General features: G+C 48.2%; 79 protein-coding genes. 54 read left to right on the top strand and 25 right to left on the bottom strand.

All coding sequences use genetic code 11. The annotated features are described in order from the left end of the window. Positions 1 to 255: hypothetical protein (locus JW814_10010; GenBank protein MBN2071779.1), on the top strand; the 255-nt coding region annotated here is incomplete at its 5' end. Between the two features lie 58 nt (positions 256 to 313). Here the strand turns inward: JW814_10010 and JW814_10005 are convergent. The 3 genes from JW814_10005 to JW814_09995 all read right to left on the bottom strand — a co-directional run bounded on the left by JW814_10005 (position 314) and on the right by JW814_09995 (position 6,388). After that, complete coding sequence (locus JW814_10005; GenBank protein ID MBN2071778.1) at positions 314 to 3,955, bottom strand: protein kinase; 3,642 nt, start codon at positions 3,953 to 3,955, stop codon at positions 314 to 316. A 94-nt stretch (positions 3,956 to 4,049) separates the two neighbouring features. Then, positions 4,050 to 4,583 carry a hypothetical protein gene (locus JW814_10000; GenBank protein ID MBN2071777.1) on the bottom strand — a complete coding sequence of 178 codons (534 nt, stop codon included), beginning with the start codon at positions 4,581 to 4,583 and terminating at the stop codon, positions 4,050 to 4,052. A 377-nt stretch (positions 4,584 to 4,960) separates the two neighbouring features. After that, a complete protein-coding gene (locus JW814_09995) occupies positions 4,961 to 6,388 on the bottom strand; it encodes a sigma-54-dependent Fis family transcriptional regulator (GenBank protein MBN2071776.1) in 1,428 nt (475 codons plus the stop codon). A gap of 202 nt (positions 6,389 to 6,590) precedes the next feature. On the opposite strand from JW814_09995, the gene JW814_09990 reads away from it, so the two are divergent. After that, on the top strand, positions 6,591 to 8,516 hold the full coding sequence (locus JW814_09990) for a hypothetical protein (GenBank protein MBN2071775.1): 1,926 nt from the start codon (positions 6,591 to 6,593) through the stop codon (positions 8,514 to 8,516). 58 nt (positions 8,517 to 8,574) lie between these two features. Here JW814_09990 and JW814_09985 read toward each other — a convergent pair whose 3' ends face one another. Further along, a complete protein-coding gene (locus JW814_09985) occupies positions 8,575 to 8,943 on the bottom strand; it encodes a PqqD family protein (protein ID MBN2071774.1) in 369 nt (122 codons plus the stop codon). A gap of 229 nt (positions 8,944 to 9,172) precedes the next feature. On the opposite strand from JW814_09985, the gene JW814_09980 reads away from it, so the two are divergent. The 11 genes from JW814_09980 (at position 9,173) to JW814_09930 (ending at position 21,489) form a co-directional block, all read left to right on the top strand. Next, a complete protein-coding gene (locus tag JW814_09980; protein ID MBN2071773.1) occupies positions 9,173 to 10,819 on the top strand; it encodes a sigma-54-dependent Fis family transcriptional regulator in 1,647 nt (548 codons plus the stop codon). 86 nt (positions 10,820 to 10,905) lie between these two features. Next, positions 10,906 to 12,573: an apolipoprotein N-acyltransferase gene (gene lnt / locus JW814_09975; GenBank protein MBN2071772.1), complete on the top strand. Its 1,668-nt coding sequence runs from the start codon at positions 10,906 to 10,908 to the stop codon at positions 12,571 to 12,573. A gap of 161 nt (positions 12,574 to 12,734) precedes the next feature. Then, positions 12,735 to 13,235 carry a purine-binding chemotaxis protein CheW gene (locus tag JW814_09970; protein MBN2071771.1) on the top strand — a complete coding sequence of 167 codons (501 nt, stop codon included), beginning with the start codon at positions 12,735 to 12,737 and terminating at the stop codon, positions 13,233 to 13,235. 8 nt (positions 13,236 to 13,243) lie between these two features. After that, on the top strand, positions 13,244 to 14,080 hold the full coding sequence (locus JW814_09965) for a protein-glutamate O-methyltransferase CheR (GenBank protein ID MBN2071770.1): 837 nt from the start codon (positions 13,244 to 13,246) through the stop codon (positions 14,078 to 14,080). A 2-nt stretch (positions 14,081 to 14,082) separates the two neighbouring features. Further along, positions 14,083 to 16,290, top strand: a complete 2,208-nt coding sequence (locus JW814_09960) for a chemotaxis protein CheA (protein ID MBN2071769.1) — start codon at positions 14,083 to 14,085, stop codon at positions 16,288 to 16,290. Positions 16,291 to 16,297: 7 nt separating this feature from the next. Continuing rightward, positions 16,298 to 16,792: a chemotaxis protein CheD gene (locus JW814_09955; GenBank protein ID MBN2071768.1), complete on the top strand. Its 495-nt coding sequence runs from the start codon at positions 16,298 to 16,300 to the stop codon at positions 16,790 to 16,792. A 31-nt stretch (positions 16,793 to 16,823) separates the two neighbouring features. Next, entirely contained in the window at positions 16,824 to 17,957 is a 1,134-nt protein-coding gene (gene cheB, locus JW814_09950; protein ID MBN2071767.1) for a chemotaxis-specific protein-glutamate methyltransferase CheB, read from the top strand. Positions 17,958 to 18,063: 106 nt separating this feature from the next. Next, positions 18,064 to 18,588, top strand: a complete 525-nt coding sequence (locus JW814_09945; protein ID MBN2071766.1) for a chromate transporter — start codon at positions 18,064 to 18,066, stop codon at positions 18,586 to 18,588. A 38-nt stretch (positions 18,589 to 18,626) separates the two neighbouring features. Further along, a complete protein-coding gene (locus tag JW814_09940) occupies positions 18,627 to 19,871 on the top strand; it encodes a hypothetical protein (protein ID MBN2071765.1) in 1,245 nt (414 codons plus the stop codon). Continuing rightward, a complete protein-coding gene (locus JW814_09935; protein ID MBN2071764.1) occupies positions 19,868 to 20,527 on the top strand; it encodes a protein-L-isoaspartate(D-aspartate) O-methyltransferase in 660 nt (219 codons plus the stop codon). The genes JW814_09940 and JW814_09935 overlap by 4 nt, the downstream gene beginning before the upstream one ends. After that, positions 20,524 to 21,489, top strand: coding sequence for a histone deacetylase (locus JW814_09930; protein ID MBN2071763.1), 966 nt, complete (start codon positions 20,524 to 20,526; stop codon positions 21,487 to 21,489). Before JW814_09935 ends, JW814_09930 begins: the two co-directional genes overlap by 4 nt. Here the strand turns inward: JW814_09930 and JW814_09925 are convergent. Then, positions 21,452 to 23,011 carry a 4Fe-4S binding protein gene (locus tag JW814_09925; GenBank protein ID MBN2071762.1) on the bottom strand — a complete coding sequence of 520 codons (1,560 nt, stop codon included), beginning with the start codon at positions 23,009 to 23,011 and terminating at the stop codon, positions 21,452 to 21,454. The two genes, JW814_09930 and JW814_09925, sit on opposite strands and share 38 nt — an antisense overlap. Next, positions 23,008 to 23,934: a DUF362 domain-containing protein gene (locus JW814_09920; GenBank protein ID MBN2071761.1), complete on the bottom strand. Its 927-nt coding sequence runs from the start codon at positions 23,932 to 23,934 to the stop codon at positions 23,008 to 23,010. The genes JW814_09925 and JW814_09920 overlap by 4 nt, the downstream gene beginning before the upstream one ends. A 336-nt stretch (positions 23,935 to 24,270) precedes the next feature. Between JW814_09920 and JW814_09915 the strand changes: the two genes are divergently transcribed. The 5 genes from JW814_09915 (at position 24,271) to JW814_09895 (ending at position 30,990) form a co-directional block, all read left to right on the top strand. Beyond that, positions 24,271 to 25,455 carry a PP2C family protein-serine/threonine phosphatase gene (locus tag JW814_09915; GenBank protein MBN2071760.1) on the top strand — a complete coding sequence of 395 codons (1,185 nt, stop codon included), beginning with the start codon at positions 24,271 to 24,273 and terminating at the stop codon, positions 25,453 to 25,455. A gap of 131 nt (positions 25,456 to 25,586) precedes the next feature. Next, positions 25,587 to 28,049, top strand: a complete 2,463-nt coding sequence (locus tag JW814_09910) for an AAA family ATPase (protein ID MBN2071759.1) — start codon at positions 25,587 to 25,589, stop codon at positions 28,047 to 28,049. A gap of 4 nt (positions 28,050 to 28,053) precedes the next feature. Beyond that, positions 28,054 to 29,052, top strand: coding sequence for a galactose-1-phosphate uridylyltransferase (galT, locus tag JW814_09905; protein MBN2071758.1), 999 nt, complete (start codon positions 28,054 to 28,056; stop codon positions 29,050 to 29,052). 97 nt (positions 29,053 to 29,149) lie between these two features. Then, positions 29,150 to 30,463, top strand: a complete 1,314-nt coding sequence (locus JW814_09900; GenBank protein ID MBN2071757.1) for a hypothetical protein — start codon at positions 29,150 to 29,152, stop codon at positions 30,461 to 30,463. Between the two features lie 65 nt (positions 30,464 to 30,528). Then, the gene (locus JW814_09895; GenBank protein MBN2071756.1) at positions 30,529 to 30,990 is read left to right on the top strand and encodes an NUDIX domain-containing protein; all 462 of its coding nucleotides are present in this window, start codon (positions 30,529 to 30,531) and stop codon (positions 30,988 to 30,990) included. Here JW814_09895 and JW814_09890 read toward each other — a convergent pair. From JW814_09890 to JW814_09880, 3 genes are read right to left on the bottom strand one after another with little or no spacing between them, the layout of a single operon-like run. After that, on the bottom strand, positions 30,983 to 31,108 hold the full coding sequence (locus tag JW814_09890) for a MetS family NSS transporter small subunit (GenBank protein ID MBN2071755.1): 126 nt from the start codon (positions 31,106 to 31,108) through the stop codon (positions 30,983 to 30,985). The genes JW814_09895 and JW814_09890 overlap by 8 nt on opposite strands. Next, positions 31,105 to 32,670, bottom strand: a complete 1,566-nt coding sequence (locus JW814_09885) for a sodium-dependent transporter (protein MBN2071754.1) — start codon at positions 32,668 to 32,670, stop codon at positions 31,105 to 31,107. Before JW814_09885 ends, JW814_09890 begins: the two co-directional genes overlap by 4 nt. A gap of 5 nt (positions 32,671 to 32,675) precedes the next feature. After that, entirely contained in the window at positions 32,676 to 34,733 is a 2,058-nt protein-coding gene (locus tag JW814_09880) for a HEAT repeat domain-containing protein (protein ID MBN2071753.1), read from the bottom strand. Between the two features lie 142 nt (positions 34,734 to 34,875). Here JW814_09880 and JW814_09875 point away from each other — a divergent pair, with 142 nt between their 5' ends. The 12 genes from JW814_09875 (at position 34,876) to JW814_09820 (ending at position 51,659) form a co-directional block, all read left to right on the top strand. After that, complete coding sequence (locus tag JW814_09875; GenBank protein MBN2071752.1) at positions 34,876 to 36,516, top strand: C69 family dipeptidase; 1,641 nt, start codon at positions 34,876 to 34,878, stop codon at positions 36,514 to 36,516. An 87-nt stretch (positions 36,517 to 36,603) separates the two neighbouring features. Next, positions 36,604 to 37,332: a tRNA pseudouridine(38-40) synthase TruA gene (gene truA, locus JW814_09870; protein ID MBN2071751.1), complete on the top strand. Its 729-nt coding sequence runs from the start codon at positions 36,604 to 36,606 to the stop codon at positions 37,330 to 37,332. 126 nt (positions 37,333 to 37,458) lie between these two features. Next, positions 37,459 to 38,103 (top strand): fructose-6-phosphate aldolase, encoded by a 645-nt coding sequence (fsa, locus tag JW814_09865; protein ID MBN2071750.1) that lies wholly within the window; start codon positions 37,459 to 37,461, stop codon positions 38,101 to 38,103. Positions 38,104 to 38,233: 130 nt separating this feature from the next. Beyond that, positions 38,234 to 39,427: a trypsin-like peptidase domain-containing protein gene (locus tag JW814_09860; GenBank protein MBN2071749.1), complete on the top strand. Its 1,194-nt coding sequence runs from the start codon at positions 38,234 to 38,236 to the stop codon at positions 39,425 to 39,427. A gap of 10 nt (positions 39,428 to 39,437) precedes the next feature. Next, positions 39,438 to 40,754, top strand: a complete 1,317-nt coding sequence (locus JW814_09855) for an adenylosuccinate lyase (protein ID MBN2071748.1) — start codon at positions 39,438 to 39,440, stop codon at positions 40,752 to 40,754. A gap of 5 nt (positions 40,755 to 40,759) precedes the next feature. Further along, complete coding sequence (gene purL, locus JW814_09850) at positions 40,760 to 43,135, top strand: phosphoribosylformylglycinamidine synthase subunit PurL (protein ID MBN2071747.1); 2,376 nt, start codon at positions 40,760 to 40,762, stop codon at positions 43,133 to 43,135. Beyond that, positions 43,136 to 44,008 (top strand): phosphoribosylformylglycinamidine synthase I, encoded by an 873-nt coding sequence (gene purQ / locus JW814_09845; GenBank protein MBN2071746.1) that lies wholly within the window; start codon positions 43,136 to 43,138, stop codon positions 44,006 to 44,008. Next, the gene (locus JW814_09840) at positions 44,005 to 44,625 is read left to right on the top strand and encodes a hypothetical protein (GenBank protein MBN2071745.1); all 621 of its coding nucleotides are present in this window, start codon (positions 44,005 to 44,007) and stop codon (positions 44,623 to 44,625) included. Before purQ ends, JW814_09840 begins: the two co-directional genes overlap by 4 nt. A 15-nt stretch (positions 44,626 to 44,640) precedes the next feature. After that, complete coding sequence (locus JW814_09835; protein MBN2071744.1) at positions 44,641 to 46,068, top strand: amidophosphoribosyltransferase; 1,428 nt, start codon at positions 44,641 to 44,643, stop codon at positions 46,066 to 46,068. Beyond that, a complete protein-coding gene (locus tag JW814_09830) occupies positions 46,065 to 47,453 on the top strand; it encodes a TldD/PmbA family protein (GenBank protein MBN2071743.1) in 1,389 nt (462 codons plus the stop codon). The genes JW814_09835 and JW814_09830 overlap by 4 nt, the downstream gene beginning before the upstream one ends. 5 nt (positions 47,454 to 47,458) lie before the next feature. Further along, a complete protein-coding gene (locus JW814_09825) occupies positions 47,459 to 50,128 on the top strand; it encodes a DUF2344 domain-containing protein (GenBank protein ID MBN2071742.1) in 2,670 nt (889 codons plus the stop codon). Between the two features lies 1 nt (position 50,129). After that, positions 50,130 to 51,659, top strand: coding sequence for an Rne/Rng family ribonuclease (locus tag JW814_09820; GenBank protein MBN2071741.1), 1,530 nt, complete (start codon positions 50,130 to 50,132; stop codon positions 51,657 to 51,659). A 104-nt stretch (positions 51,660 to 51,763) separates the two neighbouring features. Here the strand turns inward: JW814_09820 and JW814_09815 are convergent, their stop codons facing one another. Beyond that, complete coding sequence (locus JW814_09815; protein MBN2071740.1) at positions 51,764 to 52,327, bottom strand: hypothetical protein; 564 nt, start codon at positions 52,325 to 52,327, stop codon at positions 51,764 to 51,766. A gap of 362 nt (positions 52,328 to 52,689) precedes the next feature. Between JW814_09815 and JW814_09810 the strand changes: the two genes are divergently transcribed. The 3 genes from JW814_09810 (at position 52,690) to JW814_09800 (ending at position 68,212) form a co-directional block, all read left to right on the top strand. Next, on the top strand, positions 52,690 to 64,458 hold the full coding sequence (locus JW814_09810; GenBank protein MBN2071739.1) for an FG-GAP repeat protein: 11,769 nt from the start codon (positions 52,690 to 52,692) through the stop codon (positions 64,456 to 64,458). Between the two features lie 87 nt (positions 64,459 to 64,545). Beyond that, complete coding sequence (locus tag JW814_09805) at positions 64,546 to 65,001, top strand: hypothetical protein (GenBank protein MBN2071738.1); 456 nt, start codon at positions 64,546 to 64,548, stop codon at positions 64,999 to 65,001. Positions 65,002 to 65,086: 85 nt separating this feature from the next. Further along, complete coding sequence (locus JW814_09800; protein MBN2071737.1) at positions 65,087 to 68,212, top strand: CHAT domain-containing protein; 3,126 nt, start codon at positions 65,087 to 65,089, stop codon at positions 68,210 to 68,212. A gap of 26 nt (positions 68,213 to 68,238) precedes the next feature. On the opposite strand, the gene JW814_09795 is transcribed toward JW814_09800, so the two are convergent. From JW814_09795 to JW814_09765, 7 genes are all read right to left on the bottom strand, one after another. Beyond that, positions 68,239 to 69,237, bottom strand: a complete 999-nt coding sequence (locus JW814_09795; protein MBN2071736.1) for a PrsW family intramembrane metalloprotease — start codon at positions 69,235 to 69,237, stop codon at positions 68,239 to 68,241. 40 nt (positions 69,238 to 69,277) lie between these two features. After that, positions 69,278 to 72,262 (bottom strand): hypothetical protein, encoded by a 2,985-nt coding sequence (locus tag JW814_09790; GenBank protein ID MBN2071735.1) that lies wholly within the window; start codon positions 72,260 to 72,262, stop codon positions 69,278 to 69,280. Positions 72,263 to 72,372: 110 nt separating this feature from the next. Then, a complete protein-coding gene (locus tag JW814_09785; protein ID MBN2071734.1) occupies positions 72,373 to 74,337 on the bottom strand; it encodes a hypothetical protein in 1,965 nt (654 codons plus the stop codon). Between the two features lie 92 nt (positions 74,338 to 74,429). Continuing rightward, the gene (locus JW814_09780; GenBank protein MBN2071733.1) at positions 74,430 to 75,212 is read right to left on the bottom strand and encodes a hypothetical protein; all 783 of its coding nucleotides are present in this window, start codon (positions 75,210 to 75,212) and stop codon (positions 74,430 to 74,432) included. Positions 75,213 to 75,220: 8 nt separating this feature from the next. After that, the gene (locus tag JW814_09775; protein ID MBN2071732.1) at positions 75,221 to 75,769 is read right to left on the bottom strand and encodes a sigma-70 family RNA polymerase sigma factor; all 549 of its coding nucleotides are present in this window, start codon (positions 75,767 to 75,769) and stop codon (positions 75,221 to 75,223) included. A 215-nt stretch (positions 75,770 to 75,984) separates the two neighbouring features. Then, positions 75,985 to 76,269: an STAS domain-containing protein gene (locus tag JW814_09770; GenBank protein ID MBN2071731.1), complete on the bottom strand. Its 285-nt coding sequence runs from the start codon at positions 76,267 to 76,269 to the stop codon at positions 75,985 to 75,987. Next, positions 76,256 to 76,675 (bottom strand): ATP-binding protein, encoded by a 420-nt coding sequence (locus tag JW814_09765; protein MBN2071730.1) that lies wholly within the window; start codon positions 76,673 to 76,675, stop codon positions 76,256 to 76,258. Before JW814_09765 ends, JW814_09770 begins: the two co-directional genes overlap by 14 nt. Before the next feature lie 144 nt (positions 76,676 to 76,819). Between JW814_09765 and JW814_09760 the strand changes: the two genes are divergently transcribed. The 5 genes from JW814_09760 to JW814_09740 all read left to right on the top strand — a co-directional run bounded on the left by JW814_09760 (position 76,820) and on the right by JW814_09740 (position 81,238). Further along, complete coding sequence (locus JW814_09760; GenBank protein MBN2071729.1) at positions 76,820 to 77,293, top strand: PaaI family thioesterase; 474 nt, start codon at positions 76,820 to 76,822, stop codon at positions 77,291 to 77,293. A gap of 65 nt (positions 77,294 to 77,358) precedes the next feature. After that, positions 77,359 to 78,279, top strand: coding sequence for a DUF4105 domain-containing protein (locus JW814_09755; protein ID MBN2071728.1), 921 nt, complete (start codon positions 77,359 to 77,361; stop codon positions 78,277 to 78,279). A 33-nt stretch (positions 78,280 to 78,312) separates the two neighbouring features. Next, positions 78,313 to 78,744 carry a hypothetical protein gene (locus JW814_09750; protein ID MBN2071727.1) on the top strand — a complete coding sequence of 144 codons (432 nt, stop codon included), beginning with the start codon at positions 78,313 to 78,315 and terminating at the stop codon, positions 78,742 to 78,744. Positions 78,745 to 78,880: 136 nt separating this feature from the next. Beyond that, a complete protein-coding gene (locus tag JW814_09745) occupies positions 78,881 to 80,323 on the top strand; it encodes a HAMP domain-containing histidine kinase (GenBank protein ID MBN2071726.1) in 1,443 nt (480 codons plus the stop codon). Between the two features lie 54 nt (positions 80,324 to 80,377). Further along, on the top strand, positions 80,378 to 81,238 hold the full coding sequence (locus JW814_09740) for an HDOD domain-containing protein (GenBank protein ID MBN2071725.1): 861 nt from the start codon (positions 80,378 to 80,380) through the stop codon (positions 81,236 to 81,238). Between the two features lie 66 nt (positions 81,239 to 81,304). On the opposite strand, the gene JW814_09735 is transcribed toward JW814_09740, so the two are convergent. Continuing rightward, positions 81,305 to 82,351 (bottom strand): AIR synthase family protein, encoded by a 1,047-nt coding sequence (locus JW814_09735; protein MBN2071724.1) that lies wholly within the window; start codon positions 82,349 to 82,351, stop codon positions 81,305 to 81,307. 242 nt (positions 82,352 to 82,593) lie between these two features. Here JW814_09735 and JW814_09730 point away from each other — a divergent pair, with 242 nt between their 5' ends. The 8 genes from JW814_09730 (at position 82,594) to JW814_09695 (ending at position 91,788) form a co-directional block, all read left to right on the top strand. After that, positions 82,594 to 83,724 (top strand): ATP-binding protein, encoded by a 1,131-nt coding sequence (locus JW814_09730; protein ID MBN2071723.1) that lies wholly within the window; start codon positions 82,594 to 82,596, stop codon positions 83,722 to 83,724. A gap of 15 nt (positions 83,725 to 83,739) precedes the next feature. After that, positions 83,740 to 84,678: a metallophosphoesterase gene (locus JW814_09725; protein ID MBN2071722.1), complete on the top strand. Its 939-nt coding sequence runs from the start codon at positions 83,740 to 83,742 to the stop codon at positions 84,676 to 84,678. 75 nt (positions 84,679 to 84,753) lie between these two features. Then, the gene (locus tag JW814_09720; protein MBN2071721.1) at positions 84,754 to 85,623 is read left to right on the top strand and encodes a TraB/GumN family protein; all 870 of its coding nucleotides are present in this window, start codon (positions 84,754 to 84,756) and stop codon (positions 85,621 to 85,623) included. A 117-nt stretch (positions 85,624 to 85,740) separates the two neighbouring features. Further along, entirely contained in the window at positions 85,741 to 86,463 is a 723-nt protein-coding gene (locus tag JW814_09715; protein MBN2071720.1) for a hypothetical protein, read from the top strand. A 63-nt stretch (positions 86,464 to 86,526) separates the two neighbouring features. Further along, the gene (locus tag JW814_09710; protein ID MBN2071719.1) at positions 86,527 to 87,738 is read left to right on the top strand and encodes an aldo/keto reductase; all 1,212 of its coding nucleotides are present in this window, start codon (positions 86,527 to 86,529) and stop codon (positions 87,736 to 87,738) included. A gap of 375 nt (positions 87,739 to 88,113) precedes the next feature. Beyond that, a complete protein-coding gene (locus tag JW814_09705) occupies positions 88,114 to 90,093 on the top strand; it encodes a von Willebrand factor type A domain-containing protein (GenBank protein ID MBN2071718.1) in 1,980 nt (659 codons plus the stop codon). 93 nt (positions 90,094 to 90,186) lie between these two features. Beyond that, complete coding sequence (locus tag JW814_09700) at positions 90,187 to 90,624, top strand: arsenate reductase ArsC (GenBank protein ID MBN2071717.1); 438 nt, start codon at positions 90,187 to 90,189, stop codon at positions 90,622 to 90,624. Positions 90,625 to 90,720: 96 nt separating this feature from the next. Then, positions 90,721 to 91,788, top strand: a complete 1,068-nt coding sequence (locus tag JW814_09695; protein ID MBN2071716.1) for an AI-2E family transporter — start codon at positions 90,721 to 90,723, stop codon at positions 91,786 to 91,788. A 75-nt stretch (positions 91,789 to 91,863) separates the two neighbouring features. On the opposite strand, the gene JW814_09690 is transcribed toward JW814_09695, so the two are convergent. From JW814_09690 to JW814_09680, 3 genes are read right to left on the bottom strand one after another with little or no spacing between them, the layout of a single operon-like run. Further along, a complete protein-coding gene (locus JW814_09690) occupies positions 91,864 to 92,892 on the bottom strand; it encodes a phosphotransferase (protein MBN2071715.1) in 1,029 nt (342 codons plus the stop codon). Beyond that, positions 92,889 to 93,875 (bottom strand): NTP transferase domain-containing protein, encoded by a 987-nt coding sequence (locus JW814_09685; protein MBN2071714.1) that lies wholly within the window; start codon positions 93,873 to 93,875, stop codon positions 92,889 to 92,891. Before JW814_09685 ends, JW814_09690 begins: the two co-directional genes overlap by 4 nt. Positions 93,876 to 93,933: 58 nt before the next feature. Beyond that, positions 93,934 to 95,100, bottom strand: a complete 1,167-nt coding sequence (locus JW814_09680; GenBank protein MBN2071713.1) for a DUF1343 domain-containing protein — start codon at positions 95,098 to 95,100, stop codon at positions 93,934 to 93,936. A 374-nt stretch (positions 95,101 to 95,474) separates the two neighbouring features. Between JW814_09680 and JW814_09675 the strand changes: the two genes are divergently transcribed. The 6 genes from JW814_09675 (at position 95,475) to JW814_09650 (ending at position 102,091) form a co-directional block, all read left to right on the top strand. Further along, positions 95,475 to 97,094, top strand: a complete 1,620-nt coding sequence (locus JW814_09675; protein ID MBN2071712.1) for a peptide-binding protein — start codon at positions 95,475 to 95,477, stop codon at positions 97,092 to 97,094. A gap of 59 nt (positions 97,095 to 97,153) precedes the next feature. Next, complete coding sequence (locus JW814_09670; GenBank protein MBN2071711.1) at positions 97,154 to 97,576, top strand: divergent PAP2 family protein; 423 nt, start codon at positions 97,154 to 97,156, stop codon at positions 97,574 to 97,576. Between the two features lie 326 nt (positions 97,577 to 97,902). Then, positions 97,903 to 98,979 carry an AAA family ATPase gene (locus JW814_09665; protein ID MBN2071710.1) on the top strand — a complete coding sequence of 359 codons (1,077 nt, stop codon included), beginning with the start codon at positions 97,903 to 97,905 and terminating at the stop codon, positions 98,977 to 98,979. 22 nt (positions 98,980 to 99,001) lie between these two features. Then, positions 99,002 to 99,808: a hypothetical protein gene (locus JW814_09660; protein MBN2071709.1), complete on the top strand. Its 807-nt coding sequence runs from the start codon at positions 99,002 to 99,004 to the stop codon at positions 99,806 to 99,808. Then, positions 99,795 to 100,121 carry a hypothetical protein gene (locus tag JW814_09655; GenBank protein MBN2071708.1) on the top strand — a complete coding sequence of 109 codons (327 nt, stop codon included), beginning with the start codon at positions 99,795 to 99,797 and terminating at the stop codon, positions 100,119 to 100,121. Before JW814_09660 ends, JW814_09655 begins: the two co-directional genes overlap by 14 nt. A gap of 119 nt (positions 100,122 to 100,240) precedes the next feature. Continuing rightward, complete coding sequence (locus JW814_09650; GenBank protein MBN2071707.1) at positions 100,241 to 102,091, top strand: hypothetical protein; 1,851 nt, start codon at positions 100,241 to 100,243, stop codon at positions 102,089 to 102,091. Between the two features lie 153 nt (positions 102,092 to 102,244). Here JW814_09650 and JW814_09645 read toward each other — a convergent pair whose 3' ends face one another. Beyond that, positions 102,245 to 103,366 carry an SDR family oxidoreductase gene (locus tag JW814_09645; protein MBN2071706.1) on the bottom strand — a complete coding sequence of 374 codons (1,122 nt, stop codon included), beginning with the start codon at positions 103,364 to 103,366 and terminating at the stop codon, positions 102,245 to 102,247. 28 nt (positions 103,367 to 103,394) lie between these two features. After that, a complete protein-coding gene (locus JW814_09640; GenBank protein ID MBN2071705.1) occupies positions 103,395 to 104,585 on the bottom strand; it encodes a DegT/DnrJ/EryC1/StrS family aminotransferase in 1,191 nt (396 codons plus the stop codon). 212 nt (positions 104,586 to 104,797) lie between these two features. Here JW814_09640 and JW814_09635 point away from each other — a divergent pair, with 212 nt between their 5' ends. Both JW814_09635 and JW814_09630 read left to right on the top strand, forming a co-directional pair. Further along, positions 104,798 to 104,938 carry a hypothetical protein gene (locus JW814_09635; protein ID MBN2071704.1) on the top strand — a complete coding sequence of 47 codons (141 nt, stop codon included), beginning with the start codon at positions 104,798 to 104,800 and terminating at the stop codon, positions 104,936 to 104,938. After that, complete coding sequence (locus tag JW814_09630; GenBank protein ID MBN2071703.1) at positions 104,939 to 107,290, top strand: SLBB domain-containing protein; 2,352 nt, start codon at positions 104,939 to 104,941, stop codon at positions 107,288 to 107,290. It begins immediately after the preceding gene. 13 nt (positions 107,291 to 107,303) lie between these two features. Here JW814_09630 and JW814_09625 read toward each other — a convergent pair whose 3' ends face one another. Then, on the bottom strand, positions 107,304 to 107,969 hold the full coding sequence (locus tag JW814_09625) for a class I SAM-dependent methyltransferase (GenBank protein MBN2071702.1): 666 nt from the start codon (positions 107,967 to 107,969) through the stop codon (positions 107,304 to 107,306). Further along, on the bottom strand, positions 107,881 to 110,331 hold the full coding sequence (locus tag JW814_09620) for a glycosyltransferase family 4 protein (GenBank protein MBN2071701.1): 2,451 nt from the start codon (positions 110,329 to 110,331) through the stop codon (positions 107,881 to 107,883). Before JW814_09620 ends, JW814_09625 begins: the two co-directional genes overlap by 89 nt. Between the last annotated feature and the right edge of the window lie 468 nt (positions 110,332 to 110,799).

The raw sequence follows: 110,799 nt of genomic DNA, 5'->3' as shown, positions 1-110,799 counted from the left end.
GATCCTTTTAGTGCCGGTGCAATTCTTGTCCCTCTGTATGGAATCGTGGTCGGATTATTTGCTCTGCTCTCAATCGATGGACGTAAGAAAGGAAGCGTAAAAAAATATATGGTGCTATCCTTGTTCATCATGATGATTATTATATCAGTACTGGCCCTTAATGCTAAGGGCCTATCCTACTCGAAAACAGGAATTCCCGCCTTAATTATTTGCGCTTTAATTGCACATAAGATGAGTACAATGGTACATTCCTGATAAGACGTGAGTAAGGGGTTGATGGTCATAGATCAACCCCTATATATTTACTAATCCATCACTTATTTGATGATTTTAGAGATTTGATTTCATCGAAAATGCGTTTTCTGAATGGAAGTGACAAGTAGGATAGTTTCATATCCTCTTCTGGAATTGATTCTGTTATTTGCTTTATCGTCTCAATGGCTTCTCGAAACATCTCCACAGCGTTATTGTACGAACCACTATCGATGTAGTAAAGAGCCAGCTGTCGCTGAATTTGCCATGTGTTTTCACGAGTCCCCATTTTCGAACTTGCTTTATACGCTTCTTTAAGGATCAACTCTGCGGCTGAATTATGGGTAACTCTGGACAGAGATCCTTCCGCAAGTAAAAGATATGGCTTTAAATAGTCACAATGAATAGCGTCAAATATCTCACGAGCTTCCTTAATATAGGAAGCTGCTTGCTCAGTGTTGTTATTTTCAAGTTCATAAATACACATATGTGATAGTGTGTCAACGATGTCATCTTTGTCTGCTGTTTTACGGAAATAATCAAGCGCCTTCAAGGCATATTTTAGAGCTTTTGTATGAGAAAGAAGTTGATAATAATACCGAGAAAGAGCCAAAGATCTTAATCCTAGTATTATTGAATTATTATTCTTTAAGGCTTGCCTTCTTAATTTATTAGAATAATGCCTTAACTCTGTTTTGTAAAAATCACCAAATGTAATAATAAACCTTAGTTGTTTAAAAACATTTATTAAATCGTAATTTGAATATTGTTCCATCATAGATTTGGCTCTATTGTTAAAATCTAGGGCAGAACGGTAATCTCCAAGAATGTGATATGCAGTTGATAAGTTTGATAGAATTATTATCATAAATGAATGCATGTTTAATCTTTTTGTGATAGCAAGAGCTTTATTCAAAGTGCTTATTAAAAGATGAAAATTACCATTTATGTAATAAATGCTCCCCAGCATCGATAAATTAGACACATTTTCAACCTCATTACATGTAATATTAGATATTTCCATCATTTCAGTTAAATATAGTTTTACTTGTTCGTAATCCCCTTGGTAAAAACTAGCTAAAGCAAGCATGTAAATGGACAATCTTCTATTTGAAATAGTAATATTAGGATTACTAATAACATGAAGCAGTTTGTTTTTTGTCTTAACCATTTCTTTAATATTGCCAGCTAATTTATACTTGTATAGGATTTGTGATAATGAATAAACATATAAATTAAGGTTCTTATTTATTGCGAGATCTGCAGCTTCCAATAATATATTTAAATTATTATCTTGTTTGCAAAGCCCTTGCAAAATCATTATTTCGATAAGCAAATCAGTATCATTGCATTTAATAGCAATATGTTTAGCATCCGAATAGTGTGTATATGCACTTTCTTTATCTAGAAAGTAGTAATGTTTGATTCTGCCTAACTCTTTTAAATATAGAGCTTTATTATTGGTTGAACTGGTATGCTTAATAAGAAAATCATAGTGTTCTATTGAATCCATTATTAGTCCAATTTTTAATTCAATTGTGACAAGATGACTTAGAATAATTATTGCATTATCAATTGTCCCGTTTTTTTGTGATAATTTATAAATATTATTAAGAAGATCGTATGCATTAAAGTATTCGTGATTAGAAACAAGGGTGTCAACAGACAGCAATCCGTATTTTATGCTATTATTTAAATCATTCGAATCAATAAAATGGTTTGCAATTATGTGATAATCAATAGAATTGTTAGCTGATAAAAATACAGCTATATCCCTATTTAATCTAATGCGCTTATTATAAGAAATAGTTTTAATGATTTGAGAACGGTAAGAAGGGTTATTAAAAATAATAGTATCGTTTTCTACGCTAATAATATTCAAGCCGAGCAAAATAGAGATATCAGAAAATATTTCAGTCTGTTGTTTAGATAAAAAGAAGGAGAGATCTGAAATGGTAATTTTTGATTTCCAAATTGCAATTAATTGAAGGATATTTCTTTGATTAACTGGTATTGATGATAGAGTGTGTTTTAGGATATCTTTTAGTGATATCGGGATATTAAAATTGTTTAGAAGTTTACGGTCTAAAAAATAGTTATTGTTTACTTGATAAATAGCAGAAGTTTTTAACATATAACCAAGAATATTATTTATATAAAGAGGTATGCCATTTGATTTATAAATCAAGATATTTAATTCATTTATTGAAAAAAGAATATTTCCAAATTCTTCTACTAAAAGAGATGATAAATCTACAGTTGTAAATGGGTTTAGATGAACTTGAAGAATATTATCCATGTTACATATAACTCTGAATAGTTCTAATTTGAACTTGCCGTTATTAATATCAGTATTTCGCGAAATCAATATCTTGACGTTTGAATGAAGCATATTTGTTTCGTAGATCAAATGGCTGATAAAGCGGATGAAATCTGTACTAAAACTCATAATATCAGGGAAGCATATTAAAATGCGCTGATCGAGTGATAACTCATTTAGAAACTGGATGATATTGTCGTATATTACTGGGGTGATATCTTGTTCTTTAGAAGGTATTCCAGGAGAATCATTCGATGTAAATGACTCTAGAATATCATTATGCTTTTTCTTGAGATTATCTTCAGAAATACTCGGCAGATGAGTTCCTAATGCATTTATAAACTTGTTAAAAGAATCGTACTTGAAGTTAATGTCTGATGTATCGATGGTTGTAAAATGCTTTAGTTGCGCAATTTTGATTGCCTGCTGTATAAGAGATTTTTTGCCGATACCAGTTTCTCCGAGTATCAGTAAAGTGTTTATTGAGATATTGCTTGAATCAAGAAAATTATTTACGGCAGCAATTTCATCTTTTCTGCCCACAAAAATATTACGCTGTACTACAGGCATTAAGTTATTTGTGATATTATAAAGTCTTGATAAGAACTGAGTGCAATCTTCAGCGCTTTCGGGCCTTTGATCAGAATCAAAACTACTGAGGGAAATTATAAAACTGGCAAGGGATGAAGGACTATTGATTCCCGCATCGTTGAATACTTCTTTTAAGAGACTGTATGCATTTTTGTAGAATTTGTCTGTTATTTTATGTGCTATTGGGATATGTATATTTGTAAGACAGCTGATAATAGTGATGCCTAGCGCATAAAAATCTGATTTGTTGGAGTATATTGAATCTGTCAATATCTCTGGTGAAAGGTAGTGGACTGTCCCGGATATTTCTTTTTGATTTGAATTTCCTATGATTGCCAACCCAAAGTCCATCAGAGTAGTGCGTGTATTATTGTCTGAAGAAGTGACCATAATATTTTCAGGTTTGATGTCTGCATGTATCACATTTTTTGTGTGAAGATAGTTCAGCGCTGAAAAAATCGAAATAAGAACAGGAATGATATTGTTGATATTGTCATTAAGAAAAACGCGAAGATTATCTCCTTCAATAAAGTCCATAGTCAAATATGGCGTGTTATCAGCGGTAAACCCAAAATCATGTACTTTCACAAGGTTGGGATGATCAAGTCTGGAGAGGATTTCAAATTCTTTTTCCAGTGTCTTGTGAGCCTTGCTGTCAGTGTCACTGAGGATCTTCAAAGCTAAAGTTTTATCTAATACTGAATCAGAGACCTTATAGACGTGTCCTGTGCCCCCTTCGCCAAGGGAATGTAGGATCGTATACCTTCCGGGAAGCTTAATGGTCTTTTTCATGGATTGAAATACTATAGTGAATTAGCAAAAATACCAATAAAAAAAGCCCTCGCAATGTTGAGAGGGCCTTTTAAATTCATGTGACAAATCAATATTATAGCATTGGTGTATGCCCGTATTCGCTGAAGTGTTCAAGTTCAACGGAGGTTGCATTACCATACGTTACACCACCAATATTTTCCCAGAGACTGGATTCTTCGTTGAACCAGTACACCACGAACCTGGAAGCTGCTGAATCAACCTTTTCAAGAGAGAGAGAAAGGGTGACCGGTTTGTTAAACTGGATACCGTGCGGCCCAAGTTCAACTACTGCTTCAGGATAGCGAGGCATCTCGATGGTGATTTCAGTATCTTCATCAAGAGCACCCGGAGGGAAATAAAGGCTATAGTAACCGTTTGTTACTATTCCACCTTCTTCTGCGGATACGATATTAGAAGAAGAGGAACCGATTATTTCGTGCGTAGAGCCCGAGGAGGCGATCAGCTGTACGAAAAGAGGGTTCTCGACACCGGGCAAAGTGTAATCCTGTGAGGGGGTAACAGGCGAGTTCGTTCCACAGCCCATGGCAGCCAGTACACTGAGGAAGGTTATTGAAGTGAGGAAAATTTGGGCTTTGGATCTTTTCATGCTTCACACCTCCTTTATCGGACTCTATTGAACATCTACTTAACAACTCTACCCACTGCTAAGGCAACTGAGGTGCCATGAGTTGATTTTTGGGATTTAGATGTATTCCAATCAAGGCAGAAGTGGTCAGGAAATGTTCAGAAGTAAAGATCTGTTACAAGCATAACTATTATTATAATAATATATTACGATGACTATAGGATTTTGCCGACGGAGTCTGAAATAAGTGGGCAAAACGAAATATTTAAAAATTCACTGATGTGGAAGATCAAGCCAGTTAGGTGATATTTCAGATGTATTTTGTGGAATTATCCCGGGTTTTGTGAGCGGGCCGTATAACAATAATAATATTAATGTGTTACGAGATGTGGTTCATTTCAGCCAGTTTTGATTTTTTCCTTATGATCAGAGGCATTGATTCCATGTTTTTTCATTTTATATCTTAATGTTCCTCGTTCGACCTTAAGAAGGCCTGCTGCCTGGCTTATATTTCCATTTGTTCGTTCAAGAGTCCCCAGGATGAGACCTTTTTCTACAGACTCGAGAGGTACTCCCTCAGATGGAATATTAATCCTTATATTTCCTTCTGAGTTATCAAGACTTAGCATATTATCCCAGGTTTCATTCTTTATTGGCAGATCGTCGGCTTTTATCAGCCCGTCGCTATCAAGCAGGACTGCTCGTTCAATAAGATTGATTAACTCACGTATATTCCCCGGCCAGTTATATTTTTCCAATAGTGTGCAAGCGTCTTCAGTCAGCCTGGTATGTCCTTTTTTTAGACGAGTGGAAAAGATATCGGTAAATTTAAGTGCTATGGGACGGATGTCTTCAATCCTGTCTCTCAAAGGAGGAAGATTGATTTCTATTACATTGAGCCTATAAAACAAGTCTGTTCGAAATCTGTTGGAAGCTATCAATTCCTTCAGATCTTTGTTTGTAGCTGATATGATCCTGACATCTACTGGCAAGAATTGCGTGCCGCTGACGCGTCTTATCGTTCGGGAGTCGAGGAACTTAAGCAACTTTGCCTGAAGACCGTAGTCAATTTCTCCGATTTCATCCAGAAAGATAGTACCACCATTGGCAAGTTCAAATAGACCCAGCTTTCTTTCTTTGGCATCAGTGAAGGCGCCTTTTTCGTAACCAAAGAACTCACTTTCCAGAAGATTTCTGGGAATTGCGGCGCAATTGACTTCAATGAACGGACCTGACGAACGGGAACTGATTTGATGTATCGCTTTAGCCAAAGCCCCTTTCCCCGTGCCATTCTCGCCAGTGATCATCAACGAGGTGAATTCACTTTTACCGACCTTCATTGCCAGTTGAAGGACTTCCTGTATAGGTTTACTTTCTCCGATAATCTCATCGAATCCCTCTGGTCTGTGAAGATGCTCGTTTACCGCGTCCATGTGGTGTCTTTTGCTGAGGCCTGTCGCTATCTTTGAAAGGATACCAGTTAGATCTTTGGTTTTATATGGATATGAGATGGAATGTCTCACTCCAAGTTTCAGTGAGATCTCAGCAGCGGCCTGATAATCTTTCGGAGTGACCAGAATCATCTGCGTCTTCGGGTTTTGATCATGCCACAATTTCAAACGGTCCAATTCATATTCGATTTTCGAATTGTTGGATTTACCTGATATTGCAAGAACGACCAATGGAGATGTACTTTTCCGAGCAGCAGAAAGAAGCTTTTCAATCGTCGAAAAGCGATTTATATTCCATCCAGCTTCCGCGCAATCCTTTTGTATAACGTCACCTGCGGATATGTCATAGGGGATCAGGTCGAGTTTAAGTTCCATTGGATCTTCTCGGTTTCCTAAATGATTTACTGGTTAATTCGAACTGCCTGATGGTGTAAGTGCAAAATATATGCCGGGTTATTGCTTATCATCGGTAGGCGCGCCACCAGACGATTCTTGACTACCATTGATATATCCTGTTTAATATCTCTTTGTGATGTTTTGTAATGCTTGGAAGTGAGTAATGGAGATCTGATACAGCATGTTCGTCAATCACTTGAAGTTTTCGGGGATCACGGTATATCTCCTTACTGTATTCGGAATAATGAATCTATCAGGCTGTAGTAATGATCCCGTTATTATAGTCCCGCCTGAAATTGTATTTTTTGAACCTGCCGTAGCAAGTGTCGGAGATACCATTACATTATATGGGACTGATTTTGACCTGGTCCGGTCTCGAGTCAGAGTGTCGTTTTCTCCATGTGAGTTTTCCAATCCAATAGCAAGCAGGAAAGTGATCCCCGTTGAAATAGTTAATGATGAAATCAAAACTATAGTACCGGATGGAGCTTTTTCCGGTCATTTGAGAATTGAATTTGTAGATCTCATCAATAATGCAAATCCATTTGAAGCTGACATCTTTGAAATCTCATCGAACGCTTTGCCAGTCAGAATCAATCAGGAAGCAGGAAATGTAGCCAAAATATTCTTTTCGTCGGAAGCATATTCTTTTAAATCAGTAACATCAGAGGAAGCAGAGCAGTATCTGATGATTCTCTTTGAGAGCTCCGATCCCGAGGATCCATCAGATCTGTCCCAATATTCATTTGCTGCCGATAGTCCATGCTCCAATGTCAGGGTGGAAGATGCAAAAACCGAATTCAGTGTAACTACAAATGTTTCGGGTAGAGATCACAAGGATTTGACAGCTTTTATGGAAGACGGCGACGGTGCGAGGAGAAGATACGATTTTGAAAAACGAAGAAGAAATGACTGTCTCCTGGCGATAACTTCAGTTACAAGAAGTGATGTAAGCCCGGAAATTACTGACTTCCGTAAAAACACGGCAACAATGGCACCTCAGACTATGACATTTAGCGTGTACGCTGACCCTGAAGGAAGCACAATCGATCCAAGCAGTTTTACTGCTGTAACGGCCGATCTTGTCTATGAGGGAATCCACACTCTGGTCTATCTCGATCAAATGACAGATATCAGCTGTATAACTGGAAGTGAAACCATAGCTCTCGGTGAAATATTCGATACAAGTATTTATCAGAAAAACAGGGAAGCGTTTGGATCTGAATCGGATATTGATGGAAATCGCAAGGTTGCGATACTTCTTTCTCCTGTCGTTAATCTGCTCACTCCTTCAGGAACGGCATCGACTGAAGGTTATATCGCTGGATTTTTCATGCCTGGCGATCTGATCCCGGCTTATATGAACCCTGCCTGTACTAACGCGATGGAGGTGTTTTATACCATCGTTCCGGACCCGGAAGGTATTTATGAAAATACGTATGAAAAAGATAAGGCGCTCCTCGCGATCGAAGGAGTTCTAGGGCATGAATTTTTACACATGATCATGTTCAATTACCGAGTACTTGATTATGGTAATGGTATTCTTCCAACTTACGTTGAAGAAACATGGGTGGACGAAGGTTTGGCTCATATTGCTGAAGACTTGAATTGTTACGATGAGGATAATGTTAAAAGAGCGAACAGGTTCCTGGCTGACCCTGGCACAGTTTCTCTTATTCATGGCGGAAACAGTATTCCGGAAAGAGGCGCGTCCTTCCTCTTTTTCAGGTATCTGGGCGACAGGTTCGGGGAAACCGTCTTCAAAAAACTTGTTCAATCCAAAGAGACAGGGATTGGGAATGTGGAGAAAGCGACTGGGATGAAGTTCTTCGAAATATTCAGTGACTGGATCGCCACTCTTTTTCTTGATGATCTTGAAATTACCGATGATACTCGTTTCACGTACAGTTCACTAAATATGCGAGTGGACTTTCTCCCGCTGTATTATTCTTTCGCGGACTACTGTTCCGGACCAGTCACAGGAGAGATATCATCGATGGGACCTGAGTATCTATTGTTCAGTCTTCCTCCGTTATCTGATTATAATTTTACAATAGAGGTGGAAGAGGATCGAAGTATGAATGCTGTTATTATCCGGCTGAACTAGGTGTTGGAGTATTAATCAATACTGTCACAAGGCGACATTCAAACCTGACGGGTTGCCATCACTCCGTACCGGCTATTTGATGATCCAGATTGATATACCTGATGTACTTTTCGTATTCGAGTTTTGTCATGAACATACTCAGACGATCATAACATGGCTCGATCTGTTCTCCGAAATTTTCCCGCAGTGTCTCGCCGATCTGTCTTATGTTTTTCTTTCCATCGATACTGGACCATGCGCAACTACCGATTTCATCAAGCTTCATCTTTACAAATCTTCTATGTGGGGACCGGTCGTTCATTATTTTCAGAAAACGATTTCTAAATCTTGGAACTAAAAGCGTTATCATCCCGTTTTCATCAGTTTCCTGATCAATCAGCTTCTCAGGAATTAATTCCAGCAGATTTACTTCTATTTTCTCTTTCACTTATTTTTCCCGGGTATGGAATCAAAAAGGGTTTCGTTGCAACCGTCAGTATATTGACACAGGTTTGTCAAGTCAGAGGAATGATATTCTCTCATCATGGCGTTGTCAAGCGGATCGTAGCGTCAGAAAACTGACAGAACCACTGATATAAAAGTAACGTATAATAATATAACCGTATATATCATATATAGATATCAAAGCATGTCGTATCGGGAATGATTAATGCCCATTGGGCTTAAGGAAACTTGACTGGGATATTTTAAATTTAGGAAATAATTTTTATATCTGGAAGGATTTCTTCTTTTCAAAAGGGATATTCCGGGAGGAAGAACATTTGGAAAACCTGATAGACGAATTCTTAAGGATACTTTGTCATTTCTGTGATTTGGAGTCTGCTTATCTGCGTGCGTTTTATCAAGAGGATGAAAAGCGGCTCAAGATCATCGATCATCGTCATCAATACGATAAACAGCCTTCAAGAACAGATATCATTAGAGGTAGGCAAATATCATTCCTGTTTCCTGAAATGTCAGGAGGTGGTAACTTCCATGACAGAGATGAAAAGGAGGATTTATCCTTCCCGGTCGGATTCCCAGGTATTGTGACGTGCAATCAACCTGTTTGCTATCAAGATGGATGGGTTCTGGATAACCTTGGTAACGGGAAATGGGTATTCAGAGGCAGAATTCATCGGTTGGACACAGAGGTCAGGATCGTATGTCGAAGGTCTCTTGACGGGGCGATGATACAAAATCTTTATGCCGCGAGTAGATTCATGGATCTGCTTGAACCAATATTGAACATAGCGGGAATCAATGTAATTTCCGAAAATACCGATTCAGGGAGAACGGCTTGTTCAGGGCAAAAATATTCGATTAAGGATTTAGATCCCCCACTTTTCGGATTTTCGCCCGGAGTTATAAAATTAAAAAATCAGTTGAAGAATATAGCCTCCAGCAAGATTCCAGTTTTAATAGAAGGTGAAAATGGTACTGGGAAGGAGATTGTCGCCCGAAATATTCATAACCTCAATCCCGGGAGAGTGGGTCCACTAGTCATTATCAACTGTATGGAACTGCCGCCGTCACTGCTCCAAAGCGAACTGTTCGGGCATGTAAAAGGCTCTTTTACAGGAGCGATGAATAATAGACGCGGATTAGTGGAAAGCGCGGGAGGTGGAACGTTTTTCCTTGATGAGATTGGAGAGATGCCCCTGCACCTTCAAGCGGCATTGCTTAGAGTCATTCAGGAAAAGGAGATAAGACGTGTGGGAGAAAGTCAGAGGCGGAAGATCGATGTAAGGTTTGTATTTGCCACAAACAGAGATCTTGCCAGTCAGGTGAAAGAAAAAAGGTTCAGAGAAGATTTATACTACAGGATAAAGGGAGTCCGATTATATATCCCTCCATTGAGGCAAAGAAAAGAAGACATATTGCTTCTCGCCAGACATTTTCTAGATACTGGTTCCAGTAAGCGTGGAAGAAAAAATCCACAGATCTCTGCCGGAGCCGCAAGGGATCTTTTGTCGTACAACTGGCCTGGAAATGTCAGAGAACTAAAAAATGAAATTGAAAGAGCCATTGCTCTTTTTCCCGATAATCCGCTTCTGCTTTCAGAGATGTTCTCGTCTTCAGTACGGAATTACAACATTGATCTTTCACAGGGATCGGATTTTGAAGATCAGACTCTGCCAGCAGCTGTAAACCGGCTGGAACTGAAGATGATTGAGAAAACACTTAAACGTTTTTCCGGAAACAGGACTCGGTCAGCAGAAATGCTCGGGATAACACGGCAAGGCCTGCTGAAAAAAATGAAGCGTCTTTCTTTAAGCGGAAAGGACTTCCAAGCATCGGGATCACTCGCCAGAGATGGTTGATTATTGTTGAATGAGATCAAATTTATACTTGGATTCGATGAGAATACTCTAGGAACTCATTCCTGTTAACATGGCGAATAATCGCTTTGTATCGAGATATTCGGATAAATATTAAATTAATATTGGTTGAAATAGTGTATTTTGATTATAATCCACCGCGATTGGCAGTTGAAGGGAGATGTTTGAAGAGAAGAGAATTTATATTTTACTGGAAGGATGAGATTATCGCCGGATTTTCTGGCGGGTTGCTCATGGCAGCCGCTTTCCCTCCTTTTCCAACAAGGATCTTATCTCTTGTTGCTCTTGTTCCGCTGATAAGATATTTTTTAGTCGTTTTTCCGCGGGTTGTCTGGCGAAAGAATGCCCTTAAGAAAGGATTCTGGGTCGGGTATCTGTTTGGCATCGCCTTTTTCTCGATTCTCCTCTACTGGATAGCCAACCTTATTCCCGAGTCAAGTATCAATATGTCGTGGATCCTTATTCCAGCGGTGATTCTGTTTGTATTGTACCTTTCATGTTTTACGGGGCTTTTTACCCTGTTATTATCATGGCTTATAAAACGTTTTGGAATAAGAGCTGTTTTTACGGCTCCAGCGCTCTGGGCACTGATCGAATTCATACGCAGTAATGGTGAACTTGCTTTTTCATGGGGATTGATTTCAAGTTCTCTTGTGCCCTATCCGATCGCTCTCCAGGGGTTGTCTATATATGGCCCATTTGGATTATCGATGGTTATTGTCCTCCTGAATGTGCTGATAGCCTTCATTATCTTTTCCAGCGATAAAAAGCATAAAGCCTTGGCTTCGGTTGTTCTGGCCGTTGTTACGATATCTCATCTTGCGTATGGGAACATGCGGATCGGGCAGATAGACAGGGATATTACTGATAACAGATCCAGGGAGGATATCGCTATCGTACAACCGAATGTCAATTTAGGAATTAAATGGAAACCGGAATATCGTGATTCTATTTTTGTTCAAATTGATGAACTGACGAAGAGAGGTGCCGAGCTTGGAGCGAAATTAGTAATATTCCCTGAGACGGCAGCGCCTGTCTCGGTAAGTCACTCCACTCGATACAGAAACTGGTTAAAGAGGATTTCAAACAATTCGGGAGTCGATCTTCTGATCGGGTACATAAATCATATTCAGGAAGGTGAAAAGTGGATAGGATTCAACGCTTGTGGATTGTTCGACAAAAAAGGTGAATTGACCGCTCAGTATGAAAAGATAAAGCTTTTGCCCTTTGGCGAAAAGGTGCCATTCAGCCAATATTTCCCCGGCCTGGAAAAGATTGATTTTGGACAGGCCAATTTCAAACATGGTGAAAATATGACTATTTTTGATTCCGTTGCGGGCAAATTTGGCACTCTGATCTGTTTCGAATCGACGTTTACTGAATATGCAAGAAAATATATTAGAAATGGAGCCCAGTTTTTAGTCAATATTACAAATGACGGCTGGTTCGGAAGCTCGAGGGGAGCAATGCAACATGCCGAAATGCCAGTTCTTCGTGCTGTCGAAAACGGAGTATCACTTATCCGGGCAGCTAACACCGGCATTTCGATGTCCGTAGACCCTGCCGGAAGGGTCAAGTATTCCATTGATTTAAACAAGAATGGAATGTTCATTACTCCGGTGACGATATTAAGGAAAATGACATTTTACTGCAAATATGGGCAGCTATCATTCTTCCTGATGTTTCTCGGGAATCTATTCATAATTCTTCTTCCTGTTCTTTTTCAAAAGCACTGAAAACCGTACTTATCTTCTGTTATTACAACGAGTAACATCTTTTTCGCTTAAATATCCTGTTTTTTCCTCCTGCCCGCCATTTAACTGGCTAAAGTTCTGGCTAAATAAAGACGAAGAGATTGTGTAGCCGGAAATATCCATTTGTGAGGTGCTTAATAATGATGAACGATGAAAATACCGAGAAAAAATCAATATTGATGTGCGTCAATTTCAAACTTGGTGAAGAATGGTACGGGCAGGATATCTCGTCCATCCAGGAGGTAAACCGGGTACAGGAGATCACTGATGTACCAGGATCTCCCGAATACATCCTTGGTGTCATAAACATCATGGGAAATGTCATCCCCGTTATGGATCTGCGTAAAAGACTTGGCTTGCCAGACATGGCAATGACCACAAAAAGCCGCGTGATTGTAGTTGAACATGAGGAATCATTGCTTGGGTTGCTTGTCGATTCTGTTCATCATGTCATTGAGATACCATTCAATATGATATCAGACACACCTGAAACCGCGGTGACGAAAAGGAACAAATTCATAAGTGGAATTGGCAGGCTGAAAGATAAACTGATTTTCATCCTCGATATAGGAAAGATCTTTGATGAGGAATTCAAGAGCAAGATCGATCACCACAAACTGGAGAAAGAAATTATCGAGGGGTAGTGTTCAAGGTGCAAAAATCAAAGATAAATAATTATTTAAGCAGCGATGATTTCAACTGGTTTCGCAGATTCATTGAATCAGAGGTCGGGATAAGAATCCATGATAACAAACACATCTTTATGACCAACAGGCTCATAAAAAGGGTCGAAAGACTTGGAATAGATTCTATAAACGAATATAGAAGATTTCTCGAAACAAGCGATCAGCGTTTCTTCGAGAAAAGAAAGCTGTTTGAGGAGATCGTCACCTCGGAAAGCTCGTTTTTCAGATACCAGATTCAATATGACATGCTTGGGAATAAGATAGTCCCCGAGTTTGTCAGCGAACGGATCGACAAAGGACATTATGTAAAGATCATCTCTTTGGGATCATCATATGGCCAGGAGATCTATTCGGCGGCTATGGTCATCGCGGAAAAATTGTCGGTTGAGGACAGATTTTTTGTAAAACTGTCGGCTGCTGATATTTCGGAGAAAAATATCAATAAAGCAAAAGCCGGGTACTATGAAGAATATGATCTTAAGGAAATACCGGGTCGCTATATCGATAACTATTTTTTCAAGGAAAACGGTGGGTTCCGGCTGTCACCAAAGATAATAAATCTCGTTGAATTCTCCCAGTTTAATCTGATTTCAGAAAATTGGAATCCATATAAAAATGCTGACCTGATATTTTGCAGAAACACAATAATATACTTCGGCGAGAAAAAGAGGGAGTATGTCCTCAATCGTATTTCCCATAGTCTGCGTAAAGGCGGATACCTGTTTCTCGGGCATTCAGAGATGATCGATCCAAAGAAACACGGATTGGTCCAACTTGGAAACAGTATTTTGAGAAAGGTATGACCTTGACTTTATCACAAAGCAAGTTTGTTGTCACATTTTTGACTGACGCCGAAGACCTCGTTCAGCAGATGGAAAATATTTTCATTGAACTGGAAGAGTATCCCGGAAATGTCGAATTGATCAACAATTTATTCAGGTCTATACACACCCTGAAAGGATCTTCGTCCTTTATGGGTTTTAAGGTTCTGGCAGGGTTGGCCCATGCTGTCGAAAATATCCTCGATTCCGTCAGGAGTAACAGATATGAGTTTACCGAAGATATCATCAACGTGATTTTTGACAGTTTTGGTTTGATTAAAAACCTTCTTGAAGATATTCAGAAAAATGCGACTGACAACGGCCGTGATATTTCTTCAATGCTTGGAAAGATAGCGGCGATTGAATCAGGTCAGAATGAACCATCTGAAGAGATGAAAGTATCAATTAAGACGGACTCCGCCTTAACTGATGATAATGTCGTTGTTTCAAGAAAAAATCAAAAGTTGCTTGGAACTGGCAATATATCCTGCAGCACGTTGGTCAGTTTGCTGTCTGACGAAGAGATCAAGGAAATCAATAACAATAACGCAAAAGGCGGCATCTTTTATCTAAAGCTTGATTTTGAGCTTGAAACATCGATGCCTGTTGCCAGAGCGATGTTTGTAATAAGGGAACTCGATAATAAAACGAACCTGTTGGTCACCGTACCGCCGATTGAATATCTCGAGGAAGAATTCAACGGAACAATCGATTTTCTTTTTGAGACTTCACTGAATGAGAATGAAATCGTCGATCTGCTCGAACTTGACAAAATAAAAATAAGTGAACTGAAAAAAATTGAAAAACTTCAGTGTCGAAGTGAAAACCTGGAGATCATGTCAGACAGTGAGATTAAGAATGCTGTACCAGATGATGCCAAAGCCGCCGAAGTTGAATTGGAGAATAGCAGGGCGGAATTGTCGCGAAATAATAAATTTAAAGATGAACTCAACGCGAGACGTGAAGTGATCAGGGTCGATATTCAAAAACTCGATCAACTGATGAATCTTGCGGGCGAGCTAGTGACGAACAGAACAAGAAATAATGATCTTATAAGAGGTATCAGGGACAGATTCAAATCGAACAGGGAAATCAATGATCTGTATGAAAGCATTCAAGAGCAGAGCCGAATAGTAAGCGAGATACAGGAAGGAATAATGAATAGCAGGCTTGTACCTGTCGGCGCGATATTTCATAGCGTCCCGCTTGTTGTTCGCGAAATCAGCAGGGAAACTGGCAAACAGGTTAAGTGTACTATTCGTGGTGAAAGCACTGAACTTGACAAGAAGCTTGTAGATGGGATCCGGGAAGCAATAATGCATGTCGTCAGGAACGCGATCGATCATGGAATCGAACTGCCGGAAGAAAGGATTAGGCTGGGTAAACCTGAAAACGGTCAGCTATTGCTTGAAGCGTATCAGGAATACAATCAGATAGTCATTAAGATCAAAGATGATGGTAGGGGAATAGAAAAGGAGAAAATACGCAGAAAAATTCAGGATCGTAAGTCGCCAGGGCAGAAAAATGACAAAGCGTTGAGCGATCACGATCTGATGACGTACATATTCCTGCCTGGTTTTTCTACTATGGAAGATGTCACTGACCGATCGGGGCGTGGAGTCGGAATGGATGTCGTTAAAAAAGAGATAGAAAAACTGAAAGGGTCTATCCAGGTCGAGTCCGAAGAGGGTAAGGGGACGGCTGTAATATTAAGATTGCCGATCACTCTGGCTATCATCCAGGGATTGCTTGTAAAGAGTGAAGAGAATATTTACGCGATACCGATTGCAAATGTGTCGGAAATCATCTTCGTAAAACGTCATATGGTCAATTTAAATGATTGTGGAGAAATGTTGTTTCGTCACAATGATAAGGTCCTACCGATCTATACTCTTGGCAATCTGCTGGAAATAAAGAGGGATGACCCTGGGAACGAATTCTATGTCGTTATCTTGAACTACCTTGACAAAATAGTGGGAGTAATTGTCGATGATCTCGTGGGGGAACGGGAAATAGTCATTAAAAACCTTAATGGAGTATTTCTGGATATAGGTGGAATCGCCGGAGCATCTATAATGGGGGATGGAACAGTCGTGTTGATCATTGATATCCCGGTATTATTGAGAAAACACACTGTTAAGACGCAGAGTATGGACGTTCATAGAGTGAAAGCAAGCGTCGGATCAGGATAGGAAAGATATGATTTATTGTGATTCAAATAATCAGACGGTATATATCCCAACGGGACAGATCGGATTCGGTCAATCACCGGAGAAACTTTCGACTGTTCTGGGCGCTTGTATCGCTCTGAATCTTTATAACAGTATCGATAAGATCGGCGGCATGGCTCATATCCTCTATTACGGTGAAGGAAGCGATGATAGATTCGCGGTAAACGCGACCAGATCTCTTTTGTCCAGGTTGAACAACGACTCTGGGAGAAAACAGTCAATCGTAGCCAAGATCGTCGGAGGTAATATCGGATATAGCGGACTCAATTCTAAACTAAAAAGAAAAAATGAATCGATATTGTTGAATGTCGTATCTTTGTTGGTTGAGGAAAATATCAATATAGAAGGCATGCATACGGGGGGGCAGATTGAGAGAAATGTTCTTTTCGATCTGGAGTCAGGGGACGTCATTATCAATCTCGGGACAAAGGATCTTATCAACAGAAGGATAATTGTTATCTGATAACGGCGATTATTTATGAGCCGGAGGAATTTTGAGTATTAATATATTATGCGCTGACGATTCAAACCATGTGCTGGAGATTCTATCCAGATTACTATCTTCCGTGCGGGAGATCGGCAAAGTCTATAAAGCGAAGAATGGTGAGGAAGCGATCCAGATGATGAAAATGTATGCTCCCGATGTAATCACGCTGGATCTTAAGATGCCGGTTCTTGACGGACTCCAGACACTTAAAAAGATACGGACCTTCTCGGATACTCCCATAATAATGATAAGCTCCTATACGCAACCGGGGGCGCATATTTCCATGGAAGCCCTCGAAGAAGGAGCCTTTGGGTTCATTCCAAAGCCAGCCAGCGGCAAGAAAGATGATATGATAAAGATGCGGGATGAGCTGGTAGCCCTGATAAAGGCCGCTTATGAGGCCAGGAATGAGAAAGAAAATGGAACTGCATCGATCAATGACAGGAAAATCAAGTATAATCCTGAAAAATCATCCGATAATGAAAATGTTGATATTAAAACTGTAGTGTTCCCCGAGGAGATCGACAGCGTGTTTTCGGCTGTATGCGTTGGTTCATCCGCTGGCGGACCTAAAGCGTTATCAAAGTTGATTTCAAAATTGCCCGAAAAATTTCCCTACCCTGTTTTTATTGTTCAACACATTCCCGAATTTTTCACTTCCTATTTGACAGAAAGCCTTAACAGGAAAAGCCAAATTCTGGTCAAGGAAGCAGTTCATGAAGAAATTGCCAGGCCAGGAGTCGTTTATGTCGCCCCCGGAGGGTGTCATATGCGGCTAAGAAAAATCGGAAGTAATATAAAAATAGTCATGGATTACGAATTTCCAAATGTTTCAGGAGCAAGACCGTCTGTTGACGTACTTATGGAATCAGCAGCGACATTTCTTCAATCCAATGCCGTGGGGATAATTCTTTCCGGTATGGGACAAGATGGAGCTCACGGATTGATGAAAATGAAGGAAGCCGGAGCAGTAACTCTGGTCCAGGACAGGACGTCATCTCTTGTTTACGGCATGGCAAGTACAGCGCTTAAACTTGGAGCTGCGGATTATGTCGTCGATATTGACACCATCCCTGAATTTATTCTTTATTCAGCTCAATTAAGGTTATCTCAGGCCGGTAAAATCAACCATATGATCTGATAGATCAATTTCCACAAAATATACAGGTTGTAGCTTTTGCCAACTTCGGATATTATTTATGCGATAGGATCATGATGTCTTTTAACCGGATGGATGTGATAAATATATGGGGCTATATTGGTCGATTTTTTTATCATTTCTAAAAGTAGGGACATTTGGATATGGTGGTGGCCCGGCACTTATACCTCTCATTGAAAAAGAAGTCGTCACTAATTACGGGTGGTTGACTGCGGAGGAGTTTGTCGATGCTTACGCGATGGCCAGTACGTTGCCAGGTCCGATAGCCACAAAAATGGCTTTATGCATAGGGTTGAAAACAGCCGGGCCGATAGGCGCTGCCTCCGCTCTGATTGCCATGCTATTGCCTTCAAGCATTTTTATAATATTGCTGTCAATGTTATATTACAAATACAGGAATCTACATTCAGTTCAGGCGATCATCCGGGGCGTACGCCCGGTAGTAATAGCCCTTTTGATGGTGACAGTGGCGCATCTTGGTCCAAAATCGATATTTAACTGGGACACATTTATTATCGCGCTTCTGGCGTTCATAGTAGTATTTTATCTTAATATTCATCCTGTATACACGATACTCAGCGCTGCTGTCATAGGATTTCTTTTTTATCGTTGATCTGCTCTATGTTGAACCCTGGCAAAAGGCGGATTCTGATGGATATTAATGAAAGAGGATATTTATCGGAACCTGATCGATTTGTTTTTTCAACCATGGTTGTCAGGACGGAAGATGCGGAAAATGGAAAGACAAGAGTATGGCTCGAAAAGACATATTTTTATCCCTTTTCTGGCGGACAACCGGATGACAGAGGAACACTTGATGGTCTTGAAGTGACTCAAGTCAGTGAAGACGAATATGGGATCTGTCACACAATCAACGGGATATTGAATAAAGGGGACTTCGTAGAGGGCAGGATAGAATCGGAAAGGCGAATTGATCACACCCGACAGCATTCAGGACAACATCTGCTTTCACGTCTTTTTCTGGAAATGACCGGATCCTCGACGGTTGGGTTCCATCTTGGCGAGAAGACTTCCACGATCGATCTTGACGGCAGCGAGATCTCTGATGCGGTTCTCAAACAAGTTGAAAAGCGCGTAAATGAATTGATTATCGAGGATATTCCCCTGTCGAGCAGAATACTGACCTTCAGTGAATATTCACAGTTGATCGAAGACCAGCAGGGTCAGCCTTTGAAGGAAACCCTCAGATCAAGGTTGTCAGATGAATCTGATATGGTGAGGATCGTTGAGATCAAAGGGGTGGACAATTCAACATGTTGCGGTACGCATGTCAAGTCCACCGGCGAAATCGGCCTGTTGAAGATTCTTGGTACGGAAAAAATTAAAGCGGGGAATCGAGTTTATTTCATCTGTGGGTTAAGAGCACTTGCAGACTACGTAAATAAACACGATCTAATAGATTCGATAGCCAGAAAGTTCAGTACAGACTGGATGGAGATCGGAAATGCTATCGACAGGTTATCCACCGAGCATAGATCACTAAGAAAAGAAATCGCGGGTTTGACCCGCGAATTATCGCACTTCAGGGCCGTGGAAATGAAAAAGCCGGCCGATCGTATCGGTGAATATGGGATAATCAGAAAGGTGTTTGACGCTATAGACCCTGTGGCGTTAAAAGAACTGGCAGCAAAGATCAGGGAGGAAAACGGACTTGTGATCCTTTTTGGATACAGAAAACCGAAACCGGGATTGTTGTTTACTTCTTCAGCGGGAATCGATGTAGATCTGGGTGAGGTATTGAAAGCTTCGGCTGAGGTTATGGGCGCCAGGGGTGGGGGGGGACGTGATTACGCGCAAGGAGGAGGCGGTGACGGGGAAAAAGTCGAGGAAGCATTGGAGATGGCGTTCAAGATTCTAAAAGACAGACTTGTATGAATCATAAGAAACTGAATGATAATGATTCCCGGAGAAAAGAGATGGTCTATTCGCAGATCGTCAGGCGGGGAGTGCGCGATAAGAGGACTGTAGACGCGATGCTTCGTGTTCCACGGGAAAAACTCGTAATCAATGAGACGCTCGATTCGGCATTCAATGACAGCCCCCTGCCGATCGGCCATAACCAGACTATTTCCCAGCCATATATCGTGGCCTATATGACAGAACAGCTTAAATTGACCGGCAATGAGAAAGTGCTGGAAATTGGTACTGGAAGCGGTTACCAGACTGCTGTTCTGGCTGAACTTGCCGCGGAAGTGTACACTGTAGAGATAATCGAAGAACTTTCAGTCAAAGCGGAGATCGACCTAAAGATCCTTGGTTATTCCAATATTTATCACCGTTGCGGAGACGGTGCGATTGGATGGCCGGAAAAGGCGCCCTTTGACGCGATAATAATTACGGCTGCGCCGGCCGAAATTCCATGGGAGATTGCTTCCCAGTTGAATGAGAATGGGAGAATGATTCTGCCGGCAGGCAATACAATCCAGCAGTTAAAACTGATAACAAGATATGGAGAAGAGTTTTCAGTCGAAGACCTTATAAATGTGAGGTTTGTCCCGATGACGGGCAGATCGCGGGAGAAGGGGCGATGACAGGTATAATATACCATGAACTTTTTGGAAGACATCTTCAGGGATATAATCATGTTGAAAGTCCCCAGAGGTATCTGACACTGATAGAAAGACTGAGAAAGAGCGATTTCCCCGGTCCTGTGAGATTCATAGAATCGATACCGGCAGACCGGAAAACGATTGAATTTGTCCACGACAGGGCATATGTCGAATCGATCCTGTCTTTGAAACCGGAAAAATACCTGATGCTTGATGCCGGAGATACTATCACGACAAAAGATTCAGTGCAGGCGGCGGTTTATTCTGCAGGAGCGGGGCTGCTTGGTGCGAAAATGGTTCTTGATGGAGAATTATCAAATGCTTTTTCTCTTGGCAGACCGCCCGGGCATCACGCTGAGAGAAACAGGGCAATGGGATTCTGTATTTTTAATAATATTTCAATCACTGCTTCCTGGTTGATTCGTGAAGGGGGAATATCGAGAGTCGCAATTATTGATTGGGACGTTCATCATGGGAATGGGACTGAAAATATATTCTTGGAAGAAGACAGGGTGATGTACATAAGCCTTCACCAGTACCCTCACTATCCCGGTTCGGGCCATGCTGATATGAAGGGAAAGGGTAAGGGTGTCGGATTCAATCTCAATCTACCCATGGAATACGCCACAGATGATTCAATCTATCTTTCTGCTTTCAACGAAAGGGTTGTTTCTGCTCTTGACAGGTTCGCCCCGGAATTCATTTTGATATCAGCGGGTTTTGACGCGCACAGAGACGACCCTCTGTCAGGCATCAATCTGACGAGTGGGGCTTTTCGAGAGATGACTCAATTGATCATGGAAGTGGCCGAAAAGCACGCGGCAGGGAGGATCGTTTCTTTTCTTGAAGGAGGTTATAATCTGGACGCTTTATCAGAATCCGTAGAGGAGCATGTACGGGCACTGACTAGAGGTACAACTGATAATCAGCCCGGCTCTCGTTGATTGAACTGACTCTTATTCCAGGTTTATCTACAATAGGGCACTTGTTTTCACAGATACCGCATCCGATACACAGATCCGGATTGACGACAGGTTTTTTGAGCTCAAAACTTTTCCCACTCCTGTCAATTCCTTCTTCGATCAAAAAGGTGATAGCCTTGCCGGGTGCCGGACAATGTTCTTCACACACGCCGCAATTTCTTCCCAGAGCGTATGGTATGCATCTGTTTTTATCAAAAAATGCCAGGCCGATCCGGATCTTCTGTTTTTCTTCAAGCGATATGCTTCGTATCGCTCCCGTGGGGCAAACCTGGTTACAGAGGTTGCAATAGAATTCACAGTATCCGAGCCTTGGAACTAGCACTGGCGTCCATAGGCCCTCAAGTCCCGCCTGGTTGAATGCCGGCTGCAGGCCGTTGGTAAGGCATACTTTCATGCATTCTCCGCATTTGACACAAGTACGCAGGAATTCGTCTTCAGGTAAAGCACCTGGAGGACGTATAAGGTCGGGAGAATGTCTTTTTCCCGTCTCTCCAAGGCCGATAAGCGGAACTGCCGCTATCGCCGCCACTCCTGTTGCGATTATATGCCGGCGTTGAAGGTCGACCTTTCCATCCCCCGTTTTTTTCATCGACGGATGGATTCTTACTGCCGAGGCCGGGCATACATCTTTACAGTTAAAACATATAAGGCATTCACTGCTGGTCCATTGGCCGGGCGGAAAAGGAGTAGCATCGCCCTGGCAGGATCGGTTGCACATGTGGCACGAAACACACTTTTCGCCATCAACATCCACTCTGGCAAACAGTTGCCTGTATCCGACAAACCCAAGAAGAGCTCCAAGAGGACATAAATATCTGCACCAGAATCTTGGCGCGACAAAATTGAGGGCGAGGATAGCCGAGAAGATCAAAGCTATCGGGATCATCTGTCTGAATACAGGTTGTTCGAACGCAAGGAGAGTGCCTGTGAGAATCGAGTAGAGAGAGTCCATCGCTGGCGATATTCCAGGCACCGCGAGTACATAGCTGAATTCAAAGAACGCCCGGACCAGCCCGTTGATCGCCGGATTGAATCCGATTGCCATAGATCGTATCGTAATCGAGATCGGATCTAGGAACCCCGCCGCATTCCACCCGAATACGGCAGCGACAAGAATAAAGACAAGAATATAATATTTATATTTTCTCATGCGCGGGTGGTTTCCATCATCCGGGTTTCTTGAAGGGCGCCTCATGCGGAAATAACCGATTACCGTATTAAGTGTGCCAAGAGGACAGACCCAACCGCAGAAGACTCTGCCCAGAAAGAAGGTAAGCGCGATCGTCACCAGTGAGAGGAGGAATATCTTTTTTACGACATGAGTCGCCAGGAGGGATGAAAGAGCTATCAGCGGGTCAAAATCAAGAAACAGTCTGACGGGTAGGCCGAGTTCGTCTTTACCCTTATATTCTGTCTGAATAAAGAGAATAAGAAATACCAGCAAAAAAAGTATCTGTGACGTTCTTCTAAGGTTCTTCATCATGTCTTGTCCAGATCGAGTCCGACGTATCCGTTCGTCCTGTAATCTGATGTACCAAGGCCCTTTTTTTCGGCCATCTTGAGATGAGGAAATCCCGAAAGTCCTTTTTCCCTGAACTGTTCACCGAACAGGTCTATGCCAAAAGCGTCTATTTTGACAAGGTCACTGCTCGCCGCGATAGTATCACGCCTTTCGACATCGCCGAGAGTGCTTCCCTGCGGTCCGTGCGCCTTTAATATCCTGACTGCGTCAAGAATCGTGAGGTTCGGCTTGAAGAAGAAGGCGAGATCCACAATGCTTTCAGAAAGTTTCTGATGGAGAAGATCGCGTCTTCCTCCGATCAATCCCATAAGGTTTTTCATTGATAGAGTGACTCCTGAAAGGCCGTGGTGCTTGGCCACAGGCACATTTATTATCTTATCAGCTTCAAATGCTTCAGTGTAGACTTCCCATTCCTTCAGTACATCTCCGCCCAGATCCATTCGGACGAATTTCCTTTTCTCCATGAACGGTACATCTGCTCCGGCTTTCTCCGCGGCTTCCTGAATTCCACTTCTTTTGTAGCTTCTTCTCGCGTCATTACACGTGTTGTCTGCCACAATTACTTTTTTTGCCCCCGCTTCGATTACCATTGCGACTATCGTTTGAACGACCAGCGGATTCGTGGTCGCGGCCTGATCAGGAATTTTATCCCAGGAAATATTCGGCTTGATAAATACAGTCTCGCCTTTATTTACGAATGCTCCCATTCCACCAAGAAGTTCAACACTTTTCCGGACTGCCGCGGCAGTATCCTTACTTTTAACAACGGCAAAGGAAGTACCCGCATCGGTGGCGGTTGTATTTGAGGCCAGTTTTCCCGCGGGGGCGAGTAGAAACGCCGCTCCGCCGGCAAGAGTCTTCAGGAAAGTCCTTCTGTCAGCCATTCTATCATCATCCCTTTCGACAGGCGATTATCCGGTGCTGTGCCTTACTCCCTCTGAGATCTGCCATCGAATTGATAATTCGAGCTCCAGGAGATCAGACCCGGCAGTTGTTTACCATAAAGATTATATATATTGCCCGATATCACGTAAAGGCAAATCATTGCTGGCTGTATTCGTGAAATAGAGGATTTATCACGCGAAAAATCGGTTTAACGGGAAAACGTCAGTAATTCGTTAATTATCACGATATAACCGCGGAAATCCAAGATTTCAATTGCCAGATCGACCTTAAAAAGCTATCTTCGCGCGAAAAGGCGATTTAAACGGAGATGCGTATTGGACACAGGAAATTTTCAACCGAAAGTATTTTACAGAAAACTTGATTCCCTTCTTGTGCGTATCGGTAACAGTGCTGATACAAGGGAAGTGCTGACTCTTGTTCTCGAAGAACTCGTCAAGTTTTTCGGGTTCGAACTTGGAATAGAAAGCGGTTGTATCTATAAATTGCGGTTCGGTTCTTTCCACCTTATCGAGGGGCCAGTTGGCGAATCAGAATTTGACTGGCCGGTATCGATATTCAAAAACGATCCGGTATTTGATCTGCTGTTCGAACACAAGAGCTATATATTTTCAGATTCTGCTTCATCTCCATGGGGGATTAACAGTGTCGCGGTGATGGTCGGAGAGAACGATCAGTTCATGATGGTTTTCAGGCTAAATGAATCATGGCAGAGAGAGACCCTGGCTTTTTCGCTCAATACGATCCGTAGTACGGTGAATTACAGCCGGTCGACGAGCCGTTTCAATTCAGATATCCAGGAAGCCTACGAGATCCAGAGATCACTTCTCCCTCGTTCCAACCCTAATTATAAAGGTTTCGATATCTCGGGAAGATCTATACCGGCAGAAAGAGTCGGAGGGGATCTCTACGATTTCAATGTCATGCATGAGGGAGTGTTGAGCATAGCGATCGGAGATGCCAGCGGCCATGGGTTGCCGGCAGCTCTTCTCGCGAGGGATGTGGTGACGGGCCTCAGGATGGGAATCGAGAACGAGACAAAGATATCCGCAGTGATAAGGAAACTGAACTCGGTAATCCACAAAAGTCAACTATCGACTAAATTCGTATCTCTGGTCTACGGAGAACTCGAACACAACGGGACACTTGTATATATAAATGCCGGCCATCCACCACCAATACATTTCAAAAAGGATTCTATCAGTACTCTTGATGTTGGCGGGACGATACTTGGACCTCTTGAGGAGACTGTTTTCAACAGGGGATTCGCTTTTCTGGACCCGGGAGATATCATTCTGATGTTTACCGACGGGATAATCGAGATAACGGACATCCAGAACGATATGTTTGGAACAGACCGGCTGATCGAAGTCGTTCGCGCGAATCAGAACGAATCCTCGACCGTTATCATTGATCGGATCCTCAAAAGCATCAAAGATTTCGGGAAAAGCAACATTCTTCTTGATGATGCTACGATGATAGTCATAAAAAGAGTCGAATAAACCGGCTTCATCGCAGCGTCTCTTGACCTTTCAAAGAAAAACCCATAGACTGTCATCTGTTGTTTTGAGCAGGCATCCGGCTGCGCGGCAACAGAAAATCAATCTGGTTGAAATCTCTGAAATGGAGGGTGATGATGAGTAACCGGCCAAAAACAAGATCTCTTCCTGTAAACAAAATGCGATGGCGATGTCCGCAGAATCTCTTCAAGTTCAAAACTACGGAGCATATCAAACCATGCGATAATATTATAGGCCAGGACAGGGCGCTGATGTCTATAGGTATGGGCCTCAACCTTGAACACAGAGGTTATAATATCTTCATAACCGGCCTTGCCGGTACGGGTCGTACCACAACGATCAAACATCTTCTCGAAAAAATGGAACGGAAAGACTCTATTCCAAAAGATATCTGTTATATGCATAATTTCAGAGATGAGAATATGCCGCTGCAGATAGAACTCGAACCTGGTGAAGGGATAAGGCTCGCGGCGGAAATGGACGGTCTTATTTTTAATCTGACAAGAAAAATCCCTTCGATGCTGAAAAGCGACTACTACCAGACCAAGCAGAAAAAACTTGTCGAAGCCCACCAGGAAAAACAGAAAAAGATCGTTTCAGCTTTCGAAAAGAAAATCGGCAAGGAAGGTTTTACCATGATAAGCGTCCAGGTAGGAGGCGCGATCAGGCCGCAGATAGTGCCGGTCATGGAGGGAAAACCCGTTGATTATTCCCAGATCGTCAAAATGATCGAAGAAGGAACGATGACGCAGGATCAATTCGAATCGATGAAAGCAAAAGCAGAAGCGCTGTCTGAAGACATGACGGTAGTGTACGAACAGATGAAGAATATCGAGAAAGAATTGAAAGAACAACTTGAAAAACTTGATAAGGAGTTCATTTATCCGGTTGTACACTCGATGATCGTGGAGATCGACAAACTTTTCGCTAACAAGAAGCTCTCCTGTATTCTTCGGGACGTTGAAAACGCCATTAATAAAAAACAGGATCTTTTCAAAAAGGATGAAGATTCTGAAGATGAGGAACAGGTTCAACTTCCCGGCGGGGACGGCCAGACTGAAGAAGATGATCCATTCAGGGAATTCAGAGTAAATGTCCTTATAGATAATTCCGATACGGAAGCTCCTCCGGTGATAATAGAGAATTTCCCGAACCTGAAGAATGTCTTCGGGATCATAGAACGGGATTTCTATCCAGGTGGATGGTCCAAAACGGATCATTTGAATATCAAGCCTGGATCGTTCCATAAGGCCAATGGAGGATTTCTCGTTATGAATGCCATGGATGTCTTTATCGAACCTGGCGTATGGCAGACACTCAAGAGGACTCTGAAAAGTTCTGAGTCTATCATCCAGAACTTCGATGCTTTCAGCTATATGAGTTCTTCAGCGTTGAAGCCAGAACCGTTGCAGGTAAAGACAAAGATAGTTTTGATAGGTGATTCAAGGATGTACTATCTTCTCCAGTCCTACGATGAGGATTTCCGAAAGATTTTCAAGATAAGAGCCGATTTTGACAGGGAAGTCGACAGGGACCATCAGATCATCCGCCAGTACGCTGGATTCATAAAGTCAGTCTGCGACAGGGAAAACCTGCTGCATTTCGATAGATCCGGAGTAGCGGCAGTCATTGAATACGGAGTAAAACTGGCAGGCAGGCAATCGAAGATCTCGACGCGTTTCTCCATGATCGCCGATATTATCAGAGAAGCAAGCTATCAGGCAAAGGCGGAAAACGACAAGATCGTGGGAAGGAAGGAAGTTGAGAAGGCACTGGAATACAGGATTATGAGAGTGAACCTTTTTGAGGATAAACTCCAGGAGAGGATAGATGATGGTACTATCCTGATCGAGACAAGCGGGTCAGTCGTCGGACAGGTCAACGCCCTGTCTGTTTATAACCTGGGGGACTATTCATTCGGAAGGCCATCCAGGATAACCGTGAGGACATCGCTGGGGAATTCAGGTGTCATAAATATTGAACGCGAGTCTGATCTGAGCGGAAATACCCACAATAAAGGCGTGTTGATCCTCAGTGGATATCTAAGAGGTAAATATGGCAATGAGAGTCCACTTGTCATGAGCGCGAGCCTCTGTTTCGAACAATCATACGGAGGTGTTGACGGTGACAGCGCGAGTTCGACAGAATTATACGCGATCCTGTCGAGTCTGTCCGGCTTGCCTCTCAGGCAGGATCTTGCCGTCACTGGATCTATCAATCAGAATGGGGAGATACAGCCGATAGGAGGGGTCAACGAAAAGATCGAGGGATTTTTTAACGTCTGCCAATCAAAAGGATTAAAAGGAACAGAAGGAGTCATCATACCCTGGCAGAATGTCCAGGATCTGATGCTCTCTGAGAAAGTAGTGGAGGCGGCTAAAAAGGGGAGATTCCATATATATCCGGTTAAACACGTCGACGAAGGGATCAGCCTGCTTACGGGAGTTAAGGCGGGAAAACAACTGAGCAGCGGAAAATATACCAAGGGATCGGTAAATGATATTGTACAGAGAAGACTTCTTGATATGGCTCTAAGGTGGAAGAAATTTGGAACAGACAGTAAAAAGAAAGATTAATATCATGTCTGAGCTAAGACAAAATCCTTGCACGAAAGAATGGGTCATCATAGCTACGGAAAGGGCCAAACGGCCAGAAGAATTTTCCGGAGGAATGGGTCCTGATAATCAGCCGAGACCGGCTTTTATGGCTGAATGCCCATTCTGCCCGGGGAACGAAAACGAGACGCCTCCTGAAATACTTGCTTTCAGGAACCGAAAGGATGAATGGATACTCAGAGTCGTGCCGAACAAGTTCGCCGCCCTCTCTCCGGAAGGGGAGGCGGTCCGCGAAGAAGAATCAGATTTTTTCAGAAGCATGAACGGTTTCGGCAAACACGAAGTGATAATCGAATCAAGGCTTCATAACGCCTCTTTCGGGCAGATCAGCGATAATGCCGCTTTAAGGATAATAGACGCGTATTATCAAAGATTTCAGGACTTGAGCGCCGACAGGCGGTTCAAGCTTATCAAAATATTCCGTAATTGCGGTAGTACTGCCGGGACGTCCCTGGAACATCCTCATTCCCAGATCGTGGCGACGCCGGTAGTGCCGCTTCATATCCGGCATCGGCTGGAATCGGCGATGAGATATTATGATGATCATGGAGATTGCGTATTCTGCACGATGATAGAGAAGGAAAAAGAGGAAAAAGAAAGGTTGATCATTGATGAACCGGGATTCATCGCTTTCACTCCTTTTGCCGCGCGCGTGCCATTCGAGACCTGGATAATCCCGGAAAGGCATATGTCGACTTTTGGCGAGATCTCGAAGACTGAACAGAAGAGCCTGGCCAGGATTATCAACCGAATTATGGAGAAGATAAACCGGGGGCTTGATTCGCCGGCTTATAATATGATCGTACGCACAGCACCATCGGGCGAGGATAACGAGGAATATTATCACTGGCACATTCAGATCATCCCTAGACTCACAACCCCTGCCGGGTTCGAACTTGGTACTGGAGTTTATATAAACACGAGCCTTCCCGAGGAGACTTCGCGTTTTTTAAGAGAAATATGAACATTATTTTGGTTCCAGCCGGTTGAATTGAAACAAACCGTTGAATAGAATGTATAAGGTTTAAACTTTAAACAGAGATCCCCGGGAGGATTGCCAGATGATCAATAAGAGAGCGTATTTTTATCCAATAATGACCATAGCAATGGCCTTACTGATTTCCAGTTGCCAGAGTAAAACCGTTGAAGAAGCTGAGGATCTTCCTGAGATAGAGACCGGGGTCAACGTTATCGTGAATCCCTCCTTCGAGGAGTGGAACGGGTTCATGCCGGTGGGATGGGAAATGAAACAATTTTCCGGTGCCGGGGACAAGATGAATATGTATGGTAAGAATACGACGTATTATACCAGCGGAGCGCACTCTTACTATCTAAGGGGGCTTTTTAATACTGAAAAATGGATGGTGCTTTATCAGATACATCCAATACGGCCAGGGTATGACGTGTTTTTCTCCGCACAGATCAAGACGGATGGAGTCGAAAAGGAAAAGGGACAGGATACCAACTGCAACCTTTACATAATATTCTATGATAAGGATGGAAAAAGGTTAAATACCCGCTACTATGCCGATTCTGGTACGATACGAAGGATCGGTACGAGTACCTGGGCCAAGAACAAGAATATGAAGAATGTCCCGGATGGTGCCGCGTCGATTGAGATAGGTCTGATAAATCAGATGAGTGGATACGCGTATTTCGATGATGTCGAACTGGTCTTTGAAAAAGAACAATACTGGGAAAGCAATAAAACCCGTTTCATAACGTTCAAGTGGCTCCCGGAGAAACCTTTTCCTCAGGAAGATATGGACCGTCTTGTGAAGCTGGCCGATCAGATAACCAGTGATTTCGGGATCAAGAAAATCGAAGGGGAGATCGAATATTATCTGTACCCGTCAGAGGACAGGTTTATGAAGTTGTTGCGCAGAAAGAGATATCAACAACTTGTAAGCTGGGAAAGGAAGGAATTTCATTCGGTCGAATCTTTCGAGGATCATGACATGATCCATCTTATCCTGTACGATCTTGGCGTTCCCCCTATGGGACTGGCCAAGGGAGTCGTATTCCAGTATCGGGAGCCGATTCATGGATGGGACCTTCATAACTCTGCGAAACAGGATCTCATGAATAAAAGGCTTCCCGCTCTTTATAAAACTCTTTCCAAAAGCGCCTTCACCAAGACAGATGTCTCTGTTACCGTGCCTTCATGGGGATCTTTCGTTAAATACATGATATCGAAGTACGGTATCGAAAAGATCGTAAAGCTCTACAAAGGGACTGACGGGGCGGACGACTTTGAATCTTTCAACAAACTTTTCAAGGAACTGTACGGAGATGATTTTCCAAGGATAGATCAGCAGTGGAGATGGTTTCTTCTCCGATATGAATGCGATGCTGCTGCTGATACTTTGATATAGAGTGCGAGAAACCGGGTGACCGATTGCTGATGTCATACAAATATTGTCCGAGGTGCGGAGGGAAGATGCGTCCACACCAGGACGAAAGAACCAGAAGGATGAAATGTTTCAATTGTGATTTCATCCATTATCTGAATCCTTCGCCGGCTGCCGGTGTCCTGGTCTTTGACGATCATGGGCAGATACTTCTTGTCCAAAGGGCATTCGAACCGTACAAAGGAACCTGGGTAATACCTTCGGGATATGTAGAATATGATGAAGGAATAAAAATCACGGCGGTCAGGGAATTAAAGGAAGAGACAGGGCTTGACGTCGAGATAGCCGGTATTCACGCGGTGGAGTCCTGTTTTGACGATCCGAGAGGAAATACGATAATCGTTATTTTCAACGGAATCATCACTGGCGGAGAGCTGATCGCCGGGGACGACGCCATGGACGCGAGATTTTTTCATCTGGCCGATCTGCCTGAAATCGGGTTTGAATGTCAGCGCAGGATCATTTCGGGCCTGAAGGAAAATATCAGCTAGATTCGGAATCATTTTTTCTTTTCCTCTCCATCCTCATGACGAAGACCAAAAAGCCAGTGAACCCGCCCCACACCAGGCCGCAGATGACGCACATCATTATTATCGCTGACCCTGTCATGAGTTTCGCTCCTTCCGCCCATTTTCATTCACACGATTTTCCGGTCGGTTCCTGTTGTACCCAGAGGTGGAGGTCCTTTCAAAGAGAAGCCTGTTAAGAGATCTCTGAGAGAGTAAAAGGATCACTATCACCAGGCCCCATTGAAATAAACAGGTACCGACGCTGAATTTTCTGAACGGATGCCACCAGAATTGCGGGTCATACACAAGCACTGACTGCGAGAACCACCATACAGCCATAGCGAGAAATTCTATCGGGAGAAGGAACCTGACCGCAAAATCAAATATCCTGCCGGGTTTTATATCGTTATCCGGGTTGTCAAGCAATTCGACCCTGAATCGCCTGACTCCATAGATGATCACTATTGTGCAGAAAAGAAAGCCGCTTACAAGAAGTCCGACGCTCCATACCCAGTCCTGGTTCTGGAAAAATCCCGGATCAAGGGCCGATGGAAGGCCGAAAATAAAACAGGCGGAACCAATAATCAATATGCCCCGTTTCCTCGACAGGCCGAAGTCCATGACATTTCGCGTTCCCAGCTCGATCATTGATATCAGCGATGAAAGTGCCGCGACAGAAAGCGCGAGAAAGAATACAAGAAGAAAGAAACGGCCACCACTGACATGTTCAAAGAGTTTCGGGATCCAGATAAATGTCAAGCCGGTGCTCAGAGGACCGGTATCCTGCGCGGCTGATATAGCCTGATCGTACGGCAGTATCGCGAAAACTGTCGGGATTACGGCGACCGCCGCGAGTAGCGAGGCGGAATTGTTCCCGAGCCCGGCCAGAAAGGAATTGGCAACGATGTCATCGTGTCTTTTCATATATACAGCGTAAGTCAATATCAGACCCCAACCGGCCCCGGTCGACCAGGCGCTTTGCGTCAGTCCCTCAAGCCAGATGCGGCAGTTCATCAGGGCGCTCCAGTCAGGATGGAAAAGATAATTGAGTCCGGCCGATGCTCCAGGCAGGGTCACAGCTCTTATCCCGGCTATGATAAGCAGCACAAAAAGTGAAGGGAGCATGATTCGATTGGCTTTTTCTATACCGGCCACAACGCCGCGATAGATTATGAACGATCCACCGAGTATGGCGATAAGGTGAAAAAGTACCGGCTGCCAGCCTGTATTCTGGAAAGCAGTCCAGAATCTGGTAGTCTCCTCTCCCCATAGACCTCCACCGGCGACAGATCCGGGGCTGAAGAGAATATCAAGAAAGGAGGCCAGCGAATACCGAAAACACCAGCCTGTCACGACACTGTAATAGAACGTTATGGCCAGCGTGCATATTCCAACGAAACCGCCCATCCATGTGAGTCTTCTGTCTATCGATCCAAAAGCTCCGATAGTTCCCATCCTGGTCTTTTTGCCTAACCCGAACTCGATCATGAGAAGAGGGATTGACCAGAGAAAGAGAAAGAGAAACCATGGCACGAGAAACGGGGCTCCACCGTTCTGGGCTATTACCCTCGGGAATCTCCAGATATTGCCTGTTCCGACAGCCATTCCAAGGGCGGCAAGAAGAAGCGACCATCTGGATGAAAATACTTCCTTAACTCTGATTTCCGTCATTCTACCATTCTTATCCTGAAGCTGTCACCGATCTCGATCCTGTCGACCACTTCCATTCCATCCGTTACAATGCCGATTACAGTGTACCGGCCGTCAAGATGCGGCTGGGGAGTATGAGTTATGAAAAACTGGCTTCCCGGAGTATCTTTTCCGGAATGAGCGACCCCGACATATCCCCTGCCATACCTGTGCATATTAAATTCACTTCGAAGGAAAAATCCGGCGTCTCCCCATCCATCTCCTCGTGGACATCCACCCTGAATGACAAATCCGGGGACAACGCGGTGAAAATTAAGGCCGTCATAAAAGCCATTCTGGACCAGCGTAAGGATAGCGGCTACTATCCCCGGAGCGTCATCTCCAAAAAGCGTGATCTCGATATTCCCCTTCGCGGTGACGATCGAAATCTTCCTGTCTCCGGAAGGCAGGGGGGGAGTCTCCCTCGGGAGATCGCCCCTGATCCATCGGGATGAAAGAGTGGGGTCGGGGGAAAAGTTCAATCCGAATCTCCCGGCTGCTTCGGCTGATGCCTCCCGTACACGCGGATCCGGATCGACAAGTGCCGTTTTAAGCAGCATCTTTATGCCCGGTTCCTGTTCGACGGTCATATCGCCGTTGTCTCCAAAGGCCCCCAGGATCCTTATGATAGCGAGTTTTTTATCCGAATCTTCACGGGATACGCTTTTATTGAATATTCCAGACAGATCATCGATCGCTTTGGCGGGAATCGTATTACCAATAGATTCAATAGCTATCGTCGCTATGACCCGGTCATCCCCATTTGCCGCGTCAACAAGCGCTTTGGCCGGAGTGATTTGATTATCACCGCAGGGGATAGTAAAAAGATCGGTATTCTTCCATCTGCCCAACCCGGCAGCAGCTCCCTCTCTCGAAAGATGGCCTGTCGCCGAGGAAAGGATATCGGTCAGTAATCCTATATCTTCCTCAATCCCTATTTCGCCCAGGAATTCCAGAGCGGTCATTTTTTCATATGGAGTTCCTGATTTGACCTTTTCCAGAAGATGGATCCTCGCCTTTGAACCTCCTGTTTCAGCTGCAGCCTTTATCGCGGCGACCCTGGTCATCAGAGACTTGTCGTTTAAAAGAGGCAGGACTTTCGAAAAAGATTTTTTATTACCTGTCCTCTGTATTCCTTCCAGGGCGAGTGTTTTGAGGTAGCTGTCATCGAGAGAAAGCGCCTTTTCAAGTTTTTCGGCCGATTTTTTACCGCCGATCCTGCCGAGCGCTTCAGCTGCCTTTACAGCAAGCATCCTGTCATCACCGGTAAGAAACCAGGCCAGCCGTTCGATTGCTTTTTTCTCTTTCAGGCGGCCGAGCGCTTCAGATGCCCTCAGGCGGACCTCTCGATCCTCACTTTCCATCAAGGCGATGAGCCTGTGATTCTCAAGAGGGTACCCGAGTCTGCCGATCGTATATGCCGCCATGGCGGTAACGGCTGGTTGCGGGTCTGATAATGACAGCGCGCATGCTTTGGCCTGTGTCGAGTCGCCCAGCAGTGACAGGGCGAGGGCTGCTTCAGCCCTGAGAGATGAGTGGAAATTCTTCAGATATGGTTTTATCAGGGATGCCGCTTCACTCGACCTCGTTCTTCCAAGAGCGTCCAGAGCCAGCAATTTTCTGCCTGGATTCCCTTCCTTTAGGCATGCCCCGAGCGCTTCAACCGCCATCTGCCGCGTCTCTTCCCTGTATCCTACAAGACCCAGGGAATAAATAGCAGAACCAGCTACAGCATCGTCCTCGTCTTTGACAAGTTTTGTCAGGTAGAAGACAGTCCCGATCGGATAGTCGACCCGTCCGAGGACCTCTGCCGACCTTAGCCTGATAAGTGGATCGGGGTCGCGTATCAAAGCACGGATATCATCGGTGAGGACGCGATCTTCTTCCATTCCAGCGAGGATCCCGAGTTTTCTCTTTCCCTCCGGGTCCCTTAGAATCCGTTCATATTTTGATCCCGCGATACTTCTGTCAGGGAAGGAGATGAGAATCAAAGCGGTCATAATAAACAGGCTTAAAGACAGTCCAAATTTGTTCATGATCTCTCCAATATGTTAGTGACTCTATTGTCCTGCCATTTTGAAGCGGTGGATGTCAAGATGTTTTGCATTCGATATGGATGCGTTGTATTCTTCATGTAAATATTCTTTGCCCCTTTTGAACCAGGGAGGTCCGATAAAAATGAAAATCGTCTCCAGAGCGCTTTTCCTGTTTCTTATGCAGGTCGCCTTCGTTTCAGCAAGTATATCAGCATGCACCAATCTGATAGTGACGAAAGGCGCAAGTTCTGACGGTTCGGTGATGGTCACATATACCTGTGACGGGGAGTTTCATCCCCATATGACCTACACTCCTCCGGAAGACCACGCACCCGGGGATCTGTATGAATTAAAGGACTGGAGCGGAAATGTCGTGGCAAGTATCTCCCAGCCTCCTCGCACGCATGGAGTGGTCTATCTGATGAATGAATACCAGGTCGTCATAGGAGAGACAACATTTACCGGGCGGGAGGAACTCGTCAACGAAGAAGGGATACTTCACTACTGGTGGTTGATGAGGATCGCGCTTCAGAGAGCGAAAACGGCAAGAGAAGCTGTCGTACTTATCGGAGAACTCGTCGAGGAATATGGTTACAGAAGCACCGGGGAATCGATCTCGATAGGAGACAAGAATGAAGCGTGGCTCCTCGAGATAACAGGCAAGGGACCAGGAGAGAAGGGGGCGAACTGGGTCGCGCTGAGAATACCTGACGGGTATATATGCGCTCACGCCAACAAGGCCAGAATCGGCGAATTTCCTTTAAAGGACAGCAAGAACTGCCTTTATTCGGAAGACGTGATAGATTTCGCGATAAGGAAAGGGTATTACGATCCTTCTTCCGGAAAACCGTTCAGTTTTCATAAGGCTTACTGTCCATCACCTCCGCAGAAGCTTCGCTATTGCGAGACGCGAGTCTGGAGCATCTTCAGAAGAGCAGCTCCATCAAAAGAGTTTTCTTCCGATTATCACAGGGGCGTCAAAGGGGCCGATCCCTATCCGCTCTGGATAAAACCGGACAAAAAACTTTCCCGCGAGGATGTATTCGCCCTTATGCGGGATCATTACGAAGGGACACCATACGATATGACCTGCGGCGTAGACGCGGGGCCTTTCGGTACGCCAAACAGATGGCGTCCGATGAACTGGAATATTGACGGAAGTGATTACACATGGGAAAGACCCATTTCGACCCAGCAGACCGGTTTTTCTTTCGTTTCCCAATCCCGTTCGTACCTGCCCGACGCGATCGGGGGAGTATTCTGGTATGGCGTCGATGACACATATTTTTCAGTATATATTCCATTTTACGCCTGCACTGACAGGATCCCGGAGACCCTGGCTGAAGGCAGCATGGATGAATTTTCATGGGATTCAGCCTGGTGGGTCTTTAACTTCGTCGCCAACTATGCCAATCTGCGGTACGATGTCATGAAGAACGATATTATCGAGGTGCAGGCAGAGCTTGAGAATAATCTTTCGGCGATGCAACCGGCCGTCGAAAAAGCGGCACTGGAACTGTATAAAAATGATCCCACTCTGGCGGCCGATTATCTGACCGATTATTCGGAAAATGCCGCGAACAGGATAGTAAAACAATATCGCGGCCTCGCAGAACTTCTGATAAGAAAGTATAACGACGGATATATCCAGCATGAAAAAGGCCGCGCGAAGGAAGAAGGATATTCTGAAAAATGGCTTCGAAAAGTACTGGAATTGCACCCTGAAAAGTACAGGTTGAACAGGTGGGAATCTGATTCGCTCGAGACAGACCTTCCATACTGAATGGCCGCTGCTGATATTTCCCGATCGGAACGATTACCAGGGAAATGATCAAAGCCGGTGGAAAAGTGAAAAGATGATGGAATCGATATGCGAAATCTGAAATTGACGATCGAATACAACGGAAGGGATTTCAGCGGATGGCAGATCCAGAACGACAGAACGACCGTTCAGGGGGAACTGTACAGGGCTTTTTCCGAGCTCGCAGATGGCGCGATAAAGATAATCGGCGGAGGAAGGACCGATGCGGGCGTCCACGCGGTCGGGCAGGTCGCCAACGTGAGGATCGAGACGAGTCATGATGTCGAGCTGATAAAAAGAGCGATAAACGCCAAACTTCCACGTTCGATTCTGATAAAGGATATCGAGGAAGCTGATCCGGCGTTCAACGCGCGATACGACGCCAGAAGCAGGAGTTACAGGTATATCTTCATTACGCGTCCGACCGCCATCTGGAACGACTGCTACTATTATACCGGGGATCAGCCGGATATCGAATTGATGAAAAGAGCTGTAAAAAGACTTGTCGGCTACCACGATTTCGCGTCGTTTGCCACGTCAGGGGACTCAAGATCTACGTGGTGCAGGATCATGCGGGCGGAACTTATTGAAAACGAACCACTTCTCACACTTCATCTGAAAGCCGACAGGTTTCTCTATAATATGGTAAGGACGATCGCCGGAACGATCATGGAAATCGGAAGAGGGAAGGACCTTGATATAGTCAAAATACTCGAAGCCCGTGACCGGAGGGTGGCAGGACCTACTTTACCGCCCTATGCTCTTTATTTTATGGAGATAGAATACCGGGAGACATAGATACAGGGGGGCTGGCTCTTTTCTCCCGGAATATTCCCGAATTTGGTTGTTAGATTGACAGCCAACTTGTATAATATCGGTTTCTTTTCAGGTTGTAGACCGACTATCGAAAGATCAGGAGGAGAAATGAAGTTCTTTATTGATACGGCGAATGTGGACGAGATCAAGGAAGCGGCGAAACTTGGTCTGTTGGACGGAGTTACAACTAATCCCACGTTGCTTTCGAGGGAAAAGGGGAGTTTCAGGGAGACTCTCAGGGAGATCTGCTCGATTGTGCCGGGTCCCGTGAGTGCTGAGGTAGTATCTCTCGATGCCGGGGGTATGGTCAAAGAGGGAAAAGACCTGACGACTATCGCGGATAATATAATCATCAAGGTTCCCTGCACGACCGAGGGTATCAAGGCGATCGGCATGTTTAAAGCTGAAGGGATAGAGACGAATGCTACGCTATGCTTTTCAGCCAACCAGGGTCTTCTTGTTGCCAAGGCTGGAGCCACATATGTCAGTCCATTCGTAGGCCGGCTTGACGATGTAGGACAACCCGGTATGGAACTGATTGCTGACCTGGTAGACATTTACAATAACTATTCGTTCGCGACTCAGATCATAGTCGCCAGTATCAGAAGCGTACAGCATGTATATGAATCCGCTCTTCTTGGCGCCGATGTCGCCACGATACCTTTCAAGGTGATATCACAACTTATCAAGCATCCTCTTACCGATAAAGGTATCGAAAGTTTCCTGGCTGACTGGGAAAAGGTTGAAAAATAAAGGCACGATATCCAATGGACCGGTTTAAAAGATTAACGGGCCTCTGGCGATGAGGATGACCGGAGGAGACCCGGCACCGGCGGGCGGGGGCGCAGGTCGCGACAAATCTCAAAGAGAGGACAGATAAGGATTGAAACCTTTCGAATCCAGATGGGCGAGAGTATTTCCCGTTATTATGGGTATCCTTTTCGGGCTTTCTCTTGCCATGTTCATAATTTCGATTGTACTTCTTGCGAGAATAAACAGGGAAGAGCCATTTCTGCCAAGACCGGCCGGCAATGTCATTTCCGACCAGGGGACCAGGTTCAGCGGGGATGCTATCGTAGCGGCAAGGCAGAGGGTGAGTCCCACAGTAGTCTCGGTCACAGCTTACCGTACGCAGCTCGTATACGCCAACCGCGGGTGGGATGAGTGGTTCCAGCAGTTCCGTGGACGTATTCCCAGACTTGCCAAGCAGCGCTATCCGAGTTATGGCTCCGGCGTGATAGTCAATCCTGATGGTTACATCCTCACAAATGAACATGTCATCCGTAATGCCGAGGAGATCTTTGTCACTATGACCGACAGCACGGAAGTCCTCGCGACCCTTATCGGTTCTACTCCGGAATTTGATCTCGCGCTTTTGAGGATCGAGGGAAGGAATCTTCCCTATGCCGCTCTTGGAGATTCAGATCATCTTGAGATAGGCGAGACAGTAATAGCGATAGGGAGTCCCTTTACATATCTTTTCAATGATACTCAGCCTACGGTGACCGCGGGCGTGATAAGCGCTCTTCACAGGGACGTCAAGCAGACCGCCAGGGCGGTCCAGATATTCAAGAATATGATTCAGACCGACGCGGTGATCAACCCGGGAAACAGCGGAGGACCGCTTGTTTCGGCTCAAGGGCTTGTCGTAGGGATCAATACGTTTATTTTTTCATCGAGCGGCGGAAGCAGTAACATCGGAATGGGATTCGCGATCCCGATCAATACGGCAAAGATGGTGGTAGATGAATTAAGGCAGTATGGAAGGTTCAGGAGTGTCTGGACGGGATTGATCGTCAGAGAACTCACTCCGGACGTGATCAAGCAGCTCGGAATTCCTTTCAATACCGGTCTTGTAGTAACGCAGCTCGAACAGGGAGGACCCGCCGAGGATGCCGGTATTGCTGTCGGAGATGTGATCATAGAGATCAACGGAAAAACGATACTCGACGCTTCGCAGGCTGAACGGGTGATATTCGGTCAGCAGGTCGGAGATGAACTCGGGATCGTAATATGGAGAGACGGGCGCACGTTTGATGTGAAGCTGAAACTGGTAGAAGCAAAGGAAAAGACATAGGAGGAGATAATTGATCCCACGCTATTCACTCCCCGAAGTAAAAGAGATATGGTCGGATAAGAACAAGTATGACCTGTGGAAGGAAATTGAGATCCTCTATTGCGAGGGTATGGCCGAGTATGGCCTGATCCCGAAAAAAGCTGCCAGGGAGATAAGAAAGAAGGCTGATTATAATATCAACCGAGTCCTGAAGATCGAGAAAAAGACACGCCACGACGTTATAGCCTTCCTTACCAACATGGCCGAATATACAGGTGAACCGGGGAGATATCTTCACATGGGGATGACGAGCTCAGATCTTCTCGATACGGCGCTTGCCTGCCAGATGAGAGACGCAGGCCTGGTGAACCTGAAAAAGCTGAAAAAACTGAGGGCTGTCCTGAAGCGTCAGGCGCTTAAATACCGTATGACGCCGATGGTCGGGAGGAGTCACGGAATACATGCCGAACCGATGACTTTCGGGATGAAGCTTCTGGTCTGGTATGCTGAGACCGGGAGAAACATCAGCCGGCTTGAGCGTGCCATCGAAGAGATATCAGTCGGCCAGATCACAGGCGCCGTGGGGACTATGTCGCATACCGACCCTCGGGTCGAAAGTTTCGTCATGCGAAAACTCGGGCTGAAGGCAGCTCCCGTGACGACGCAGATCATTCAGCGCGACAGGCATGCTTCGTATCTGTCCACATTCGCAATTATAGGCGCGTCTCTTGAAAAGATGGCTACCGAGATAAGAGGACTGCAGAGGACCGAGGTGGGAGAGGTCGAGGAACCCTTCACAAAGGGGCAGAAAGGATCAAGCGCGATGCCGCACAAGCGCAATCCGATCCTGACAGAAAGGATCACCGGCATGGCCAGGCTTCTCAGGTCGAACTCGATCGCCGGTCTGGAGAATGTGGCCTTGTGGCACGAGAGGGATATAAGCCATTCTTCGGTCGAAAGAGTAATACTCCCCGATTCCACGATGATCCTCGCCTATATGCTCGAAAAATTCATATGGCTTGTCAGCGGACTCAGGGTTAATAAAAAGAAGATGCTTGAAAACCTCGATCTCACCGGTGGGCTCGTCTTCTCGCAGCACCTTCTCCTGTTGCTTGTGAAAAAGGGCATTTCCAGGGAAAAGGCATATTCGATAATCCAGGGAGCCGCGATGCGGAGTATGGGTTCGAAACTGTCGTTCAAAGAGATACTGAAAACAGATAAAAAGATGAGTGAATTCTGTAGTGAATCGGAGATGGAGGAAGCATTTGACCTTAAAACGCATCTCAGGAGGATTGATTTTATTTTCAACAGGGTCCTTGGTGAAAGAGGAAAACCCGGGAAAGGATAGAACGGTTGCTTAAAGGAACGGTCCGGATAACAGGCAAGACTGATGCTGAAGTCGCTGAGGCTCTGAAAAAAAGAGACCTTAACCTGGCGGTAAGCGAGGCGCGCAGAGTCTGCGAGCTTCTTGGCAGGGACCCTACAATCGTTGAACTCACGATTTTCAATACGATGTGGAGTGAGCACTGCAGCTACAAAAGCAGCCGCCGTATTCTTGGCGAGATGCTTCCGACGAAGGCTTCGAATGTCGTGATGGGTCCTGGCGAGGATGCAGGGGTGGTTAGATTCGCCCGGGCAGATGACGGAGACTGGCATTGCCTTGTGATCGCTCATGAGAGCCATAATCATCCATCACAACTTTTGCCGGTCGAAGGCGCCGCTACCGGCATCGGAGGGATAGTAAGGGATGTATATTGCATGGGAGCAGACGTCGTCGGAGTCCTCGATCCCCTGAGATTCGGCGACCCGTCAGGGGAAAACGCCGCCCAGACCATATCAATAGCCAGAGGCGTTGTTGACGGAATCGCGCAGTATGGAAATGCTCTGGGCGTACCAAATCTCGGAGGAGACGTGGTCTTTGACAGGGGATATGACGAGAACTGCCTCGTAAATGTCGTCGCGATCGGGACGGTGAAGGAGTCAAGGATCCTGCGCAGCAGAGTCCCCGAGGAAGCGAGCAGCCGCCCTTACAAGATAATACTCGTTGGAAAACCTACTGATGATTCCGGCTTCGGGGGAGCCGCCTTTGCTTCCGAGGACCTCGCGTCGGAAGAAGAGGCTAACAGGGGGGCTGTCCAGGTTCCCGACCCGTTTCTCAAGAGAGTGTTGACAGTCGCAAACCGGAAAGTCCTCGAGCTTGCCTGGGAAAAAGGCCATAAAATAGGGTTCAAAGACCTCGGAGCGGGTGGTATTTCCTGTGTGACCTCAGAACTCGCAGACTCGGGCGGATTCGGAGTGAAGCTGGATCTCGACATGGTGAACGTGGCGGCAGGGCATTTTCCGGCCGCGGTGATCGCCTGTTCGGAGACGCAGGAAAGGTACGCTCTGGCAGTTCCGGATGAATTTGTAGAGGATGTCCTGAGGATATATAACAGTGAGTTCGATCTGCCCCACATTTATCACGGAGCGGGAGCTTTCGTCGTGGGCGATGTGATGACTGAAAGAAAATATACGATAGTTTCCCAGGGCGAAATAGTATGCGAAGCCCCGATAGAAGTTATAACGACTGGAATAAGTTATGACAGAGCGAAAAGGAGCAGAAGGCAGCTTTTCACTGAACCTGACCTGAGTGATGAGAGGTCTCTCAGGGATGATTTTATCAGGCTCTTCTCCTCGGTAAATATTTCGTCGAAAAACCATTTATTCCATCATTACGATTCCGAGGTCCAGGGAAGGGCAGTCCTGAGACCGGGAGAAGCCGATGCCGGAGTGATCGCTCCGGTCGCCGGTATGGAAACTGGAATAGCCGTATCGGTCGATGGAAATCCGCGGTATGGAATGATAGACCCGTACCAGGGCGGGGCCCACGCGGTCATTGAAGCTGCGAGGAACGTTGCGGCTGTCGGAGCTGAACCATGGACGATCACCGACTGCCTTAATTACGGGAATCCCGAGAAGGAAGAGGTCTTCTGGGAATTCTATGAAGGTGTCAGGGGAATAGGAGATGCCTGCAAGGGGATCGGCCTGATCTCTCACGAAGGCGAGCCTCTTCCCGTCGTATCGGGAAATGTCTCTTTTTATAACCAGGGTGAAAGCGGCAAGGCGATCCCCCCTTCGCCGATCATCGCCTGCGTCGGAGTGGTAAGGGATTATTCGCGGAGTCGTTCCATCGGTTTCAAGGAAGCGGGAAACACAGTCTATTATATTGGAGAACCGCTCGATGAGCTTGGCGGCAGCGAATATTACAGTGTCATCTATAAAGAACTCGGAGCCAATGTTCCCGAAGCCGATTTTATAAGGGAACGCAACCAGATACGCACGGTGATCGAGATGCATGACCTCGGATGGATAAGGGCATGCCATGACTCGGGTCAGGGAGGGATGCTGACGGCTATTGCAGAGATGGTGGTCGCCACTCGCCCTGGAAACCGGATAGGGTTGACAATCGATATGGACGAGTTCGCCAATACAGGGCTCAGCAAGGAAAAAATTCTCTTTTCCGAGACCGGCGGTTTCGTAGTGGAACTTCCGGCAGGGATCGAAAGAGAAGTGCTGGCTCTTTGCGCGAGGGCGAGGGTCAGGCTGCACAGGATCGGATCCCTTAACAGCCAGGCGAGGCTCGAAGTCACCAGTGGAGACAAGAGGCTTGCCGCATGGGAGAGTAAAGAACTCAAAGAAGCATATATGAATGGTTGCCGCAGTATCTTCGGCATCGAGAAAGGAGCATAAGTGGCCAGATCCTTCAGGGGAAAGGTAGCTGTAATCCAGTTTCCAGGTGTCAATTGCGAAAGCGAGACGGTAGCAGCAGTAAGGTCTGTAGGCCTGGACGCCGATCTTTTTCGATGGAATGAGGAGCCTGGGCTTCTCGAGGAAAGTGCTGCCGTCATTCTTCCCGGCGGATTTTCTTATCAGGACAGGATAAGAGCGGGGGTCGTGGCAGCGAAGGATACCGTAATGGATACTCTGAGCGATCTTGCCGCGGCCGGTCATCCCCTTCTGGGGATTTGCAACGGCGCGCAGGTACTCGTGGAATCAGGATTTATTCCGGGAATCCACTGGGAAAGGGTAGATTTCGCTCTTGCCCCGAATATCATGGAAGACAGGGAAGGATATTATTGCAACTGGGTCTATCTCAGAAACGAGGGAAGCGATTCGGTATGGACCAGCGCTTTTCATAAGGGAGAAATCATTCCGGTCCCTGTCGCCCACGCCGAGGGAAGATTCGTGACACGCGACGAGAACCTTCTCGATCAGATGAAGGAGAACGGGCAGATCGTTCTGAGGTATTGCAGCGAGCGTGGAGAGATAGACAGTTCATTTCCGGTCAATCCCAACGGATCAATGGATAATATAGCGGGAGTCTGCAATCGTGAAGGTAACGTCCTGGCGATGATGCCTCATCCCGAGAGGGCTACATGGCTCAGACAGGTTCCCGAGGATCTGCCTGGAAAATGGGGGGGCGAAAGGCTGCGTTCAGCGGGCGATATAACTAAAATGGAAGAGGAAGGTCCTGGAAGAAGGTTTTTTGCTTCCCTCCTGCATGAAAGGCCGCATCGGGCCCATTCCACAGGTTCGGATAAGGGTAAGGAGGATAACCGATGAAGTACAGAGCTGAACTGTGGGTCAGGCTTAAAGTCATCGATCTTGTCGCCCAGACCGCCTGGATGACATTAACGGAAAAACTTGATTTCTCATCCGACCTTCACGGGATCGTACGCTATTCTTACTGGGGTTTTGATATCGATGGAGATGGCGGCGAAAAGGCACTTGAAGCGGTTGACAGGATAATAAGGATCGACAGCTCTTTTACGAACCAGAACAAACACCATTATTTTTTAAAATTGATTTCGGATCGAACCGGCGAGAAAGCGTTCACCGCCGGAGACCTTGTCCTGGACAAGGATTTTCCCATCCATGAAGGAGCGGCTGTTCTGAAGCCGGGCCAGTCCAGATACGCCTGCGACCTGCTCATACGCGAACTGGGAAAAGACAGGGATGAAGGCTATTTATCGAGGCTTGATTCGAGGCTTGAAGGAGTCATGGTATCGGCGATGAAAGCGGGCGAGGTCTGGCGGATGATAGTCAGTGCTTCAGATCAGGAAAAAGCGGTCAAAAAGGTAGAGGATATGGCAATCACACGTTCTCGCAGGGAGGGAGTCCTGCTGAATCCTCATTACCAGTCTTCAGAATTTATCGGGAACACTCTTGAGGTCGCATAGCAAGGAGTTGACGCCTTGAAAGAGGAATGCGCGGTATTCGGGATATTCGGAAGCGAAGAGGCAGCCCAGATGACATATCTTGGCCTTTATTCTCTTCAACACAGGGGACAGGAATCCTCCGGTATAATATCGTATGACGGCCACAAGATGCACGAGCACAAGGCAATGGGGCTCGTATCCAAGGTCTTCTCCGACGAGATCATCGATCAATTGAAGGGTAATATGGCGATAGGCCATAACAGGTATTCCACGACCGGAATATCTCACGTGGTCAACACGCAACCTTTTCTGGTCGATTGCAAGATCGGCAAGATCGCCGTAGCGCACAACGGAAATCTCGTCAACGCGGTCGAATTGCGCACGAAGATGGAGAATGACGGATCGATATTCAGAAGTACGATGGACAGCGAAGTCCTGCTGCATCTTATCGCCAGAAGCCGGGAAGATACTATCGAAAAGATGGTCATCGATGCTCTCGGGCAGGTCAGAGGCGCGTATTCGCTTCTCTTTCTCACCCAGGGCAAAATCATAGCCGCGAGGGATCCGCATGGATTCAGGCCGCTCTGCCTGGGTAAATATGGAAGCACTGATCTGATAGCCTCGGAAAGCTGCGCTTTCGATATTCTTGGAGCAAAATATATCAGGGAGATCGAACCGGGCGAGCTGATAGTCCTCTCCGAAAAGGGAGTTGAATCGATACGTTTCGCGCCAGCTTCAAAGAAGCTGTCGAAATGCATCTTCGAGTTCATATATTTCTCCAGGCCTGACAGCAAGGTCTTTGGTGAGAATGTCGACAAGGTGAGAAGAAAGCTTGGCAGAAAGCTCGCCGAAAATCATCCGGCAGACGCTGATATTGTCATTTCAGTTCCGGATTCAAGCAATACGATCGCGCTGGGATTTGCCGAAGCGTCAGGGTTGCCTTATGAACTTGGCCTGATTCGTAATCATTATGTAGGCAGGACTTTTATCCAGCCAAAACAGAGGGAACGGGACTGGGATGTCCGAATTAAATTCAATCCTGTAAGAGGCGTCCTGTCAGGCAGGAAAGTTGCTGTGATCGATGATTCCATAGTCCGCGGTTCGACGATGCGCAAACTGGTCTCTCTTATAAGGCAGGCCGGAGCGGCAGAGGTGCACCTGAGGATCGGTTCCCCCCCGATCACGCATTCATGCTATTATGGGATAGATACGCCCACCAGGTCCGAGCTTATCGCCTCTAAAAAGTCTATCGATGAGATACGATCGTACCTCGGTGTTGAAAGCCTTCATTATCTTTCGATCAAGGGACTGCTCGAGTGCGTGGATGACCCGGATAACTACTGTACGACCTGTTTCAGTGGCATATATCCCGTCGAGCGCAGCGGTAATTATTCGAAAGATGTCTTCGACCAGGATAATATCGAAAGTGCCGGACATCAGGCTGAGAGGAATTCCGTAAAATGATCGAACTGCCCGTCCGGGGCGATATCCAGGATGCTCTCGAGTCGCTGGTCGATGGCGGGGCTGAATTCGCTGAATTGTTCTTCGAATCAAGAATCATCCATTCGATACGTTGCGAAGAAAAGCGAATCGACCGTATATCAAGCGGAAGAGATATCGGTTTCGGACTCCGCGTGATGACCGGCGGCAGGACTGCCTACGGTTATTCGAATAACCTGACAAAGGATGAGATATTCCGCCTGGGAAGGGCAGTACTTAAAGATCTCGAGGATGGAAATGGATCGATCAGGCGTTTTGGAGATACGGTGATCGGAAGATGCGAGGGGATATCAATCCCCTCCGAAGATGTCTCCATCGAGGAAAAAATAGAAATGATCCTTTTATCGGACAGGATCGCCCGGGGAGTAAGCGAAGAAATCTCGCAGGTAAGAGTGAATTATTCCGATATGGTCCAGAATGTCAGGATCTTCAACAGCGAGGGAGTGGCAGTCGGAGATGACAGGAGACAGATCGTTTACAATATCCGCGCTGTAGCGGCGGACGGGACTGACATCCAGAGCGCCTACAGGTCGGCGGGAGGGCGCAAGGGGTTCGAATTCCTTGACAGGGAGATGGTCTCGGCTCTGGCTGTCGAAAGTGCCGAAAGCGCCGTGCGCACCCTTCACGCGGAAAGAGCTCCGGCCGGAGTCATGACAGTGATCCTGGCAGGCGAATCCGGCGGTACGATGGTCCACGAAGCTATCGGGCACGGGCTTGAAGGTGATGCCGCCGAGAAGGGTCTTTCGATCTACAGCGGCAAGAAAGGTGAAAAAGTAGCCTCTGAGCTTATTACGGTGATAGATGATCCGACTCTCCAGGGAGCCAGGGGTTCGTATAATTTCGATGATGAAGGAGTCAGATCGCGAAGAAATGTCCCGGTCGAAAACGGAGTCCTTAAATCATATCTTCTTGACAGGCGGATCGCGCGAAAAGAAGGCACCGAGTCGACTGGAAACGGAAGGAGAGAGGATTTTCGCCACAGACCGATCGTGAGAATGAGCAATACGATGATAGCCGAGGGAGATCACGCGCCGGAAGAGATTATTGGAAGCGTCGAAAAAGGTCTGTACGTCGTGCGGATGGGGGGAGGACAGGTCGATACTTCAAGCGGTGATTTTGTCTTCAAGGTCAATGAAGCGTTTCTGATCGAGAAAGGAAAGATCGCCTCTCCCGTCAGGGGAGCTACTCTGATAGGCAATGGGCCGGCCGTTCTCTCCGATATAGATATGGTCGGCAACGATCTCGGTTTCGATATCGGGACTTGCGGAAAGGACGGTCAGCAGGTGCCCGTTTCGGACGCTCAGCCAACACTCAGGATACCCGCGATAACAGTCGGCGGAGAAGTGTAAGCCGGATGAGAAAGAAAATGGAAATAAAGCCAGCCGGCTGTTGGAGCGATATCATTCTGCCACTTGTCGAAAAACCTTCCAGGTACATCGACCGTGAATTGAATCTTTCGTCGGATGGATACATCCGAGGGGGATTCAACGTAGCGTTGGTATTTCCGGATCTCTACGAGATAGGGATGTCTCATCAGGGGCTGAGGCTTCTTTATGAGATCCTTTCCAGGAAAAATGGAGTTGGTGTGGAGTTTGTCTTTGCTCCATGGCCTGACATGGAAGGGTTGCTAAGGAAAGGGAAGGAACCCCTGAGGTCTTTACAGACCGGTACGCCTCTGGCCAACTTTGATGTAGTCGGGATAACTGTCCCATACGAACTCCACTATACGAATATTGTCACTATCCTCGAACTGTCGTCGATCCCTCTGGAAAGAGAAGAGAGGAAAGATGGCGATCCTGTCGTGATCGCGGGAGGACCATGCGCGACAAACCCGCTTCCGATCCTCGACGCCCTTGACGCTGTTTTTGTGGGAGACGCTGAAAGGTCTCTCTCAGAAGCTGTGGATCTTCTGATCGGCGTAAAGGGGCTGGGTGGTACAAGGGATGAATTACGCGGAGCCCTGGCCCGCGTCGATGGAGTATATGTCGATGGCATATCGAAAACAGTCCGTCCAGGTAAATGGATCCTCGCCGACGGCGATCTTCCGGGAAAGCCGATAGTGCCGTCTGCCAGCATAATACATGAAAGGCTCTCGGTCGAGATCCTCCGTGGCTGTACGAGGGGATGCAGGTTCTGCCACGCCGGCATGACATACAGACCAAGAAGAGAAAGAAGTATCGATGAGATAACCCGCGCGATATGCGAAGGACTAGACGCTTCGGGGTGGGAGGAAGTCTCGCTTCTTTCCCTTTCCACCTCAGATTACTCGAGATTCGACGAGCTGATCGAAAGGATCGGCCCCGAACTCAAAAAACGAAGAGTATCGCTATCGCTGCCGAGCCTCAGGCCGGAGACGATATCATCATCCGTGCTGTCCGCGTCAGCGATGGTCAGGAAATCCGGGTTCACAATAGCTCCGGAAGCCGGTACCGAGAGGTTGCGCAGGGTGATTAACAAGGAAATGTCCGATGACGAGATAATGAAAGCCTGTTCAGATATCCTCAACGCCGGATGGCAGACGCTGAAACTGTATTTTATGATCGGATTACCGACGGAAACGGTCGAGGACCTTGACGGTATCGCGTCTATAGTCGAGCGGGTAATGCGCATTCCCCGAAGGAGAAAAAGATTCAAACTGAATATATCGATATCTCCTTTCGTCCCGAGAGTTCAGACTCCGTTTCAATGGGAAAGACAAGCTTCAATCGATGAGATCTCTGAAAAGGAAAAGTACCTTGCCGGAAAGATAAAACACCGGGACATCCAGCTAAGCATGAGGGAACCACGGATAAGCGCCCTTGAAGGGATATTCGCCAGAGGGACTTCCGATCTATGGCCTGTCATCAAGACAGCCCATAAAAAAGGGTGCCGTTTCGATGGATGGAGGGATCATTTCAGATTCGATCTCTGGGAGAGCGCCCTTCAAGAGCATGGGTTTTCGATAAACGAATTGCTGGAAGGCCGGGCTGCTGACACGGCCCTTCCCTGGGACAGATTCGGTTCGAGAGTAAGTAAGGAGTTTCTCCTCAATGAAAGAGTGAAAGCTTTCAGGGCCGAGACGACCGAGGACTGCAGGATAGGAAAATGCAGCGATTGTGGAGCATGCGTCGAAAAGAAAGATTATGAAGCGGGACGCGCCGGTCCGGCAAAAGGACCGGTGTCTCAGACCGGATCGGAAATGCCCGATGAATCAAAACCGGCCGATGGAGAGGTAATCCCTCTGCGCTATCGATGCCTCTATTCCAGAACCGGTCTTGCCAGATTCCTCTCGCACAGGGAGTTTATCAATATTCTTCACAGAGCGCTGAGGAGAAGCGGATTGAAGCTCAGTTACAGCGGTGGATTTCACCCTCTGGCCAGAATATCGATGGGTCCTTCGCTAGCCGTGGGGATCGAGGGGGAAGAGGAATTCTTTGACGTCGAACTCCTTTGCGAGGAAGATATTGCTCCTTCCAGACTGAATGATCTTCTGCCTGAAGGTATAGAGGTATCTTCATGCCATGGTCCTTTTCAAAAAAGCGAGGGCAGGCTTACCGAAGAAACGAGATATATATATCGACTCGATCTCGATCCGCTGCTGACCCGGGCAGGAGGCGAATCCGGAATTAATGATGATACCCTGTTGCCCGTTGACCGTCGATTATGGTATCGTCAGACCGAACATGATCTGTCCCGCTCCGGAAGGGATATTGGAGTTTCGATCACTGATGGGATCTTGTCGGCGGGCTGGCTTGCCGGGAGATTGAGAGAGCTTTTCACTTCAGGCGAAAAGATCATCGATCGCAAAGGAAGAGAGCGCTCCTGCGACGGGTGCGGGATAGTCGAAGAGATAGACGAGAAGATGCTGGATATCTATATCGATTCCGGCCACTCTCCGGGGATCAGGGATATTCTTTACCTGATCCTCCCCGAGCGGCTGGCCGGTATAGTCAGAATAAGAAGGAAAAAGATATTGTATTTGAAAAATGGCTGTTATCTCGGGCCTGCAGAGATGGTCGGAGGTTCCAGCCGGGAAACACGGTAATATGAAAAAAGAGATTGTCATTAATTACACCAAACGCGAGGTGAGAATCGCGATACTCGAGGATGACGAGCTCGTCGAATTCCTTATCGAGCGGGAAGAAAACAGAAGGACTGTAGGGGCGATATATATCGGCAGGGTAAATGCCGTGATACCCGGAATACAGGCGGCATTCGTCGATATCGGCCAGGAGAAAGCGGCCTTTCTTCACGTAAGCGACGTGGCGACCGGATCTCTTGATCCCGATCTCCTCGATGACGATGATTATGTCCCGAAAGGGGGAAGAAAACGAAAGGATTTTCCTCCCATCGAGACACTGCTCAAAAAAGGGCAGGATATCGTCGTCCAGATCCGAAAAGAGGCTATCGGGACGAAAGGACCGAGGATATCTTCGCAGATATCGCTGCCGGGCCGTTTTGCCGTACTTATGCCGAATCTCGATCATGTCGGAGTGAGTAAGAAAATTGAGAATCGCAAGGAACGCAACAGGTTGCGCGCCATCGTCCGCAAATACCGTTCGAAAGGATCGGCTGTGATAGTAAGGACCGCGGGGCTAGGAGTCGAACAACAGCAGCTGCGCGATGATATAAAACAACTCGAAAAAAGATGGAAACAGATCGAAAAGAACATAGAGAAGGCGACCCCTCCATCCCTTGTCCATGAAGATGTCGATATCACCGTCTTTGCTCTAAGGGATCTTTTTACAGAGGACGTAGACCAGATCACGATCGATAACAAGAACGAATATGAGCGTCTTAAATCATACCTCGATTCGATCGGCCAGAACCTGTCTTCGAAGGTAAAGTTCTACAACGACAAGAACCCTGTCTTCGATTATTACGAGATAGAAGATGAGATCGAGAAGACCCTGGAAAGCAAGATATGGGTCCGGAAGGGCGGTTATATAGTCATAGAGCATACCGAGGCTCTTGTCTCGATAGATGTAAATACAGGAAGGTTTACCGGCAAGAAGAACCAGGAAGACACGATCCTGCAGACAAACCTGATAGCGGCGCGAGAGATCGCCAGGCAACTGAGGCTCAGGGATATCGGGGGTATAATAGTCGTCGATTTCATCGATATGGAACGTGAAGAGAACCGTAAAAAAGTCTACAATGAGTTCCGGAACTGCCTGAGAAAGGACCGTTCGAGAGCGAGGATATCGCCGATAAGCGATCTCGGGCTGATCGAAGTAAGCAGAAAGAGGGTCAGGCCGAGCCTGTTACACTATTACAGCGACGAATGTCCCTATTGCGTGGGGAGCGGAAAGATCCTCAGCATCGAATCGATGGCGATGAAGGTTGAGCAATGGATAAGGCGGATCGGATCGCAGAGAAATATCCAGGGCCTGCAGTTCCGCGTGAATCCGATTCTCGGCATATTCCTCAGGGAAGACAGGAATGAATATATTCGTGAGATGGCCGATTCTTACAAGATCATAGTCGAGGTGATCGATGATCCGAGAATGCACAGGGAGGACTTCCAGATCTATTCGCTCGACGGCAAGAGGGACCTGAAAGCCGAGTTCGTTTGATATCGGACTGACCCTGGCGAGTGAAAGAAAACGGCGGAGGCTTTTGCTCTCCGCCGTAATTATTTTTAAGCCGGTGACCCCGAATTAGGTCGTTCGGCCGGGTATTAAAAAGTAACTCCACCTCTTAAAATAAAACCGGGGCCGTAAGTCATCTCATAGTCGTCGTTTCCGCCTGACGGAGCTCCCGTGATACCAGCCATTATCAGCCAGTTGATGCCGTTATCCATTGGAAAGATCATCTCGAATGTGCCGTTTATGACGAAATAGCTGGAAGAATCGGTCTGGTCATTCGAACTGAGGGCACCGTACGATAATCCGAATCCCGGGCGGAAGATGAAGTTTTTTCCCTCCGGAGCGATCCATGCCTTCAAAAGGAATCCGAACTCGAACATTGTCGATGATTCCGATTCGACGCTGAAATTGCTGATATTGGTGGCTATGCCGCCGGAGATCTTCGGGCCGAGTTTATAATCGAGCCCGGCGCTGAGGCTGTAGCTCATATCGCTGTCAAAGTCGTTTCCATCCACCCAGAAGGTGCCTGGGCTGATCATGCCTACCTGGAAGTTGTACGTCGTGTTCTTTTCGAGGAATTCACTCGCTGACGAGGGCGCGGCGGCCAAGGCTACGAGGATCACAAGGATGACAAAAGAGTTGAAGAGTTTTGACACAAATCCCTCCTTTGAAAGTGGAAAATGGCTTAATTGCCGCATGGTATCCACAGGCACGAGATTATGTCAAGAGAGAAGAGGATATGATATCGGTTGAGAGACACAGGAGATAAAAAATCAGGTATTGAGGCTGTTTTGGAGGCATTATCCTTCTTGCCGGTTGACAGGGTCTGATATCGGCAGTTGATACAACAAAGTCGAAAATATAGGTAATTATCTTTACAAATTATATTATTTGTGATAAAATGAACTCCTAATTGTCAACAATCATTTACATTGAATGTGATGCTTTGGGGGATTATTTGTTTCAAATAATTAAGCATCGGATTAAAGGGGACCTGATTATTTCATAAGGAGATATCATGAGACGCCGAAGATTGTCCGGGGGGATCTTTCTGTCTTTAATCATTTCAATCGCATCATTTCTTCTCAGTAGCCAGGCGATGGCCCAGTTTCCATATTTCAGCTCTGGCTCACAATCATTGGACCGTATTGATCCGCATGGAGGGAAGATCGGTATCTATAGAGATCCGGCCGGGACTGATTGTGACAGTGAACTGGCTCTCTATCAGATAGACACTCTATATGTAGTATACCATCCAGAGGATAATACCGAAGGGATATGGGCATGCGAATTCCGCGTAGAGAGGACAAGCCCTAATTTATATATCATAGGTACTGAATGGGAAGGTAATCTCTGGATGGGGGATATTGATACGGGGTTTATGATGTCCTTTAGTGATTGCCAGGGCAAACTCGGAGGACCGGTTTTAATAGGGATGATAAGAGTGATTCCCCTCGCTCTGGATTCCCCGAATATTGTAAAAATAATGCCCTGTCCTGAAAATTCCAATCCGAGGATAGCGATCTGTGATGAAAATCGCTCTGAGATGCCTGTTCTGGGTGGTTCTTTCACGTATAACGGTTCCTGCACTCCAGAACTTGTCAGTGCCGATCAGGTCGCCGCCAACCAGGTCGAACTTCTCTTTACGGAAGAATTGTATCCATCTTCCGCGGAGGACGTATCAAACTATCTTGTATTCGAGACATTGGATCCTTCGACGACGATACCCGTCGCGGCGGCATCTCTGCAAAGCGATTCGATGAGTGTCCTGCTTACTCTCGCAGCGCCTCTTGTAGCGGGCACAGGGTACACAGTCCAGGTAGATAATGTGGAAGACTCGGAAGGCAATCCGATAGTATCCGGAAATATCATGAATATAACAGGTTTTGATGTCGCTCCACCCGAAACGCAGATCACCGCGGGGCCCTCGGAGGGTTCCACGATCAGCACATCGAATGTGACTTTTGAATGGACCGGTTCGGATGACCATACAGCCACGGGAGACCTCGAGTATTCATACCAGCTTGACGGAGAGGGGTACAGCGCGTTTTCCGGAGGGACTTCGCGCCAATATGTCGGTCTTTCGAATGGATCGCATCTATTCGAAGTAAAAGCAAGGGATGAAGTCCTTAATGAGGATCAAACCCCGGCGGCGAGGTCGTTTACTGTAAATGTCACTTCCGACAATATCTGGTACGTTCCTTCCGAAGCGCCGACTATACAGGCAGGGATCGATTCCGCCTCGGCAGGCGATACAGTGTTCGTCGACGCGGGGACGTATTTCGAACACGATATAACACTGAAATCAGGGATCGATATAATCGGCGCAACAGGGGACCCGACGGATGTGAACATAGATGCGCAGGGATTCGGCCGGGTCTTTTACGCCAATGGCATCAGCGACGCATTGATAAAAGGGTTCACCCTTAAAAATGGATCTTCCTCTGCAGGTGGATGCATATATTTACTGATTTCTCAGATAAATCTGGAAGATTGTATCATATCGGGAAACACGGCGACAGATGGTGGAGGAATATACTCCCTCATTAGTGGTGTGACGTTATTATCGACTACGATAGAAGGAAATACTGCTTCCGATCAAGGTGGTGGGATCTATGCAGCTATCCCGTATTCAAGTTGGGGAATCAATCTAAACAACTGCACGGTAGCCGATAATGAAGCCCCGGATGGAGCGGGGATATATCTTGGTGATGGAATAGTCAGCACGATAGACCACACTATAATAGCATTCAATAAGACCGGCAGCGCCGCCGGATACGATGGAACACCCTCGGTGACACTTACCTGCTGCGACGTCTACGGTAACGACGCAGGTGACTGGACAGGATGCCTGACAGGCCAGGATGGCGCAGGCGGAAACCTTTCGATAGACCCGGTCTTCTGTGCAGATGATAATCCGAGTGAACCGTGGACTCTCAGGGTTGATTCTCCCTGCAGGCCGGATAACCCCGGGTGCGGGCAGATAGGGGCCTGGGGCGTGGGATGTTCAGCGGTTGAGGCGGTAGAGATCACGGCAGATATGGTCATAAATACTCCCGCTGTCTCTGATCTTTTTGCCGGAGCGCTCGGTTCAGCAGGTGATTTCAACGGGGATGGAGCTCCCGATATAATCATAGGTGCTCAGACAGGCAGGAACCTCTCCAACGCCACATCGGGCGTCGCCTATATATATTACGGCGGGCAATTGTTCACCGATCAACCAGGTCTGGTCCTGTACGGTGAGTCGAGTGGAGACAGATTCGGCAGTTCAGTAGCGAGCGCCGGCGATATTAATAATGACGGATATGACGACGTGATCGTCGGGGCATATGGAAGGAATACTGAAAGGGGATGTGCCTATGTCTTTTTCGGCGGAAACGAACCTGACAATACTGTCGATCTTATAGTTATTGGAAATGTCACAGGGGATCGTTTCGGTATTTCAGTAGCATCGGCGGGAGACGTAAATGACGATAATTACGGCGATATTATCATCGGTGCTTCCGGCGCCGGCGACGATGGTGAAGCGTATATATATTTTGGCGGATCGTCTGTTGATAATCTTAAAGATGTTGTAATGAGTATTGATGGTCCCGGATCAGATAATCTTTTTGGCTGTTCCGTCTCGGGCGCGGGGGATGTCAACGGAGATGGAATCGACGATGTGATTGTCGGCGCGGGGATGTACGGAGAGGATCGTGGAAGGGCTTATGTTTTCCTCGGTGGAACAATTATGGATCCTCTCGCAGATGTCGTCATCGATGGATCTGATGATGGAGATCGTTTCGGTACCTGTGTTTCTTCCGCGGGCGATGTGAATGGTGATGGATATTCCGACGTGATAGTCGGCGCGTACTGGAAGAACGTGGAGGACGGAGCGGCTTATATTTTCCTTGGCGGTTCAGTCATGGACGCAACCGCTGACGTCAGCATTATTCCCCCAGTCGCCAACGGCTGGTTCGGGTATTCAGTCGCATCAGCAGGAGATATCGATGACGACGGGTATTGCGATATTATGGTCGGAGCGCCGAATGTCGTCGATGATTTTGTCTATCAGGGCAAGACATTCATATACAGAGGCAGCCCCGTCCCCGATGGAAATGTTGACCTTATCGCTTCAGGAAGCGCGCAGAATGAGCAGTCAGGCTGGTGCGTATCATCCATAGGGGATATAGACGATGATGGAAGTGATGAATTCATTATTGGAACAAGAGTTCAAAAGGCTGGCCTTTACAATGTTGAAATCGACGATATAACACCACCTGTCATAGTTATCACGTCGGGACCAGAGGAAGGATCATCCCAGATCGAGACTTCGGCCGATTTTACATGGATAGCGACAGACAATTTCACTCCCCAGGATAGTATACTGTACGCGTATCAGCTCGACTCGGGCGGATTGAGCGGCTGGGGAGAGGTAACGTCGATAACATTAAGTGGCCTTTCTGAAGGATTTCATCTGTTCGAGGTCAGGGCGAGGGATACAGAAGACAATATTGGGATCGCAGAGAGGAACTTTGCGGTTGATTTTTCGCCACCGGAAACACAGATCACGAGCGGCCCGAATGATGAAGGCTGGACGAATTTGACAAGCGTTACTTTCGGTTGGACGGGTAGCGATAATATTGCTCCGCCTGAAGCTCTTCTTTATTCATACAGCCTCGATTCATCTGAGTTCAGCGACTGGAGCAGTGACAACACGGTTACGTACGATGGATTGAGTGAGGGCACGCATGTATTTATGGTAAAGGGGAAGGATCCTCTCGGTCATGAAGAAGCCACTCCCGATACGGTAGTATTTCAGGTCGATACGGTAGCCCCCCAGACAGTAATAACAAGCGGGCCAGAGGCGGGAAGCCTTGTAACTTCATCATCGGTAACTCTCACCTGGAGCGGAAGCGACGATAAATCCGGAACAGAAGATCTTCAATATTCCTACCGGGTCGATGCAATGCCATATTCAGCTTTCACTCCCGATACGACACATACCTTCGCCGGATTCACAGACGGTCCGCATATGATATCGGTAAAGGCGAGGGACCTTGCCGGCAATGAAGACGCGACCCCCGATACCCTTTCGTTCACGATCGACGCCCAGCCGCCGGTGATAGTCATTGAAGAAGGGCCGGATGAAGGACAGCATCTTTCAGGCGTCGATGTCAGTTTCGAATGGAGAGCATCAGACGATATCTCTCCCGAAGACAGCATCCTCTATTCATACCGAATAGATTCCGATGGATTCTGCGACTGGGGAAGGGACAGCACGGCGGCGTATTACGGACTTGACGAAGGAATCCATACATTCGACATAAGGGCTAAAGACGAGAGAGGTAACGCGGGAGCATTGACCAGGATCTTTACGATCGACATAACATCGCCGGGGACGCAGGTCACCGGCGGCCCGGAAGATGGGAGCTGCTGGCCGAGCAGCTCGGTGAGTTTCACCTGGACGGGGCTTGACGAGTATACTTCTGTCAACGCTCTTCAATACCGCTACAGGCTCGATGGAGCGATATACACGATCTGGTCGACGGGTACGGGATGTTCATATACCAGCCTTACCCAGGGGAGCCATATGTTCGAAGTCCAGGCGAGGGATCTTGCCGGGAATATCGACGCCAGTCCAGATACGGTCCTCTTTTCCGTCGGGTATAACGATCTTGTCATAACTGAGATAACTGTCCCTGACAGCGCTTTCTGTAACAGCGAGATAGGTGCCAGCTGGATAACTTCAAATATCGGAGACTGCGAAGTCCAGGGTAGCTGGTCGGACAGGGTCTATCTTTCCCCAGACAGCGCGGTGGGAGGGGACGTGCTTCTGGGTAACGTTTCCGTATCAGGGCCGCTAGGTCCGGGCCAGAGCACCGAAGTAAGCGGATCGCTACTTCTTCCCGATAATATCACCGGCAGGTACTGGCTGGTAGTGGTCGCCGACGGAGCGGCGGGGGTCAGCGAGGAAGGACACGAGGGCAATAACGCGATGATAAGCAATTCTTTCATGATCTCCATACCGCCTCACCCTGATCTGCGGGTAACTGATATTTCAGTGCCGGCAGAAGGAATGTCAGGTCAGGGAGTCTATATAGAGTGGACGGTGCGTAATGAAGGGGACGCGCCGTCCACCGGAGGCTGGACGGAACATATATATCTCTCTGACGATCAGGTCGCCGGTGGCGATATCAAACTGTCAGAGTTCAATTATAATTATTCTCTCGATGTCGATTCCTCGTACACCCATATCCATCCGATCACATTCCCCGAAGATATAGAAGGGGGCAGATGGATAGTCGTCGTGACGGACGCAGAAGACGAAGTAAGCGAGTACGAATGGGAGGGTAACAACACCGCAGTCTCGGATGATTCGATAGCGATAACCATGACGCCATATCCCGATCTTGTCGTTTCTAGCATAGAACTGCCCGATTCGACAGATACCAATACTGAGATCGAGATAAGCTGGGATGTCACTAACCAGGGAGGGGCTGCCACGACGACCCCGGTCTGGTATGACAAGGTATATCTCTCTCCCAACCCGTCCCTTCAGGGAGCTTATCTTCTCGGCGAATATGAGAATATGTCATACCTTGGTCCTCAGGAGAGCTACTCGCAGCAGAACAGACCTGTGATGATACCGAAGGAGATCCCGGGAGGCATCTACTATATCGTTGTTGTCGCTGATAACAGGGATTATGTCGACGAGCACAATGAAGAGGGAAACAACATCACGGTAAGCGATCATATCGTTGTCAGGTATATAGAATATCCAAGGCCGGATCTGGCCGTCACTAATTTCGTTCCGGCCTTGACCGGCTGGGCCGGAAATCCAGTGACGGTGAGATGGACCGTGACCAACATCGGAGACGAATCTACCGGAGCCGCAGCCCCTGTGGACTGGGTGATGATCTGCCCGGATAGCATAGTCGATCCTCACAACAGCATACATATCGGAGGAGATATACCAGGACAGCCGCTTGAGCCGGATTCGAGCTATACGACAATCAGGACCATTACCCTTCCATCAAACCTGAGCGGGACCAGATATATCTTCGTATGGACCGATGTCGATCTGAGTTTCGACGATCCGGAGCTGTTGAACAACTTCAGCGACGTCTATCCGATAATCATCAATTCTCCCTCACCGGCCGATCTTGTGGTGAGCAACATTTCCACTGCTTCCGATACCGTCACAGCCGGAGCGACTCTGGAAATCGAATGGGAAGTCACCAATGAGGGAGCGGGGCCGACTTCAGCTTCCGGTTGGACGGACGCGATATACATATCTGTCGACGATTCCCTGGTCACGGGGACTGACTTGAATCTTAAAAGAGTCTATCATTCCGGGTATCTCAATCCCGGAGGGATCTATTCAAGGTCGTACACGGTCGATATACCTTCAGGGATAACCGGTTTGTATTATCTATTCGTCTATACCGATATCGACGACGTAGTCGAGGAAGATATTTTCGAAAATAACAATTCACTGAGATATATGATACCGATAGAGATCGTGGAACCGGTGCAACCTGTGCTGGCTGAATCTGATCTCAGGATCATCGGAGCGGGAGTGTCAGGAGAGGCATGGTCAGGGTCCACGGCGGAAATAGTTTGGACAGTCAAGAACTTCGGACCGGATCAGACATCAGCGACTGGCTGGTACGATTATGTCTATCTCTCCACCGACAGTCTTCCCGGCAACGGTGACGATCAGCTTCTTCTTTCCGCGCAGAGAAGCGCAGCGCTGGTAATAAACCAGACATATTCAAAATCGATGAATATCAGTATCGCTAACGGTCTTTCAGGTGATTACTATCTTCTCGTTGTGACAGACGCGACGGGTAAAGTGTACGAACCTGGAGCAGAGGATAACAATATCGCCGTCGTGCCATTCGTCATCAACCTGACGCCTCCGCCAGATCTTCAGGTCACCGAACTTCTGCCGGAAACTCAGATGACATCGGGCGAGCAGGCGGCGGTCCAGTGGACTGTGAGCAATCTCGGCAGCGGAGGTACAGTCTCTACGTCCTGGACTGACCGCGTATACCTCTCATCAGACAGCACTTATAATTCAGGCGTCGATACGCAGATCGGTATATTCTCCCACAACGGCGCGCTTGGCGCGGGGCAGTTCTACCAGAGTAACAGGAGCGTCACCATCCCGGAAGGATATGAAGGTGATTATTATATCCTTGTCCTCGCTGACGCAGGCGGCAATGTCTATGAACATGGGAATGAAGACAACAACATGAGATCGGCTCACGTTACCATCAGTACGATACCGCCCGATCCTCCCCCCGATCTCGCGATGACCACCCTTGGGTTTATCGACGGCGTCAAGGACACGCTGAGCTATACGGTGACGAATGAAAGCGATTATGGCGTACCTTCAGGGGAGAGGAGCTGGCTTGACAGGTTCTATCTTTCGCCGGACAGCACGCTGGAAACTTCGACCGATATCCTCATCGTATCGTACAGCCGGGTCGGAGACCTCGCTCCACTGAGCAGTTACTCGAGGACGAACGAGATCTCTCTTCCTGAAGGGACAGAGGGAGAATACTATATTATCGGGATAACTGACGCGGGAGAAGCGGTCACTGAAGAGACGGAAGAGAACAATACCGCCTTTATTTTCCGGGAGATAGTGATGACTCCTCCGGATCTTACCGTCGCGGGCGTCGACTGTGACCAGGATTCAGTGATAGCGGGGCAGCCGGCGATAATTACCTGGACTGTAAGCAACGAAGGTACTGGTCCGTGCGATCCGGAAAGCTGGTATGACGGAGTATATCTCTCGATCGACAGGATGCTTGATGAGACCGATTATCTGCTCGGGACGCGTTATCACAGCGGGGGCCTCGCTTCCGGCGCTTCATACCCGGCAAGCCGCCAGGTCACCATACCGTCAGGGATATCGGGGAACTACTACTTCTTCGTCGAGACCGACAGGAATGATAACGTCTACGAATATGTACACGAAGACAACAACATGGCGTACGATCCGGACCCGATCCATATCTATATCCCGCCGCCAGATGCCGATCTGATTGTAAGCGGAGTTACTATACCGCCATCGGGAGTAGTCGGCGATTCGATAACGATCATCTGGACGGTGATAAACGAAAGTGAGTTCGATCTTGAAGGCCAGTGGCGCGATGCAGTCTATATCTCTCCCGATACGTCATGGTCCCTTGGGGATATATACCTCGGAGAACTGCTTCACTCGAGCGGGCTTCAGGCCGGCGGCCTAGTCAGGCTGAGTTTCACGATCGCCACATCGGATTATCTCAGCGCGATCGAATCGTCTGTCCCGGGACTGCTTCCGGGAGGGTATTACGCTCTTGTCCGCTCTGATATCCGTAATAATATACACGAGGCTGACGAGACTAACAACACGGGATATTCCCAGGACGATATCGATATCGACCTTCAGACCCTCTCCCTGGGGGTTACGCACCAGTCGATCATCAAGTACTCGGAACAGCAGTTTTACAGGCTCGGCGCGTCGGGTGGAAATGACCTGAGATTCTATACGGAGTGTCTCGGCCAGAATGATGAACTCGTCATGTTCATCAAATACGGTGAAGTACCCGACAGGATCGATTATGAATACAGGTTCGAGCTAATCGGGAGCCAGGAGCATATCATCCCCGGCTGCGACACTCTTGTCTGCTACCTGATGGTATATGGCGATTACGTGCCTGGCGGAGGTTCCTACTCGATAAGACCGGAATCATTCCTCTTCGAGCTCACCGATATAGAGCCGGTCGTGGTAGATAACACGGGGCTTGTCACCTTTTCCATAACGGGAGGACACCTCAGCGATGCTGTTTCGGTAAAACTCAGACCGCTGGCGGGAGAATCGGTAGAAGCCTGGGACATATATTCGATCAACAGCACAAGGGTAGAGGCCGGGTTCGATCTGAGGGGAGCCGCTATTGGCCAGTACGATGTAGTACTGACGACCGCTGCTCCTGATTCGGCGGAACTTCTCGGTTCTGTGACCGTTGTAGACGGCGTGGGGCCGGTGATCCAGCCTTATATCAAGGGAGCGACGGCGATAAGGCAGAATGTCAGGACGAATTACGACATAGCGCTGATGAACCTGGGCAGAAGCGATGGGCACGATATAATCAGTTCAGTGACAGTCGACGCGGGATCGATGTATTCATTCGGCGTCGACGGCATGATGAGACTTCCCATTGTCTCAGACGGAGAACCGTTCCTCGTATATACTAGCTTTACAGGGGCGGGGTCATCATCTGATTTCACAATCTCCATCTGGGGCATGGCCGATTTCAGCATAGAGGTGATCTCGGTCTATTCCGAACCTGAGTTCAGGGGAGCAGAGCAGAACAGGTCTCTTATATCGGCGTGGGCCGATGACGCCGCGGACGCTTTCGTCGAACGGCTTGAATACGACGGAGTGATCGTAGATCCCGACACATTCGACCTGCTCTTTACCGAAGCGTGGAACGAAGAGCGGTTGTACAGTGAAGGAAGCACGATCACCGAACTGGTCAGCGACAGGATCGACGAGACGATTCTTTCCGCCGCGTCGGCGCTTGGATCTCCCGAGGTCCCGACGCAGGAAACGGGGATCACAGCGCTCGGACTGATCGCAGCTGATGAGAAGGTCAACGATTTCTATGTCTCGGCGAAAGACGATGACAAGTTCAAGAAGAAAAAGACGAATGTCACGGTTAGAATAGCCAGGGACCCCAACGAAAAACTCGGGCCGACTATGCCGGAAGAGGAGAATTTCGTTTCCCAGCTCGTCGATCTGCCATACACGATATACTTCGAGAATGTCCCGGACGCCCAGGCTGCAGCGCAGCAGGTAGTCATAACGGATCAGCTCGATGAGAATCTTGACTGGCGCAAATTCAGGCTTGGCGACATAGTCTATTCCGACCAGGTCGTCGCGGTCCCCGCGAACCTGTCCTACTATTATACGACACTCGAGCTTGAATCGGGTTATCTGCTTGAGATAAACGCCGGCATCAATACGATGACCGGTATAGCCCACTGGATCTTCAATACGATAGATCCTGCTACAGGCCTCCCGCCGATCGATCCAGATGCGGGATTCCTTCCGCCCAATGACGAGAATGGTATAGGCGAGGGGCATGTCTATTTCACTGTCAGGCCCGACAGCGATGTTCCCGACGGAGCAGAGATAACCAACAGCGCGTTGATAGTATTCGATGACAACGACGCGATAGAGACGAACGAGATACTCAACGTGATCAGGAGGGAATTCCCCGACCTGTATATAGCCTCTTCATCTGGATATTCGGCGTTTACTTCGTTTGTCGAAGGAGAAGAAGTGCGCGTGCGGGCGGTAATAACCAACCTCGGGGAAGCCCCCGCCGAGAATTTCATGGTCCATTTCTTCAACGGAGACCCGGAGCTTGGAGGAGCGCTGATAGGCTCTCCTGTCCCTGTCGCGAGACTGGCGAGCGGGGAGGAGAAAGAAGTAGAGATAGTATGGATATCACAGAGGCAGCTCGGCCAGTACGGGATATACATAAGGGTCGATCATAACGGCAGCGTGATCGAAACAGATGAAGAGAACAATGAGAGAGTCTTTATCGTAGATGTGGAGGAGAAGACATATTACGTGGAGTACGCGCAGGATATAAACCTGGTGGCGCTTCCTCTTGAGCCGTCGAGCGAATATACTGCCCGGTCGTACGCTGATCTTCTCGGCGCTTCCCAGATAATCAGGTATGATACGGCAGGATGCTTTGAGACATTCATTCCGTCAGAGCAGACTGGCGACGGTTTCTTCATAGATAATACCAGGGGATATATCGCGGTCCTCGATCAGGCGGCAGAAGTCGCGTACACCGGTATAACACATCTGCCACAGATAATAGTAGATGAAGGGATGAATATAGTCTCACTCCCCGTCGATCCGGCAGAGCCGTTTAATGCCCGTTCGTTCTGCGACAGACTCGGATCGGATCTGCTTATTAGATACGATTTCACTGGAGGAAGATGGAACGCCTTCATACCGGATTTCGACAGCGGGGACGGATTCGGAATCCTTGGAGCGCGCGGATACATAGCTTTCTGCGAAAAGGATGATACCCTATCATTCACCGGAAGCGGATGGATCGGCAGTCAGCAGCTTCCTGTGGGCGGATATATTCCAACAGAGAATGAGAATCAGGTCGCGGGAGCTCCGCTTCTTGGCGTGACCGGAAGCCTGTCGACGATGATATGGGGGGAGAAGAAATCCCTCGATCCGGGTTGCACCGTCAGAATCCGGAACAGCCGGACGAATATAGATGTGCCGGTAAGAGTCGATTTTGAGCGTGGAGAATTTTCAGCCGTACTGATCGATCTCGAAAACCGCGGCGATATATTGCAGGGGGATATTCTCAAGGTAAGGGTACTGGGAAGTTCCGGCAGGGAGATATGCGAACCTTTTGAATACACTATCAAAGATAACGACATAAAGAAGAGGTACGCTTACTTCGACGCCCTGTTTGAAGGAGGCATGCCGTCCGTCACGAAACTGTATCAGAATTTTCCCAATCCGTTCAATCCCATCACTACGATCAGGTTCCAGACATCAGCGCGCGGACGGGTCAAACTGAAGATCTACAACGTGGCGGGACAGCTTATCCGCACTCTGGTCGATGAGCAGAGAGAAGCGGGATATTTCCAGATGACTTGGGACGGACGCAATAACAACGGATCCCTTACAGCATCGGGGGTCTATTTCTACAGGCTGGAGACTGTAGATTACAAGAAAGCTTTGAAGATGGTTATTTTACGATGAGTGGGTTGCATACACGAATCCATCGGTGAAAAAAGGGGAAAATATGGATTTTATAAAAGGCTATTACAGATGAAAGGAAGGAAGAATATGAAAGGAAGGTCGTTTGTTCTGGCGGCGATCATATTCATGCTGGCTGCCTCGGGTCCAACCGGGGTGTCGGCCCAGGATGAATCGGCAGTCTTCGTCGTATACGGGATGATGTACGCCGACAGTTATGGTACTCCCTCCAGCGAGAATTATTTTATCAGAGTCGTGAACGCGACAAAGGACATCGAGGGCGTATCTGAGCTCGGAAATGGGTTGGATGAAGGAAAATACAAGGTGGTATTCCTTGATTTTACGGGCGGATGCGTCGTCTCAACCGATGACTGGGTGGAAATCTGGGCGAGGGCCGATGGGGAGGAAGAGGAATATCTCTACGAGAGAAAGAGGATAAGCCAGGATGATATCGGCGAAAACAGGATCATGATAGACCTGATACAGGGATTGATATCTAACGATTCGACTTCATGGGGAGCTATCAAGGCCTTGCTCAGGGAGTAATAGAGATATACTGCTATTGCTGCTTTATGATATTATTCTATTCCATCAAAACGCGATAATAGTACCGTCCATCCGGAGGAACGCGATGAAAAGGACACTGGTTCTCTTCCCGTTTGCTATGGGAATGCTTTTAAACCTGTGCTGCCCGATTATGGCCGCTGAAAATACAGCTTTTCTGGAAGCTCTTTCCGACAGCATCTCTGTCCTGAGGATCGAGGGCCGCTACGATGAGGCGCTTAAGATCGCGGAATATCTCTTAAGCGAAGCGCCAGTGACAGAAGGAATCAGGAAATTCGAAACTGAAGATTTAGACAGGCTCGTCGCGACCCTTTTTAAAATCAATCGCCTGACGGAGAGAGAAAAAAATGAAATGGCGAGGGCGGATGGAATGAACGCCATCTATGAAGAAGCTTACGACAAAGACGAAATAGAAAAAGCGATCGCGATCACAAATGAACAGTACGATATAAAAAAGAACTTCCTTGGGGCCAGATGTCCCGAGCTTGCCAGGATCCTCACCGTCACCGCGTTCCTCCATGATTATTCGGGAGGAAGGGAAGAGGCCGAAAGATATTATCGCAAGGCTCTTGAACTGGACAGGGAGATCCTCGGAAAGATGCATCCTTTCGTAGCGGAGGATCTTACCAATCTCGGAATATTGCTCCATGAGATGGGAAGAATGGAAGATGTTGATACTCTTTACCGCGAGGCGTACGCGATCTATTCCTCTGAAGAGATAGATGATCAGGAGAATTCGGCATGGGTGATGAGCAGCCTGGGAAGTCTCCTCAAGGATAAGGGAGAGCTTGCCGAAGCGGAGGCTCTGTTCAGGCGCGTGCTTGCCGTCTACCGGCAGATGTGGGGAGAAATAGACCCTGACGTAGCCAGCTGCATGAACGACCTGGCGACAACTCTTGTCGCGAAGGGGGATATTCAGGAAGCCGAACCACTTTTTCGCCAGGCGTTGAATATATATTCTCAGCTCGAGGACGATCATTCCTTTGACAGGGCGATAGTAATGCTTAACCTTGGCAGCCTTCTTCAGGACAGGGAGTTTTATGCCGGAGCGGAGCAGCTTTATCGCCAGGCGATAGAAATATTCGAGGGGATATTCGGCGAGACTGACGGGATAGTCTCTGCATCTTACAATAATCTCGCTGACCTGTTTCACGATACGGGAGAATATGAGAAAGCGGAACCACTGTACCTGAAAGCTCTGCGAATCAGACGCGAAATATCAAAGGATAACCATCCCGAGTCGGCAATCGTTCTTCTCAACCTCGCGAGAAATTACAGGGATGGAGGGAATTATCAGGAGGCGGAGCAATATTATGGAGAATCTCTTTCTCTTTTCAAAGATCTTCTCGGGCAGGATCATCCTTATATATCAATGTGTCTTTTCAGTTATTCAAATCACTATCTCGCCCAGGGGAAATATAAAGATGCGGAACCTTTTCTTAACCAGGCGATAAAGGTATATGATTCGTCGAGGCTCAGGGTAGGAACGGGATTTGGCAGGGTGACGTTCCAGAAATCACCATATTCAAGACTGGCGGATGTCCTTCTTTCAACAGGCCGGGAAAAAAAGGCGTGGCAATATGCCGAAAGGGAGATGGGCAGGGTACTTGCCGAACTGCTGTCCGTATCCGGCAAGCAGCCATTCACTGAAGAGGAAGCTGAGACGATCGAATCGATGCGAAGGGAGATCGGCGGACTTGAGCAAAGATTGGCCGTCTTAAAAACAGCCGCGGGGGAAGAAGGATCAAAAGAGGCCGATAAAAAAGCCTCGGAAGCATACGACGAATTACTCAGAGCGCAGGCACGGTTGAGCGAGGTCCAGAGCAGGATGGCGAAAAAATACCCCATGACAGGAGGGATGGCTTATCAGCTTAAGAAGATCCAGAAAAGCCTGCGGGGAAAGACAGCGATGATCGGATGGCTCGATGTCGAGGAAAAGAAGGGCGAATATTCCTCCTGGGGATATGTCATCAGGAAGAACGGGCCAGTCAGATGGGAGAGGCTCGGCCCCGATGGTCGTGAACGATCCGGGTCGCCCTTCAGAAGAGGGTATGACCTGAGAAGGTCTTTTGCTTCTGCCGGAATCCATATCGAGGCTCTGGCGAAACGCTCAAAGGAATTCTGGGAAGAAAGGATGGCTCCCCTCTCCCTGGAACTCGAGGACATTGAGAGACTGATAATCATACCATCGGGGGCGATGCTTGGCCTTCCGGTAGAAGCGCTCGTAGATAGCGATGGCAGTTATCTTTGTGAGAAATACACGATATCGTACGCACCGTCGGCTACTATCTCGGCATGGCTCGCGGAGAAGGGATCGAAAAGGAATCGGAATAAATCAAAAAAAGCGCTTCTCGTTGGCGATCCTCCATTCTCCGGGGAGGATCTCGTTGTGATGTCGAACGATATCGAGGCACCCGATACTTTGTTAAAAATGGTGAAAATGGACGGCGCCAGTGACGAGGCGAGGCAGCGGGGGGGGTATTCCCGCGATTCGGCGGCGATAGCCAGGCTGCCCCGGCTTGCTGGAAGCCGCGAGGAGATAGAAGAGATAGCGAAAATATCCGGGGAATCGGTCGTTCTGCTCGGACCGGACGCGTCGGAGAAGAATCTGGCGAACTTCGCCGTAAAGGGAACACTGTCAAGTTTTTCGATCATCCATATTGCTACCCATGCCCTGATAGATGACCGGTATCCGGAGAGATCATCTCTGGTCCTGTCACAAGCGGGACTTCCAGATCCTGTGAAAGCGGCTCTCGAGGGCAGGAGGATATATGACGGGCTGCTTTCCGCGGGAGAGATAGTGCGCGAATGGGATCTCGACGCCGATCTCGTCAATTTGAGCGCGTGTGAGACCGGGCTTGGTATGAGGCTCGCGGGAGAGGGATATATCGGGTTGTCGCACGCTTTTTTTCAATCTGGCGCGAGAAGCATGGTGGTCAGTCTCTGGAAAGTCGAGGATAGAGCGACTACCAGGTTGATGAAACGGTTTTATGAGAATTATTTCGGAGCATACACCGATGTAAGAAACGGCGGGGAAAATACGCCTATGCCGAAGGCAGAGGCCCTTACGGAAGCCAAGAACTGGCTTATGAATCTCGAAGATGAAGATGGAAGCAGACCGTACGAACACCCATTCTACTGGTCGGCTTTTATTCTCATCGGGGATGGGGGGAGTGACTACAGGAAGAACTGAACCCGGGATTGATCCTGGCAGCAGTCTCAATGGTTTTCAAGCATGTGCATCTGCCAAAGGTCTCTGCTGCTCCAGCGCAGAAGAGGATGCATCGCCAGCATGCCGGTGCCGCCTATATTGCTTTTAAGGTAATTGAGTTCCACGAATTTTTCTTTCAACTCAGGATCGGGCGGGGGGGTGAACCCCGATTCCTTCATTAAAAGGAGTCCCTTGGCTCTTATCGACAATTCAAGATGAATTCTGAGCAGGCAAAGCATATCAGCGAGGACTTCTCCTGAAAAATTGTTTTTAAGCGAAATCAGATATTTCCCGACGTGAGAATCGAGTATCTGGCCAGTCGTTATCATCTCTAGCATATCGGCGTCGGCGTCGAAGCCTATGCCAAGCCACCTTGAAAGGGATCTTTCGCTCCTGGTGAAGACGGCGATCATAAGGGACGGGAGAATAATGACGAGCCCCGCTGCCGATATTACAGGAGAGACGAGGAAATGATTGAAGATCGAATGTATCACTACAGCAGGCAATAGTGCCGGGAAGATAAAAGAGAAAGAGTGACTTGATTTGCGGTCGAAAATATTTTTAGCGACGATGGCAAGAATCGCTGTCGTCCCTCCATGCATTATCGCCGGTCCGAATCCCCGGATGATGCTGATAAGCGGGTTATTATTTCCAAGCGCGATGATATAATAACTGTTTTCTATAATCGCGAAGCCCGCCCCGACGGCGAATCCGAAAATCGCGGCATCAACCAGAAACCCTGTCCTTCTTGACGCGATCAGATAGGCGATATAGACAGATTTCAACGATTCTTCTACGATCGGAGCGATATATTTTGAGTAATCGGCTGTCTCGATCGATATTGTGGCGATAAGAGACCTGTTTATTACCATGCTCAGGAGAGCGAAGACGACCCCCGCGAGGAGGGCAAGAACGATCGCCCTGAATCTCACCAGCTTGTAGCTGTCCATACTTTTCAGAGCCAGCAGAAATACAATCACAGGCAGAAAACTGAAAAGATATCTCAAATACTGCTCCCCCGGTTTCCGATTCAGAAATGGCTGCCGATCATCGAAGGATCTTCAGGGAGACCATAAGTTCTTCCTCCGGTCCCCGTCCTTCCTCTACCGAGACAGCGTAACCGACCGAAATCGTTGATTCAAGAGATGAAAACAGCACGATCTTGGTGTTAAGCTGGCTGCCGGCGTTAGCTACTTTCCGCCTGAAAATATCATCGTCAAGGTTCGTGACGATTCCACCTGTGAAGAACGAGAGCCTTGACCAGTTGAAGTAAAATGCCGGTATTCCAAAACTTTTATACCGCAGGGGAGGTAGCGTCCACTCGATCATTCCCTTTGTGTAGTTCGTGCCGCCTATTTCGTTCAATTCGACTCCCGGAAAACTGTAATATTCCCTGTACCTGTTGAATGGCCCGTGGTCTATCCAGTTGTTGCCGAATCCTCCAAAATAGAAATTCGCGAATGGTTCCTCGCGTTTGCCGGGGGAATATCCGAAAGATGTCCTCAGCCAGAGAGATGAATGGTCCCATGGTGTGAGCAGCCCGTAGTCCAGATCGAGGTGAGCCAGGGGATATATCTTTGATCTGATACTGCTGGCAAAAGCCTCAAAACTCCACTTTATCCCTTTTTCACTTTCTATCCGTCCGATCGTCGCGCGCTGGCAGCTGTAATCGAGTCTTGCCGATGCCGTGTAGAATTCATCGAAGGAAGTGGAGATATTCTGATAATCGGGGAGTCTTTCAAGATTGCCATATCCGGCGACTCTTACCGAGTAGGAAAGCTTCCTCGGCGCGTCCGTGATAAAGGAGTGATCATATTTAACAGCGAGCGAATATCCTTTTCTGCTTATCTTTGTTGGCCCGAAGAAATCATAGAAATCGGCGCGGTTCCACGCTCCGCTGAGAGTCCACGGATACCTGAGATATTTAAATCTGCCGTGCAACCGCTCGTCTTCGGCAAGCTTCTCTTCAGGAGACCATGAAAGAGATAGATCGAGGCTGTTAATCCCAACGGGATCCATAAGGTCCGACCTGAACCCGAAGGCGGGGTAATCCTTATACCCTTCGGCAACCGGATAGAGCGAGGAGAGTCCGAGCGATCTGACCATGTGATATTCGCCCTTGTAGATAGTAAGGGAATCAAGATCGACATCGGCCGGTGATCCCAGTTTCCATTCTTTGACAATCGGATGCTTTTCTACGACTGCCTGTCCAAGATATTTTACCGCGCAGACATCTTCGATCGGTTGGTTCGGCATCATCACCGGAAGAAAACCTTTTCCCGTGTATCGAAAAGCGACGAGGGAATCGGCTGATATCGGAAGTGGCCGAAAGACTCCGACCTCGCAGTTGCTTATCGCTTCCATTGCCATCGTTTCAAGATCATAACGGAATATATTAGACGTCCCGGTATAATATGATGTCCCGAAGAGGTATCTTCCGCATGGGGAAAAAACAAAATTAGCCACGTTATTATCTGGGAATTCCCACAGCAGATCGTAAGATGTGTCGTAGGCGAGTAGTTTCTCTATCTCCATCCTGACAAGTTTCTGGCTTCCGTTTATCTCAGCGAGCGTCCCGGTGAGATATTTTCCGTCAGGGGAGATGTCCAAGTCGAAGATATCCTTGCCATACCTGAGGGCCATGACTTCGAATCCGTCATTATAAGGGTGGGGAAAAGCGACAATCCTTGACAGTCCGTTATCATGCTGCACTCCCCATATGGACCTGTCTTTCCTGTTCAGCACGAGATCCCCGGTCCTGTTGTTCTTCATAAGGACCATCGTCTTACTCGTGGCGATATCGACGCTGTTAAGGTCACGCCACCCCTTGCTGTTATCCGTCGTGAAAAACAGGGTTGAGGAAGACGGATCGTACGCGAGAGAAGTCACGTAGTACAAAGCTGGCGTAGCTATCTCGCAGAGTTTTCTCGCTTTCCCCGTATCTATATCGATCTCTTCAATATGCGCGAAATCGCCGGGAAAATTGACCGCCGTATAGAGCTTGCGATGTTCAGGGTCGAAAAACTCACGGGAGACAGACCCAAGTGGCCTGCCTGATAGTTCCCTGTACGGAGTCACGGGGTATTTTCTTATCGAATCAAGATTGGTCTGCTGCCACTCGTGTTCGAACCTGATCCATTCGGACCACTCACTGCCGAGAGACCTGTCGAAGACATGTCTGAACTGACTTGAGAAATATCCCTTGCTCCCAGGGTCCCTTTTTACCCAGTCGATCAGGCGCTCAGGACCGTATTTCAGGGCGAGGTAACTGAAGAATCTTGTTCCATAGAGATATGAGTTCTGTCCGATCTGAAAATCCTTGGCCGTGCCCTCCGATTCGAGCCCGACTATGTCATAGAAAAAAGATCGATCCCTAACCATGGCCCTGAATGTCATCTCGTCATAACCTGTAAGAGTTCTTCCGATTCCCCCGGCCATCCATGTCTCCATGAATACCGCTATACCTTCATGGTACCATCTGGGGGCGTATCTGCGAGGATTGGTGAGATAACTGTATATAATGGAGACGGGGTCCTCGGCCGTGGGAGCTACCTTGCCGAAAAACAACCTCCGGTAAAACCTGTCCAATCCGGTTGCCTGGTCGGAAGCAACGACGTGGACCAGCTCGTGATTCATGACCCAGTTCATTCTTTCGTTGGTCGGGCAGGTGTCGTAGACATATTCAAATGGTTCGATCCCGAGCGTTAGCCAGTTATTGGGGATCGTTGTCGTTCCAGCGTAGCCGTAGTCATCAGAATCATTGAAGAATACCGTTACTTCTCCGCTCGGAGTATAATCGAAGAAATCCATGTGATAATGGAGAGCGTTTTCGAAACATCGCGAGAGATGTCCAAGGATATATTCCTGGTCCTTGAAAAAATAAAAGAGATGAAGATTTCTTGTTCTGAGAGAGAGGTATTGGACTTTGATTTCCTGGTCTTTATTCCCGTTTTCTTCGGCGGTCCCGGCGCCTGACAGGAGAGTCACGGTAATAATCAGAGCGAACAACGCGGTAAAAATTATCTTTTTCATCGTTTCCAGACCTGTTTTATGATCATAAATAACAGCAGGAAGATTCCCCGGCGATGATGCCGGGGAATCTTCCACCTCTTCCCCTGTTCTTTTATCTTTCTCCGTCCGGATCAGTCCCTGACGAGAGATGTCCTTTGCATTATCGAGGCTCTCTGCTGGATCGAAGCCCTGTTGAATATGGATGCTTTTTCCTGCAAAGAAGCTTTTTCCATTATGGAAGCTCTTTCCTGAATGCTTGAACGGTTGAAAATAGACGCTTTCTCCTGAAGAGAGAATTTTTCGAAGATTGAACTTTTCTCCTGGATTGAAGCCTTCTGCAGAAGCGAAGACCTTTCCATGACTGAGAATTTGTCCATCAGCGATGATTTCTCCTGCAGGGACATCTTCTCGAAAGTCTCCACCGAAGTAGAAAGACGGTTCATGATCTCACTCTTCTCCTGAAGGGAAAGCCGATTGAAGATAGTTACCCTTTCCTGGGGAGTGAAGTGACCGAATATCGAGGATCTTTCCTCCAGAGAGGCGCGTTCGAGCATCGATACTCTTTCCTCGAGTGAGAATCTGTTGAATATCGAGGCTTTTTCCTGGATTGAGGATCTGAGCATGATCGAAGCTTTTTCCTGGAGGGAGAAACGATCCATGATCGATGCTTTTTCCTGCAATGAAGCCTTCTCCATTATCGAAGCTTTCTCCTGCAGTGAAAGTCTTTCCATTATTGATGACTTTTCCTGCAGCGAAGCCTTTTCCATGATAGAAGCCTTTTCCTGGATCGAGAACTTGTTCATTATGGAAGCTCTTTCCTGGAGAGACATCTTCTCGAAAGCGTCGACGGCTATTGAATAACGATTGAGGATATTCGTTCTTTCCTGTATCGAGAACCTGTTGAATATCGACAATCTCTCCTGGATATTCGACCTGTTGAATATGGAGGACTTTTCCTCCAGTGAAGCCCGTTCCATCAAGGATGCCCTTTCCTGGATCGAGGCTCGCTGGAAGAGGAATGCCCTTCCCTGGATCGATGTTCTCTGAAGGATCGACGATCTCTCCTGCAGCGAAGCTCTTTCCATGATCGAGGCTTTTTCCTGGATCGAAGCCTTTTCCATGATCGAAGCCTTTTCCTGCAGCGAAGCTCTCTGGAAAATCGAAGCTTTTTCCTGGATCGAGAACTTTGCCATGATCGATGATCTTTCCTGGAGAGACATCTTCTCGAAAGCATCGGCCGCTATTGAATAGCGATTGAGGATGCTTGATCTTTCAGCCAGGGAGAGCCTGTTGAATATGGAAGATCTTTCCTGGATCTCAGCCCTGTTGAATATCGAAGCTTTCTCCTGGATCGAGGCTTTTTCGAGGATCGAAGCTTTTTCAAAGATCGAAGCCCTGTTGAATATCGAAGCTTTCTCCTGGATCGAGGCTTTTTCAAGGAATGAAAGCCTTTCCTGGATCTCAGCCCTGTTGAATATCGAGGCTTTTTCCATTATAGACGCTTTTTCGAGGATCGAGGCTTTTTCCTGAAGTGAAAGCCGCTCCATGATCGAAGCTTTTTCCTGCAGCGACGCTCTTTCCATGATCGAAGCTTTTTCCTGGATCGAGAATTTGCCCATGATCGATGACTTCTCCTGGAGAGACATCTTTTCGAATGCGTCACTTTCGATCGAGAAGCGATTCAGTATGCTGCTGCGTTCGCTGAGCGAGAAACGCTGGAAAATAGATACCCTTTCCTCGATGGAGAATTTTTCAAAGATGGAGACTTTTTCCTGGAGTGATGCTTTTTCCAGAATGGATACTCTTTCCTCGATAGATGTTTTCTCCATAAGGGATACTTTTTCCTGAAGTGAAGCCTTTTCGAAGAGGGACGCCATCTCCTCGACGGAAAGGAGCTGATCTTCGGTGTAATCCGATTCATTCTCCTGTCCTTCGAGAAGGACATCCTTCTCAGTCATCTGCGTATCCCTGTGCTTCTCGACAGCACCTATCGTCCCGCGGGCATCTTCATCCGACGCGGGGGGATAGATGAACGCGAAGTAAGCGATCACGAGAACTGCGATGATCACTATACCCAGCAGGAACTTCTTTCCCATTTCCTGACCTCCCTGATTAAAGGTTTAATCTGCCGCTTTCTGATTTAATTACAATTTCAAGTCCCTAAAGTTGTCTGATTGTCGAAAAAGATCTAGTTAGATTCCGGAAATTTTTTTCCGGAGACCATTCTGCCACCCCTGAAAATGCTGAAATTGATTTCCGGGCTTTCTTCAGGACCACTCGCAAAAGTGACCAGATACCGGGAATCACCCTTATGGACTATTTTAAGCCGCTTACCTGACGATTCGAATTCCGGAAGGCCTTTCCCTGGACAGGCAAGTCCCGTGATCCGGGTAGAACCGGCCAGATCGAAGACCAGTTCGAGCTGAGACCGTGACGAAATCTCGACTTTCGCTACCAACCTGTCCGTATCAAAACTCGAGCGAATGATTCCTGAGATATCTTCATCAACGAACTGGAAAAGATCATCGATCTTTCCAATATTGTTTTCCCTGATACCGACCGCAGCGTAAAAATCGGCCAAATCAATTGAAATGCCCCTGTCGATACCAAGCAGGACGGCTGCCAGTATAAGAGCGCCGGCTACGAGACCTGTCGTGAATCCATATGCGTATCGTCTGTTCCAGGAAAGCATCTCTTTGAATCTTTTACCCAGGGATGTGATCTTTCGATCATCGATAATCTGCTCGGATGGACCGAATATTTCACGGAGGATATTTTCCTTCAGTGATTCGGGGGGTTCGAGATCTTCTTCAGCGTCGAGCATCGAGGTGGCCTTGCATAGCCCGTGATAGAATTTAACTGCCGCCGGATCGGAATCGAGCCGTTTTCTTAAAACGAGCTTTTCCTCGGGAGAAATGACTCCGTCTATTTCAGCGTTCATAAGTGATATCATGTATTTGTCATCAAACATCACATACCCTATTCGGCTAGAAGTCTCACCAGATCCTGCCTTGCGTCGTAAAGTCTCGATTTGACCGTTGTCAAAGGAATCTCCAGCACATCACCGATCTCGTTGTAAGACATATCGACGAAATGTTTCAATATTATGATCACTCTCGAGTCGTCCTTGAGTCTCATCAACATCTCCTGGACCCTGCCTGAAGTCTCATTCTTTATCATCTGTTCTTCGGGGTTCGGCTGAGATGAAGTGATATTTCCGATAACACTCATCGATGTCTCGCCTGACCGGGGTCTGGACCGGTTGTTACGCTTTACCAGGTTCAACGCTTCATTCGTCGTAATCCTGTACAGCCAGCTGAAAAACTTGAACGACGGGTCGAAGCTGTCGAGCTTTTCATATGCCTTTATAAATGCCGTCTGGGTTATATCCATTGCGTCCTCATAGTTGTTTGTTATCCTGAACGCGAGATTGAAAATCTTTTTCTCATATTTCTTCACCAGAGCTTCGTAGGCATTCCTGTCGCCTTTTAAACTTTCCGCTACGAGCAATGAATCGCATTCCGACATAATTACAATCCTGAAAATAAAAAGTTTGACGAAAAAAATCCCTTTTTGTCAGATATCGACCAAACATCCCGGCACAAAATACCTGTTATAGATATACTGACCCCCAAATCAGATGACAGACACGCCAGACGACCTATGTCGCGTAATGTGGTCGGTTTAGTTCCCGAAAGGTGTCTTTCCTGTAAAGTGATGTAAAAGAAATGTTACGCTATAACTTATTCGATGTCAAAGATTAAATCGAAACCCGCGATCTTGAAAATATTACGGATATGCTGGTTGAGATTGAGGAGTTTTAACCTGTCATCTGATTTCATCAGCCGTCTCTGCGTGGCAAGAAGGATTCCCAGCCCCGCGCTTGAGATATAATCGAGTTCGCCGAAATCGATAGATGCCGAGCCAGTGACTGCGTCGAGGACTGCCCTGGCTTTTTCGACTTTAGAGGCGTCAAGTTTACCCTGGAATTTAATAATCCCGTTTTCATCTTTTCTAATGTCGAACATCGGTGTCCTCCATATTAATAGTCGCGGTTATACGTAATATGCCATCAACATTCTCGAACCTCAGATCGTCAGTCAGGTTTTCTACCAGGTGAATTCCCAGGCCGCCGCTTTTTCGTGACTCTATCGGTTCATTCGTATCGACTGGGTTTCTTTCGGAGGGATCAAAAGGGGCAACGTCAAAGTCTTCAATATCTATTCTCAGAGCAGACCTGTTGAAACCGAGTGAGATATCGATGTGATCTGTCCCTCCGGCGGCATGCCTGACCTGATTGGTGAATAATTCCTCTATTATAAGGTTGAGGTTGAAGGACATGGCCTCATCAAGATCGTTATCAGCGACGAACTTTCCGATAAAACTGAAAATCGATTCAAGTGAATCGATGCTTCTTTCGAATGATTTCTTCAAAACTCAGCCGGATCCCCCTGGTCGGTCTTTTGTGATAAATCCCACACAGCCTAGCTGCGCAGTGAAGTTAATGCAAGTAAATTTTCCTTTCGGAGTATTGAGATCAGGATGTTATTATTCTGTTTCCTAAAGGAGGCATTATTTATGAAGGGAAAAGCGTTTCAGGATTATTACCCCGATGACCTGAGCCATTGCTATGGATGCGGCAGGTTGAATAAAGAAGGCCTGCAGATCAAGAGTTACTGGGATGGAGAGGAATCGATAGCTCTATTTGAACCCCGATCCTGCCACACTGCGATTCCAGGATATGTATATGGGGGCCTTATAGCCTCGCTGATAGACTGCCACGGCACTGGTACCGCTTCGGCGGCTTCATACCGAGCCGAAGGAAGGGAGATGTCTTCGGATCCTCCCCTCCGTTTCGTCACGGCTTCATTGAAAGTCGATTACCTGCGTCCGACGCCGATGGGAGTCCCTCTCGAGATACGCGGAAAAGTAGAAGAAATATCGGGTAAAAAGGTAGTTATCAGTGAGACTCTCTCAGCAGGGGGCAAAATATGCGCGAAAGGGACGGTCATAGCAGTCAGGATGCCGGAAAATATGCTGCCGAATGATTGAATCCAGCGCCAGCGGGAAGTGAAGAGGGATATCCCGGCGCCGTGATCATGAAACAGAGTTCTTTAATGGCTGGTATGAAGATATTTATTGCCGGCGAAAGAGCCGGGATAGTAAAAAAGAAGATATTTCTCCAGGAAGGGATCTTACGTCGCATGAAGTTAAAAAGACTGATGTTAATAATAATTCCAATTGTACTCGCGGTGTCGGCCTGGAGCATGATCAGGCCATCAGGTGACCGAAATTGGGCCGTGGACCAGGCCGAAGTCGTCTCTGTCTCTATCGAAGACTCAATAGTATCGATCACCAATGTCAGGCATTTCGATCACTGTCCCGATGGGGGAGGACCTGCCTCCACGGCGTGGCGCAGCGGCAGGTATGACTTGCGCGATATGAAAAATGTGTGGCTTGTCATATCACTATTCAATCCGGAACGGCGAGGCCCGGCGCATCCATTCCTCAGCTTCCAATTCGGAGATTCATCTTTTGTCGCGGTATCGGTCGAAGCAAGGCGCGAATCTGATGAATCATATTCGATCTGGAAAGGGATGATGAAACGATTCGAACTGATCTATATAGTAGCCGATGAGAATGATATAATAACATTGCGTGCCCTGTGCCGGGACGATATCGTTTATATCTATCCGTTGATCACGACTCCTGAAAAAGCACGGGAACTGTTCATTGATATTACTGAAAGGGCTGAAAGGCTGGGCAGGGAACCGGAGTTCTACAACACGATCTGGAACAACTGTACGACGAATATCCTCGAACATGCCAATGTTGTTGCCTCTGAAAAGATCCCAGGCGGTCTCTATACTTTTCTGCCCGGCTATTCCGATAAAGTAGCGCTTACTCTCGGACTTATCGATGCTGAAGGATCCATCGACCAGGTAAGAGAACGGTTTCAGGTGAACGAAAGGGTCAGGAAATATGCCGGTGGTAAGGGCTTTTCCCTGAGGATAAGAGAAGTAGAACAGGAAGACTGACAATCGAAAATACGGAAGAGAAGTGAGGCGATAATGTCAGATTCGAAAAATGATGATTCCGAAAACAAGGAGCCCAGGGAGCGCCTTGAGAGCGATCCTCCAGAAGCTTCGGCAGGTTGGGGATGGAGATATCACCATCTTGGTGTTCCGGTAAAAGAAAAAAGAACAGGGGAAAGGTATCTGGCCGATTTCAGGATGTATGTCAGTGGATTTGGACACAATCCGTTCGGAATAGAGACCATGCGATTCGAACCGGACAGCCCGGTCTCGGAGATCATCCAGAGGCTGCCGCACCTTGCTTTTGAGGTAGATGATCTCGACAAAGCGATCGAAGGGTATGAAATTATTGGAGAAATCGGGTCTCCGATGAAAGGGATAAGAGTCGCAATGATCATTTCTGATGGATTCCCCGTCGAACTGATCGAATTCGAACGATGCTGGCAGGACACGGACGACAGTCAATAAAGAAGATCTCTTTTCGGATTTTTCTAAATACTCCTCAAAATCAAATAATCAATTATTTTGTCAGACCGCAATTTTCGCCTTCAGTGGCGTGACCTTTCTGTCGAGACATATAGAGGTATTAATCTGGCAGGTAGCGATGGAAGTCGTAACGCAAAACGGTACTGAAGAAATCACGGCCCGGATAAGGGAACTTGAGCAACAGGTCGACGAGAAGAATTTCGCTTTCGAGACTCTTTTCAGACTTACCGAAAAACTCGGTACGACTCTGGACCTTGAAAAAATAGTTCCCCTGCTGACGATGACGACAACGGGACAGCTATGTTTAAACCAGATGGCATTTTACCTTTATTCCACCGAATCGGGAAAACTTGAATATTTTCATTCCATTGGAATCCGCTCCGTCGACCTGCCAGGCGATATCAGTCTCGATTCCAATCTTATAGCGAGCGTGAGTCGCGATGACGGGATCCTGGAAATTTTCGAGTCTGCAGGAACAGATAAGAGTGCTGATGGAGTCGAAGACATTATCGGGTTGTTTTCTGAAAAAGGTTTTTCCTGGGCTATTTGCCTCGGAGATGAATCCGACATGATAGGTCTCGCTCTGATAGGTGAAAAGATCGATGGATGCGGTCTGTCGGATATGGATATTGAGATACTGAAAACGATCTCCAGGGTCGCGACTCTTGCCATACGAAACGCCCTTTTGTATCAGGATGTCACGAAGTCGAAAAACGAACTGATAAAGTTCTCCAGGATAAAAAAAGAATTCATGCTCCATACGTCGCATGAATTTCGTACGCCGCTCACTATTCTTAAAAGCACGCTCTGGTCGATCGAGCCGGAGGATTCGCAGGACAAGACATTGATCGAGCTCGCCCAGACTGCCGTGAACCGCCTTCAGGAAAAGATAGAACAGATACTTTCTCTCAACGAACTTGGGCTTAATGAATCCTCGCTAGATCTAAGGCATACCGATATGGTAGCCCTGATCGGAGAATGCATAACCGAGGATTTAACCAGGATGGAAGAGAGCGGTATAGCGTTAAGGTTCGACCGGAATGTCGATATGAAGGAAGTGATCGTCGATCCGGTCAAAATGAAGCTTGTCTACAAGAGCGTGATCGAAAACGCGATCAGTTCTGTCGGAAAGGGCGGGCATATAGATATTAATGTCATGACAAGTCACGCAGGACCGGATGAAGCTGAGGGGATAGAGATCCGGGCATGGCAGTCCGACGAGGGAAGTCCAGGGTCCGGAGGGGAAAAGGGCAGCCGGAAGAGCGATGGGGCAATATCTTCAGAGGTCGAATATTATTTCATTTCGAGAATAAAGGATGATGGAGTAGGGATCCCGATCGATGAGATAAAGATGATGTGTGAACCGTTCGCCAGGGCTTCGAATTCAGCCCTAGGCGAGGTAAAAGGGTTTGGCCTTGGTCTCTCAGTATCGCAGAAGATCATCGCAGGTCATGGCGGCAGATTCTACTGTAAAAGTGACAGGGGACAGGGAGCCGAATTTTCAATCTGGCTTCCCGTAATAAACAGCCTGCAGGTGGAACGGCAATCGAAAAGATGTTGAGAATATGAATTCCATCAGAACCTTACAGAATTATCGAACAATGGCGGTGAAAAGATGCTAGATGTCAATATGCTGATAAAAAAGATAGACCAGCTTCCCACTATTCCCGCGGTAATAAAGCGTCTTGTCGATCTTACAGCCGACCCTGACGCGGATATACGGGACATACTCGAACTGATCGAACGGGACCAGTCTCTTACCGCCAGCATAATCAAGTTATGCAATTCGTCATATTACGGGCTGTCGAAAAAAGTCTCTTCAATCAACGAAGCTGTAGTTATGGTCGGATTCAATACTATCTCCAACATGTGCATAACCCTTGGTCCTTCGATCTATCTGAAAAAGAAGGTATTGGTATATGACGGAGAAGATGTCGATCTCTGGCGACATTCCATCCTTGCCGGGTCCTGTTGCGAACAGCTGGCATTCTTCGCGAGGCAGGAGATGATCGAGGTTGCCTATACAGCAGGGTTGCTTCACGATATAGGTAAACTCGTCCTTGCCGAATGCGACAGGGGGCTTCTGCAGAAGGTCGTAGACCAGGTCGCAGAAGGATTGTCACATGTCGATGCCGAGGAAAAAGTTCTCGGAATGCATCACGGGATGATCGGGAGCAGGTTGCTGAGAAAGTGGAAATTCCCGGGAAGCCTCACCGACGCGGTCAAGTATCATCATATTCCCAAAAAAACCGGTAAAAACAAGGATCTTACAGAGATCACATACCTGGGAAACCTTATCGCCAAGCTGGCAGACGATCAGCGCAGGGGACCAACGATCGAGGATGTGGCAAGGGATCGAGTGTCCAGACGGTTCCAGCTCGATGAACCGCAGATCAGGTTCATCATACAGAAAGCCCGCAAACAGGTAGAGGAGACCGAAGCTTCCCTCAATACCGCGGCAGCCACGACAGTATGAAGGAGCGGTCTTATCTCGTATGCGCCTTTTCGCTTAACCTCTGGTCCACGGGATGATCGCGATCGATCATCCGCCTTGCGTAAGTTCCGAGACGATCCTCCAGTATGGGTCTGATTTTGGATGCTCCAGGGGAATCGTCCTGTCATCTTCGATGATATTCATTCCTTCGCTCTCTTCGACGACCTCGCCGACGATCGAACATTCTATTCCCTCGGCGTTCATGGCGGAGACTACTTCAAGAGCTTCGGTCGGAGCTACGATAGCGATCAGCGTTCCTTCGCTTATCGCGCAGAATGGATCGAAATCGAAAAGCCTGGCAGTCTTCGCGACGACGGGAAGGACAGGAATCGATTTTTTGTCGATCCGCAAACCAAATCCGCCGGCCCTCGCCATTTCGTAAAGTCCTCCCCACACTCCGCATTCGGTGGCGTCGTGCATCGCGTGGACCCCGCCGAAGCGCCGAGCGATGATACAATCGTCCATTACCGACATCTGGTAGAAGATGTTTTCAGCCTCTTTCCTGAACTGATCCCCTCCCGCATCTATGAAATGCTGGGGGAATCCTACGGCGAGAAGGCCTGTCGCTTCAATAGCGGCACCCTTCGTAATGAGTACCCTGTCCCCGGTCTTTACGAGATGTGGCCCTCTTAGCTCCGATTCAGGACCTTCGGCGATAGTGGTTGCGCCACCGACCATCGGGAAATTGCAACCGGTGTATCTGGCGGTGTGACCGGTGAGTACGGTTATGCCGTACCTGCAGGATTCATCATGCACGACCTGCCAGAGTTCTTCAAGTTGCGCCTCGGTCGTCGAGGGTGGAAGGTTGAGATCGATAGTCAGATATTTCGGCGTCAGGCCGGAAACCGCGACATCACAGAAGACAATATGAAAGGCGAACCATGCAGCCCTGGAAAAGCCGTATTCGGGCATTATAAAAAATGGATCAGAAGACATGGCCAGGCACCTGTCCCCGATCCTTATCACTCCGTAATCAACGCCATGGCGCGGACCGATCAGTACCGATTCGTCCCTGACGCCAAGCCGGGGATAGATGACTCGATCGAAGAATTCGGGATGTATCTTGCCGAGATCGGGCAGTTTCTCTTCTGACATATCTTCTCCCTTCGCAGGAATTACCCTGATCAGGTTCGTCCCCTCATCGGGGGAGAGGGTCTCCCGGTACCTCCGGGACTCTCAGCCCTGGTCCCCGCGTTCTTTTGCCTGGACGCGAGAAAGGGCTCCCCTGAATCGAACAGGATGATAATATATGAGATACGATATAGCCGTCAACTGTTGAAAAAAGGCTTGACATACTTCAGCTAATTACGCAGAATGCGTTATGCAAGGAGCGTAATATGGTAAATCCCTTCAAGTATGGTGGCGTCGTAGGTAATGGTTCATTCTGCAACCGCGTCAAAGAGATCGCAGATCTCAAAAGGGCAATGGAGAATGGCGACAGGCTGTTTATCTATTCGGAACGTCGCCTGGGAAAAACCTCACTGGTGAAACGTGCCCTTCAGGATCTCCCCGGATCTCAGATCGTCGGCGCGTACATAGATCTGTGGCCCACCGACGGAGAGGCTTCATTCGCTATAGCTGTCGCCAAGGCGATCACGGAGAGCCTCTCTGGTACGGCCGATAAAATGCTCGAAGTCGCGCAGCGGTTTTTCAGCAGGTTGCTTCCAGCAATTACCTCGGATTCAGAGGGCAGGCCTCAGGTCACCTTTTCTTTTCGAGAGAGCGGAAACGAACTACCTGACCTGGATGAGGTCTTGCGGGCACCGAGGCTGATCGCCGAAAAAAGAAAACGCCGGGTAGTACTGGTTTTCGATGAATTTCAGCGAATCCTCGAGTATGGTTCTGATAAGGCTGAGCGGACTCTCAGGAGCGCGATTCAGGATCAGAGCGGAGTGTCGTTTATTTTTCTGGGCAGCAAGAAGCATTTGATCCAGAAGATGTTTCTCGATCAAAACCGTCCACTTTACAGATCAGGGGGTCATTATCCTATCGGGCCGATAGATCTTGAATCGTGGAAACCTTTTATCCGGAATCATTTTCAGTCGAGTGGAAAATCTATCGAAGATTCCTATATCACGATGATCTGCGAACATACCGGAGGCCATCCATTTTACACGCAGCACCTCTGCCACGCCGTATGGGAATTATGCGAACAGGATTCCGGCGTGACTGAAAGTATGATAGAACTCGCGATAGCTCTTCTGCTTGAAAGGGAGAATTACGCCTATACATCTTTATGGGATTCATTCGGTCTGAATCATCGCCGGATTTTGAAAGGACTTGCTGTCGAATCTCCGGGACCTGAGATTTTTGGAACGGTGTTTATTACGAAGTATAATCTCAGTACGCCTTCTTCCGTGCAGAGGGCGGTCAATAACCTGTTGGCGCGCGATGTGATCGATCGGGATGGAAACAGGTTTTTCATAAGCGACCGGTTTTTTAAGATATGGATCAGGAGAGGTTCTTAAATTGGGAGAGAGGATATGATCAATACGAGAACAAAAAAGGGAGATCACGGGTCATCGAAGACAAATCGTATGACCTGTATAATTATATCAGCCATTTTTCTGCTCGCAGGTTCGGCAGCGATTCTCAGGGCGGAATCCTTCCGCCTTGTATTCATGAGCGATATACACCTGATGCCTGAATTGAATGGAACAGGAGGGTTCCGGGCTGCGATCGAGAGGATCAACCAGCTCGACCCCGACCTTGTAATAACGGGAGGCGACCTTATTTACGACGCCCTCGAAGTCGATCAATCCAGGGCCGGGTATCTTTACGATCTCTATATCGAGATGCGCGGGGGTATCGAAGCCCCCGTCTATGACGTGATCGGAAATCATGAGATCTTCGGCCTCTACCCGGCAAGCGGTGTCGATTCGGGGCATCCCCTGTATGGAAAGAAGATGTTCATGGAAAAGATCGGCGGCGGATCGACGTACCGGTCGTTCGATTTCAGGGGATGGCATTTTATCCTTCTCGATACGATAGAATTCCGGGTTGACAGAAGGTATTTCGGTTTTGTCGGGAAAAAACAGCTCGAATGGATAGCTCGCGATCTTGAAAAAACAGGGAGGGACAAGCCGATCATCCTCGCTGGGCATATTCCGCTCGTCACAGCTTTCAGGCAGATAAAAGAAGGGGCGGCGTCGATCTCTCCCCCGGCAGAAGTCGTGGTGAACTCTCACGAAGTCCTCGCGCTCTTCGATCGTTATAACCTCAAGCTCGTATTGCAGGGACATCTGCACATCGTCGAACAGATAGCGATCAGGGGGACGCACTTCGTCACCGGAGGAGCTGTCAGCGGCGCCTGGTGGAAAGGGCCATACGAAGGATTTCCTGAAGGATTTGTCGTAATTGACATCGATGGAGAGAAGTACGACTATTTTTATGAATCATTCGGGTGGAAAGCCAGGAATTGAGACTGCAGCCGCTATCTCTGCCTCCTGCCGGTGACATTCCTATACGATCGGCGATCTCAGAACGGGAGTATAAAAATGAAAAGGTCCATTGCCGCGCTCATCACGATCTTATTCTTCGCCTCTCCGACATATTCGGGCCCCATGGTCTGGCAAGTGGTCTCGGGCGGAGACACTGTTTATATCGGCGGGACTGTCCATATGCTGCGCGAGAGCGATTATCCCCTGCCGGAAGAGTACGACAGGGCTTATCTCGATTCCGATATCCTCGTTCTGGAAACGGATCTCGGCAGGCTCAACGATCCTGCCGTTATCGAAATGATCTTGTCCAAAGGGTCTTTCAGCGAGGGAGAAAGTCTCGAAAAGATACTTTCGGATGAAGCATTCGCCGAGCTCAGATTATACTGCGATGCTTCCGGGTTGCCTGTCGCCGCTCTGAACAGCCTGAAACCGTCACTTGCCGCGACTGTCCTTCTCGGAATGGAACTTCAGAAGCTGGGGATCGACCAGGATGGGATCGATCTCTTCTACCAGAAGAAGGCGGGGTCGGAAGGAAAAACTGTAAAAGGGCTCGAATCGATCGAGGACCAGGTAGACTATCTTCTTTCCATGGGGGAAGGGTACGAGGACGAGTTTATGATCCATACGATCGAGGAGTTGAAAAAGACTCCCGAGATGATCGGAGTCCTTATAGATTCGTGGAAGAGCGGGGACGAAGAGACAATCGACAGCCTGCTTGTAGAAAGCATAAGGAAAGAATACCCCGGGCTGTATGAGACTCTTATAGTCGAGAGGAACAGAAAATGGCTTCCACAGATAAAAGATCTCTTCGATTCGGAAGAGAAGGAATTGATCCTGGTCGGTTCCGCTCACCTTATCGGCGAGGAAGGAATTATAAGGAGACTTGAAGAGATGGGTTGTGTCGTTATCAGATACGGATTGGAATAAAGAATGTCCCGGCAGTGAAGGCGCTGTTTTAGAGTTGACTGCCAGGTTTTCATCAAAGATACTGGAGCAGAATTGTTTCTCTTGTATCATGACGGATCTCAGGGAAAGTGAGGGATTATGCTGAAATCGATAATGACCGCGATCCTGGTTGTCATCAGCGCCGTATCGTTGAAAGCGGAGACCTGTATCAGGATGAAAGATCACACTGACGCAAGCTATCATCACGGGACGATCGATCCTGCGGTCGACAGTGAGAGCGAGCTGTGGATAGGGGAAGGACGGATAGCTTCGATAAGCGATAATTATCATCTTATCCTTGATCTTTCTTCGAATATTTTGACCATCATGCAGATGAGTGACAGTACGTACGTTGAGACAGAATTACCGCTCGACATGGCAAAGGTCGTATCTCCCGAGAGGATGCAGCGCCTGGCGATGTATCCCACGAAGGGGGAAGTTAAACCTGCCGGGAAAACGAAAAAGATCGACGGTCGCGAGTGCCTCTGCTACAACCTTGTGTCATGGATCGATTACAGGGGGACGCGCTACAGGGAGACCGAGATCAGTTCGTGGTTCACCACCGATCTTCCGTTCGATCCAGCGGTTCTTGAGAAATATCATGATACCGTCTACAGGATGAACAATCTCAGCGACGATTACAGGGAAGCAAGAATGGCCGCCAAAGGTCTTGAAATCTTTTCGGAATCGACCCAGTACGCGGAGGGGCAGGCCAGGAAAGGAATTTCCGAAGTAGCGGGAATCGAGGAAAAGGATCCGCCGGAGAATGTATATACAGTCCCCGGCTGGTTTAAAAAGAGTGATTTTCTCAGTTTCAGATGATCGGGAAAAGATCAATTAGGGAGACAGGCAAAACAACTGCCCGAAGGGGTCTGGAGGTCAGCAATGGAGAAGAAAGAATTAAAGACAGGGCGAAGAGATTTTATCAGGGTGGGGATCGCCGGAATAGCTGGAGCCGCTCTGGCCCCCGCGCTCCTCGGCGCTCAGGAAGAGAAAAAAGAGAATAAAAAGAAAAAGCTCGTTTACAGGACTCTTGGAAGAACGGGAATAAAAGTGCCGATCGTAAGTATCGGCGCCCAGGCCCAGGATGCGGCGATATTCAGCGCCGCTCTCGACGCCGGGCTTACCCATTTCGACACGGCCAATACGTACGGTAACGGAGAGCATGAAAAGGTCGTCGGCGAGGTCATCAAGGGGAGGCCGAGAGATTCCTATATGATCAGCACGAAGGTCTATCTTCCGATCGATCAGAAAACGGGATCGTTCAAGAAGGAAGCGACGACCGAGGCGTTCATAGAGACTTTTGAAGGCAGCCTGGAAAGGCTCGGAGTCGATTACGTGGAAGTCCTTCACGCCCACGCGCTGGCAAGCAGGGAAGCGGTCCTTTACGAACCGGTCCTGAAGGCCTTCGAAAAACTCAAGAAGGACGGCAGGATCCTCGCGTCAGGGGTATCGGTCCACACGAACGAAGTAGAGGTCATAGACGCAATGATCGAAAGCGGTTCCTACGATGTCGTCTTGACCGCCTATAACTTCCGTCAGCCTCACTGGAAAGAAGTGAAAAAAGCTATTGCCAGGGCGGCAAAGAAAGGGATCGGCGTAGTCGCGATGAAGACCCAGGCGGGAGTCTACTGGGACAAGGAACGCACGAAGATGATCAACATGAAAGCGGCGCTGAAGTGGGTCCTGAGCGATGAGAACGTGCATACCTCTATCCCCGGTTTTACCACTTTCGAACAGCTTGAAGAAGATATTTCCGTTATGGCCGATCTAAAGATGAGCGCGCAGGAGAAAAAAGATCTCGAGCTCGGGTCCGCTGCCGGCTATCAGGGCCTCTACTGTGACCAGTGCGGAAGATGTATCGACCAGTGCAGAAATCACATCGATATTCCATCGATGATGAGAAGTTACATGTACGCGTATGGATACAGGAACCTCTCCAAGGCGAAGGAGACTATCAGGCCGGTCCTTAAGGAGAGCGGTCTCTGCGGCGGCTGCGCGTCATGCAGCGTCGACTGCCGGATGGGTTTCGACGTAAAAGGGAAGATATCAGATATCGCGAGACTCGGCGATGTTCCGGACGATTTCCTCGCGTAGATAAACGATCAGTCCCTCCCGGGAGATGACTGGCATCTCCGCTTATTTTTAAAGGCGAGCTGGTCCGGACGCGTGACCGGCTCGCCGCGGTTCTTGACAGGAAGCGCTCTGATAATTAGATTTTAATATCAAGGGATGATTTTTCAACAAAGATTCCACCGTACCCGGAAAACCCCGCGCAGGACGAAAATCGTCCGGACCGGGTCCTTCTGGCTATCCCCGCAACCGGGGGGCTGCCGGAATTTTTGTCCCTGCCACAAAAAAAATCGAAGGAGGGGAACACTGGAGTGATTTTTCCGGTCTAATATGCGAGATGAAAAATGACAGCATGGATCGTCTCGCCGGTTCATGCCAGGAGAAACGAAAGGAGCAATCATGAGACATCACTCAATCCAATCGAAGGCCGCAGCATACATAACCGCCGCGATTTTGATCGTTGCAACCCTGACAGGAGGAATCAACCGCGCGCTGACGCCGATTCTTCTGGCCGGCGCGCAGACCGGAAAGATAAGCGGCACGGTGGTCGAAAATAAGACCGGTAAACCGCTTCCCTACGCCAACGTTATAATCGTGGGAACTAAGTACGGAGCGATGACCCTGGAGGACGGCTCGTTCCTGATCGCAGCTGTCCCAGCGGGCAGGTACACAGTCAAGGTGATGATGATGGGTTACAGGATCGAGGAGAAAAAGGAAGTCGAAGTAGTCGCCGGTAAGACGGTAAAGATCGAATTTAGACTGCAAGAGGAAATTGTCGGCCAGACCCAGGAAATCATTGTCGGCGGTGAGATGAAAATGGTCGAAGTAAAGGACAGTGACCGCCAGTTTTTCGGAAAACCGACCAAGGATATGGCTCTTGGCGGAGGGATCATCCGAAGACCGTACCCTCCCGCGGAATATAATACTGAAGAGTACGAACATATCAACGACAACAGGTTCCTTGGCGTGATCGCCAATCCCCTTTCCACATTCTCCATCGACGTCGATGTCGCTTCTTATGCCAATATGAGAAGGTTCATCAATAACAACCAGTATCCGTACAAGGACGCGATCAGGATAGAGGAACTGATCAACTATTTCGATTACGACTATGAAAAACCCGGAAAAGGAGAACCTTTTTCGATAAATTTGGAGCTTTCCGAGTGTCCGTGGAACAGAGACCACAGGCTTGTGCACATAGGTCTTCGCGGAGAAGAGCTCGATGAAAAAGACAGAAGGCCGAGCAACCTGGTTTTTCTTCTCGACGTGTCGGGTTCGATGGATCAACCGAGCAAGCTTCCCCTTTTGAAGGATGCTTTCAGGCTTCTCGTCAATCAACTCGGGCAGGACGACCAGGTGGCGATAGTCGTCTATGCCGGCACGGCCGGGCTGGTTCTTCCATCGACGAGAGGATCGCAAAAGGAGAAGATCCTTGAAGCTCTCGACAGGCTGCGGGCCGGGGGATCGACGGCGGGGGGAGAGGGGATCAGGCTTGCTTATGAAGTGGCCAGGGAGAATCTCATAAAGGATGGAAACAACAGGATTATCCTCGCTACCGACGGCGATTTTAACGTCGGGATATCGAGTTCGTCGGAGCTGATAGAATTCATCGAAAAGAAACGCGATGACGGGATCTTTCTCACGGTGCTCGGTTTCGGAATGGGAAATTACAAGGATCACAGGCTCGAACAGCTCGCCGACAAGGGTAACGGCAACCACGCCTACATAGACAACATCATGGAGGCGAAGAAGGTCCTCGTCAATGATATCACCGCGACTCTCTATACGATCGCCAAAGACGTGAAGATCCAGGTTGAATTCAATCCGGCCAAGGTCGCTGAGTACAGGCTGATAGGGTATGAGAACAGGATGCTTGAAACAGAGGATTTCGAGGATGACACGAAGGATGCCGGTGAGATCGGCGCGGGACATACAGTCACTGCCCTCTATGAGATCGTGCCTGGACCGGACGGAGAGGGCGAGATCGAGGATAACCTGAAGTACCAGGACGTGGTGATCAGCAAAAATGCGAAAAAATCCGGCGAACTGCTTACTGTAAACATCAGGTACAAGGAGCCTCTGGGCGACAAGAGCAGATTGATCAGCAAAGTCCTTAAAGATGATCCCGTCTCGCTCGGAAGATCTTCAAATAACTTCAGGTTCTCCGCCGCCGTCGCGATGTTCGGTATGATACTGAGGGAGTCTGAGTATCGTGGATCGGCCGACCTTGATTCTGTCCTGGAACTTGCCAGGGGCGCCAAGGGGGATGACAGGTACGAGTACAGATCGGAGTTCATCCGGCTGGTAAATCTCGCCAAAGTGATAGCTGAACTTCGCGATGACGGCAGCAAACCGGAAACAGGAGAAAAGAATAAATAGATTTGCCCCGGGAGCAGAAGCAGTGTTATAAAACATCGTAAGGGGACAGGCATAGGATAAAAGGTAAGGACACGCTGCCGGCAGGAGTGGAAAATGGATGACAGGATAAGGGTGCTTTTTATCTGCACTGGAAATTCATGCAGGAGCCAGATGGCTGAAGGGTGGACGAGGCATCTATGGGCAGGCCACATAGATGCCTTTTCCGCCGGGCTTGAGACTCACGGGCTGAACCGCTATGCCGTCGAAGTGATGGCCGAAGCGGGAGTCGATATTTCGGATCAGGAAAGTACTGAAATCACGGAATATCTCTCCGAAAAGTTCGATTACGTGATCACAGTCTGCTCCGACGCGGAAAAGAACTGTCCTGTTTTTCCATCGAGGATCCGTCTTATCCACAGAGGTTTCGACGATCCTCCTCTCCTCGCCGCGGGGGAGACGGAAAAAGAAAAGATCCTTTTTCATTACAGAAGAGTAAGGGACGAGATACGATCTTTTATTGAGAAGCTTCCTTCGGAGTTGGATGACCGGTGACCTTTTTATGAGGACGCCCCTGATGAAAACTGGCATTTTCGCTTCTGACCGATCGTAGCGGTTGACATTATCACGAAAACATATCAGTATCCTCACATGGAATCAGGGTTCGACAGATCGAGAGCTTCACAGACACTTCTGACAGTAGCCGCCTTCGTAGTGGTAGTCGCGGGGCTGCGCGCGTCATCGCAGATAGTCGTTCCTTTCCTGCTCGCCGCTTTCATATCGATAATATGTTCAGCACCTCTTTTCTGGATGAGGGACAGGGGTATCCACGCGTGGATCGCGATTGTCGTCATAATAGCCGGAGCGATCTTCGCCGGGTTCATAATCGCAAGCCTTCTTGGCAGCTCGATAGATGATTTTTCGACTAACATCCCCAAATACGGGACGGCTCTTAATGATCAGTACGGAAATCTTTTGAAATGGCTTGAAAGCAGGGGAATGGATATATCGAATCTCGAACTTGTCGAAGTATTCAATCCCCAGAAAGCGATGCAGCTTGTCGGGAAACTCTTCAACAGTCTCGGAGAAGTCCTGACCAACGGGCTTCTGATTATCCTGACGGTGATATTCATGCTTCTCGAAGCCTCAAGTATACCGGCAAAACTTCATTCAGTCTTCCGAAATCCCGATGATTCCATCGCCCAGCTGGGAAGGATAACATCGAATATAAAGAATTATCTGGCGATCAAGACTGTCATCAGTCTGATAACCGGAGTGCTGGTCGCCGTGATGCTTTCGATCTTTCAGGTCGATTATCCGCTGCTCTGGGGACTTCTCGCCTTTCTTCTCAACTATGTTCCCAATATCGGGTCGATAATAGCGGCGATACCTCCGGTCCTGCTGGCTCTAATCCAGTACGGAGTTGGGAGGGCTTCGGGAGTAGCGATCGTTTTTCTTCTTATCAACCTCATAATGGGCAATCTTGTCGAACCGAGATTCATGGGTAAAGGACTTGGCCTCTCGACTCTGGTAGTATTCCTTTCCCTTATTTTCTGGGGGTGGGTCCTCGGACCGGTCGGAATGCTTCTGTCAGTAGTCCTGACCGTGACGATGAAGATCGTCCTGGAGAGCCGTGAAGACACGCGGTGGATAGCGGTACTGCTCGGTTCACATCTTCCGCCCGGACCGAGCGGGTCGGGTGATAAAAAAGCGGATTGACAAGTCAAGTCAGGGAGTAATCCGTCAGAGATAGAACTCTTGCGCGAAGCGGCGGGTCTTCCACGGAGATTATCATTACATATCGAGTTTCTCCCGCGACTCACTGATTATAGCTTTGATCGCGGGAAACTCTCCCGACTCGTCGACGCTTTCCTCGAGCAGGTCGATACCGCGCGGCACAGATTCGAGAAAATGTTTTTTCTTTTTTACAAATCCAAGAAAAGCGAAAGCGGCAAGGGCCTGCAGATTACGCTGGATCGCTGCGATGATGAATTTGTCTCTGTAAGCTTCAAAAGAGAGGTCTCCTACCGCTCCCGTCTCGGTCAACCTGTAGTAGAACTCCAATAGGAGGGTCTTTCTTGTTCCGGGCGGCACGGGATGGTAGGGATCTTTCAGGATCGAGGCGGCATCATATATTCCAGGTCCACGGTGAGCTGTCTGAAAATCGATCAACCGCGCTTCGCCTCCTTTTATCATGATGTTCCTGCTCTGAAAATCCCTGTGCATAAAGACCAGGGGTTCGGAGGCCAGCTCTCTGGCGAGCCTCCGGCGCTCAGCTTCCCATCCCTTCGGGATCGAAGAGGAGAAGAACCTTCCAAGAAATTCTCTTTCGAAGTATTCCGTTTCACCGAGCAGTTTTTCCTCGTTGAAGACCGTTTCGGAGAGCATCCCTGTCTCCGCCATCATTTTTTTCACCGAGGTCTGGAACCTGAAAAGGATCTCCATCGACTCGCGGTAGAAGGAAAGTTCAGTTTCGCTGCTGGCTCCTTCAAGCGCGTCTTCAAGATGGAGTGAGCCGAGATCCTCCATCAAAAGGATGCCGGCGCCATGATCGAATGCGTAGAATTCGGGAACGGCGATCCCGTTTTTTCTCAGGAAATCCCCGATCGCGATATAGCGTGAAAATTCATCCGGCCCGCCAGATTGTATCATCGCTACTATGCTTCGCCTGTCATCCTTTATTCTGAGAAAAAACCTGTCTGAGCCGCCTCCGGCTATGATGTCGAAAGTCGAATCGAGGGAAAAAGGGCCACCAGGAAGCCCGCCTGTCAACCGGATCGCAGTCTGGAGATACTGATTGATGATATTTTCCATATCTTTCATTGCTCTTTCATCTCTCCTCCCGGGAAGACGATAGTCCTTTCGAGTTTTATTCCATCGCCGATAACTGAATCCTCAAGGAGGACGCAATCGATCAGCGTGCAACCTTTTCCGATCGTGACATTCTGACCGATCTCAAGAAAACCCTTCCAACGCGTGTCGGGGGGAATGAAAGAACCTCTGCCGGCGTGGAGCGGCAGGGGGGGCGGTTTGAGCAGGGGTGAGAAAAGATCCCTATGAATAAGGATCCTTCGGTGCAGATCGAGGTAGGAAGAGCACGTCCCCGTCTCGCCCCAGGAGAATCCCGATTTTTCCTGAACGACAAATCCTGCTACTGCTCCAGGCTTCTCCTTTATTATAGTCTTCAGGACCTCTATCAGGCTTGTTTTTTCTCCATGGGGGAAATATCCGATCGCTTCCCTCGATATGACCGACATCCCCGTGTAGCCAAAATACCCACCGGGAGCACTCTCATCGGGGCCCAGGGGAGCGAACGACAGGACGGACCGATCAGCGCCACAATGAACGTGAAGCGGCGGACGGTGAGATACGGGAAGTGACAGGTCTTCTCCGGTAAGGATCATCGTAAAAAGGGCTTTTCTCTCAATGTGGTACCTGATGGCCGGCTGAAAAGGGATATTGGTCAATATATCGGAATTTGTAAGAAGAATGAGTTCCTCGTCGCCGAGAGAGAGCGCCATATTACCGATTCCGCCTCCCGTATCAAGCAGGGTCTTCTCGCGGTGGAGGGTCATCGGCCATTTTTCTTTCTTAACTATCTTTTCGATATCATCGGCAAGGTGATGAATATTGACGTGGAGGACAGATGCTCCCGCTGAAGAGAGTTTTTCAGCGTTGATGGCGATCATTGGAACTCCGAGCACGGGCAATAGCGGTTTTGGGATGAAGGAAGTAATAGACCTCATCCTCTTTCCGAACCCCGCTGCCAGGATCATTCCAGCGATCTTCAACGTTTTTTTCCCCATATCACACTTTCACCGGAAATACCCGCTAGAACCGCTTCGTTTTTTCCCCTGGCATCTCTTATTCGTACAAAAGGAATTCTCTTCTAGCCGCGAGAAAATCGTTCTCATCGTTTTTCCATGAGTCGAAAAGGTCATTCATGTCAGACTTCATATCTATCGCCAGCCTCAGATCAGGACCGCCGGAGATGATGTCTACCGGCATATGCGAATCGTCGTATTCATATGGCGGCAAGAGCCATTCGAAATCATCCCCGAAGAGATCCGAGATCGTTCTGATCAGGATGGCGGCAGTTCTGAAAGGTCTGAAGAGCTCCCGGCTGGTCACATGGAGCTGGATCCCCTGGCATAGTCTGCCAGCATATTTATCCCACGCGGGTGAAAATTCCAGTGGGCGAAATGCCACACCTTCATGGTGAGATCTTTCCAGAGCGGAAAGAAGCCTGGCCGAATCTATCCAGGGCGCGCCGATTATCTCGAAAGGCCGGGTCGTGCCGCGTCCTTCCGATATATTCGTTCCTTCCAGCAGCACCATTCCGGGATATACGATCGCAGTTTCGAGGGTCGGCATATTCGGAGAGGGCAGGACCCAAGGCAGCCCCGTCCCGTCAAAATACAGGTCTCTCTTCCACTCTTCCAGGGCGATGACTTTGATCTGGCCGCTCAGTCCGCGCAGATGGCTTATCATAAGGAGAGCTTCACCGATCGTCAATCCGTGTCTGGCGGGGAGCTGGTGCATACCGACAAAAGAGAAATACTCTTCTCTCAGTACCGGCCCCTCCACGACAGAACCTCCTATCGGATCAGGCCTGTCCAGGATCAGCACTTCTACTCCCAGGCGTGAACACTCCTCTATCATCATCAGCGCGGTCCAGATGTACGTATACTGGCGCGCGCCGATATCGGGCAGGTCTATCACGACCATATCGATTCCCGAAAGGTCCCCGGGCGCAGGTTTCCTCGTCTTACCGTAAAGGGAGTGGACGGGAATCCCGTAAATGGGGTGGATATATCCTTCCCATTCTATCATGTTGGCTTGCGTATCACCGCGGAAGCCGTGTTGCGGACCAAAAATAGCATTAAGGCCGATCCCGTTTTCAAGCAGTATCCTGGCGACGTGGACCAGGCGGGACGAGACAGAAGCGGGATTGGCAAGCAGGGCTATCCTCCGTCCCCTGAGAGAATCGCACGAGCCATCGGCAAGTATGTCGCAGCCGGTTTTGACCAATTTCGTCTCTTCCGATAATCTTGCAGCGCCGGGGCGCCGCGGATGATCTCGATATCCCCGTACTGACCTATCAGGACCAGGGGGGCAGCTTTTGCCGGGACAGGACGACACGGGTTTCCCGGCCCGATTGCGAACATAATAAACGTTTCAGTCATTTATGCCAAGGAAATGATCGACACCACCCGCGCCCGCGCTCAAAGGAGGCCGCCGGAGTCCGGAAGACTGCCGTTACACCCCGATCCCTGGCAGTTCACTTTAAGCGGTGGAGGGGGTGAAAGTGCGGCAGAAGAAGAGCTTTTTCCTTTGTTTAAATGACAGGCTGATATAATATTCGACAGAGAACGTTTTTGCGGAATGCCAAGGATGGTGAATCAATGAAAAAAGGCAGAGTCATGAAGATATCGATATCGCTCGCGCTCGCGGCAGTAATCTTTCTGTCATCCTATTCATGTACCGAGAGCAGGGACGCCGCGCAGCGCGGAGGAACGCTGATAATCGGGGAGACGAGCGCTTACGAATCCCTCAATCCGATGCAGACGACCGATTCGCACGCAAGGGATATCTATCAGCAGCTTTTTCTTCTGCTTCTCAAAGAGAATTCCGATCTTCTGACCTTCTCTCCTCGGCTGGCTGAATCATGGGAATTTTCCGGGGACCGCTCGAAGCTGACATTTCATCTCAGAGATGGTGTCTTCTGGAGTGATGGGGTGAAAGTCACGGCGCACGATGTGAAAGCCACCTACCAGCTCCAGATAGATCCATCTGCCGTATGGAGTGGAAGGCATCTTAAGAAATACATAGACAGCGTACAGGTCATAGACGATCTTACCGTTGTATATCATTTCAATCATATCTATCCGTACCAGATCATGGATGTCAACGACGGACCTATACTCCCTAAACATTTCATAGAGAAATACCAGCCAGCGATGATAGGGGCGGTTCCCGTAGAGGAGTTTCCCGTCAATGGTCCGTTCAGGATCGAGAAATGGGACAAGGGACAGTCTCTGACACTTGTACCTAATGAAAGTTATTACGAGAGAGGAAAACCTTATCTCAGCAAAGTGATCTTCAAGATCATTCCTGACCAGATGACCCTTATCACCCAGCTCAGGGCTGGAGAGATCGACTGCATGGAAACGGCGCCTCCGGCGGAAGTGGAGATGCTCAGAAGCAAGTATCCCGATCTCAGGATCATCGAGTATGACGGAAGAGGGTACGTATACATAGGATGGAACGGCGCCAGACCTCCATTCGACAACGTGAAAGTAAGGAGAGCGTTGAGCCACGCCATCGACAGGAAGATGATAATAGACAATCTTTATTACGGCCTCGCGAAGGAATGTATAGGCCCGTTCCCTCCGGTCATATGGGCCTACGACCCCGATATCGAACCAATACCTCATGATCCCGTAAAAGCATCGAGGATACTGGCCGAAGAGGGATTCAAAGATACGGATGGTGACGGCTATCTCGAAAAGGATGGCAGGCGTTTTGAGTTCGAACTGCTCACGAATCAGGGAAACCAGATTCGCGCAGATATCCAGATCATGGTACAGGAGCAGTTGAAAAAAATAGGGGTAAAGGTGATTCCCGTAACGATGGAATGGACCGTGATGCTCTCAAAGCACAAAGCGGCTGATTTTGACGCCATCATCAGCGCGTGGAGCGCGAGCACAAAAGCTGATCTTTCTCCGATATGGTCTTGTGAGGCGAGGAAAGAAGGCGGGTACAACAGGGTTGAATATTGCAATCCCGTTGTCGACAGCCTCAACGCCCTTGCCTGTTCCAAGTTCGATTTCGACGAAGCAAGGCCTCTTTTTTATAAAGCGCAGAGGATGATCTATGACGAGCAGCCGTATACTTTTCTATATGTAAGGTCTGAGTTGCTTATATTGCACAAGAGGTTCAGGGACGCTGAACCTGACGCCATAAGCAGTTTTCATAACCTGCATGAATGGTGGATCGAAGGGGAAAAAAGGCCAGGAAACTGATTGAGATCGGCCGCTGGCGCACTGGCACCGTGACAAGGGCGGCATTGAGAGGCGACTGAATGGTACATGATATAGCTATCGCGGCGCTGATAAGCGCGATCGCGGCGCAGATACTTAAGCCATTTATCGATCTGATTCAGAAAAAAGGATTTCATTTTTTCCGTATGTTCGATTCGGGGGGAATGCCTTCTTCTCATACTTCCACCGTGACTACGCTGACCACGGGAGTCGCCGTCTACCAGGGAGTCGGTTCACCCCTTTTCGGGATATCCGTCGTATTCAGCCTGTATTTTATTTTCGAAGCTACCGGGTTGAGACAGGAAGTAGGGAACCAGGCCAGGGTACTCAATGAGATCATCGAAAAGGTGAGAGAGACGCATCATCTCAACGCCGAAGAACTGCAGGAACTGATAGGCCATACCTGGGGTGAGGTGATAGGCGGATTCATAGTCGGCATTCTGGTGGCGCTTCTCTATTATTAAAAAGGCGTCTGGTTGAGTGCCGAACGCTTTATTACTCACTGATTAGGCAAAAAACCCTTGACACGATTCTGATTGATGACCGAAAATGCAGGTGGAGTATATGTTTGCGGCAGAATCTACTTCTGTTCAGGGGGTGAAGGACGGGCTGGTGGAGAAGATGAGACATATGGTTTATCAGCGGACACGAAAGATAATATCTGATATAGAATCATATAGAATGCACCGAAATGATCTCTTCTGCCGGATCGATTACGATTGATCCGGTTTTGGTATCAGCACCGATGCGCATCATTCGGCCGGTTTCACTGGAACAGGAGGATACGTAAATGCGAGCGGTATCGGTCATCAATCAAAAAGGTGGTTGCGGGAAGACCACCATTGCCATAAATCTCGCCGCCGCTTTCGGCGAGATCGGAAAGCGGGTCCTGCTTATTGACCTTGATCCTCAGTCACATGCTTCCCTTGGACTTGACGTCAGTTACCATGATGTCCAGTATACAACTTATGATCTTCTGAAAAACCCCAGGGTGATGGTCAAGGATGCTCTTTTTACTATCGACGACAACCTTGACGTAATTCCCTCATCTCCGATTCTCAGCGCCATCGAGCAGGAGCTTTCCGGCAAGCCCGGAAGGGAGATGAGGCTCGCGTCAAAACTTGTAAGACTCAACGGAGATTATGACTATATCGTTATCGATTCTCCTCCAAATGTGGGATTGCTGACTTTCAATTCCCTGCTTGCTTCGGGAGAAGTGCTGATTCCAGTGGAACCGAGCTATTTTTCTCTGCAGGGTCTGTCGAGACTGATGGAGACTCTTGAAGTCCTCAAGAGCGAGACGAAACACAAGACGAATATCCATATAATCGTAAACAATATCGAGAAGAGGACGACATTTTCCCGAGATGTCGTTATGGAACTCGAGCGCGACCACGCCGGGATACTTCTCGATACGACGATCAGTCATTCGGTAAAATACAAGGAAGCGGCCCTCAGGGGTGTATCGATCTTTGAGATGCCCAGATCCGAAAGGTTGCAGTGGGAGTATCTATCCCTTGCGCGCGAACTCGAGGAGGATAAGACATCATCGTTTGAGGTTGAGAATATCAAGGACTGGATGGTAAAACTTAACGGTCCGAAAGTCGTTGAATCAGGCGTACTCTTTACGCTGAACGCTCCAAACGCGTCAAGCGTCAGCCTGACCGGAGAATTCACTAACTGGTCGCACGAGGGGATCCGGATGCTGAAGAGCGAAGACAACGAGACCTGGAAAATAATGATGAACCTCGATCCAGGCGATTACGAATACAGGTTTATTGTTGATGGAGTATGGATCAAGGATCCTAATAATGTGGACACCGTCCTGAACGAGTTCGGGCAGGAGAACTCCCTTCTGATCGTTTAGGTCAGTTATGGCAGATCAGCGGATGCCTGAAAGAAAAAGATCAAATCGAATTCAGGATGTCTCACATCTTTTCCTTTCGGGAAGATCCAGACCCGGGGAAAAGGAGAAACGGTCTTTCGAAAGCCTGATATATCTCTATGTATCAGGCGAGCCCTGTTACCGCGCTTATATTTCGGCCGGAATAGCGATGGCCGTATCTTCGGAGAATATACCGGTCACCCTTCTCGAATCAGGAGATTCGATGCCCAATGCCGGTTATTATTTTTCGCTTGAACCGGGAAAATACCTCTCGACGACAATGGGAAACGTCAAGGGTTTCAGGGAAAGAATCAATGACCACCTCAGGTATTCCTATGCCGCGCGACGCATAGACCTTCAGCAGTATTCAGATCCATTTTCCCTCCCGTCTGGTATACAGATGAAAATAGAAGCGTTCGGTTACGGGACTTCTTTTGATCGGGATGGTGCCATAAGGCGGATATCTTTTCTCCGCGCGGGAAAAAGCGGTGAAAGTGATCGATCGGACAGGGAAAGGACTGTTTTTGCCGTCTTTGATTTCGGCGAAGAGGACTCCACGATCGACCATATCGTCTCCGGGTTCATCAAAAAATATCCAGGGCAACCGGTTTTTCTGATAAGCCGGGAGGAAAGGACACCGAAGCCGGATCAGGGGGGAGATCTGCGTTATCTCGAGATACCCTCGAATTTCGGGGAGGATCTTGGCAGGCGTATACCTCCGGTCTCACCTTTTATAAAGGGGATCGCGATCAGTATTATCCAGTCGATCGCGTCGAACGACAGAAGAAAGAGAAGAGATGCAGTCATATAACAGCAGGATAAGGGAAGCCGCTGGGAACGGCGCCAGGATCAAACCGGCGAAGATCAGGGACCTCTACAATACTATATGCGATTACCTGATAAGGTCATCTCCCTCGATCGAAGTCGAGGCAGCTCTTTTCGAGACGAGATTTTCCGGACCAGGGGGAATGATGATAGTACTTTCCCCGTACAGCGAGATATTTACCGTATCTGTCGGAGAAAGTCCGAAATGCGAGATAAGGGTCTCGGATGAACAGAGCTTTTTTCAGGCCCTGGATCTTTCGATAAGTCATTTCCTGACATCAAGATCGAGATCATCATAGGATAAGACCGATCCTGCCGTCCACTGCGATATGTTCAGTCTGAAGAATTATCTTTCTTTTCTTATTGAAATTGATTATCAATTGGGTGAGACCTCCACCGGTTGATAAAGGTCGGGTCAATGAAAAGAAATATATTTATAACGATAACAGTCATTCTGCCCTTTTTGATTCTCAACTCCTGTATCTTCCAGAACGATCCGGTAAGGCCGAATATTCCTCCGACGATAGAATCGTTCAGCCCTCAGAGCAATGATACTGTCCTGTACGCGCCGACAGACATGGTGTCGTTCGATGTCTGGGCCAGCGACCTCGACGGGGACGAGTTGACATATGAATTTGTCGTCTCGACGATAAGTGGATCGGTCGTGGATTCGATGCTCAGTTCCTCGAATTCCGCTGATTTCTTCGCGATCAAGGGGGACAGGTATCACATCCAGGCAAGGGTCCGTGATGGTGGAGAACAGGTCTCGGTCAACTGGTATGTAGAGGTGATAGAAGACCTCAACGAACCACCGGTGATAAAATCATTCCTTCCCGACATGGAGTCTTTCTCGTGCCTGCTCATGAGGCCTGTCGAATTCAGGATATCAGCCCTCGACGAGAACCCGGAATATCTCAGGTACAAATTCCTCGTCAAGGGAGTCAACACGGATTACGAAAGCAAGTGGATAAAGAGTTCCTACATCTCCCACAGTTTCGTGGAAAACGGAGATTACCAGGTCACGGGAATAGTCTGGGACTGGGAGTATTCTGATTCAGTTTCATGGTCGGTGAACGTCACAGGGGATCCTGATACTGTCAATCCCGGGGTCATTAATGACCTTGAGGGATGGACCGGCGATCTGGCAGGTTCGATATTCCTTCAGTGGACCGCGCCCGGTGATGACGGGGACGATGGAATAGTATTCGGATACAAGATCAAGACTTCGACTGTCCCGATCATCACGGAAAGCGACTGGTCTGACGCTTCTTACAAATACGGGACTCCCGATCCCGGTCCGCCTGGAACGGTGGAGACGATGACGGCGTTCAACTGTTACCCGGGAACGAATCTTTATGTTACGGCTAGAGCGCTCGATGACTTTGGAAACCTCGGACCGATGGGCAACTGCATCAGCCTGCTCGTTCGTGGTTATGATATGGATGGACATGTCTACGATGCAGGTACGGGAGAAACAGCCGGTGATATGATGGTATCGGCGGGAATGCTTGTCGCCGATACAGATCCTTCCGGGTATTACTTCCTGAGCGATCTACCAAAATACGCCCAGGTCATCCGGATCCGCGATGAGGCGGAGCATGGCATACTGGGAGATTACTATGATTTTCTGAGTGAAATGGAAGAGATAAATGCCGATCTGACGATCGATTTCTATATGTTGCCGGCTTATCCCGTTGAATCGTGCGTAGAGGGCAGGTATGATGATTTTCTCATACTTCTTAAGGATATGACCGACACGGAAGGACTTCTGGAGCGTCCCACGGTGTATTACGGTTGGGACCACTGGCCCCTGACGATATATAATCCTCCCATGATCTACAATGATGTTGATATCCAGGAAGTAGCGCGTGGTTCGATGGCCTCCTGGGAGGATGGTACCGGTCTCGATCTGTTTACCGAGACAGCGTATCCCGAGGTCGCCGATGTCAAGATCGTCTATTACTACGATGGACAGCTTAAACATCATGTCGAGACTGTCGAGGAGAATCCGGACGGTACTCCGAAGAAGAAAGAGATCAGGATATACCTGCTGAATACCCTCTCTCCGATAGATCTGAAAGGGCATATGATATTCGCCCACGAGCTCGGGCATGTCGTCGGGCTCAAACACAGTCTCGATCCCGGCCACCTGATGATAGGGATGACGGCGCCGTATATTGATGATCCTTCGATAGACGAACTGCGCCTGCTGAAGGTCATCTATCACCTGCCCGCGATATTTGATTCAGACTGGTTTATCGCGGATTGAGGTATCTGCCGGGTTGATCAGGGAAATCCCCGGGCAGGGTTCCGGGAGAAGGCGCCTGACAGCCGATCGGAAGAGCGGGCTGGTATACATCATTTAAGACACGGGGCGCGCTGTACTCCCGGAATAGACCCTTTCCGGGGAAAAACGAACTTGTCAGATCAAAATCTCGGCCTCTGTTTCAAGAAGACCGGTATTAGCGTTCAACCACTTGTAATTCGAATAGACCGGCAGTTCCGGATCGATTTCTTCTCCATTGTCGAGAGCGTGGACGAGTTCGAATACGCCATTGGAGATCGATATCTCGGGTGTAAAATCCATCTCTTCACGGATCCTGGTAAAATCGATCCTGTAGTCCCGCTCGTCCGAGACCTGCTCGTCGGTCTCGAGTTCAGTGCCAGGGATGAGTTTCCGGATGATCTCGCCGACTTCCTTAATGGTGAGGTTCAGGTCTTCTCCACCGGTGTTATATATCTTGCCGGCGATCTTCTCCGGCCTTGATTCGACCGCTTTCCTGATTGCTCTGGCCGCGTCGGCGACGTGAAGAAGCGGTCTCCATTGGGCCCCGCCGAATATCCTGATCTTTCCATTCTTCCAGGCGTTTCCCGTAAGGGTGTTTACAACGAGATCGAAACGCGGTCTGCGGGAGAATCCGAAGAGTGTGGAAAACCTGAAGATACAGCATGCCGGCGAATGGCCCCCTCCAGTTTCGGCGAGGAGCAGTTTTTCGCTTTCTACCTTGCTTTCGGCATAGAGAGAGAGCGGCAGCAGTTCGGAATCTTCATTCAACAGGCTATTCTCGCCTTTACCGTAAGTGCTGCAGGTCGAGGCGTGAATTATTCTTTTTACTCCCTGTTTTTTCGCGATCCTGGCAATAGTACCAACTGCTTCAGTATTTATCTGCCGGGTCGCCGCCGGATTTATCCTGCATGCTTCGTCTCCCACGATGGCCGCGAGGTTGATAACGGTATCTTTCCCTCTTATCAATGTCTCGAGTAGTTCCACGTCCCTGATGTCGCCGGTATATATATTGAGTTTTACCGAACTGCTGATCGAATCGAGCGATCTGTTCCCATAGAGAAACCGGTCAAGGACCGTGACGTTATGTTCGTTTTCAATGAGAAGCCTCGCCAGGGCAGTACCAAGAAATCCCCCTCCGCCAAGAAGAAGGACGTTGCTGTGTTTATATCGATTCTCGCCATGGATGATCCTGGTCAGCGGATCCCTTTCCACAAGTTCTTCAAGAGCATCGAGCACTTTTTCATCTTCTAAACGCATCTTATCCTCCGATCAAGGATTTCCAGGGTCATTTGATTTCACTGTGTATCTTCTTAACGACATCTGAGATCTTTCTGATTCCCGACTCTCCCAGCGCCGAGTAAAGGGGCAGTGTCAGGACATTATTCGACAACCATTCCGTCACGGTCAGTTTTACCGATCGTTGCGGAAGCTCGGAGTAACCGCTTTGTTTATGAAGAGGAGGATAGAAGTATTTTTTTGTCATGATATTCTCTTCATGCAGAAGGGTATGCAGTTTGTCACGGTCCATTCCGAAGATATAGGGGTCTATCGTGACAGTCAGGTCCTTCCATGTGTGCTGGTTTCCCTCGGGTATCTCCTGGAACGCGATCCCGGGAATCCCGGAGAGTTCTTCCCTGTAGACAGATGCCAGTCTTTCCCTTTCGGCGATCTCTCCGGCGACGAGTGGAAGTCCTTCGAGTATCAGGGCCGCGTTGAACTCCGGCATCCTCGCGTTGAGTCCGGGCAGAAAACAATCGTAATCGCCTTTGTTGCCGTAATTACGCAGGTATCTGATCTGTTCAGCGAGAGAGCTGTCATTGGTGGTCAGAAGACCGCCTTCTCCTCCAGTAATCAATTTTGTCGGACTCAGGCTGAATATCTCGACATCGCCGAAACCGCCGGTCATCCTTCCCGAAACGCTTCCCCCGAAAGCGTGAGCTGCATCGAATATCAGAGGGACACCGAGTTCTTTGGCGAGTTCCTCCAGGGCTGCCACCGGAGCGGGATTGCCGAAGATGTGGACGGCGAGAATAGCCGATGTCTCTTCCGATGAAGCCTGGATCGCCGATTCGATAGATATGTTCCAGTCCCTGTTGTTGCAGTCGACAAAGACCGGTTTTGCTCCCGCCCAGTAGATCGCGTGCCCGGTTGCCGAGAAGGTGAAGCTCGGGACTATCACCTCTCCGGTTATACCGAGAGCTTTCATCGCCAGCATCAGACCCGAGGTGCAGCATGACAGGGCCACGACATGATCGACCTCGAGATAGCGAGCGACGGTCGATTCGAGTTCGCTGACCGTGCTGTGATTTGTCAGCATTCTCGATGAATAGATCTTTTTCAGGCGTTTCTCGACATTTTCCCATAGAGGTAGGTTGGGGCGGATGATTGGTATCGGCTCGGTCATACCGCGATCCGTTATGCCTGGCTCGACTGAATTGTCTTCAGACTGCCTGATCTCTTCCAAAGTAGATTCCATCAGTTCTCCATTCGTTTTCCCAGATCGTCAATGTCTTTTGTATGTGAAGCTTTGCTGGTTCTTTACGTTCTATCGGTATGGTCGTGAAGGAGCTTAACTGTTTATTTCTGAAGGAAATTCTTTCCTTTTTTCTCTCTACCAAAGGAAAAAAATACCCTGTCGGCCGTTATTTTCGTAGCGCCCGGGCGCGAGGCGACTTTGGAGCCTCGCTAATGGCTGTCCCGCAACAGGTTGCGATGCCCGATATCAATGCGGGAATATCGACCGGTGGAATGGATATTGTTACTACCGGGGCAGGAACCGGATTGTCCGGGAATATTTTCCAGATACGATGCAAGGAAGGAACAGGTTAAATGTTCAGAAGGATCATACTGGCGGCGCTATCGGTCGTTGTCATATTTTCGATTCCCGATGCGGTGCGCGCTCAGACTGAAGCTCAGAAAGAAGCTTATAGAAAATATATCGAAAACCAGGCGGCGTTGAAAGATTCTGAAAAGGAGTCCAATACTGTCGAGATATACAATGACAGCGAACCTGTGCTGCCTCCCGAAAGGCATGCGAATACAACCCCCACCCGTTACGGGATCGACGTTTTTTCATCCGTGCCGGCTGAATTCGTGTCATCCTCGGAGATCCCGGTTCCATCCGACTATACACTTGGACCAGGCGACCATCTGGTCGTAAACCTCTGGGGATCGGCCGATCTGACAATGGAACTGGTGATCGATCGAGAGGGTAAGGTCTTTGTCCCGAAGGCTGGAGAGCTGGTGATCTGGGGGCTGAAGATCGAAGAGGCGGAGAAAAGGCTCGCTGAGCATTACAGCAGGATATATTCAAAGTTCGAAATGAACCTGATCCTAGGTAAGATCAGGTCGGTCACAGTATACGTAAGCGGAGAAGTGATGAGACCGGGAGCTTACACTGTCAGTTCGCTTTATACTCTTTTTAACACGCTCCACCTTGCCGGTGGCCCTACGGAGAGAGGTTCGCTTAGAAGGGTCAGGCTGGTCAGGGGCACGAGTGTCGTGAAAGTGGTCGATCTCTACGAACTTCTGATGAACGGAAAAGGAGAGGATGTCCGGCTCGAATCGAACGATATTATTTTTGTCCCCGTGGCGGGACCTCTCGTCACGGTAGCGGGAGAAGTGAAGAGAGAGGGTGTCTATGAGATACTCGGTGGTGAAAGGGTCCTTGACGCGATCGAACTTGCCGGGGGGCTGCGGTCTTCAGCGTATCTGGAAAAAGTCGAGTTGATCCGTTTCGAGGATAACCTGAAAAATGTCCTTATCGATCTCGATATCACGGGTAAGAGTGGGGCGAAAAAAGATAATATCGAGATAATAGACGGCGACCGGATAAAGGTGAGATCCATCCATGACTTGAAAGAGGATGTGGTATTGCTGCAGGGGAAGGTGAAGTACCCGGGAGAATACAGTCATCACATAGGGATGAAGATAACGGATCTGATCGGCCGGGGAATGCTCCTGCCTGATTCGTATACGGAAAGGGTCTTTGTCACGAGGATCTTCAATGACAGGCGCAGATCAGTCTTTCAGGTAGCTCTAAAAGATCTGTTGTCTTCCATACCGGTCGGTCAGGCGGGAAAAGAGGAGACCGAAGAGAATGGGAAAGGTGTACCGGAAGAACTGTCCGAGAGCAAGCTGATCACGCGCGATATGATCCTTTATCCAGGCGATATAATCGAGGTCTACTCGACCAAGAGGATGCACGATACCGAGTCAGTGAGCATCGAAGGGGAGATAAGACTTCCCGGCGAATATATTTTTGCCGACGATATGGTCGTCAGCGATCTGATCTATCAGGCGGGCGGGATAAAAAAAGAGGCGTATCTTCTTCGCGCCGAACTCGCAAGGCTTGTTCCCGATACGACGAGATCTTCCGAAATATTGATGTTCGACCTCGGCCGCGTCCTGACTGAGCCGCATGGTAAAGAAGATATCCTTCTATATCCAGGAGATGCTCTTTTCATCCGGGAGATACCGAACTATTCCGGGCACGAGAGGGTAACGATCGCCGGGGAAGTGCTTTTCCCCGGGACTTACGTGATCGAGCAGGGCGTAGAGACCCTGACCGATCTGATCGAACGTGCTGGCGGATTCACCGGCAAGGCGTTTCTTCCTGGAGCCCTTTTTGAACGTGGAAGCATCGTCGATGAACTCAGGTACAGGCATGTCGAAGATGTGATCCTTTCATTGCGGGAGGCGCAGAGGGACAGCAGCGGAGCTGTCATGGCAGACGGCTATTCTGTCAATTACAATTCCGGCAAGATGAACAGGATAATCATCGACCTCGAAACAATCTCTCAAAGCGGGGAAAGAGCAGACGATATCGTCCTGAGGGCGGGAGACAGGATCACGATCCCTCCTCGTCCCTCGGGAGTGAACGTGCTTGGCGCAGTCGCGTCCAGCGGTACGATCAAGTATTTTCCAGGAAAGAAGACGAAATACTACATCGACAGGGCGGGTGGTTTTTCGCGAAGAGCGGCGAGCGGCGAATTGAGAATACTCAAAGCGGACGGAAGAGTCCTTAAACGCAGGGCGCTCTCACAGGTCATAGAACTCGGTGACGCGATAATCGTACCAGAGAAGGTAATCAGGGACCGGGACTGGATGAAGATACTCCAGACATCGGTCAGTATCATCGCGAGCGCCCTGACGACTGTCTATATAGTTACAAAGATGTAGTGAAGACCTGAGGTCAGGGTGATGGTTTTTCGCCGACGAAGGTAAATCCGGACGCCACGACATGGCCCATCGAATGTCTCTCTGTCAGGGGATCGAGATATTTTACCGGTTGCAGAAGCCACCCGAAGACGATTTTGAAGAATTTGTAAAGAGCAATATTGTTAAAGGAGAAAAGCTCCGAAAAGAATTCCCTGGCGATCCAGACGTAGGAAGAAGCAGATCCCCTCGTGATCCCGCATTCCAGTTTCCGGAACTTCGAGAAAAGGATCTCGATCCCATCAATAGTATATCTCCGGTAGTCTCCCGGGCTGGGGTGATAACCCTGCATGAACGGGATAGATGAGTATACTTTCCCCGCCGGTTTAAGGACTCTGAAAAATTCATCGACGACCTCTTCGGGATGTTCGACATGTTCGAGGACACCGCGCGCGATGATCGCGTCTATCGAATCTGTTTCGAACGGGAGATGATGGATATCGCCGAGCAGCGTCACTCCCGGAGCCTTGTAGATATCGATTGAGATGATATCATCCCGCGTTTTTTTTCTTCCCGCCCCCATGTCAAGGATCAGGCTTTCGAGGGGCAGGCCGTCAAGAAAGGATCTTAATTTTCTGTTCTGCAGCCTGTTCGTCACATTCGTGGGGGGGTGGACCGCCGCGCTTATCTTTTTTCTTATCATTCCCGTCTAACCTTTCTTTCTCTCCCGCATGGAGATTGACTGATCCCGCATCCGCCGCGGTAAAAAGATCTATATGTGCGAGCGCGCATCTGTCGATCGAGTAATACCTGACGACCCTTTCCATCCCTTCGCGTCCAAAGCTCTTTCTCATATTGCCGTTTTCAAAGAGCGTCTTCATCCCGTCAGCCAGAGCACCCGGGTTATCTACGGGAGCGAAAAGGCCGTTTTCCCCTTCGGTGACTGCTTCGACAGCACCTCCGACCGGAGTGACGATGACCGGCAGTCCGCACGCCATAGCTTCAAGAAGAGCTATTGACAGCCCTTCCCATCTTGAAGGCTGAACGAATATATCGGCGATTTTCAGAAAGCTGCTTACATCGGGACGGTTGCCCAGAAACCGGACTGATTCAAGCAGGTCGAGCTCTTCAGCAAGTCTTTTCATCGTCCCGAAAAGGACTCCATCGCCCGCCATAAGAAGAAGCGCGCTGGTGCCGGGGATCGACGAAGTAAATATCTTCCATCCTTCCAGAAGGATTTCGATACCTTTCTGGCTGTGAAAATTGCCTGTAAATATGAAAATAGTCCTTCCCAGGATACCCATACGAGTCAACATCTGATTCTTTTTTTCAGGTGAAGCGGGATGAAAGATCGAAGTGTCTACTCCATTAGGGATCGATATTATCTTCCAGGGAGGAACTCCCGCAGTGAGCAGTTCTTGCGCTATCTGATTATTTATCGATACTATGCCGGATGTCGAGTGGAGGATCGCCTCGAATCTCCCTGGCCCGTTGAAAGAATCCGCGAGCCGGTCGATCTTGCCTGTATTATGGATCGTCACGAAGAGTCTCCTGCCGGTTAACCTGCAGGCCGCCGCTCCCGTATCTGCTGGAGAATCGAGAGAGTGCGCGTGGACGCAGGTATATCGCGTGGAGAGAATCAGCAGGAGCAGAAAAGAGGTCGATCTGAAGGTCAACGACCTTAGCAGACGCGGGCCAAAGACCGGGACGCGCAGGATCAGAGCGTGATCATCGTTTTTTATCAGCGGAGTGTTCTTTTGCCATCTTGTTATTACAGTGCTTTTAAATCCTTTTCGGCCGAATTCGGTGACAAGAGATTCAACGAGCCGCTCCGCTCCGCCCGTTTTTGGAGGATAGCTGTTTATCAGGAAGAGTGGGCTTATCCTGCCTGCCGGATCATTCCGCTGCGTCCTGTCCTTACCTTTCGCGATGCGATCTGTCAGAGCATTATACAGATCTATATACCTGTCCGCGACAGAGCCGATCGAATATTTTTCCAGTATCCTCTCCCTCGGAGCCGTGCCAGGGTCGAATCTTCCACTGGCGGCTTCGAGAATCTTTTCCCCGAGTGATCGGGCATCTCCCGGCGGAACGAGAAGTCCGGATATTCCATCGTCGATCAGTTCGCAAGATCCGCTGATATCAGTCGCTATTACCTTCAGGCCGCTCGACATGGCTTCGAGAAGAGAATTGGACATGCCCTCTTCCCGCGATGGAAGTACGAAGATATCGGCAGCCCTGTAAAGTATTTCTGGATCTTCCACAGGTCCAAGAAACGAAACTGAACCGTTCAGAGTTTCCTTTGAGGCGATTCTCTCGAGTCTTTCCCTCTCAGGTCCCTTCCCGGCTATAAGAAGCTTTAGCCCCGGCCGGGCGACCTGTTCCATCGCTTCGAGAAGAATATCAAGGTTCTTCTGCCTCGATAACCTGCCGGTAAAGAGAAGGATGATCGATTCGTCATCTATGCCCAGAGAAGCCCTTGCCGATCTTTTCTCTTTCCTCCCCGGAATGTAATGACTTTCAGGGTCGATACCGTTCGGTATCTCGATGATCGATGCCCGCTTCACTCCGGCCAGGAGCAGTTCGTCCCTGATCGCCGGGCTTATTGCTACCCAGCTGTCGACGCGGCGAGTGAAGAACCTGAAAAGTGGATAGAAGCTCCTCCGGCTGGCAAGGTGCAGTTCTCCGCTCCTGCCGCTGCACGCGATCTTGCATATAACGGGAGGACCTCCGATGATCCTCGCGATCACTGCTGTGATCATCTCAAATGACGCGAAATGTATATGGACTAGATCAAGTTTTCTTCTGTTTCGCAGGATCATCCTTAAAAGGCGATAGTTGTAGACCAGAGTGCCGAAAAACCTCACTGAAGGCCTGTCGATCCTTTCAACATGCAGATGTCGCCCGGCTGCAGGGATATTTTCCCTTTTACGCCAGTGCGGTTCGATCCGCGCGCCGGCTATCATGACCTCGACCCCCTTACCGAGCAAAGCGATGGCCAGCCGCAGGGCTGATTTTTCGGCACCACCGAAAAGCGACCCGGGATCGAACCTTTTTAATACCATCAGGATCCTGATGACTGAAACACCTGCTCTCTCAAGGGCACTCGACCCTGTGAAGATATGCCTGGCGATGTGGAAAAATCTTCCCGGCCAGAAGGGACAGGGTCTGGCCTGAAAAAATAGCGTGACCAGGGCTTTTTATGTAATCATATCCATGATAACCGGATAGCCCGTTTCGACAATTTAATTCCGTATCCCGGTGACCTGGAAACATCCATTCGTCCATCGATATGTCAGAAGACTGCAAATCATCTGCCAGCAGCAGTTTTCCATACGTGGCATTCAGATTCATTAAACCTGGTCGCGCGGGAACCGAGTCCGGGGGATCTTATCGGTAAAGAGATATCTTCGTGATTTAAATAGGTATCAGTACCCATAGGCACCTTCAGTTATTAACACCCTTCTTGACAAATGGTTATGTCTGTAGTACAATAGTCCAGTTGCTCTTCACTCTTCCTCGCAACAATGCTT

Source organism: Candidatus Krumholzibacteriota bacterium (genome assembly GCA_016932415.1).
Lineage (GTDB): Bacteria > Krumholzibacteriota > Krumholzibacteriia > Krumholzibacteriales > Krumholzibacteriaceae > Krumholzibacterium.
This window is presented reverse-complemented; position numbering and strand designations above follow the sequence as displayed.

Excerpts from the sequence above, each read along its gene's own strand:
- JW814_10005 (MBN2071778.1), bottom strand. The coding sequence starts at position 3,955 with ATGAAAAAGACCATTAAGCTTCCCGGAAGGTATACGATCCTACATTCC.
- JW814_10000 (MBN2071777.1), bottom strand. The coding sequence starts at position 4,583 with ATGAAAAGATCCAAAGCCCAAATTTTCCTCACTTCAATAACCTTCCTC.
- JW814_09995 (MBN2071776.1), bottom strand. The coding sequence starts at position 6,388 with ATGGAACTTAAACTCGACCTGATCCCCTATGACATATCCGCAGGTGAC.
- JW814_09990 (MBN2071775.1), top strand. The coding sequence starts at position 6,591 with ATGTTCGTCAATCACTTGAAGTTTTCGGGGATCACGGTATATCTCCTT.
- JW814_09970 (MBN2071771.1), top strand. The coding sequence starts at position 12,735 with ATGAACGATGAAAATACCGAGAAAAAATCAATATTGATGTGCGTCAAT.
- JW814_09955 (MBN2071768.1), top strand. The coding sequence starts at position 16,298 with ATGATTTATTGTGATTCAAATAATCAGACGGTATATATCCCAACGGGA.
- JW814_09945 (MBN2071766.1), top strand. The coding sequence starts at position 18,064 with ATGGGGCTATATTGGTCGATTTTTTTATCATTTCTAAAAGTAGGGACA.
- JW814_09940 (MBN2071765.1), top strand. The coding sequence starts at position 18,627 with ATGGATATTAATGAAAGAGGATATTTATCGGAACCTGATCGATTTGTT.
- JW814_09935 (MBN2071764.1), top strand. The coding sequence starts at position 19,868 with ATGAATCATAAGAAACTGAATGATAATGATTCCCGGAGAAAAGAGATG.
- JW814_09930 (MBN2071763.1), top strand. The coding sequence starts at position 20,524 with ATGACAGGTATAATATACCATGAACTTTTTGGAAGACATCTTCAGGGA.
- JW814_09925 (MBN2071762.1), bottom strand. The coding sequence starts at position 23,011 with ATGATGAAGAACCTTAGAAGAACGTCACAGATACTTTTTTTGCTGGTA.
- JW814_09920 (MBN2071761.1), bottom strand. The coding sequence starts at position 23,934 with ATGGCTGACAGAAGGACTTTCCTGAAGACTCTTGCCGGCGGAGCGGCG.
- JW814_09910 (MBN2071759.1), top strand. The coding sequence starts at position 25,587 with ATGATGAGTAACCGGCCAAAAACAAGATCTCTTCCTGTAAACAAAATG.
- galT (MBN2071758.1), top strand. The coding sequence starts at position 28,054 with ATGTCTGAGCTAAGACAAAATCCTTGCACGAAAGAATGGGTCATCATA.
- JW814_09900 (MBN2071757.1), top strand. The coding sequence starts at position 29,150 with ATGATCAATAAGAGAGCGTATTTTTATCCAATAATGACCATAGCAATG.
- JW814_09895 (MBN2071756.1), top strand. The coding sequence starts at position 30,529 with ATGCGTCCACACCAGGACGAAAGAACCAGAAGGATGAAATGTTTCAAT.
- JW814_09890 (MBN2071755.1), bottom strand. The coding sequence starts at position 31,108 with ATGACAGGGTCAGCGATAATAATGATGTGCGTCATCTGCGGCCTGGTG.
- JW814_09880 (MBN2071753.1), bottom strand. The coding sequence starts at position 34,733 with ATGAACAAATTTGGACTGTCTTTAAGCCTGTTTATTATGACCGCTTTG.
- JW814_09875 (MBN2071752.1), top strand. The coding sequence starts at position 34,876 with ATGAAAATCGTCTCCAGAGCGCTTTTCCTGTTTCTTATGCAGGTCGCC.
- truA (MBN2071751.1), top strand. The coding sequence starts at position 36,604 with ATGCGAAATCTGAAATTGACGATCGAATACAACGGAAGGGATTTCAGC.
- fsa (MBN2071750.1), top strand. The coding sequence starts at position 37,459 with ATGAAGTTCTTTATTGATACGGCGAATGTGGACGAGATCAAGGAAGCG.
- JW814_09840 (MBN2071745.1), top strand. The coding sequence starts at position 44,005 with ATGAAGTACAGAGCTGAACTGTGGGTCAGGCTTAAAGTCATCGATCTT.
- JW814_09830 (MBN2071743.1), top strand. The coding sequence starts at position 46,065 with ATGATCGAACTGCCCGTCCGGGGCGATATCCAGGATGCTCTCGAGTCG.
- JW814_09825 (MBN2071742.1), top strand. The coding sequence starts at position 47,459 with ATGAGAAAGAAAATGGAAATAAAGCCAGCCGGCTGTTGGAGCGATATC.
- JW814_09820 (MBN2071741.1), top strand. The coding sequence starts at position 50,130 with ATGAAAAAAGAGATTGTCATTAATTACACCAAACGCGAGGTGAGAATC.
- JW814_09810 (MBN2071739.1), top strand. The coding sequence starts at position 52,690 with ATGAGACGCCGAAGATTGTCCGGGGGGATCTTTCTGTCTTTAATCATT.
- JW814_09805 (MBN2071738.1), top strand. The coding sequence starts at position 64,546 with ATGAAAGGAAGGTCGTTTGTTCTGGCGGCGATCATATTCATGCTGGCT.
- JW814_09800 (MBN2071737.1), top strand. The coding sequence starts at position 65,087 with ATGAAAAGGACACTGGTTCTCTTCCCGTTTGCTATGGGAATGCTTTTA.
- JW814_09790 (MBN2071735.1), bottom strand. The coding sequence starts at position 72,262 with ATGAAAAAGATAATTTTTACCGCGTTGTTCGCTCTGATTATTACCGTG.
- JW814_09785 (MBN2071734.1), bottom strand. The coding sequence starts at position 74,337 with ATGGGAAAGAAGTTCCTGCTGGGTATAGTGATCATCGCAGTTCTCGTG.
- JW814_09780 (MBN2071733.1), bottom strand. The coding sequence starts at position 75,212 with ATGTTTGATGACAAATACATGATATCACTTATGAACGCTGAAATAGAC.
- JW814_09775 (MBN2071732.1), bottom strand. The coding sequence starts at position 75,769 with ATGTCGGAATGCGATTCATTGCTCGTAGCGGAAAGTTTAAAAGGCGAC.
- JW814_09770 (MBN2071731.1), bottom strand. The coding sequence starts at position 76,269 with ATGTTCGACATTAGAAAAGATGAAAACGGGATTATTAAATTCCAGGGT.
- JW814_09760 (MBN2071729.1), top strand. The coding sequence starts at position 76,820 with ATGAAGGGAAAAGCGTTTCAGGATTATTACCCCGATGACCTGAGCCAT.
- JW814_09755 (MBN2071728.1), top strand. The coding sequence starts at position 77,359 with ATGGCTGGTATGAAGATATTTATTGCCGGCGAAAGAGCCGGGATAGTA.
- JW814_09750 (MBN2071727.1), top strand. The coding sequence starts at position 78,313 with ATGTCAGATTCGAAAAATGATGATTCCGAAAACAAGGAGCCCAGGGAG.
- JW814_09745 (MBN2071726.1), top strand. The coding sequence starts at position 78,881 with ATGGAAGTCGTAACGCAAAACGGTACTGAAGAAATCACGGCCCGGATA.
- JW814_09740 (MBN2071725.1), top strand. The coding sequence starts at position 80,378 with ATGCTAGATGTCAATATGCTGATAAAAAAGATAGACCAGCTTCCCACT.
- JW814_09735 (MBN2071724.1), bottom strand. The coding sequence starts at position 82,351 with ATGTCAGAAGAGAAACTGCCCGATCTCGGCAAGATACATCCCGAATTC.
- JW814_09730 (MBN2071723.1), top strand. The coding sequence starts at position 82,594 with ATGGTAAATCCCTTCAAGTATGGTGGCGTCGTAGGTAATGGTTCATTC.
- JW814_09725 (MBN2071722.1), top strand. The coding sequence starts at position 83,740 with ATGATCAATACGAGAACAAAAAAGGGAGATCACGGGTCATCGAAGACA.
- JW814_09720 (MBN2071721.1), top strand. The coding sequence starts at position 84,754 with ATGAAAAGGTCCATTGCCGCGCTCATCACGATCTTATTCTTCGCCTCT.
- JW814_09715 (MBN2071720.1), top strand. The coding sequence starts at position 85,741 with ATGCTGAAATCGATAATGACCGCGATCCTGGTTGTCATCAGCGCCGTA.
- JW814_09710 (MBN2071719.1), top strand. The coding sequence starts at position 86,527 with ATGGAGAAGAAAGAATTAAAGACAGGGCGAAGAGATTTTATCAGGGTG.
- JW814_09705 (MBN2071718.1), top strand. The coding sequence starts at position 88,114 with ATGAGACATCACTCAATCCAATCGAAGGCCGCAGCATACATAACCGCC.
- JW814_09700 (MBN2071717.1), top strand. The coding sequence starts at position 90,187 with ATGGATGACAGGATAAGGGTGCTTTTTATCTGCACTGGAAATTCATGC.
- JW814_09695 (MBN2071716.1), top strand. The coding sequence starts at position 90,721 with ATGGAATCAGGGTTCGACAGATCGAGAGCTTCACAGACACTTCTGACA.
- JW814_09690 (MBN2071715.1), bottom strand. The coding sequence starts at position 92,892 with ATGAAAGATATGGAAAATATCATCAATCAGTATCTCCAGACTGCGATC.
- JW814_09685 (MBN2071714.1), bottom strand. The coding sequence starts at position 93,875 with ATGGGGAAAAAAACGTTGAAGATCGCTGGAATGATCCTGGCAGCGGGG.
- JW814_09675 (MBN2071712.1), top strand. The coding sequence starts at position 95,475 with ATGAAAAAAGGCAGAGTCATGAAGATATCGATATCGCTCGCGCTCGCG.
- JW814_09670 (MBN2071711.1), top strand. The coding sequence starts at position 97,154 with ATGGTACATGATATAGCTATCGCGGCGCTGATAAGCGCGATCGCGGCG.
- JW814_09665 (MBN2071710.1), top strand. The coding sequence starts at position 97,903 with ATGCGAGCGGTATCGGTCATCAATCAAAAAGGTGGTTGCGGGAAGACC.
- JW814_09660 (MBN2071709.1), top strand. The coding sequence starts at position 99,002 with ATGCCTGAAAGAAAAAGATCAAATCGAATTCAGGATGTCTCACATCTT.
- JW814_09655 (MBN2071708.1), top strand. The coding sequence starts at position 99,795 with ATGCAGTCATATAACAGCAGGATAAGGGAAGCCGCTGGGAACGGCGCC.
- JW814_09650 (MBN2071707.1), top strand. The coding sequence starts at position 100,241 with ATGAAAAGAAATATATTTATAACGATAACAGTCATTCTGCCCTTTTTG.
- JW814_09645 (MBN2071706.1), bottom strand. The coding sequence starts at position 103,366 with ATGCGTTTAGAAGATGAAAAAGTGCTCGATGCTCTTGAAGAACTTGTG.
- JW814_09640 (MBN2071705.1), bottom strand. The coding sequence starts at position 104,585 with ATGGAATCTACTTTGGAAGAGATCAGGCAGTCTGAAGACAATTCAGTC.
- JW814_09635 (MBN2071704.1), top strand. The coding sequence starts at position 104,798 with ATGGCTGTCCCGCAACAGGTTGCGATGCCCGATATCAATGCGGGAATA.
- JW814_09630 (MBN2071703.1), top strand. The coding sequence starts at position 104,939 with ATGTTCAGAAGGATCATACTGGCGGCGCTATCGGTCGTTGTCATATTT.
- JW814_09625 (MBN2071702.1), bottom strand. The coding sequence starts at position 107,969 with ATGATAAGAAAAAAGATAAGCGCGGCGGTCCACCCCCCCACGAATGTG.
- JW814_09620 (MBN2071701.1), bottom strand. The coding sequence starts at position 110,331 with ATGGTATTAAAAAGGTTCGATCCCGGGTCGCTTTTCGGTGGTGCCGAA.